Annotated in this window: 119 protein-coding genes and 3 tRNA genes (1 of these 122 cut by a window edge); 61 read left to right on the top strand and 61 right to left on the bottom strand. The window is 64.2% G+C overall.

The annotated features are described in order from the left end of the window. The 3 genes from ASC89_RS22930 to ASC89_RS22920 all read left to right on the top strand — a co-directional run. Positions 1-27 carry the 3' portion of a substrate-binding domain-containing protein gene (locus tag ASC89_RS22930; protein WP_056002289.1) on the top strand. 975 nt of this gene lie to the left of the window's left edge, so only the last 27 of its 1,002 coding nucleotides appear in the window; its start codon lies off the left edge, out of view; the stop codon is at positions 25-27. 66 nt (positions 28-93) lie between these two features. Then, positions 94-876 carry an ATP-binding cassette domain-containing protein gene (locus ASC89_RS22925; protein WP_082528523.1) on the top strand — a complete coding sequence of 261 codons (783 nt, stop codon included), beginning with the start codon at positions 94-96 and terminating at the stop codon, positions 874-876. After that, positions 873-1,928 carry an ABC transporter permease gene (locus tag ASC89_RS22920; RefSeq protein ID WP_056002286.1) on the top strand — a complete coding sequence of 352 codons (1,056 nt, stop codon included), beginning with the start codon at positions 873-875 and terminating at the stop codon, positions 1,926-1,928. The genes ASC89_RS22925 and ASC89_RS22920 overlap by 4 nt, the downstream gene beginning before the upstream one ends. A gap of 62 nt (positions 1,929-1,990) precedes the next feature. Here ASC89_RS22920 and ASC89_RS22915 read toward each other — a convergent pair whose 3' ends face one another. The 5 genes from ASC89_RS22915 to ASC89_RS22895 form a co-directional block, all read right to left on the bottom strand. Beyond that, positions 1,991-2,935 (bottom strand): nucleoside hydrolase, encoded by a 945-nt coding sequence (locus ASC89_RS22915; protein WP_056002284.1) that lies wholly within the window; start codon positions 2,933-2,935, stop codon positions 1,991-1,993. 116 nt (positions 2,936-3,051) lie between these two features. Further along, the gene (locus tag ASC89_RS22910; RefSeq protein ID WP_056002281.1) at positions 3,052-3,966 is read right to left on the bottom strand and encodes a LysR family transcriptional regulator; all 915 of its coding nucleotides are present in this window, start codon (positions 3,964-3,966) and stop codon (positions 3,052-3,054) included. Between the two features lie 89 nt (positions 3,967-4,055). After that, positions 4,056-5,144 (bottom strand): ABC transporter ATP-binding protein, encoded by a 1,089-nt coding sequence (locus ASC89_RS22905; RefSeq protein ID WP_056002278.1) that lies wholly within the window; start codon positions 5,142-5,144, stop codon positions 4,056-4,058. A 21-nt stretch (positions 5,145-5,165) separates the two neighbouring features. Continuing rightward, positions 5,166-5,810, bottom strand: coding sequence for a ThuA domain-containing protein (locus ASC89_RS22900; protein WP_055887254.1), 645 nt, complete (start codon positions 5,808-5,810; stop codon positions 5,166-5,168). Positions 5,811-5,827: 17 nt separating this feature from the next. Then, positions 5,828-7,036: an ROK family transcriptional regulator gene (locus tag ASC89_RS22895; RefSeq protein ID WP_056002275.1), complete on the bottom strand. Its 1,209-nt coding sequence runs from the start codon at positions 7,034-7,036 to the stop codon at positions 5,828-5,830. 296 nt (positions 7,037-7,332) lie between these two features. Between ASC89_RS22895 and ASC89_RS22890 the strand changes: the two genes are divergently transcribed. From ASC89_RS22890 to ASC89_RS22875, 4 genes are all read left to right on the top strand, one after another. Further along, positions 7,333-8,592: an extracellular solute-binding protein gene (locus tag ASC89_RS22890; protein ID WP_056002272.1), complete on the top strand. Its 1,260-nt coding sequence runs from the start codon at positions 7,333-7,335 to the stop codon at positions 8,590-8,592. Between the two features lie 70 nt (positions 8,593-8,662). Then, positions 8,663-9,595 (top strand): carbohydrate ABC transporter permease, encoded by a 933-nt coding sequence (locus ASC89_RS22885; protein ID WP_056002269.1) that lies wholly within the window; start codon positions 8,663-8,665, stop codon positions 9,593-9,595. After that, positions 9,595-10,437, top strand: a complete 843-nt coding sequence (locus ASC89_RS22880; protein ID WP_056002266.1) for a carbohydrate ABC transporter permease — start codon at positions 9,595-9,597, stop codon at positions 10,435-10,437. Before ASC89_RS22885 ends, ASC89_RS22880 begins: the two co-directional genes overlap by 1 nt. 132 nt (positions 10,438-10,569) lie before the next feature. Beyond that, positions 10,570-10,875 carry a GNAT family N-acetyltransferase gene (locus ASC89_RS22875; protein ID WP_056002263.1) on the top strand — a complete coding sequence of 102 codons (306 nt, stop codon included), beginning with the start codon at positions 10,570-10,572 and terminating at the stop codon, positions 10,873-10,875. Positions 10,876-10,989: 114 nt separating this feature from the next. Here ASC89_RS22875 and ASC89_RS22870 read toward each other — a convergent pair whose 3' ends face one another. Further along, on the bottom strand, positions 10,990-11,892 hold the full coding sequence (locus tag ASC89_RS22870) for a GntR family transcriptional regulator (protein WP_056003190.1): 903 nt from the start codon (positions 11,890-11,892) through the stop codon (positions 10,990-10,992). A 211-nt stretch (positions 11,893-12,103) separates the two neighbouring features. Here ASC89_RS22870 and ASC89_RS22865 point away from each other — a divergent pair, with 211 nt between their 5' ends. From ASC89_RS22865 to ASC89_RS22820, 10 genes are all read left to right on the top strand, one after another. After that, on the top strand, positions 12,104-13,039 hold the full coding sequence (locus ASC89_RS22865) for an ABC transporter permease (protein WP_056003187.1): 936 nt from the start codon (positions 12,104-12,106) through the stop codon (positions 13,037-13,039). Beyond that, positions 13,036-13,821, top strand: coding sequence for an ATP-binding cassette domain-containing protein (locus ASC89_RS22860; RefSeq protein WP_056002260.1), 786 nt, complete (start codon positions 13,036-13,038; stop codon positions 13,819-13,821). The genes ASC89_RS22865 and ASC89_RS22860 overlap by 4 nt, the downstream gene beginning before the upstream one ends. A 186-nt stretch (positions 13,822-14,007) precedes the next feature. Then, complete coding sequence (locus tag ASC89_RS22855) at positions 14,008-14,925, top strand: sugar ABC transporter substrate-binding protein (protein ID WP_055887230.1); 918 nt, start codon at positions 14,008-14,010, stop codon at positions 14,923-14,925. Positions 14,926-15,013: 88 nt separating this feature from the next. After that, positions 15,014-16,027, top strand: coding sequence for a zinc-binding alcohol dehydrogenase family protein (locus ASC89_RS22850; protein WP_056002257.1), 1,014 nt, complete (start codon positions 15,014-15,016; stop codon positions 16,025-16,027). Between the two features lie 225 nt (positions 16,028-16,252). Next, positions 16,253-17,548 carry an ABC transporter substrate-binding protein gene (locus ASC89_RS22845; RefSeq protein WP_056002254.1) on the top strand — a complete coding sequence of 432 codons (1,296 nt, stop codon included), beginning with the start codon at positions 16,253-16,255 and terminating at the stop codon, positions 17,546-17,548. A 1-nt stretch (position 17,549) separates the two neighbouring features. Then, on the top strand, positions 17,550-18,512 hold the full coding sequence (locus ASC89_RS22840; RefSeq protein WP_055887223.1) for a carbohydrate ABC transporter permease: 963 nt from the start codon (positions 17,550-17,552) through the stop codon (positions 18,510-18,512). Next, positions 18,509-19,330, top strand: a complete 822-nt coding sequence (locus ASC89_RS22835; protein WP_055887219.1) for a carbohydrate ABC transporter permease — start codon at positions 18,509-18,511, stop codon at positions 19,328-19,330. The genes ASC89_RS22840 and ASC89_RS22835 overlap by 4 nt, the downstream gene beginning before the upstream one ends. 2 nt (positions 19,331-19,332) lie before the next feature. Then, entirely contained in the window at positions 19,333-21,366 is a 2,034-nt protein-coding gene (locus ASC89_RS22830; protein WP_056002251.1) for a beta-galactosidase trimerization domain-containing protein, read from the top strand. After that, positions 21,363-22,421, top strand: coding sequence for a LacI family DNA-binding transcriptional regulator (locus tag ASC89_RS22825; RefSeq protein ID WP_056002248.1), 1,059 nt, complete (start codon positions 21,363-21,365; stop codon positions 22,419-22,421). The genes ASC89_RS22830 and ASC89_RS22825 overlap by 4 nt, the downstream gene beginning before the upstream one ends. Positions 22,422-22,453: 32 nt before the next feature. Beyond that, a complete protein-coding gene (locus tag ASC89_RS22820) occupies positions 22,454-24,781 on the top strand; it encodes a glycosyl hydrolase family 95 catalytic domain-containing protein (protein ID WP_056002245.1) in 2,328 nt (775 codons plus the stop codon). A 45-nt stretch (positions 24,782-24,826) separates the two neighbouring features. On the opposite strand, the gene ASC89_RS22815 is transcribed toward ASC89_RS22820, so the two are convergent. The 4 genes from ASC89_RS22815 to ASC89_RS22800 form a co-directional block, all read right to left on the bottom strand. Further along, positions 24,827-24,900, bottom strand: a tRNA-Phe gene (locus ASC89_RS22815). 40 nt (positions 24,901-24,940) lie between these two features. Beyond that, on the bottom strand, positions 24,941-25,867 hold the full coding sequence (locus ASC89_RS22810; protein WP_056002242.1) for a DUF2971 domain-containing protein: 927 nt from the start codon (positions 25,865-25,867) through the stop codon (positions 24,941-24,943). Further along, the gene (locus ASC89_RS22805) at positions 25,864-27,093 is read right to left on the bottom strand and encodes a site-specific integrase (protein ID WP_056002239.1); all 1,230 of its coding nucleotides are present in this window, start codon (positions 27,091-27,093) and stop codon (positions 25,864-25,866) included. Before ASC89_RS22805 ends, ASC89_RS22810 begins: the two co-directional genes overlap by 4 nt. Next, the gene (locus tag ASC89_RS22800) at positions 27,090-27,491 is read right to left on the bottom strand and encodes an Arc family DNA-binding protein (RefSeq protein WP_082533551.1); all 402 of its coding nucleotides are present in this window, start codon (positions 27,489-27,491) and stop codon (positions 27,090-27,092) included. The genes ASC89_RS22805 and ASC89_RS22800 overlap by 4 nt, the downstream gene beginning before the upstream one ends. Positions 27,492-27,616: 125 nt before the next feature. Between ASC89_RS22800 and ASC89_RS22795 the strand changes: the two genes are divergently transcribed. From ASC89_RS22795 to ASC89_RS22780, 4 genes are all read left to right on the top strand, one after another. Beyond that, positions 27,617-27,865: a DNA-binding protein gene (locus tag ASC89_RS22795; protein ID WP_320410484.1), complete on the top strand. Its 249-nt coding sequence runs from the start codon at positions 27,617-27,619 to the stop codon at positions 27,863-27,865. Between the two features lie 88 nt (positions 27,866-27,953). Beyond that, positions 27,954-28,307 carry a hypothetical protein gene (locus ASC89_RS28585; RefSeq protein ID WP_156384744.1) on the top strand — a complete coding sequence of 118 codons (354 nt, stop codon included), beginning with the start codon at positions 27,954-27,956 and terminating at the stop codon, positions 28,305-28,307. Further along, entirely contained in the window at positions 28,297-29,340 is a 1,044-nt protein-coding gene (locus ASC89_RS22785) for a hypothetical protein (RefSeq protein ID WP_056002224.1), read from the top strand. The genes ASC89_RS28585 and ASC89_RS22785 overlap by 11 nt, the downstream gene beginning before the upstream one ends. Continuing rightward, on the top strand, positions 29,340-29,648 hold the full coding sequence (locus ASC89_RS22780; RefSeq protein ID WP_056002221.1) for a hypothetical protein: 309 nt from the start codon (positions 29,340-29,342) through the stop codon (positions 29,646-29,648). Before ASC89_RS22785 ends, ASC89_RS22780 begins: the two co-directional genes overlap by 1 nt. A gap of 775 nt (positions 29,649-30,423) precedes the next feature. On the opposite strand, the gene qatD is transcribed toward ASC89_RS22780, so the two are convergent. From qatD to qatA, 4 genes are read right to left on the bottom strand one after another with little or no spacing between them, the layout of a single operon-like run. Then, positions 30,424-31,188 carry a Qat anti-phage system TatD family nuclease QatD gene (gene qatD / locus ASC89_RS22775; protein ID WP_056002218.1) on the bottom strand — a complete coding sequence of 255 codons (765 nt, stop codon included), beginning with the start codon at positions 31,186-31,188 and terminating at the stop codon, positions 30,424-30,426. Next, a complete protein-coding gene (qatC, locus tag ASC89_RS22770) occupies positions 31,185-32,546 on the bottom strand; it encodes a Qat anti-phage system QueC-like protein QatC (RefSeq protein WP_056002215.1) in 1,362 nt (453 codons plus the stop codon). Before qatC ends, qatD begins: the two co-directional genes overlap by 4 nt. Next, the gene (gene qatB, locus ASC89_RS22765; RefSeq protein ID WP_056002212.1) at positions 32,543-33,409 is read right to left on the bottom strand and encodes a Qat anti-phage system associated protein QatB; all 867 of its coding nucleotides are present in this window, start codon (positions 33,407-33,409) and stop codon (positions 32,543-32,545) included. Before qatB ends, qatC begins: the two co-directional genes overlap by 4 nt. Next, complete coding sequence (gene qatA / locus ASC89_RS22760) at positions 33,410-35,320, bottom strand: Qat anti-phage system ATPase QatA (protein WP_056002204.1); 1,911 nt, start codon at positions 35,318-35,320, stop codon at positions 33,410-33,412. It abuts the gene before it with no gap. Between the two features lie 171 nt (positions 35,321-35,491). Between qatA and ASC89_RS22755 the strand changes: the two genes are divergently transcribed. From ASC89_RS22755 to ASC89_RS22745, 3 genes are all read left to right on the top strand, one after another. Continuing rightward, complete coding sequence (locus tag ASC89_RS22755) at positions 35,492-35,731, top strand: hypothetical protein (protein ID WP_056002201.1); 240 nt, start codon at positions 35,492-35,494, stop codon at positions 35,729-35,731. 54 nt (positions 35,732-35,785) lie between these two features. Then, entirely contained in the window at positions 35,786-36,292 is a 507-nt protein-coding gene (locus ASC89_RS22750; RefSeq protein WP_056002198.1) for a gamma-glutamylcyclotransferase family protein, read from the top strand. 167 nt (positions 36,293-36,459) lie between these two features. Beyond that, the gene (locus ASC89_RS22745; protein WP_056002195.1) at positions 36,460-37,617 is read left to right on the top strand and encodes a hypothetical protein; all 1,158 of its coding nucleotides are present in this window, start codon (positions 36,460-36,462) and stop codon (positions 37,615-37,617) included. Positions 37,618-37,817: 200 nt separating this feature from the next. Here ASC89_RS22745 and ASC89_RS22740 read toward each other — a convergent pair whose 3' ends face one another. From ASC89_RS22740 to nirK, 3 genes are read right to left on the bottom strand one after another with little or no spacing between them, the layout of a single operon-like run. After that, positions 37,818-38,063: a BON domain-containing protein gene (locus tag ASC89_RS22740; protein WP_056002192.1), complete on the bottom strand. Its 246-nt coding sequence runs from the start codon at positions 38,061-38,063 to the stop codon at positions 37,818-37,820. 11 nt (positions 38,064-38,074) lie between these two features. Then, entirely contained in the window at positions 38,075-38,980 is a 906-nt protein-coding gene (locus ASC89_RS22735) for an SUMF1/EgtB/PvdO family nonheme iron enzyme (protein ID WP_082533550.1), read from the bottom strand. A 59-nt stretch (positions 38,981-39,039) separates the two neighbouring features. Then, positions 39,040-40,188, bottom strand: coding sequence for a copper-containing nitrite reductase (nirK, locus tag ASC89_RS22730; protein WP_056002186.1), 1,149 nt, complete (start codon positions 40,186-40,188; stop codon positions 39,040-39,042). A 220-nt stretch (positions 40,189-40,408) separates the two neighbouring features. Between nirK and ASC89_RS22725 the strand changes: the two genes are divergently transcribed. The 6 genes from ASC89_RS22725 to ASC89_RS22700 all read left to right on the top strand — a co-directional run bounded on the left by ASC89_RS22725 (position 40,409) and on the right by ASC89_RS22700 (position 44,160). Continuing rightward, positions 40,409-40,852, top strand: a complete 444-nt coding sequence (locus tag ASC89_RS22725) for a pseudoazurin (protein ID WP_056002183.1) — start codon at positions 40,409-40,411, stop codon at positions 40,850-40,852. A 58-nt stretch (positions 40,853-40,910) separates the two neighbouring features. Continuing rightward, positions 40,911-41,603, top strand: coding sequence for an NnrU family protein (locus tag ASC89_RS22720; RefSeq protein WP_056002180.1), 693 nt, complete (start codon positions 40,911-40,913; stop codon positions 41,601-41,603). 82 nt (positions 41,604-41,685) lie between these two features. Beyond that, complete coding sequence (locus ASC89_RS22715; protein ID WP_056002177.1) at positions 41,686-42,021, top strand: metal-sulfur cluster assembly factor; 336 nt, start codon at positions 41,686-41,688, stop codon at positions 42,019-42,021. Then, a complete protein-coding gene (locus ASC89_RS22710; protein ID WP_056002175.1) occupies positions 42,021-42,272 on the top strand; it encodes a DUF2249 domain-containing protein in 252 nt (83 codons plus the stop codon). Before ASC89_RS22715 ends, ASC89_RS22710 begins: the two co-directional genes overlap by 1 nt. A 208-nt stretch (positions 42,273-42,480) precedes the next feature. Next, positions 42,481-43,368 (top strand): hypothetical protein, encoded by an 888-nt coding sequence (locus ASC89_RS22705; RefSeq protein WP_200940476.1) that lies wholly within the window; start codon positions 42,481-42,483, stop codon positions 43,366-43,368. A gap of 90 nt (positions 43,369-43,458) precedes the next feature. Further along, a complete protein-coding gene (locus ASC89_RS22700; protein ID WP_056002173.1) occupies positions 43,459-44,160 on the top strand; it encodes a VIT family protein in 702 nt (233 codons plus the stop codon). Between the two features lie 16 nt (positions 44,161-44,176). Here the strand turns inward: ASC89_RS22700 and ASC89_RS22695 are convergent, their stop codons facing one another. From ASC89_RS22695 to ASC89_RS22685, 3 genes are read right to left on the bottom strand one after another with little or no spacing between them, the layout of a single operon-like run. Then, positions 44,177-45,109 (bottom strand): FAD:protein FMN transferase, encoded by a 933-nt coding sequence (locus ASC89_RS22695; RefSeq protein ID WP_056002170.1) that lies wholly within the window; start codon positions 45,107-45,109, stop codon positions 44,177-44,179. Next, positions 45,099-47,297, bottom strand: coding sequence for a PepSY domain-containing protein (locus tag ASC89_RS22690; protein ID WP_056002167.1), 2,199 nt, complete (start codon positions 47,295-47,297; stop codon positions 45,099-45,101). The genes ASC89_RS22695 and ASC89_RS22690 overlap by 11 nt, the downstream gene beginning before the upstream one ends. 9 nt (positions 47,298-47,306) lie before the next feature. After that, complete coding sequence (locus ASC89_RS22685; RefSeq protein ID WP_056002164.1) at positions 47,307-47,774, bottom strand: DUF2271 domain-containing protein; 468 nt, start codon at positions 47,772-47,774, stop codon at positions 47,307-47,309. Positions 47,775-47,909: 135 nt separating this feature from the next. Here ASC89_RS22685 and ASC89_RS22680 point away from each other — a divergent pair, with 135 nt between their 5' ends. Both ASC89_RS22680 and ASC89_RS22675 read left to right on the top strand, forming a co-directional pair. Beyond that, a complete protein-coding gene (locus tag ASC89_RS22680; protein ID WP_056002161.1) occupies positions 47,910-48,566 on the top strand; it encodes a response regulator transcription factor in 657 nt (218 codons plus the stop codon). Between the two features lie 50 nt (positions 48,567-48,616). After that, positions 48,617-49,957, top strand: coding sequence for a HAMP domain-containing sensor histidine kinase (locus ASC89_RS22675; protein WP_162247988.1), 1,341 nt, complete (start codon positions 48,617-48,619; stop codon positions 49,955-49,957). An 11-nt stretch (positions 49,958-49,968) separates the two neighbouring features. On the opposite strand, the gene ASC89_RS22670 is transcribed toward ASC89_RS22675, so the two are convergent. Together ASC89_RS22670 and ASC89_RS22665 are read right to left on the bottom strand one after the other, a co-directional pair. Next, positions 49,969-50,571 (bottom strand): UbiX family flavin prenyltransferase, encoded by a 603-nt coding sequence (locus ASC89_RS22670; RefSeq protein ID WP_056002156.1) that lies wholly within the window; start codon positions 50,569-50,571, stop codon positions 49,969-49,971. Next, positions 50,568-52,064: a UbiD family decarboxylase gene (locus ASC89_RS22665; RefSeq protein WP_056002153.1), complete on the bottom strand. Its 1,497-nt coding sequence runs from the start codon at positions 52,062-52,064 to the stop codon at positions 50,568-50,570. Before ASC89_RS22665 ends, ASC89_RS22670 begins: the two co-directional genes overlap by 4 nt. A 133-nt stretch (positions 52,065-52,197) precedes the next feature. Between ASC89_RS22665 and ASC89_RS22660 the strand changes: the two genes are divergently transcribed. The 7 genes from ASC89_RS22660 (at position 52,198) to ASC89_RS22630 (ending at position 57,906) form a co-directional block, all read left to right on the top strand. Further along, complete coding sequence (locus ASC89_RS22660; RefSeq protein ID WP_056002150.1) at positions 52,198-52,524, top strand: hypothetical protein; 327 nt, start codon at positions 52,198-52,200, stop codon at positions 52,522-52,524. Positions 52,525-52,601: 77 nt separating this feature from the next. Continuing rightward, positions 52,602-53,108: an SCP2 domain-containing protein gene (locus ASC89_RS22655; RefSeq protein ID WP_056002146.1), complete on the top strand. Its 507-nt coding sequence runs from the start codon at positions 52,602-52,604 to the stop codon at positions 53,106-53,108. Then, positions 53,099-54,079 carry a peptidase U32 family protein gene (locus ASC89_RS22650; protein ID WP_056002143.1) on the top strand — a complete coding sequence of 327 codons (981 nt, stop codon included), beginning with the start codon at positions 53,099-53,101 and terminating at the stop codon, positions 54,077-54,079. The genes ASC89_RS22655 and ASC89_RS22650 overlap by 10 nt, the downstream gene beginning before the upstream one ends. Next, positions 54,076-55,005, top strand: a complete 930-nt coding sequence (locus ASC89_RS22645; RefSeq protein ID WP_056003178.1) for a U32 family peptidase — start codon at positions 54,076-54,078, stop codon at positions 55,003-55,005. The genes ASC89_RS22650 and ASC89_RS22645 overlap by 4 nt, the downstream gene beginning before the upstream one ends. A gap of 65 nt (positions 55,006-55,070) precedes the next feature. Next, positions 55,071-55,592, top strand: a complete 522-nt coding sequence (locus ASC89_RS22640; protein WP_056003175.1) for a YcnI family protein — start codon at positions 55,071-55,073, stop codon at positions 55,590-55,592. Between the two features lie 40 nt (positions 55,593-55,632). After that, positions 55,633-57,165 carry a copper resistance protein CopC gene (locus tag ASC89_RS22635; RefSeq protein ID WP_162247987.1) on the top strand — a complete coding sequence of 511 codons (1,533 nt, stop codon included), beginning with the start codon at positions 55,633-55,635 and terminating at the stop codon, positions 57,163-57,165. Between the two features lie 24 nt (positions 57,166-57,189). Further along, positions 57,190-57,906: a Crp/Fnr family transcriptional regulator gene (locus ASC89_RS22630; protein WP_056002137.1), complete on the top strand. Its 717-nt coding sequence runs from the start codon at positions 57,190-57,192 to the stop codon at positions 57,904-57,906. On the opposite strand, the gene ASC89_RS22625 is transcribed toward ASC89_RS22630, so the two are convergent. Beyond that, positions 57,872-58,060 (bottom strand): hydrid cluster protein-associated redox disulfide domain protein, encoded by a 189-nt coding sequence (locus tag ASC89_RS22625; RefSeq protein WP_407065083.1) that lies wholly within the window; start codon positions 58,058-58,060, stop codon positions 57,872-57,874. The two genes, ASC89_RS22630 and ASC89_RS22625, sit on opposite strands and share 35 nt — an antisense overlap. Before the next feature lie 171 nt (positions 58,061-58,231). On the opposite strand from ASC89_RS22625, the gene ASC89_RS22620 reads away from it, so the two are divergent. The 3 genes from ASC89_RS22620 (at position 58,232) to ASC89_RS22610 (ending at position 60,525) form a co-directional block, all read left to right on the top strand. Beyond that, on the top strand, positions 58,232-59,452 hold the full coding sequence (locus ASC89_RS22620; protein WP_056002131.1) for an NnrS family protein: 1,221 nt from the start codon (positions 58,232-58,234) through the stop codon (positions 59,450-59,452). Between the two features lie 102 nt (positions 59,453-59,554). Next, complete coding sequence (locus ASC89_RS22615) at positions 59,555-60,001, top strand: pseudoazurin (protein WP_056002128.1); 447 nt, start codon at positions 59,555-59,557, stop codon at positions 59,999-60,001. 77 nt (positions 60,002-60,078) lie between these two features. Continuing rightward, positions 60,079-60,525 carry an Rrf2 family transcriptional regulator gene (locus ASC89_RS22610; RefSeq protein ID WP_056002125.1) on the top strand — a complete coding sequence of 149 codons (447 nt, stop codon included), beginning with the start codon at positions 60,079-60,081 and terminating at the stop codon, positions 60,523-60,525. A 47-nt stretch (positions 60,526-60,572) separates the two neighbouring features. Here ASC89_RS22610 and ASC89_RS22605 read toward each other — a convergent pair whose 3' ends face one another. The 6 genes from ASC89_RS22605 to hemN all read right to left on the bottom strand — a co-directional run bounded on the left by ASC89_RS22605 (position 60,573) and on the right by hemN (position 67,258). Beyond that, positions 60,573-62,228 (bottom strand): carboxylesterase/lipase family protein, encoded by a 1,656-nt coding sequence (locus ASC89_RS22605; RefSeq protein ID WP_200940475.1) that lies wholly within the window; start codon positions 62,226-62,228, stop codon positions 60,573-60,575. A gap of 71 nt (positions 62,229-62,299) precedes the next feature. After that, positions 62,300-63,199, bottom strand: coding sequence for a DUF6544 family protein (locus ASC89_RS22600; protein ID WP_156384743.1), 900 nt, complete (start codon positions 63,197-63,199; stop codon positions 62,300-62,302). A gap of 17 nt (positions 63,200-63,216) precedes the next feature. Further along, the gene (locus ASC89_RS22595) at positions 63,217-63,831 is read right to left on the bottom strand and encodes a LysE family translocator (RefSeq protein WP_056002119.1); all 615 of its coding nucleotides are present in this window, start codon (positions 63,829-63,831) and stop codon (positions 63,217-63,219) included. Positions 63,832-63,916: 85 nt separating this feature from the next. After that, positions 63,917-65,113 carry a hypothetical protein gene (locus ASC89_RS22590; RefSeq protein ID WP_244488528.1) on the bottom strand — a complete coding sequence of 399 codons (1,197 nt, stop codon included), beginning with the start codon at positions 65,111-65,113 and terminating at the stop codon, positions 63,917-63,919. A 45-nt stretch (positions 65,114-65,158) separates the two neighbouring features. After that, positions 65,159-65,806, bottom strand: coding sequence for a helix-turn-helix domain-containing protein (locus tag ASC89_RS22585; RefSeq protein WP_056002118.1), 648 nt, complete (start codon positions 65,804-65,806; stop codon positions 65,159-65,161). 102 nt (positions 65,807-65,908) lie between these two features. Beyond that, positions 65,909-67,258 carry an oxygen-independent coproporphyrinogen III oxidase gene (gene hemN, locus ASC89_RS22580; RefSeq protein WP_056002115.1) on the bottom strand — a complete coding sequence of 450 codons (1,350 nt, stop codon included), beginning with the start codon at positions 67,256-67,258 and terminating at the stop codon, positions 65,909-65,911. A 136-nt stretch (positions 67,259-67,394) separates the two neighbouring features. On the opposite strand from hemN, the gene ASC89_RS22575 reads away from it, so the two are divergent. Beyond that, the gene (locus ASC89_RS22575; RefSeq protein WP_407065081.1) at positions 67,395-68,078 is read left to right on the top strand and encodes a Crp/Fnr family transcriptional regulator; all 684 of its coding nucleotides are present in this window, start codon (positions 67,395-67,397) and stop codon (positions 68,076-68,078) included. Here the strand turns inward: ASC89_RS22575 and ccoS are convergent. The 8 genes from ccoS to ccoN all read right to left on the bottom strand — a co-directional run bounded on the left by ccoS (position 68,044) and on the right by ccoN (position 76,081). After that, positions 68,044-68,220 (bottom strand): cbb3-type cytochrome oxidase assembly protein CcoS, encoded by a 177-nt coding sequence (ccoS, locus tag ASC89_RS22570; protein WP_056002109.1) that lies wholly within the window; start codon positions 68,218-68,220, stop codon positions 68,044-68,046. The genes ASC89_RS22575 and ccoS overlap by 35 nt on opposite strands. Further along, positions 68,217-70,475 (bottom strand): cation-translocating P-type ATPase, encoded by a 2,259-nt coding sequence (locus ASC89_RS22565; RefSeq protein WP_056002106.1) that lies wholly within the window; start codon positions 70,473-70,475, stop codon positions 68,217-68,219. The genes ccoS and ASC89_RS22565 overlap by 4 nt, the downstream gene beginning before the upstream one ends. Positions 70,476-70,477: 2 nt before the next feature. Beyond that, positions 70,478-70,969, bottom strand: coding sequence for a FixH family protein (locus ASC89_RS22560; RefSeq protein WP_056002103.1), 492 nt, complete (start codon positions 70,967-70,969; stop codon positions 70,478-70,480). Continuing rightward, a complete protein-coding gene (gene ccoG / locus ASC89_RS22555) occupies positions 70,966-72,528 on the bottom strand; it encodes a cytochrome c oxidase accessory protein CcoG (RefSeq protein WP_056002100.1) in 1,563 nt (520 codons plus the stop codon). Before ccoG ends, ASC89_RS22560 begins: the two co-directional genes overlap by 4 nt. Positions 72,529-72,660: 132 nt before the next feature. Then, positions 72,661-73,527, bottom strand: a complete 867-nt coding sequence (gene ccoP / locus ASC89_RS22550) for a cytochrome-c oxidase, cbb3-type subunit III (protein ID WP_056002097.1) — start codon at positions 73,525-73,527, stop codon at positions 72,661-72,663. Next, on the bottom strand, positions 73,524-73,709 hold the full coding sequence (locus ASC89_RS22545; RefSeq protein ID WP_056002094.1) for a cbb3-type cytochrome c oxidase subunit 3: 186 nt from the start codon (positions 73,707-73,709) through the stop codon (positions 73,524-73,526). Before ASC89_RS22545 ends, ccoP begins: the two co-directional genes overlap by 4 nt. Positions 73,710-73,721: 12 nt before the next feature. Beyond that, the gene (gene ccoO / locus ASC89_RS22540; protein WP_056002091.1) at positions 73,722-74,453 is read right to left on the bottom strand and encodes a cytochrome-c oxidase, cbb3-type subunit II; all 732 of its coding nucleotides are present in this window, start codon (positions 74,451-74,453) and stop codon (positions 73,722-73,724) included. A gap of 11 nt (positions 74,454-74,464) precedes the next feature. Then, complete coding sequence (ccoN, locus tag ASC89_RS22535; protein WP_056002088.1) at positions 74,465-76,081, bottom strand: cytochrome-c oxidase, cbb3-type subunit I; 1,617 nt, start codon at positions 76,079-76,081, stop codon at positions 74,465-74,467. A 142-nt stretch (positions 76,082-76,223) separates the two neighbouring features. On the opposite strand from ccoN, the gene ASC89_RS22530 reads away from it, so the two are divergent. Beyond that, positions 76,224-76,661, top strand: coding sequence for a hemerythrin domain-containing protein (locus tag ASC89_RS22530; protein WP_056002087.1), 438 nt, complete (start codon positions 76,224-76,226; stop codon positions 76,659-76,661). A gap of 37 nt (positions 76,662-76,698) precedes the next feature. Here the strand turns inward: ASC89_RS22530 and ASC89_RS22525 are convergent, their stop codons facing one another. From ASC89_RS22525 to ASC89_RS22515, 3 genes are all read right to left on the bottom strand, one after another. Next, positions 76,699-77,043 (bottom strand): response regulator transcription factor, encoded by a 345-nt coding sequence (locus ASC89_RS22525; RefSeq protein WP_056002084.1) that lies wholly within the window; start codon positions 77,041-77,043, stop codon positions 76,699-76,701. A gap of 121 nt (positions 77,044-77,164) precedes the next feature. After that, positions 77,165-77,782, bottom strand: a complete 618-nt coding sequence (fixJ, locus tag ASC89_RS22520) for a response regulator FixJ (RefSeq protein ID WP_056002081.1) — start codon at positions 77,780-77,782, stop codon at positions 77,165-77,167. After that, positions 77,769-79,124, bottom strand: coding sequence for a PAS domain S-box protein (locus ASC89_RS22515; RefSeq protein ID WP_244488544.1), 1,356 nt, complete (start codon positions 79,122-79,124; stop codon positions 77,769-77,771). The genes fixJ and ASC89_RS22515 overlap by 14 nt, the downstream gene beginning before the upstream one ends. Positions 79,125-79,389: 265 nt before the next feature. On the opposite strand from ASC89_RS22515, the gene ASC89_RS22510 reads away from it, so the two are divergent. After that, positions 79,390-80,217 carry a universal stress protein gene (locus tag ASC89_RS22510; protein WP_056002078.1) on the top strand — a complete coding sequence of 276 codons (828 nt, stop codon included), beginning with the start codon at positions 79,390-79,392 and terminating at the stop codon, positions 80,215-80,217. Positions 80,218-80,367: 150 nt separating this feature from the next. Here the strand turns inward: ASC89_RS22510 and ASC89_RS22505 are convergent, their stop codons facing one another. Then, positions 80,368-80,700: a DUF4342 domain-containing protein gene (locus tag ASC89_RS22505; RefSeq protein ID WP_056002075.1), complete on the bottom strand. Its 333-nt coding sequence runs from the start codon at positions 80,698-80,700 to the stop codon at positions 80,368-80,370. Positions 80,701-80,828: 128 nt separating this feature from the next. Here ASC89_RS22505 and ASC89_RS28835 point away from each other — a divergent pair, with 128 nt between their 5' ends. The 5 genes from ASC89_RS28835 to ASC89_RS22485 all read left to right on the top strand — a co-directional run bounded on the left by ASC89_RS28835 (position 80,829) and on the right by ASC89_RS22485 (position 84,016). Then, positions 80,829-80,990, top strand: a complete 162-nt coding sequence (locus ASC89_RS28835) for a hypothetical protein (protein WP_200940474.1) — start codon at positions 80,829-80,831, stop codon at positions 80,988-80,990. 116 nt (positions 80,991-81,106) lie between these two features. After that, a complete protein-coding gene (locus tag ASC89_RS22500) occupies positions 81,107-81,685 on the top strand; it encodes a hypothetical protein (RefSeq protein WP_056002072.1) in 579 nt (192 codons plus the stop codon). An 18-nt stretch (positions 81,686-81,703) separates the two neighbouring features. Then, the gene (locus ASC89_RS22495; RefSeq protein ID WP_056002069.1) at positions 81,704-82,459 is read left to right on the top strand and encodes an SDR family NAD(P)-dependent oxidoreductase; all 756 of its coding nucleotides are present in this window, start codon (positions 81,704-81,706) and stop codon (positions 82,457-82,459) included. Between the two features lie 178 nt (positions 82,460-82,637). Further along, positions 82,638-83,165 (top strand): hypothetical protein, encoded by a 528-nt coding sequence (locus tag ASC89_RS22490; protein ID WP_156384742.1) that lies wholly within the window; start codon positions 82,638-82,640, stop codon positions 83,163-83,165. A gap of 17 nt (positions 83,166-83,182) precedes the next feature. Beyond that, on the top strand, positions 83,183-84,016 hold the full coding sequence (locus ASC89_RS22485) for a universal stress protein (protein WP_056002063.1): 834 nt from the start codon (positions 83,183-83,185) through the stop codon (positions 84,014-84,016). A gap of 64 nt (positions 84,017-84,080) precedes the next feature. On the opposite strand, the gene ASC89_RS22480 is transcribed toward ASC89_RS22485, so the two are convergent. The 4 genes from ASC89_RS22480 to ASC89_RS22465 form a co-directional block, all read right to left on the bottom strand. Beyond that, positions 84,081-84,278, bottom strand: coding sequence for a hypothetical protein (locus tag ASC89_RS22480; protein WP_056002060.1), 198 nt, complete (start codon positions 84,276-84,278; stop codon positions 84,081-84,083). Positions 84,279-84,318: 40 nt separating this feature from the next. Then, positions 84,319-84,960 (bottom strand): NAD(P)H-dependent oxidoreductase, encoded by a 642-nt coding sequence (locus ASC89_RS22475; protein ID WP_082533545.1) that lies wholly within the window; start codon positions 84,958-84,960, stop codon positions 84,319-84,321. Positions 84,961-85,023: 63 nt separating this feature from the next. Beyond that, entirely contained in the window at positions 85,024-85,224 is a 201-nt protein-coding gene (locus ASC89_RS29255; protein WP_156384741.1) for a pyocin activator PrtN family protein, read from the bottom strand. Between the two features lie 266 nt (positions 85,225-85,490). After that, positions 85,491-85,566 (bottom strand) — tRNA-Phe (locus tag ASC89_RS22465). A 113-nt stretch (positions 85,567-85,679) separates the two neighbouring features. Between ASC89_RS22465 and ASC89_RS28580 the strand changes: the two genes are divergently transcribed. After that, entirely contained in the window at positions 85,680-85,838 is a 159-nt protein-coding gene (locus ASC89_RS28580; protein ID WP_156384740.1) for a hypothetical protein, read from the top strand. Positions 85,839-85,878: 40 nt separating this feature from the next. Continuing rightward, the gene (locus tag ASC89_RS22460; protein ID WP_055887192.1) at positions 85,879-86,640 is read left to right on the top strand and encodes an SDR family NAD(P)-dependent oxidoreductase; all 762 of its coding nucleotides are present in this window, start codon (positions 85,879-85,881) and stop codon (positions 86,638-86,640) included. Positions 86,641-86,858: 218 nt separating this feature from the next. Here the strand turns inward: ASC89_RS22460 and yacG are convergent, their stop codons facing one another. The 9 genes from yacG to murA all read right to left on the bottom strand — a co-directional run bounded on the left by yacG (position 86,859) and on the right by murA (position 93,250). Further along, positions 86,859-87,074: a DNA gyrase inhibitor YacG gene (yacG, locus tag ASC89_RS22455; protein ID WP_056002054.1), complete on the bottom strand. Its 216-nt coding sequence runs from the start codon at positions 87,072-87,074 to the stop codon at positions 86,859-86,861. A gap of 24 nt (positions 87,075-87,098) precedes the next feature. Beyond that, entirely contained in the window at positions 87,099-87,737 is a 639-nt protein-coding gene (locus ASC89_RS22450) for a Maf-like protein (protein ID WP_055884460.1), read from the bottom strand. 8 nt (positions 87,738-87,745) lie between these two features. Next, on the bottom strand, positions 87,746-87,964 hold the full coding sequence (infA, locus tag ASC89_RS22445) for a translation initiation factor IF-1 (protein ID WP_035082742.1): 219 nt from the start codon (positions 87,962-87,964) through the stop codon (positions 87,746-87,748). A 49-nt stretch (positions 87,965-88,013) separates the two neighbouring features. Next, positions 88,014-88,232 (bottom strand): translation initiation factor IF-1, encoded by a 219-nt coding sequence (gene infA, locus ASC89_RS22440; RefSeq protein WP_055048078.1) that lies wholly within the window; start codon positions 88,230-88,232, stop codon positions 88,014-88,016. A gap of 312 nt (positions 88,233-88,544) precedes the next feature. Continuing rightward, positions 88,545-89,510 (bottom strand): UPF0262 family protein, encoded by a 966-nt coding sequence (locus ASC89_RS29185; RefSeq protein ID WP_162247986.1) that lies wholly within the window; start codon positions 89,508-89,510, stop codon positions 88,545-88,547. Then, a complete protein-coding gene (hisD, locus tag ASC89_RS22430) occupies positions 89,511-90,803 on the bottom strand; it encodes a histidinol dehydrogenase (RefSeq protein ID WP_055884462.1) in 1,293 nt (430 codons plus the stop codon). Next, entirely contained in the window at positions 90,803-91,231 is a 429-nt protein-coding gene (locus ASC89_RS22425; RefSeq protein WP_055884465.1) for a DUF2948 family protein, read from the bottom strand. Before ASC89_RS22425 ends, hisD begins: the two co-directional genes overlap by 1 nt. A gap of 407 nt (positions 91,232-91,638) precedes the next feature. Beyond that, entirely contained in the window at positions 91,639-91,953 is a 315-nt protein-coding gene (locus ASC89_RS22420) for a hypothetical protein (RefSeq protein WP_055884467.1), read from the bottom strand. Positions 91,954-91,963: 10 nt separating this feature from the next. Beyond that, the gene (gene murA, locus ASC89_RS22415) at positions 91,964-93,250 is read right to left on the bottom strand and encodes a UDP-N-acetylglucosamine 1-carboxyvinyltransferase (protein WP_056002051.1); all 1,287 of its coding nucleotides are present in this window, start codon (positions 93,248-93,250) and stop codon (positions 91,964-91,966) included. Positions 93,251-93,735: 485 nt separating this feature from the next. Between murA and ASC89_RS22405 the strand changes: the two genes are divergently transcribed. The 7 genes from ASC89_RS22405 to ASC89_RS22380 all read left to right on the top strand — a co-directional run bounded on the left by ASC89_RS22405 (position 93,736) and on the right by ASC89_RS22380 (position 100,619). After that, positions 93,736-93,810, top strand: a tRNA-Thr gene (locus ASC89_RS22405). Positions 93,811-94,020: 210 nt separating this feature from the next. Next, a complete protein-coding gene (locus ASC89_RS28830; protein ID WP_200940473.1) occupies positions 94,021-94,197 on the top strand; it encodes a hypothetical protein in 177 nt (58 codons plus the stop codon). Beyond that, on the top strand, positions 94,194-96,650 hold the full coding sequence (locus tag ASC89_RS22400; RefSeq protein ID WP_056002045.1) for an ATP-binding protein: 2,457 nt from the start codon (positions 94,194-94,196) through the stop codon (positions 96,648-96,650). The genes ASC89_RS28830 and ASC89_RS22400 overlap by 4 nt, the downstream gene beginning before the upstream one ends. A 136-nt stretch (positions 96,651-96,786) precedes the next feature. Next, positions 96,787-97,878: a DUF3800 domain-containing protein gene (locus tag ASC89_RS22395; RefSeq protein WP_056002042.1), complete on the top strand. Its 1,092-nt coding sequence runs from the start codon at positions 96,787-96,789 to the stop codon at positions 97,876-97,878. Between the two features lie 241 nt (positions 97,879-98,119). Continuing rightward, positions 98,120-98,917, top strand: a complete 798-nt coding sequence (locus tag ASC89_RS22390) for a phytanoyl-CoA dioxygenase family protein (RefSeq protein WP_056002039.1) — start codon at positions 98,120-98,122, stop codon at positions 98,915-98,917. 2 nt (positions 98,918-98,919) lie between these two features. Continuing rightward, positions 98,920-99,894, top strand: a complete 975-nt coding sequence (locus tag ASC89_RS22385; protein ID WP_056002035.1) for an aldo/keto reductase — start codon at positions 98,920-98,922, stop codon at positions 99,892-99,894. Continuing rightward, positions 99,891-100,619: a creatininase family protein gene (locus ASC89_RS22380; protein ID WP_200940472.1), complete on the top strand. Its 729-nt coding sequence runs from the start codon at positions 99,891-99,893 to the stop codon at positions 100,617-100,619. The genes ASC89_RS22385 and ASC89_RS22380 overlap by 4 nt, the downstream gene beginning before the upstream one ends. 207 nt (positions 100,620-100,826) lie before the next feature. Here the strand turns inward: ASC89_RS22380 and ASC89_RS22375 are convergent, their stop codons facing one another. Then, positions 100,827-101,726: an AraC family transcriptional regulator gene (locus ASC89_RS22375; RefSeq protein ID WP_056002032.1), complete on the bottom strand. Its 900-nt coding sequence runs from the start codon at positions 101,724-101,726 to the stop codon at positions 100,827-100,829. A gap of 170 nt (positions 101,727-101,896) precedes the next feature. Between ASC89_RS22375 and ASC89_RS22370 the strand changes: the two genes are divergently transcribed. Next, positions 101,897-103,186 carry an ABC transporter substrate-binding protein gene (locus ASC89_RS22370; protein ID WP_244488527.1) on the top strand — a complete coding sequence of 430 codons (1,290 nt, stop codon included), beginning with the start codon at positions 101,897-101,899 and terminating at the stop codon, positions 103,184-103,186. Positions 103,187-103,282: 96 nt separating this feature from the next. Here ASC89_RS22370 and ASC89_RS22365 read toward each other — a convergent pair whose 3' ends face one another. The 4 genes from ASC89_RS22365 to ASC89_RS22350 form a co-directional block, all read right to left on the bottom strand. Beyond that, positions 103,283-104,740: a hypothetical protein gene (locus ASC89_RS22365; RefSeq protein ID WP_056002029.1), complete on the bottom strand. Its 1,458-nt coding sequence runs from the start codon at positions 104,738-104,740 to the stop codon at positions 103,283-103,285. A 17-nt stretch (positions 104,741-104,757) separates the two neighbouring features. Next, complete coding sequence (locus ASC89_RS22360; protein ID WP_056002026.1) at positions 104,758-105,594, bottom strand: carbohydrate ABC transporter permease; 837 nt, start codon at positions 105,592-105,594, stop codon at positions 104,758-104,760. A gap of 3 nt (positions 105,595-105,597) precedes the next feature. Continuing rightward, positions 105,598-106,461, bottom strand: a complete 864-nt coding sequence (locus tag ASC89_RS22355; protein ID WP_056002023.1) for a carbohydrate ABC transporter permease — start codon at positions 106,459-106,461, stop codon at positions 105,598-105,600. Between the two features lie 76 nt (positions 106,462-106,537). Then, the gene (locus tag ASC89_RS22350) at positions 106,538-107,794 is read right to left on the bottom strand and encodes an extracellular solute-binding protein (protein WP_156384739.1); all 1,257 of its coding nucleotides are present in this window, start codon (positions 107,792-107,794) and stop codon (positions 106,538-106,540) included. Between the two features lie 279 nt (positions 107,795-108,073). On the opposite strand from ASC89_RS22350, the gene ASC89_RS22345 reads away from it, so the two are divergent. Then, positions 108,074-108,676, top strand: a complete 603-nt coding sequence (locus tag ASC89_RS22345; RefSeq protein ID WP_244488526.1) for a GntR family transcriptional regulator — start codon at positions 108,074-108,076, stop codon at positions 108,674-108,676. An 11-nt stretch (positions 108,677-108,687) separates the two neighbouring features. On the opposite strand, the gene ASC89_RS22340 is transcribed toward ASC89_RS22345, so the two are convergent. Both ASC89_RS22340 and ASC89_RS22335 read right to left on the bottom strand, forming a co-directional pair. After that, the gene (locus ASC89_RS22340) at positions 108,688-109,695 is read right to left on the bottom strand and encodes an Ldh family oxidoreductase (protein ID WP_200940471.1); all 1,008 of its coding nucleotides are present in this window, start codon (positions 109,693-109,695) and stop codon (positions 108,688-108,690) included. Then, positions 109,692-110,726 (bottom strand): trans-3-hydroxy-L-proline dehydratase, encoded by a 1,035-nt coding sequence (locus tag ASC89_RS22335; RefSeq protein WP_056002014.1) that lies wholly within the window; start codon positions 110,724-110,726, stop codon positions 109,692-109,694. The genes ASC89_RS22340 and ASC89_RS22335 overlap by 4 nt, the downstream gene beginning before the upstream one ends. Positions 110,727-110,875: the final 149 nt, after the last annotated feature.

Here is a 110,875-nt window from a genome sequence, read left to right as displayed (position 1 = left end):
GACTTGGCCAAGGAAGGTCTTCGCTAAGAGTTTCCGGCGGCAGGGGTCCGGCTCCAGCCGGGCCCCGGCCTATCCACTTGCAGCGAGGGCATCGTGCAAAATCGTATTATCGAGCTCAAGGACATCAAGAAGTCCTATGGGCAGGTTTACGCCCTTGGCGGCGTCGACCTTCATGTCGACCAGGGCGAGGTGGTTGGCCTCGTCGGCGACAATGGCGCCGGTAAGTCCACACTCATCAAGATTCTCGCCGGTGCGGTTCGGCCGACAACCGGCGAGATTCTGGTCCGCGGCGAGCCGGTTTCGAACTGGAACGCGGGACGCTCGCGCGAGGCGGGCATCGAGACGGTGTTCCAGGACCGAGCGCTGGCTGTGCAGCAGACCATTATCTGGAACATCTTCATGGGCCGCGAACTGGTGGGCCCGCTTGGCTTTCTGAAAGTCCGCAAGCAGCGCGAAGAGGCCGAACGGCTGATGCGCGAGATCGGCTTCACCTCCAAGGTCTTCGGCCCCAGTTCCATTGTTGGGCAGCTGTCCGGCGGCGAGCGCCAGGGCGTCGCCATCGCCCGGGCGATGTACAACCAAAGCGACCTGATCATCCTCGACGAGCCGACGACGGCGCTCTCACTCACCGAGACGGCCAAGGTTTTCCATTTCGTCCGGCAGGCGCGAGCGGCAGGACGCTCGATCCTGTTCATCGGCCACAACATCCACCACGTGTTCGATATCTCCGATCGCTTTGTCGTGCTCGATCGGGGGCGCGTGGCGCTGCAGGCCACCAAAGCTGAACTCGGCTCGGCGGAAGCCCTGGTCCGTTTCATGGAAGAACTCGCCCATCCCGGCGGCGCCGGCGTTCAGTCCACAGGAGGGACAGTATGACCGATACAGCCAATCGTGACGGTCAGTCGCCGGCCAAAGCCCTCGACGCGGATACCGTCCGCCGCGTTGCCGAAGGCAAGCACGCCGACCGCTCCAGACTTCGCCGCTTCCTTCGCGACCATCGCCCGGCCGTCGGTTCGTTCGTCGTGCTGGTGGTGATGCTGGCCTGCTTCTTCGTGGGCAACCCGGAAGTGTTCTCGCAGTGGAACATGTATCGCGCCGTGCTCATCGGCCTGCCGGTCGTGCTCTTCGTCGTGGTGCCGCTGGTCTACGTGGTGACCGTGGGCGAAATCGACCTCTCCTTTCCGGCGACCATCGGCATGGCCGGGTGGGTCTTCGCGCTGGTGGTGCAGGCGGGGTACGATCCGTTTCTCGGCATCATCGCAGCGGTGCTGACCGGCCTCGTCCTCGGGCTCTGCGTCGGCTGGCTCGTGGTCTATGCCAACCTCTCGTCGCTCATTGCCACACTGGGCATGAACTTCATGCTGCGCGGGCTGATCCAGATCAACACCGAGGGCAAGTCGATCGCCCTGGTGGGCCTGCCCAAGACCCTGACCTTCCAGATTTTCGGCGGCCAGTTCTTCGGCATTCCGGTGCAGGTGCTCTGGGCCATGTTGTTCGTGGCGATCTGCTCGTTCATCTACAACCGGCACCGCTTCGGCGTGCATGTGCACATGGTCGGCGACAATCCCGACGCGGCGCAGCAGATGGGCATCAACATCAAGCTGGTGCGGCTCAAGACCTTCGCCTTCGTCGGCCTTGGCGCAGCGCTCGCGGGTGTTGCCGCCGTGATGATCAACTACACCTGGTGGCCGACCTCCGGTGATGGCTATCTGCTTCCAGCGCTCGCCTCGGTATTCGTCGGCGGCACGGCGCCATGGGGCGGCATCGGCACGATCATCGGCAGCGCCATCGGCAGCTTCACGGTGTCCTTCATTCAGTCGGGCGTCGTGGGAGCGGGTCTCTCCGGCTTCTATGTGCAGTTCTTCTACGGGCTGATCATCATCCTGTCGCTGCTCGGGCACCGCTGGAACCAGGTCCGCTATCGGTAACCTCTCAAGCACCGCTCCTGTTGGAGCGGTGCTTTCACACCGGCAGACCGAAGCCTCTCCGCTCAGGCCAGCCCCTCGCGCAGCACGGCCATGAAACGCTCGCGGCCGGCCTTGCTGATGACCCGCACATTGGCCGGCCGGTCGGTCATGGCGCGGTCGTCGAGGATGGTCTGGCCGCGGGTCAATCCGTCCTCGGTCGAGACGAAGACCGCGGCGTCGAAGCTCTCGACTACCACCTGCTCATCGAGGGCCACCGCAACCGCGATGGGGTCGGGCAGGTCAAAGCCGGCAAGCCGCGAGACCTCCTGGCAGAACCGCCGCAGGGTAGCCTGGCAATCGACCGCGACAATGGCGGTGGGCGTGCCGATCTGCCGGAGGCTGGCCGCCTCCTGGTCGTCGATCACCGCATATTTGCGCGAGATGTCCCAGCCGATCATGGTGATCGGCATGCCCGAGGCGAACACCGCCTCGGCGGCTTCTGGGTCGGCCCAGATATTGTACTCCGAAACCGGGGTGATGTTGCCGTAATAGTCCGAGGCGCCGCCCATGATGAAGCAGCGGCTGATCCGGCCCGCCAGCCACGGCGCCTTGCCGAGCGCGATGGCGATGTTAATGAGTGGGCCAAGCGTGATCAGTTCGATCCCGTCTTCATGGCTTTCAGCCAGCGCGATCAGCGCGTCGCCGGCGTGGCCCGGGCTCGGCGCCCATGGCGCGTCGGCGAGCTGCGTCGGCACCAGTCCGACATCGCCCATGCCGTCCTCGCCGTGCACGAACTGCGCGGTCTCGAGCGGCCGCTGCAATGGCCGGTCGGCGCCCTGATGCACCGGCAGGTCCATGCCGCAGAGTTCGCGGATGAACAGCGCGTTGATGGTCGCCTGTTCCAGCGGGCAATTGCCCGCCACCACGCCCAGCGCTTTGACATCCGGACCGCGGAATCTGAATGCCAGCATCAGGGCCACGGCGTCGTCGGACGCGGTGTCGGTATCGATGAAAATCGGCCTGCCCATTTCTGCTCCGTTCCAGGTTGACGCATGGTCCCAGGCGGGACGCGCTTCGATCGGAGAGAGAAGGGGACGAACGGTGCCGCGACAAACGACTTTTCGTCTTCGTTACGGCGAAAAACTCAAGCGCATGCCGGCAAGCCCGCGGCGCCCGACTGACCCTGCCGGCGAAACCACTTCACCGCCGCCGCGGTCGCCGGATGCCGACGGTCCCGCGGCGGCAAGGCGAGATGGTAGCTGCCTTTGCGCAAGATGCGCCCGAACGGGGCAACCAGACGGCCGTCCGCCAGCGCCTCGCCGATGATCTCCAGCGGCGCAATGGTGCTGCCGACCCCGGCCTCGGCTGCCTGCAGGGTAAAGTACATCCGCTCGAACTCGTGCATCCCGGTGTAGGGCGCGTCCGTTCCACCCTCGCGCAGCCAGTCCTGCCAGATTGCCGGGCGGGTGCGCGATACGAGCCTGGGCAAGCCCGCCAATGCCGCGCGTGCATCCGGCTGCCGGGTCAGACGCTCGCCGGCGACGACCAGCGCAAAGCTCTCGGGCATGATGTCGACATAGCTGGCGTCGCTGCCCGCACTGTGCTCGCCGACCGACAGCCAGAGCGACACTGATGGGTCGGAGATATCGGGCGGGCGATCCCAGCTGACCAGCTTGATGCTGCCGCCGAGCGCCGCTTCGAGCCCAGCCTGGCGGGGGATGAGCCAGCGCAGCGTCGTGGTGGCGGGCGCCGCGATGACCAGCGGTCGTTCGACATGCTGCCGGCCGAGCCGCGCCGAAGCCTGGCGCAACCGCTCGAAAGCCGGACCGACATCATCGGCAAACGCCCGCCCGGCGTCGCTGAGGCCGATCCGGCGACCGGCGCGAATGAACAGTTCCACCTTGGCTCGCCGCTCGAGCTGGCGGATGAGCCGGCTGACGGCGCCCTCGGTGACCCCGAGTTCAGCTGCAGCCCGCTTGAAGCTTCCCAGCCTCGCCGCCGCATCGAAGGCCCTGATGGCGGTCAGTTGCCCCATGACGTCGAGAGAGGAGAGCGACATCGATACCTCGTTGCGGACCGCGCCCGATGCTGACGCAGCATGCGCAGTCTAGACCAGCCTGACACCGCCGTCAGGTCGGTCGCGAGGCGCTAGAGGCGCAGCCCGTTGGCGTCGAACGCCAGCGCGGCGTCGGGCTCGATGCCGACGCTGATCGGCGTGCCGGTGGCGATCCGGGCGTGACCCTTCTGCTGGATCGTCACCTTGGTCTCCCCGTCCCGCCCGACCGCGTAGACGTAGGAGACGCCGCCGAGCTGCTCCACCACCTGCGCCGTCGCGGTCAGCGCGCCGCCCTCCGGACGGGCCTCGGTAAAGTGCTCGGGCCGGATCCCGACGCTGACCGTCTGGCCGACGCTGACGCCTTTGCCACGGCACCGGACCTGCAGTTCCGGAGCGTCGAACGCGGTCAGGGAAACCGTCACGCCACGATCGTTGATGCCGGTTACCGTGCCCCCGAGAAAGTTCATTCGCGGTGAGCCGATGAAGCCGGCGACGAACAGGTTGTCGGGATCGTCATAGAGCTCGATCGGCGTGCCCTGCTGCTCGATCTTGCCGGCCCGCAGCACCACGATGCGGTCGGCCAGCGTCATCGCCTCGACCTGGTCGTGCGTCACGTAGACCATGGTGGCGCCGAGCTGCTGATGGAGCTTGGCGATCTCGATGCGCATCTGCACGCGCAATTCGGCGTCGAGGTTGGACAGCGGCTCGTCGAACAGGAAGGCCTTGGGTTGGCGCACGATGGCGCGGCCGATGGCAACGCGCTGGCGCTGGCCGCCCGACAGCTGACGCGGCTTGCGCTGCAGCAGCTCGGTCAGCTCCAGCGTACCGGCGGCACTGGCGACACGCTGGGCGACCTGGTCGGCGGGCATCCCGCCCATCCTGAGGCCAAAGCCGAGGTTCTGTTCCACCGTCATGTGCGGATAGAGCGCGTAGCTCTGGAACACCATGGCCACACCCCGCTCTGAGGGGTCGAAATCGGTGACGTCCTCGCCGCCGATCAGCACCTGGCCAGAGGTCGGTTCCTCGAGGCCGGAAATGGTCCGGAGCAGGGTGGATTTGCCGCATCCGGACGGTCCGACGAAGACGACGAACTCGCCATCCCCAATGTCGAGATCGACGTCGTGGATCACGGTCACCGCGCCGAAACTCTTGTTGATGCCTCTGAGCTGAAGTTCAGCCACGGTTCCCTCCCTGCTTGCCTGCTAACGCGCTGCCCAGAGGGCGCCGCGCTCGAAGATGGTGCGCATCTGCGGCACCTCGAATTCTCCCACCACATGGCCGAGCGACGAATAGAACACCCGGCCCTTGCCAAAGCGGCGCTTCCACACCACCGGCATCACCACTCCGTCGATCTCCTCGAACTGCTCACCCGAGAAGGTGGTGGTGGCAAGCACCTCCACGCTGGGGTCGAAGTGCATGTAGTACTGCTCCGACCGGTAGGGAAAATCGCCGATCCCGGCCATGATCGGGTCATCGCCGCGCGTGACGTTGATCGTGTAGTCGATGATGTTGCCGGGGTGGGCCACCCACTGGCCGCCGGTCATGAACTGATAGTCCGGCTCGTTGCGGAAGCTGTCGCACATCAGCCCGTGAAACCCGGCAAGGCCGGTGCCGCCGCGCACCGCGGCGAGGAGGTTCGTCAGTTCCTCGCGCTCGATCCGCGACATCGTGATGACCGGCACGATCAGGTCGAACTGGCTAAGGCCGTCATCGGCAAACGCCTCGGTGGTGTTCTCGAGGGTGACCGCGAAGCCATGGCTCTCGAGCATGCCGCCGACGAGGCGCGCGCTCTGCTCCGGCGTATGGCCATCCCAGCCTCCCCACACGATCAGGGCTGACTTGCTCATCGAAATGTTTCCTCCAGTTATGCTGCGTTCCACGGGGCGCTGTAGATGTCGCGCAGCATCAGTGCTGCGGCTCCCCGGGCCCAGAGCTGGTCATCCAGGGTGTGGAAGATCAGCTCGGTGGAATTGAAGTGAGTGAGAAAGCTGTTGGCCTGCGCCGTGGCGCGCACCATCGGCGCAATGGCTTCGCCATAGCGCTGCGACTCCACCGCGACGATGATCTTGGCCGGGTTGACCAAGTTGATGATGTGGGAGAGCCCGATGCCGAGCTTTTCGGCCTGCCGCTCGATGAGGCGCTGCCCCCTTGCATCGCCCGCCTGGGCAAGCCCTGCGAGGTGGTCGAGCAGGTCGTACGAGGCGGCGGCGTCCAGCGCCTCGCCCAGCTCCTGTCGCGCCAGCCGGCGCATGGCGACATCGCCCACATAGGCGTTGAGGCAATCACGCTGGCCGCATTCGCACGGCATCCCCTCATTGCCGACCTTGGTGTGGCCGAAGGCCGGTCCCAGCTTGCTGGAGCCGCGCTGCAGGTCGTCCTCGAGCCACAGCCCGAGGCTCGCCGTCTGGTCCAGCACCATGACGCCGAAGCTGCGGACGCTCTGGGCGTAGCCGAACCAGCTCTCGGCCAAGGCGAGGAGGTTTGCCGGCTTTTCGAGTTTCACCGGCAGGCCGGTGCGCTCGCCCAAGAGCGTCCCGATGGGGATTTCCCGCTCGCCGAACACCGAGCTGGCGTAGCTGCGGCCGGAGCGGGGGTCGACGATACCGGGGATGCCGATGCCGATGCCCTTGATACGGCTGCGATCCACCCCCGACTTGCCGATGCACTCCTCCATGGCGTCCTCGATCAGGTCGACGATCACCTCGGCGGGCTGGCGGGCCAGCCGCACCGGCAGTTGCACCGAGGCGACCGTCTCACCGCGGAAATCGATCAGGGTTGCGGTGGTCAGCGCCTGGGAAATACGCACGCCGATGACAAAGGCCGCGTCACGCACCAGCCCGAGCAGCACCCGTGGGCGGCCGCGTAGGGTCTCGTTGGTCGGCGTGGTGTGGATGGCCTCGATCAGCCCCTCCTCGATCAGCGCGCCGGTGATCGCCGATACCGTAGTGCCGCTGAGCAGGGTGCGTTCGGAGATCTCGACCCGCGAAATCTGGCCATGGCACCGGATCGTCTCCAGCACATGGTACTTGTTGATTTCCCGCATCAGCAGCGGATCAGCGATCTTTACGGCCACGAACTCGCCCCGGGCATCTGGTCAGTCAATTGCTTTGCAACCCGTACAAAAGGCGCTGAATGGCACGATCGTCGAAAACCCGGCACTCAGCGGCAGAGTACCGAAAAACAGGCGGTCCTCAAGCGTCTATCCGCAGATTGAGCTGTTTCTGCAGAGCTGAGGTACGTGCCTCTTGCTTCCTTTAATAAGGGATGCTTAGAAAGTAGCAAGTGGTGATTGCGGTAGGGACCGCGTCTGCCGCTGCGGCCGACTGCGCCAGAGAGCGCCCCCCGGCTGCCCAAAGGAGGAGGAAACCCATGAAGCGAATTGCGCTTGCCGCAATGCTCGGCCTGATGGCGCTCGCGCCGGTGCAGGCTCAAACAGTGGTGAAGTATCTGAACATCGCGTCCATCCCGGACGAGGTGAAGCTGATGACTGAGGCGGTGGCAGAGTACGAGGCCGCCAATCCGGGCGTGAAGATCGAGCTGCCGTTCCTCGAGAACGAGGCGTTCAAGGCCAAGCTGACCACGCTGCTGCAGTCTGCCGATGCGCCCGATGTGTTCCACTCATGGGGCGGTGGGGTGTTCTACGAGCAGGCCAAGGCCGGCGTGCTGCGGCCGATCGAGGGCGTCCTGTCTCAGGAGGCCAAGGATGCCCAGGGTACGGCAGGCGTTGCGGCCTTCACCGCGCCTGACGGCCATATCTACGGTATCGCCCGCGACGTGGCCGAAGTGGTGCTGTGGTACAACAAGGCACTGTTCACCCAGGCCGGCGTCGACCCCGAGAGCCTCAAGACCTGGGACGGGTTCCTCGCTGCCGTGCAGAAGTTCAAGGATGCCGGCATCACCCCGCTGGCGATGGGTGGCAAGGACAAGTGGCCGGCTCACTTCTGGTGGAGCAAGCTGGTGGTGCGCCTGGCGGGGCAGGACGGCTTCAACGCCGCGGCGCGCGGCGAGGGCGACGGCTTTGCCGGCGAGGACTTCGTCAAGGCCGGTCAGTTCTTCCTGCAGCTGGCTCAACTCGATCCGTGGCAGGAGGGCTTCCAGGCCGCCACCTATGGCGATGCCTCGGGCTATTTCGGCGACGGCAAGGCTGCGATGCACCTGATGGGCGACTGGGACTACGGCGCCATGAAGGACAACTCGGCGACTAAGCAGGGTATCCCGGATGACCAGCTCGGCATCCTGCCGTTCCCGACCATTGATGGGGGCAAGGGCGACCCGACCGATACGCTGGGCGGCCTGTCTGGCTACCTGTTCTCCAAGAACGCCTCCGACGACGCGGTCAAGTTCATCGAGTGGTACAACGCCAAGCCGGTGCAGTCCCGCTTCGCCAATGCCGGCTACTACATCCCGATCGTCAGCGGGGCGGCCGACGGCATGACCAACCCGTTCAAGGTGCTGGTAGCGCAGGATATCAACAAGGCCCACTGGCATGCGCTGTTCTTCGACCAGGCCCTCGGGCCGGCGGTCGGTGGCGTGGTGAACGATGTGTCGGCGGATCTCGCCGCCAACGCGATCAGCGCCGAGGACGCCGCCCAGCAGGTCAAGGAAGCCGTGGACGACGCGGCCAATTAAGGCGTTGGCCTTGAGGTCGGCGGGGCAACGATTGCCCCGCCGACCGCATCTGCCTCGAAGGGAAGCGAGTATGGCAAGCATTACGACCGGAGTCGCCGCGGGGACAGGTGTCGCCGTCCGCCGGCGCCGCTACATGGATCGCAAGAGCCTGGTTCCGCTGCTGATTTTCCTGCCACCATCGCTGATCCTGTTCACCGTGTTCGTCGTCTTGCCGATGGTCGATGCGGGAACCTTTTCGTTCTTTGAGTGGAACGGCTACGGGCCGATCACCAATTTCGTCGGCTTCGAAAACTATGCCGACGTGATCAACCATCGCAATTTCGGCACCGCGGTGCGCAACAGCCTGATCGTGGTGGCCGTCTCGCTGCTGATCCAGCTGCCGCTCGCCATGTGGTGCGCCATTGCCCTGTCCGAGCGCTCGGTCAGCATCAACATTTTGCGGACGATCTTCTTTTTGCCCTTCATGCTGGCCGAGGTGGCAGCGGGGCTGATCTGGAAGTTCGTCTATGACGGCAATTACGGGCTCTTGCCGATCCTCGGCGACGCGCTCGGCACCAAGATGCCGTTCGTCCTGGCCGACAAGTTCTGGGTGATCCCGGCCATCATGCTGGTCATCACCTGGAAGTACTTCGGCTTTCACATGATGATCTTCATCGCCGGCTTGCAGTCGATCCCCAACGAGGTGGTCGAGGCGGCGCGGCTCGATGGCGTCAAGAAGTGGCAGATCGTGCGCCACATCAAGATCCCGATGATCCGCTCGGCCATCGTGGTGTCGGTGTTCTTCGCCATCACCGGCGCGCTGCAGTTGTTCGACATCATCATCCCGCTCACCAATGGCGGCCCCTCGCATTCGAGCCACACCATCGTGACCTTCCTCTACCAGTTCGGCATCCTGCGCATGAAACTGGGCTTTGGCGGCGCGGTGAGCGTGCTGCTGTTCATCGCCTGCGTAATCGTGGCGCTCGCCTATCGGCGTATTCTCTTCAGGGTGGAGCAGAACTGATGGCCACGGCATCGAGGAAACGTCGTCCGGCCATTTCGGCCTTTCAGTGGATCACGCTGCTGGTGGTCGCCGCCTTCGTGATCGTGCCGTTCTACACCACCGCCCTCGGCGGCTTCAAAGAGATCGGCGAGCTGCGCGTCAATCCGTTCGGGTTGCCGCAGAGCTGGGATCCGGCGCGCTTCGCCGAGATCATTGGCGGGCCGCGCTATGTGCCCTCGTTGCTCAACTCGCTGCTCGTCGCGCTGGGCTCGGTGGTGCTGTCGACCCTGCTCGCTTCGATGACCGCCTTCGCCTTCGCCCATATCAAGTTCTTCGGCAGCCGGTTCCTGATGAGCTACCTGATGCTGGGGCTGCTGTTTCCGTCGGCTACCGCTATCCTGCCGCTGTTCATCAAGATGCGTGACCTGGGGCTGCTCGACAGCCACGTGGGCATCATCATCGCGCAGGTGGCGTTCTCCATCTCGTTCTCGGTGCTGCTGTTCTATAACTTCTTCAAGGAACTGCCCAAGGAGCTGATCGACGCGGCGCGCATGGACAACTGCGGCTATATCCGCATCTACTGGTATGTGACGCTACCGCTCTGCCTGCCGATCATCGCTACGGTCGGGGTGTTCAATTTTGTCGGCAGTTGGAACAGCTTCCTGTTGCCGCTGATCGTGCTCAACTCCGACGCCAACTATACTTGGCCGCTGGGGATCATGCAGTTCCAAGGCCAATATGGTTCGGACTGGCCGCGCATCCTGGCGTTCCTCACCCTCTCGATCCTCCCCGCCATCGCCTTCTTCCTGTTGGCGCAACGCTACGTGATCTCGGGGCTGACCGGCGGCGCCGTCAAAGGCTGAAGGGTTGTCCCCAGGGCGTGGCAGGTGAACGCGGCGAGTTCACCGTCGTGTTGCGCCTTGCCGGCTGCCGAGTAGCTTAAATCACGGGAGAGTCTGGCAGCGGGCCGGGGTGCCCGTGAGACCGGAGACCAGATGACGCGGGTCAGGCCAATCACCGAAGCGGACATTCCAGGCTTTCACGCGACGCTTGACGCCGTGGCGCGGGAAAGCAGCTTTCTGAGGGGCAGCCAGGCGCCACCACTGGACGATGTCGCGAGCTTCGTTCGCGGCAATATCCAGACCCGAAACCCGCAATTCGTCGCGCTCAGCGACCAGGGGAGCATTGTGGGTTGGTGCGACATCGTCCGCGGACGCGGCGAGCACGAGAGTCACCTGGGCGAACTGGGTATGGGAGTCATGGCGCAGTGGCGCGGCGCCGGCCTTGGCAGGCAGTTCTGAAAGCGCGCCTGAAGTCTGCCGTGCCTGTTGATGTGGTGCTGATGGCCCGTCTCAGGCCAGTGGAGGATTGGCCTTCGCGCTAGCCGGCGGGGGCGGCCACAGGGGTTCCCGGTGCTACGCCACGCTTCCGGTATCCGAAGTCGAGCGGATCAGCGTTTGCCTGGCCGATGCCAGGTGCCTGCGGCAGGCGGTGGCGACCGCGCTCCGCGATCGGCTCAGCAGCGCATCGATGTAGGCAAGGTGCTCGCGGATCGCCACCTCGTTGCGCTCCCGCTCGTCCTTCTTGTTCCACTGGTAGTGGTAGTGGAAAATCAGCGTGATGATGTCGAAGAAGCCGTCGATGAAGCGGTTCGGCACCGCCGTGTTCACTAGCCGGTGAAAGCGGCTGTCGAGGTCGGAAAAGTCCTGGAAGCGGGTCTCGATCTCGCTCAGCAGTTCGATATGCTCCTGCCGCAACCGGCGCAGTTCGTGCCACAGCGGCGAGGTCCCCGGCAGGCTGCTGAACTCCCGGGCTGACCGCAGTTCGAACATCTCGCGGATCTCGAACAGCTCCAGTGCGAAGCTATGGGTGAAGCCCTGCAACACCCAGCCACCGCTCGGCCGCCGCTCAATCAGCCCGAAGCGCTGGAAGCTGTTCAGAAACTCGCGGATCACCGTGGTCGCAACCTTGAACTGACGCGCCAGGTCGAGCTCGTTGATCAGGGCCCCGGCTTTGGCATCGCCGCGCAGCATCCATTCCATGAACTGTTTCTCGACTTGCACCGAGGTCGGAACCGTCTCGGCTTCAGGGAAGGGCTGCACCTCGCCGGCTGAGGCACGCGCAAAGCGCGACCGTCCTGCACCGGCCACCACGCCCTGCTCGGTGAGCGTCTGGAGGATCTTGCGCACCGTGGTGCGGCTGACGCCCAGCTCGGCCGCCAGGGTGGTCTCAGACGGTATCGGATCACCGTCGCGCAGCCGCGAGGTCAACAGCAGGGCGTCGTTGAAGGCCCGTTTGAACAGCGTATCCGTCTTCACATCGCCCTCCATCAATCTGTTCTGTAACTGATAAAAAACAATTTGACGAGGCTCGCAAATAGAAGTTTTTTGTACATAAGAAACACGAGGGGAGGGGCGTGTGCTGGTGAAACAAAGACCAGATGCGGAGCCAGCTGAGGTACGTACCCGGCCGCTCGCCGACGGCGCGGCGCTTGGCGTCGCGTTGAAGCTGCTCGGCATCGGTCCGCTGCTGATCCTCATCCTGCTCGTGGTCGGCATCAGTCTTGCGACGCCCAACTTCCTCAAGCCGGTCAATCTCGGCAACATCCTGGCGCAGACCGCGGTGATCGCCATTGTGGCGATCGGCCAGCACCTGGTGATCCTGACCCGCGGCATCGATCTTTCGGTCGGCGCCAACCTGGCGCTGGCGACGGTGATCGGTGGACTGGTCTACCGCCTCGCCGATTCCGGCCCGCTGGTGATGGCCGCGATGCTTGTTGCCGGCGGCTTGGTGGGCGCGGTCAACGGCATTGTCTATGTCTTCGGCCGGCTGCCACACCCCTTCATCATCACGCTCGCAACGCTCAGTATCGCCCGCGGCCTGGCGCTGGAGCTCGCCGTCGGGCACACCACGATGCGCGGCATGCCGATCGAGATCGCGTTCTTCGGCGGCGGTTCGACATTGGGCATTCCCAACTCGTTCTTCGTGGTGTTCGGCGTCGCGGCGCTGGTCCTGCTGATGGCCCGCGCCATGGTGTGGGGGCGTTGGATCTATGCCGTCGGCGGCAAGCCCGAGGCAGCGGTGCAGATGGGCATCCCGGTCAAGTGGGTGCTGGTCTCGGTCTACGTCATCTCGGGCCTCTGTGCCGGCGTCGGCGCCATCGTCCTGGCCGGGCGCACCGAAGCCGCCTCACCGCTTTACGGGAACCTGCTCGAGCTCGACACCATCGCGGCGGTGATCATCGGTGGCGCCAGTTTCCTCGGCGGGCGCGGCCATATCGGGCATGCCCTGGTCGGCGCGGTGATGATTGGGGTCATCCGCAACGCCCTCAACCTGCTCAATGTCGATGTGTTCTTTCAGATGATTGCCATCGGGGCGATCATCGTACTGGCCGTCGAGGCGGACGTGTTGCGCAACCATCTGGAAGCGCGGGTGCGCGTCATGCAGTCGGGGAGGGCGTCATGACCGCCGCCGCGTCCGCCTCGACGGTCCTTTCCGCCTCGCCGGTTCTGGCCGTCAACAATGCCGAAAAGCGCTTCGGCGCCGTGCACGCCTTAAAGGGGGTGAGCCTCGAGGCGTATCGCGGCGAGGTGCTGGCGTTGCTTGGCGATAATGGCGCCGGCAAATCGACGCTGGTCAAATGCATCAGCGGCGTCCACGGCCTGGATGGCGGCGAAATCCTGCTCGATGGCCAGCGGACCGCCATCCACAACCCGGCGGCCGCCCGCGGCGCTGGCATCGAGACGGTCTACCAGGACCTGGCGCTGTTCGACAACCTGACCCCGGCGCAGAACTTTTACTGCGGGCGAGAGCTGTCTTTCCCCTCCTGGCTGCCACGCGGCATGCGGCTGCTGAGGCGCCGGGCGATGGACCGGGAGGCGGCGGCGGTGATTGACCGGCTGAAGGTCCGGTTGCCCCGCTTCGACGCACCGGTGGCGCTGATGTCGGGTGGGCAGCGCCAGGCGATCGCGGTGGCGCGGGCAACCGTGTTCGCCCGCAAGGTGGTGATGCTGGACGAGCCGACCGCGGCGCTCGGGCTGCGCGAGGCGCGCAAGGTCCTCGACCTCATCGCGCAGCTGCGCGACGAGGGCAACGCGGTGATCCTCATCACCCACAACATGGAACATGTCGTCGAACTGGCCGACCGCGCCGTGGTGCTGCGGCAGGGGCGCAAGGTCGGCGAGCTCAGGCCAAGCAAGGCAAATCAACACGAACTGGTCTCGCTCATCGTCGGGGCAGAGACTTAGATCCTTTCACCGTTCAAGTGAAACGGTGAAAGGATCTAAGTCATTGATTGTGGCGCGCTTTCGAACCGGAAAAGTCTGCAACTTTTCCTGAAAGCGCTCCAGGGCGCCGGTGCAGGCGCTCGGGGGATCGATTCCGAGGGGGATCGAGGAGAGCGACCGCCAACGCGGTCGGAATGGGAGGAAACTATGAAGCTCAAACGACTGCTGGGAGGGCTGGCGCTCGCTGCGGCGATTGCCGGGCCTGCCATGGCGCAGGACAACGTGAAGCTCGGGTTCATCACCAAGTTCCCGGTGCCGTTCTTCGCCACCATGGAAGATGCGGCCAAGGCCTACGCCGCGGCCAATCCGGGTGTCGAGATCATCTACGGTCAAGGCACCTCGGCCACCGATATCGAGGGCCAGATCGCCCAGATCGAGTCGATGGTCACCCAGGGTGTGCAGGGGATTGCCCTGACCCCGGTCGATCCGACCGTGGCGCCGGCGCTCGACAAGGCGATTTCCCAGGGCGTGAAGATCGTCCTGATGGACAACAACATCCCCGACTGGAAGGGGCGAACCTCGCTCGCCACCACCGACAACTATGCCGCCGGCGTGATCGCCGGCCAGTACCTCAAGTCGGTGCTCAAGGCCGGCGATACGCTCGGCATTCTCGAAGGCGTCCCTGGCGTTCCGGCGCTCGATGATCGCGTCAATGGCATGCTCGAGGGCCTCAAGGGAGTAGAGGTCAAGGTGGTCGGGCGTGCCGGCACCAACTGCACCGAGGAACTCGGGATCAACGTCGCCCAGGATCTGCTCACCGCCAATCCTGATCTGAAGGCGATCTATGCTGCTTGCGGCCCTCCAGCCGCAGGAGCCGCGCAGGCCATCAAGAACGCCGGCATCGCAAGCGACGCGATCGTCCTGGTGGGCTTCGATTTCTGCTGCGGCGAAGCGGAAGCCCTGACCGCGGGCATCGAAGACGCGACCGTCGCGCAATTCCCGGCGAAGATGGCCGAGCTCGGCGTCGATGCTTTGGTCAAGGCCATCCGCGGCGATGAGGTCCCACTCCTCATCGACTCGGGCGCCGCACTGGTGACCAAGGACACCATGTCCCAGTTCCAGTGACGCGCCGCGAGAGCCGGGCCCTCGGTCTCCCCGGGACCCGGCTCTCGCATCTTTTCTTCCACCACCTTCAGTCGAAAGCAGTTTGAATATGCATGCGCTTGTCTGCCGCCAGCCCGGAATGCTCGAGCTCGAGACCCGGCCGACCCCACACCGCGGCGAAGGCGAGGCGCTGGTGCGCCCGCTCCGGGTGGGGATCTGCGGCACCGACTACCACATCTACGAGGGCAAGCACCCTTTCCTCGAATACCCGCGCGTCATGGGCCATGAGCTCGCGGTTGAGGTGCTGGAAGCGCCGGCCGGATCGGGTTTCGCTTCTGGTGAGATCTGCGTGGTCAACCCCTACATTTCCTGCGGCAGCTGCATCGCCTGCCGCGCCGGCAAACCGAATTGCTGCGTGCGGATCGCCGTGCTCGGCGTGCATCGCGACGGCGGCATGGCCTCATTGCTCAGCCTGCCCGCGTCGAACCTGGTCAAGGCGGCAGGGCTGAGCGTCGATGCCTGCGCAACAGTCGAGTTCCTCGCCATTGGGGCGCATGCGGTCCGCCGTTCGAACCCGCGGGCAGGACAGCGTGCGCTGGTGATCGGCGCGGGCCCCATCGGTCTTGGCGTGGGGCTTTTCTCCAGCCTCTCAGGCGCCGAGGTCACCATGATGGACCTCGATCCGGAGCGACTCGCGGCCGCCGAGGCGATCGTCGGGGCTCAAACGATCGCGGCGGGCGACGGGGCCAGGGAGGCCGCCGCCGCACAGACCGGGGGAGACGGTTTCGACATCGTGTTCGATGCGACCGGCAACGCCCGCTCGATGCAGAACGGCTTCGATTTCGTCGCGCATGGCGGAACCTATGTCCTGGTGAGCGTGGTGAAGAGCCCGATCAGCTTCGAGGACCCCGATTTTCATCGCAAGGAGATGTCGCTGCTGGGTAGTCGCAACGCCACGTCGGAAGATTTTCAGCGGGTGATCGCCGCGATCGCGTCCGGTCGCGTCCCCATCGATAAGCTCATCACGCATCGCACGACGCTGACTGATGCGGCGCGCGACATTGCGCTCTGGGCCACGCAGAAGCGTGGACTTATCAAGGCGGTGATCGAGATCGCCGCCTAGCCGCCGGTCGCTGTGCGACTGCGGTCTGCAGAACCTCGCGGGTCATGGGACCCGCGGGGCGATACCCGTTTGGTGCTGCCAACCGGGGTCGCGGCACTGACATGTTAGAAGGATTTTTCAGCTGTGGGCGTCCTCACCGGCTTGTGACATGCAACTTAGATGATAACGTTTCAACTTACTTGATGGAGGAACGGCCCAAGGCCGGCAATCAAGGAGGAGGAACCAATGACCATGCATAAACTCACGTCCAAAATCCGCCGTCGCGCCGTACTGGCCGGGGCAAGCCTCGCCATCGTCTTGGCGGCAATGCCGGTGCTGGCGCAGGAACTGAGCGGCGAGCTCGTCATCCTGCAGTGGCAGGGCGGCACCGACGCCGAGATGTGGCAGAAGCTCGAAGCCGATTTCACCGCCAAGAACCCCGGCGTCGCCGTCCGCGAACTGGTGGTGACGGGGCAGGGCGACATGCGCGGTCCCATGCGCACGGCTCTGCTCGGCGGCGAAAAGGTCGATATCATCATCAACACCTGGCCGGCCTTCCGCGCCGAGCTGGTCGATGCCGGCATCCTGCGTCCGATCGACGATCTCTGGGCCTCGGCCGGACTCGACGCCGTGCTCGACCAATCCTGGAAGGATCTCGGCTCTACTGCTGGCGTCACCTATGGGGTGAACTACACCTACGGCGATCGCTCGGCCATCTGGTACAAGAAGGCCCACCTCGAAAAGGCCGGCGTCGAGCCTCCCAAGACCTGGGAAGAGTTCCTCGCTTCGATCGACAAGCTCAAGGCTGCCGGCTTTGCCGCGCCGATCGCCATGCCCGCCAAATACTGGGCGCATGGCGAGTGGTTCGAAACGCTGCTGCTGCGCACCGGTGGCGTCGAGGCGGCTTCGAAACTTGCCGCCCACGAGATCGGCTGGACCGACGATATCGTCAAGACGACGCTCAAGAAGTATGCCGAGCTGCTCAAGGCTGGCTGCTGCGGCACGCCGGAGCAGATGTTCGCCGGTGACTGGGACTACTCGGCCGACCAGATCTTTACTGCCGATGCCTCCAACTACCTGATGATCGGCATGTGGATGAACGCCCGGGCCCGCAACGACTACAAGCTCAACGAAGGCGTCGACTACTCGATCTTCCAGTTCCCCTCGCTCGGCCTCGGCCATGACGACACCTCGAGCGTCGATGCCAAGGAAGTGGCGGTCACCGCCAATGGCGCCAATCCGGCGGCGGCCGACGCCTTCGCCGTCTATATGGTCAGCAAGGACGCTGCCGATATCCTCGCCTCCTACGGCTATGCCTCGCCCAGCAAGAACGCCTACCCGTCCCTGCTCGGTCCGGTGCAGCAGATCGCGACCGCAGCCGTCGCGCAGTCCAAGGTGCAATTCGTGCTCGGCGACCTGCTCCCCGGCGACCTCGTCGACGAGTATCGCGTGCAGCTGCAGAAGTTCCTGCAGGATCCGTCCGATGCGACGATCGACGCGGTGACCGCGGCGATCGAGGCCAAAGCGATGGAACTCTATTGATATGCAGGACTCCGTAGCCCCCCAGACGGCGGGCTCGCGTCCCGGCGTTCCCTCCCGGCTTCGCGGCGAGCAGAGCAATCTGCTTGCCGCGAAGCGGAGGGTCAGGGACTGGCCGGCAGCCTGGCTGCTGATCACCCCGGTGCTGATCCTGTTCGGGATCGCGGTAGTGTTCCCGCTGATCGATACGATCCGGCTCAGCTTCTTCGACATCAAGGGCCTCGCCAAACCGAAATTCATCGGTGTGGGCAACTACGTGAAGCTGTTCACCGATCCGGCGTTCCGCAACACGCTCTTGACCACCCTGACCTTCACCATCTCGACCACCATCATCTCGGTGGGGCTGGGCTGGATGCTGGCCATGGTGAGCGCCTTCGCGCCGCGCCAGACGCTGCCCTTCCGGGTGATGATTTTTGCCGCGTTCGGAATTTCCGAGGCGGTGGCCGGCTACATGTGGATCGGCATCCTGCGCCCCGACGCCGGTGGTCTGCTCAATGCGGTGATCGGCTTGTTCCAACCCGGCTTCGCGCAGCCCTGGCTGGGCGACCCGCGCACCGCGCTCTGGGTGCTGATCATCGCCGCATCCTGGGGCGGCGTCGGCCTGCCGCTGATGCTCTGCTTCGCCTCGGTGCAGTCGATCCCCAAGACCCTGTTCGAGGCGGCCTATATCGATGGCGCCAACCACTGGCAGGTGATGCGCAACATCATGATGCCGCTGTCGCTGCCTGGCGTACGGGTCGCCGTGTTCATCAACCTGCTCGGCGCGCTCCGGGCCTTCGACATCATCTACATCCTCACCGGCGGTGGTCCGGTGCGCAGCACCGAAACGGTGGGCTATTTCATGTACCGGGAGTCGATGACCCAGTTCAAACTCGGCTACGGCGCCGCGGCGACCGTGGTGCTGCTGGTCGCCGTGCTCGTCGTTTCCATTCCCGCCATCATCCAGCGAACGGCAGGTGCAAGATGATCGGACGCGCCCCCCGCTGGCCCACCATCGTGCTTGGTGTCTTCGGCTTCATCTGGATCATCCCGATCATCGGCATCGTGATGACCTCGATCCGTCCCCTGGCCGAGACGTCGCGCGGCTGGTGGCGTATCGACAGCTTCACCCTTACGCTCAGCGCCTGGCAGCGGGTGTGGGAGGCCTATCCGCTCGCTCCGGCCTTCGTCACCACGGCCATCCTCGCGGTGCTCGCCACCGTCGGGACCATGCTGCTGACGCCCGCCGCCGCTTACGCGTTCCACTTTCTCAAGTTCCCGTTCCGCCGCCTGCTGCTGATCATCATCATCAACGCCTTCGTCCTGCCCCAGCAGGTGGTGATCATCCCGCTGTTCCAGCTGTGGCGCGAACTGGGGCTGATCGACAATTTCCTCGCCGTGCTCATCCCTTACATCGGGCTGAGCTTTGCCTGGTCGATCTTCCTCGTGAAGAACTTCCTCGAGGATTTCCCGACCGAGGTGGTCGAGGCTTCGCGCATCGATGGCGCCGGGCCGCTGCAGACCTTCTGGTACATCGTCCTGCCCAACAGCCTGAGCTCGGTGTTCGCCACCGGCATCCTGCAATTCCTGTGGACCTGGAACGCCCTGCTGCTGCCCTTGCTCTATCTCAGGACCAACGTGCCGCTGCCGGTGATCCTCGCCCGCGTCAACGGCACCTATGAACTCAACTGGGACCTGCAATCGGTGGCGGCCATCGTCACCACCGTGGTTCCGTTGGTTGTCTTCCTCATCTTCCAACGTCAATTCGCCGCCGGGGCTGAAACCCGCACCGGCGCCAAGGATTAGTCATGCCCGCCAACAAGCCGTCGACCAACAAGCCGCTCCGCTACCGCCAGATCCACCTCGATTTCCACACCTCCGAGCACATTCCGGGGATCGGCTCGGCCTTCGACCCCGAGGATTTCGTGGCGACGCTCAAGGCGGCGCATGTCAACTCGATCACCATCTTCGCCAAGTGCCACCATGGCTGGTCGTACTACCCCACCAAGGTCGGCGCGCCGCACCCCAACCTCATGCGGCCCGACCTGATGGGCGACATGGTGAAGGCGCTGACCGCCGCCGATATCGAAGCGCCGATCTATATCTCGGTGCAGTGGGATGAGCGCAACGCCCGCATCCACCCCGAATGGCGGGTGCGCAGCGCCACTCCCAACCGCTTCGACCCCGACCAACTGACCGCCGGCTGGCACACGCTCTGCCTCAACCACCCGGCCTATCGCGCCGAGCTGCTCGAGCAGGCGCGCGAAGTGGCCCGCAACTACGAAACGCCGGGCCTCTTCTTCGACATCGTGCTCACCCCCGATTGCGTCTGTGCCGAGTGCCTCGCCAGCATGGTCGAGCAGGGGCTCGATCCCGAGAACCCGGCGGACCGATTGAAGAACGATGAGGCCGTCAACGAGCGGTTTCGCGCCGAGACCAGCGCGGCGCTCAACGCCGAATTCCCCGGGCTGCGCGTCTTCTACAATTGCGGCCACATCCACAAGCAGGGCCCGCAGCGCTTTTCCACCTACACCCATCTCGAGCTCGAAAGCCTGCCCACCGGCGGCTGGGGCTACGACCACTTCCCCTCGAGCGCCCGTTATGCGGCAACGCTCGGCCTCGACATGGTGGCCCATACCGGCAAGTTCCACACCTCGTGGGGCGAGTTCGGCGGCTTCAAGCACCCCGATGCGCTGGAATTTGAGGCGGCGCAGATGGTGGCGCTCGGGGTCAAGTGCCTCGTCGGCGATCAGTTGCACCCGGATGGCTCGATCAACCCGGACACTTACGCCTCGATCGGCCCGGCCTATGCGCGGATCGAAAAGCTCGAGCCCTATCTCGAGGGCGCCCGGCAGGTCTCGGACGTGGCGATCCTCACCGCCGAGTATTTCCACCCGGTCGGGGCGCGCAACAACCTGAGCGACGACGGCGCGGCGCAGATGCTGCAGGAGTTGAAGCTCCCCTTCGACGTGATCGACCCGGCAACGCCGTTCGAGAACTACAAGCTGATCATCCTGCCCGACGAGATCCCGGTTGATGCCGGGCTCGCGGCCGCGCTCAAGGGCTATACCGACAATGGCGGCAAGCTGATCCTGTCCGGCAGGTCGGCGATCAACCCCGATGGCAGTTTTGCCGTCGACGCCGGCATCCGCAGCGCCGGTCAGGTGGCATTCGAGCCGTCCTATGTCCGCGCCGCACCCGGCCTCGATGCCGGCCTCACTGCCTCGCCCTTCGTCATGTACGGGGTCGGGGAGGCGATCACCGCTGAGGGCGCCGAGGTGCTGGCCGAGATTGGCCCCTCCTACTTCAACCGCAGCTACAAGCATTTCAGCTCGCACCAGCACGCCCCGGATAATCCGGCGGCGGCTGCGCTGGGGGCGGCGGTGACCGTGAAGGACGGCATCGGCTACATCGCCTACCCGATCTTTCAGATGTACCACGCCATGGGTCAGCCGCTTTACAAGTACCTGGTGCGCGGGCTGATCGACCGGCTGCTGCCCAGCCGCGCCATCGTCACCGACCTGCCGTCGTCCGGCCGGGCGACGCTGACGCAGCAGGCGGCGCAGCAGCGCCATGTCCTCCACCTGCTCTATGGCGCGCCGCAGATCCGCGGCAAGGCGGTGCCGGCCGGCGAAGGCCATACCCGCGTCATGGAAATGATCGAGGATATTCCGACGCTTGGGCCGGTGACGGCCTCGGTGCGCTTGCCGCGTACGCCAGCCCGCGTCTATGACGCTCTGACGGGGGAAGACGTGCCGTTCACCAATGGTGGCGATCGCGTGGAAGTGCGGCTCCCGAGCCTTCGCATCCACGCCGCGCTGGTCTTTGAGGGAACGGTTTGAGCGACACCGACGACACCGAGAGCGGCCGGCGGCGCCACGCCACCATCGTCGAGGTCGCCGACCGCGCCGGCGTCGCTATCGGTACCGTGTCACGCTACCTCAACGGCCACCCGGTGCGCCGCGGCAACCGCGAGCAGATCGAACAGGCGATTGGCGAACTCGGCTATCGCCGCAACGCCATTGCCGCCGCCATGAAGGCCGACCTCACCAACACGGTCGGCTTCATGGTGCCCTCGCTGTCGGAGTTCCACGCGCCGGTGCTCGAGCATCTGAGCCGGGCGATGCGCAGGGTAGGCCGGGCACTGCTCACCTATTGCCATGATGCCAACCCGGCATCGATTGGCGATGCGCTCGATTTCTTCGTCACCCATCGGGTCGATTGCCTGATCATGGATGGCCGCAACGACGTCGATGAGCGCATCCTCGAGCTCATCGGCAACGGCACGCCGGTGATCTTTTACGACAATGGCTGGCCGGGCCTGCCCGTGGATCGGGTGCTGGTCGAAAACCGCGCCGCGAGTTTTCGCGCTGTCACCCACCTGCTCGATATCGGTCACACCCGCATTGCTGTGCTGACCGGCAATATCGGCGACTGGACCGGCGGTGAACGTTTCGAGGGCTATCGCCAGGCGCTGCTTGGCCGCGGCATCGAGATCAACCCCGACTATGTGCTCGACTCGCATTGGTACGAGACCGAAGCCTATTCCGGCATGCTGCGCCTGCTCTCGCTCCCCGAACCGCCCACCGCACTCTATTGCTGCAACTACAACATGGCGGTCGGCGCGCTGCGACTGCTTCGGGAGCACGGCTTGCGGGTTCCCGACGACATCTCGCTGGTCAGCTTCGACGACGTGCCGCTGTTCCAGCTGCATGAAACCGGCATTACCGCGGTGGCCCAGCCGGTGGCCAAGATTGCCGAGACCATCACCTCCATCATGGCCTCGCGCCTGTCGGATCGCGGCCTCAGCCACGCGCCGCACACCATCACGCTCAACTGCGACATTATCCTGCGCGGCTCGACCCGCCGCCTGCCAGACGCCCAGCGCCCCCGCTGATCCAGCCCCTTCGCGCTTCCGAGGACCCGACCATGCCCCGCTATTGCCTTGACCTCGATACCCCCGCGGCCGGGTTCATCGACAGCTTCCTCATCGGCAATGGCTGGCTCGGGGCGACGCTCGGCGGCGGCGTCGGCACCGAACGGTTCGCCCTCAACCTCGATACGGTCTGGTCCGGCGGGCCGCTGCAGCCTGCAGCCGACGAGGGCCCAGCTCACCTGATACCCGAACTGCGCGAGGCGATCCGCCGCCGCGACTATCTTCGGGCCGACGAGTTGGGGCGGGCGCTGCAGGGCAAGACCTGGACCCAATCCTACCAGCCGCTCGGCGCCATCGAACTTACCTATGCCGATGCCGATGCCGAGCCCGGCGGCTACACCCGCCGCCTCGATCTGGCCGAGGCCACGGCCCACACCAGCTATGGCGCGGTCCGGCTCCAGAGCTTCGTCTCCAATCCCGATGCTGTGCTGGTGGCGACTGCCACGGGGCAGGGAGTGCTGACGCTCGACAGGGTGGGCATGGCGTTCGTTTCGCCACACCCCGACACGCACATCTCGCTGTCCGAGGAGCATGGCATCAGGTGGCTGGTGGCCACCGCAAGGGTGGCTGCGCATGTCGCTCCCAACTACGTGCTGAGTGAGGAGCCGATCCGTTACGACGCGGCTGCGCCTGCGGCCGATGACACCGTCGCCACTGGCATGGGCTATGCCGTCGTCGCCGCAGTTGAGCGCGACAGCGACACCGGCGGCTTGCGCCTCATCGCCTCGGCCGCCTCGGGCTATCGCGGCCACGATCAGCGCCCCAGCACGGATTTCACCGCTCTTGTGTTGGAGGCCCGGGCGCGTGTCGCGGCGGCCCTCGAGATCGGTACAAACGAGCTCCGGCAGCGCCACCGCGACGATTATCGGCGCTTCTTCGATCGCGTCGACCTCGACCTCAGCGCCTCTGGTCCCGTGGCGGAACGGGCCGAGCTGCTGTTCCATTTCGGCCGCTACCTGATGATCTCGAGCTCGCGCCCCGGCACCGAAGCGAGCAACCTGCAGGGCATCTGGAACGTCGATGTGCGCCCCGCCTGGTCGAGCAACTACACCATCAACATCAACACCCAGATGAACTACTGGCCGGCCGAGGCGACGGGGCTCGCTGACCTCCACACCCCGATGTTCAAGCTCACTCGCGAGCTTGCCGAAGCCGGCGCCGTCACCGCGCGCCGCTACTACGGCGCGGCCGGGGCGACGGCTCATCACAATGCCGATCTCTGGCGCTTCACCGCGCCGGTGCCCGGCATCCCGCAATGGTCGAACTGGCCGGCCGGCCTCTACTGGATGGCGGCGCACCTGCAGCACCATATCGACCACGGCGGTGCGGCCGAGGGATTTGCGGCGGAGACGGCGCTGCCGGTGTTCCGCGCCGCGACCGAGTTCGCCCTCGACATGCTGGTCGACGACGGCGCCGATGGTCTCGTGGCCAGCCCCTCGACCTCGCCCGAGCACAGCTTCGTCGTCGGCGACGCCAAGGTCGCCATTACCGCGGGCACGGCGATGGATCAGGAACTGATCCGCGAGACGCTCGAGAATTTCGTCGGGCTCGCCGACCCCACCGATCCACTTGCAGTGCGGGCGCACGCGGCGCTCGGCCGCCTGCGCCTGCCGGTGATAGGCGCGGCCGGCAACCTGCTCGAGTGGGACGACGACAAGACCCCACACGAGTTGGGGCATCGCCATCTCTCCCACCTCTACGGCCTCTATCCCGGCATCCGCATCACCGAGACCGGCACACCGGAGGCCTTCGAGGCGGTGCGCCGCGCCTTGGCGCTCCGCCTCGACAACGGCACCGGCTATACCGGCTGGAGCCAGGCCTGGGTGCTCTGCCTCGCCGCACGGCTGCGCGACCGGGCGCTGGCCGAACGCTCGATCGGCGGGCTGCTCGATCATCTGACCTCACGCGCTCTGCTCGTCCTCCACCCGCATGACGGCTGGCCGGAGGGCAACGTGTTCCAGATCGACGGCAATTTCGGTGCCGTGGCCGGGCTCACCGAACTGGTGGTGCAAAGCCACGAAGGCGCCATCAGCCTGATGAAGACGCTGCCGCCAAGCTGGACGGGTGGCGCCATCACCAACATCCGCTGTCGCGGCGGGCACCAGGCGAGCGTTTCGTGGCAGGACGGCAGGCTGACGTCGGCAGCCATGCTGGCCGGGCGTGATGGCGAGATCGTCGTCGACCTGCCCGATGGCGAGGTTGCCGTAACCGATCCGTCGGGACCTGTGGCCGTACGACTCGTTACTGGCGCCGCAGCGGGCAGGCGCCGCCTCGCCTGGAGCGGCAAAACGGCAACGCGCTACGCCATCTCTCCACGCTGAGCCGTGGGCTCGGCGTGATACGTCGATGTTGTCTTTGGAGGAAAGTGGTGCCCGGGACCGGAATCGAACCAGTGACACGCGGATTTTCAATCCGCCCGAGATGGCCGGATTTGCGGGGCTTGTGACCGTCATGTTGCGTTGGTGTCGCGTCGCCGAGTCCTAGACTTCGCGATAGGGCACGCCGCTTAGGTGGATCGGCGGCTCACCGTAGTCATACTTTTTGAGAAGGTCACCGGCGCTCAGGCGGCTTGATGCTTGGTTGCCGCTCGGCCCTACCATTATCGACCGGATGGGCAACCGCTCGCCGAGCCGAACTGGTATGTGCCGGGACAGCAAAGTTCGCTTCCCGGTGAACTCCATACGCTCGTGCTCGTCTGGAAGGAGGCGAGTAAAAATCCGGTACTCTTGCTCAGCACGGAAGCTTGGGTGTTTCACTTTCGCATGCACGATCATAGCTAGATCGGAGTAGCCTTGCCCGAGGACCGTGGTCCAAAGCGGCTCATATTCGGGGCGTTGGGGACCTTGCTTGAAGAGGTCCGCCACGTTGTCGAGCAACACGCGAGCGAGCGCCTTCTGCTCCTCTTCCTCGTACTCCACCCGGAGTAAAGGGCTGGGGCCGCCGCGGGCTTCCAACGCGGTCAGGACGTCTTCGGTTACCAACTCTATTGCGAAGCCGCATTCGCCAGCCCCATAGCCTCGCCATTGGCCCAGATCGTCGCGAGCGTTGCTCAGGCAGGCAACGAACACGTTCGCCGCTGCGACGTCCGTGGCGGTTGTGAGGTTGGATGCTAGGTGCCCGTAAAGTTGCCTCAGGCCCGCGTCAGCAGTCCCACGTAGCCGCTCCGCTAGCTCGGCCGCCACGATGCTCGCCAGGTGCACATATTCCCTACTGTCGTTGAGGCAGCTTATTTGGGTCGCGTAGAGCATCCCGCTACGCACGATGTTCACGAGGCCAGCCCCGGAAGTGTAGTGCCAAAGCGTCTCCGGCGTTGGCTGCCTTCTCGCGGTCAACGATCCAAAGAACAGCTTGAACCGCTCAACGTCCTTGGGAACAAGCTTCGAGAGGTCAACCTCGGGCGTGGTCATGCAAGCAACGCCGCCTCGGCAGCTGCCAACTCCTGTCCGTCATCACCTCGAGGGAAAAGGTGCCCGTACACATCCATTGTCATCGCGATTGTCGAATGCCCGAGGCGCTCTTGCACGACCTTGGCCGGGAGCTCAAGCCCCCCGTCTGCCCGCCGGTTGATGCACCACGAGGCATAGAAGTGCCGGAGCGAATGCATCCCCGTGTACTTGGCGACGAGAACGGGTTGACCATCCTCGTCGACCTTCCCGATATCGTGCGCGATGCCCGCCGCGAGTTGCGTGGGGATCAGCCCTCGATTGATGATGTTGGCGAGGCTCTCAACTTTGCCGATGGTATTGGGAAACGCCAGGCGCAGCTCCTTGATCGGCTGGCCGTCCGCGTCTTTCTTGCCGGTGTCGGCGCGGGGACACGCGAGGCGCCATTCCTTGAGCGCGTTGGCGACGATCGGAGGCATAGGCACCTCGCGATCGCCGGCGGCCGATTTCGGGCGACCGATCGCGTTATACCTGTCCGCTCTCTGGTGAACCTTGAGTACCTTCCCCTCAAGGTCGAGTGCGGACCATGTGAGGCCTCGAAGCTCAGACGCGCGCAGCCCGGTGAAGATCGCGGTTAGCAGCAATGGGCGCCAGCGGCCCGCCAGATGCGCCACCAGGGCCTTGATCTCCGAGGGCAGGGGGAAGTCGATCCCGGCACGCAAGCGGCCCTTGGCGCGTTGCTCCTGCCGCGCATCTGCCTTGCGCCGCCTCCCTCGCTCTCTCACGACGTTGCGGGCGACGAGGCCGCGTTCCTGGGCGTCCGCGAGCAGTGAACCCAAGCTGACGAGAACCTTGCGGACCATGGCTGCAGAGCGGCCGTCGTCCCGCAACCCGTCCTCGAAGGCGCGAACGGCTGGCAGGGTGAGGGCGTTCAACTTGGTGTCGCCGATGAACGGGACAATGTGCAATTCGAGGTGCTGCCGATACTGGTCTAGCGTCGATTGCTCTCGCCCGGCCTTGCCCACCGTCGACAACCAGAGTCGTCCCGCTTCCTTGACGGCGACGCTCGCGCTGTCGGCTACGTGCACGCCGTCGCGTATCTCGACCTTGGACGCGGCGCTAAAGGCGTCCGCCTCCTTCTTCTTCGAGAAGGTTTTCAGTCGTCTGGCGCCTGCGCCGTCGACATAGTCGACGACCCAAGCTTCATGCTCGACGCCTTTGGACGTCCATTTGCGCTTGCGGACGCTCACGGCCGCCCGCCCTTCGAGGCGGCCGCGGCACCCGCCTTTGTTGATTTCCTTGATCGCTGCGGTGTCTTGCTATTGGCCTCTGCCAGTCCCGCGCGCATTTCGGCTCGCTGCTCGTTGGTGACGCTCGGGTCCAGCGCGACCTCCAGAGCTTTGTTCAGCGAGGATATGTAGGGCTCGAACCTCTGGCGTAGTTGCTCGTCCACCGCCTGGAGCAAAGGTGCCAACAGCACCGCCTGTTCCCCAGGTTTTTCGTGCAGATCGTCAATCTCAACCGATTGTTCCAGTCGAGCGATGATCTCCGCGGTCATGCTGCGCCTGCTCGCTAGCGCCGCAGCCTCGATGCGATTTTTGAGTGCCTCGGGGATGCGAAGCCGGAAATGCAAATCTTCTCGTGACATGCCACACCAATGACACACAAAGTGGTTGACGTATATGCCGCACCAATGACACACAGTGCCGATGACACACGGTGTGTCCTATACGCGAGGTGAGGATGAATTTCCAGAGAAACAACGAGCGGCCGATGGCATCGCTGCTGCCCGAAACGATCGATCAGGTCGGGGAGCATTCAGAGGATGGCGCTACGTTGGCTGTCAACGACATCCTCGACCTTGCCTGGGGCGCGCGCGAAATCGCACGCCTCATCGGCAAGACCCCCCGGGCGACTTTCCACATGCTAGAAGGGGGTCAGATCCCCGCCCGCAAGATCGGCGGCCAGTGGGTCGTCAGCCGCCGGAAGTTGCAGGACCACTTCGAGCAGGACGCAAAGTGATGGCAAGGTCGAAGGTTTTCTGGGCCGATCTCGCCGCCCGTCTCAAGGGGCGCGCCAGCACCTCCCTGTCGGCATAAGGGGGGTCGCCATGTTGAAGGTATCGACACGGATCGAGGCGCTTGTCCGCCTTGATCCGGAGCAACTGGCGCCCGACCATCGCGGCCCCAATCATCCCGCCGAACGGTATCGTCGCGAGCCTTGGGTCACGTCAAACGTCGTGCCCTTCCCAGCTGCGACAAATATGCGGGCGGTGGCCCAGGTCGCTCTGGAAATCGCCACCGGTCGGCGCCCCGGTGGTGCCGAGAGCGCGGTGATGCGCAGGGCTCGTGATCTCCACCTTTCGCAGGTACCAAGGGACGCTGCTCGGTTGGAAATCGCCGAGTATGCCGACACCCTCGCTCGTTTGATCGAGATCGCAAAGGAGCGGCAACATGCCGGGTAAGCTGTCGACCCTTCGGCAGCGTAGGCGCGAGGTCGAGCTCGAACAGAACGCCCACCTGGATGAGGCCGAGGCCGCTCTGGATGGAGCCGCCCGAGAGGCCAGCCGGAAACAAGAAGAGGCCGCCCTTGCTCTCTCCACGGCCCGACGTGCTGAGGCAAACGCTGCGATGGCTGATCAGCGCCTTGCATCCGCGCTCGGCGCCCTGGACTACGCTCATGGCGTACAAGGCCGCGCCGAGCCCGCCATCGCCACTCAGTTCGCGGCGGCGGTGTATGCCCCCTTGCTCTGGGCGGCAGATTGCCACGAGGAACTTCGCGGCGAAGATGAGCGGCGGACCTTCGCTGCCGAGGAGACGGCACGGTACCTGCCGGGGGTACCCGCAGCCGTTGTTGACGAGCTGCGGCGTCGCCCGCGGTCGAAACTGCCACGCACCAACTACGAACATGGGAAGAGCTGCGGGCTGACCCTTGGTCACTGGGACGCCTATCGCCAGGCTCCCGCGCGCATTCTGGACGGCAAGAAGCAGCCCGTTCAACTGGCACCCGCCTTCAACGATGACGGGACCCCGCTCACCGAGACAGAATTCAGGGACATCCTCAAGGCCCGAAAGGCGGCCGCGGCAATGGCACGCCGTCGAGTAGGGGGAGCGCTCCCCCTAGATGAACATCGGGCGGTGCAGGACCACAACCGGGCTGTGTGGGCGAAATATGCGAAGCGGCTGGGCGTGAAAGTCGATACCGCGCAGCGTCAGGTGAGGTCCGGCAAAGTACCGGCCCCCGACGGTCTCGTGGGGGCCATCCGAACTCGCGTACCGAGTAAGAAAGAAGAACATAATAGCGGGAACGCATGTTCGGATGAGGACGGGGGCCTCATGGCCCCGCCCCGCCATACCCCCCGTGCTAAGCCGAAGCGGACCGCGGCCTCCGGTCCTGTGGGAACCGTGGCCGCACGCGTCCGGCATTTCGGGACGGTGCTCGCCGATGTGAAGAACATCATCGAGGAACTTCAGCCCCGAACGAGGCGGAGGGGCTGATGTACGACACCGAACTCACCGGCCTGCTGCGCTGGGCTGAACGCGTCGCCGATGAGACCGCTAGGGCTGCTGGCAAGACTGCCGGGGCCGCTGACGAGGCAGCCGAGGTCGCGGCGTTTCTGCGCCGCGCCCTGGGTATGGTGGCTCCGGCCGACGCCCCCAACGGGTGGCCCGGCCGACGCCCGGAGGGGGACGAATGGCTGGCGGTCGAAGTCTGGCCGCCCCACCCTGCCACCTACGACCTCAAAGATGACTGGCTCTGGATCGGCCGGCCCCCAAGAGGCGATGAATCTCTGGCATGTGTGTGAGACCACCGCCCGCGAGCGCTGCAAGACGCGCAACGTTGCGGTCAAGCCGTCTGGCGTCTGGCGCGTGAACCGCATCCGCGCCATGGCGCCGAAGGAACGCTGCCGGGCGAGAAACGCGGAAACTGATCGTTTCCGATAGTTCCCACGCCCGACCCCGCGCGGTGATGGTGGGTCCAAACAAGGACCCGCCATCATGTACGACATCGCCAATTTCGCCCCGCTCCTCACCCATGCTCTCTTTACCGAAAAGCCCTTGCTCGCCGAGCGAGTCATCGCTGATGCCGTCGCGCGCAAGCAGTCGGCGGACGAGGCGTGCAACAATCGCTTGCGCGGGACCGGTCGGATCGCAGTGTCGCCATCAACCGCCTGTTGGAGCGGCGCTCGGGGAAAGCTCGCGCCGACGATCATCAGGAGCTTGAGGAGGAACTCGCGCGGAGGGGCGAACGCGACCGGGACTTCAGCCACGAACTCTGTGCCGAAATTACGCGGTCCAGTCGGCGGTCGATGGCGTGCTCCAAGAACTTGCGAGGCTTTGGCAGGCGGAGACACGTCCGTGGCATTGCAGGGGTCTGCAACCGGGATCGCGGAACTCAGAGGACGCTCGACGGACGCAAGAGCAAGCGACCTACTGGATGGTCCATATGTCGACGACCCCCGGTCCGCCAAGTCTCAAGGAATCGAAAGATTGAAGGTCCGAGGGCTCAGGCACCGCGGCCTGTTTCCATCGGACTCCCGTCGCCATTCTCGGAGCCCGCCTTTGCAACTACCGCGGCCCCTACCTTGCGAAACCAAAGACGCGTTGCGCATTTTCCCTCACCGCGTCAGCCACTCTCGCAGCGCCGGTACCCCTGATTTCTGCGATGGCGGCAACGAGCCCCATGACGTCTTCGGCCCGAGCTGGTCGATCTTCCCATATTCCGAATGGCGAGTCCGTCTCGGTGAGCAGCCGGTCGATTGGGATCGCGCCGACCAGCTCTCGGCCGCTCTTGCTCCTCACCATACCCGGGTTGATCGAGAACATGCAGCCTGTCGCGATACCCGCGATCAGTTCGCCCTTGCTACCCGAAAACCAGTGCAGGATGTTCAGGACTCTGTCGGGCGTGGTGCGGGCCTTAATGAGGTCGATTACTTCCGTTGCCGCACGCCGGCTGTGGGTCGTGATGACCTTGCCGCCAAGTGTCTGGGCTTCGTCGAGAATCGCTCCGTACACCCGGCGCTGCACCTCGAACGAGGCCATATGCTCAGGGCTTCCATCGAGGCCCACTTCCCCGACGAAGGACGTCTCCTTCATGCAGAGTTTGACCAGATCGAGCTCGCGATATCGATCGCCGGCAAGTTCGGGGTGAAGGCCGATCGCCGGGCGCACATACCGGCTCCCGTTCATCAGCTTCTTGTTCTGCGGCCAAGCCTTCGGCGTCGTGGTTACGGCCAGCGTAAAGACGCGCCGCGTTTCGCACTCGGCGATATACGCGGGGGCATTCTTTTGCAGGTCGACGTGGCAATGGAAGTCGTACCCGGCGATGGTGTCGCTAGTTTTCATCCGGGCCTAACTACAACGCCGACCAGGAGCCGTCCAACCTCCTTGATACCGTCGCGGAACACTGTCGCATAGTCCGCCTGCTCGGCACTAGAATAGTCGGTCAGAGGTCCCGGCTTGTGGACGAGCAGCTTCTCGATGTCGCCTTCGGTATGGAGGCGTGCACCCATCAGCTGAAAGGACCGGATGTGCTCGTTCTGGCGTGCCCGCGCGTTCAGTGGTTGCGCGCGCAAGTCCGCGAGCGTGTAGGTCGTCTGGTCGCCGCCGAAGGCTTCGAGCATCGCGGCCCGACGGATCAGGCACGGGGTGCAGTGACCGCAATGACCTGGTGCCCTGCCTCGCCACCTCGCTTTGGCGATCGATGAACAGGAGATGGTCTCGTAGGCGAAATCCCTCACCAGCTTCTGGTTCGCGCATTCCTTGAGCATCTGGCCTTTGGTCTTGAAACGGTACGGATTAGCTACCGTCGCCTTGATCCCCAACTCGCCGAGGAGCTCCTGCCACCGCGCGAGATAGAACGGATGCGTCGTTCGCGTGCTCCACGCCCCGAGCCGCAAAGGATCAAGCGGTACGTTGAGCGCGATGAGGCCGTTCTCGGGGACAATGAGCCCGACATCATCGAGCCCGCTCGCCGCCAGTGCCGCAAGGGCGATGAACAGGAACGAGCGAGCGCGCGTCGTGGTCTCCTGATCGACCCCATCGACGATCCCGTTGGCGAAGCCGAGACGCGCACGCACATGGCGCGGCCCTAGGTCGCCATAGACCGCTCCGATGCGTGTCGCGCAGATGTTCTGCGAGCTGGTGCTGATGTCCCAGTAGTGGCTTATGAAGAGTGGCTTCTTGCCCGAAGCCAGCAGGTCGATCGCGCCGACGAAGCTGTCCATGCCCCCGGAAAATAGGGACACGCAATCGAAGTCGGGCTTCATCAGTTCGGGGGGCGTCTTGGCGAGGATCTTAGCGACGGCAGGCCGGTCGCGAAAATAGACGCGCCACCGATCGCCGCTCAAGAAACGCAGCATCCGCTCGACATGCAGCTTCTGCTTCGACCACAAACCCGGATCGGAGACAGGCACGTAAAGATCGACCTCCCGCGTCCAACTGTCCTGCGCCTCCGACGACCGAGAAATCCGGGTGTCGGCAGCTGTCACGCCGGCTGCAAGCAACAACAGATCGACGCCAATCTCGCTTGGCACCACATGCCGGTCACCGAGCTCATGGAGTATCATTCCGAGACCACCATCCAGGCGGCCCTTGCTGTCGAGCAGTTGCAGTTCGGTGAGCTGAGATGACTGGTCGTGAAGTTCGTTCTTGTTGAGGCGACCCGAGGCGCCGAGCGCGACGACGATGCTATGGTGCCTCATGCGCTATCTCCCCAGGTGATGAATACCTCCCACGCGTCGCGATAGGTCTGCTCGACAACCGCGCGGATGCGGTCATCAGACATCGTGCCAACCTCACTCAAGTTGCCGCTGAACGCATCTCGCACCCGCCCGTCGATGTAGCTACGGAACTGGTTCTCGAACGCGCGGATCTCATCCAAATCGGCCACACGAAAACCGTTGACGCCGATTTCCTGGAATAACTTCGATTGAATCGAGTGCGAGATGAAGGCTAGGAACACTTCGCTCAGCTGATCTGGCGTCATGCTATCGAGATCGACAATGCCCGCAGCCTCCACCGACGCCACCGCCTCGAGCCAGGCGTCTCGCGCAATGGCTTCGTCGATAGTGCCGCCGTCCTCGCACAATATGTCGGTAAGGGCGGTGAGGATCTCGGTCGCCGGCCTGCCGGCAAATCCCGATAGATTGAACCGGGCAAGCGTCTGTGCGACGCCGTCCCGCGTGAAGCTCCGCAACACATCAAGGACACCTGCGGCCGTCGCCCGTGAGCTTCCCATTGCACGGGTCGCGTTCCCGCTGGTGCCATACCCTGAGCGCACGTAGTCCCTGACGGCACGACGCAGAGCTCCGGTGTCGCTGCCGCCACTGCTGGCAAACACCGAGAAATTGCGCCGCGCGCTTGAAAATCGGTTGTCTTCGGCCTGCGCGGGAATGTCTGGGCGTGGCGCTTCCGGGTTTTCGCCGTCGCCGCCACTACTGCCATCGCCGTCGCTGCCCGGCGCGGCCACTTCCGACGGCAGCGGTTTGCTCGACGGCTCGTCAAGGAACGTCGGAATCAGTGAGCCGCCGTTACCCGTGCCGCGTGAAGACCCCGACGTCCCCATCTAGCTCGCCTTTCCCGTAGCGATCGCTTGTCCGGCGGTTCGCTTGAGGAGCGCGTTCGCATCCTGCCCCGCCCAACTTCTGACGACCTCGGTCAACTGCTTTTGCGCCGCGTTCTCGGTGATGAACTCGCTCCAGCCGGACACCGCCCACATGCCCAATTTCTTGGCGTCCAGGGTTGCAAGCAGGGCTACGAGTTCGGATTGAAGGTGCCCGTGATGTTTGGCGACCACGCGCAGGCCGTGTATCGCCTCCGGAATGGACGACAGGTTCGGCTCCTGCACCACGCGCTCGCGCAGCGCTCCAAAAATGACGTTGGCGTCGCTTTGGGCTAGCAGCCTGACCCTCGGCTCCAGGCCACGGACGACCATCTGACCGCCATTCGACAAGAGACCGATCAGTTGCTCCGTATCGTTCGACGACTGCCCGATACCAGTGAGCCTGCGCTCGCGCGCCACGAACACGTAGGGCCGCAGGTCCTCTCCCCCGAGAGCGGGCTCGATCTGCAGCCACAGTCGTATTTGGTCCCGCTCCAACCACTTGGAGTCCTCAGCGTCGTCCTTGGCCCCCTTGACCTTGCGCCCCTTGGTTTCTAGCCTCGGAGCGGCCGCCGCCTCGAGCTCGGCGAGTTCCCCCACCTTCCCATCGCCACTCGCCATCGCGCTGCGCGCGATGTGCTCGTAGAAGTCGGGCTGGAAGCGCTCCATCAGCATGAGCCGACCGAGCGCCGCCTGGTTGATTTGGGTCTCCAGCCCCCTCGCTTCGGCAATCGCCCTTCGGATCAGAAGTGCATTGAGAAAACGCTTGATCTGCCGCGGGTTGCCATAGGCGCCTTCAGCCAGGATGGGCCCAAGCTGGGTCGCCAGCATGAAGGCCTCGTCGAGCTCCTTCTGCTTGCTACCGTCGACCGCCCGCACGTCGGCCTGAGTGAGTGATTGCGCGAGCCACGGTGAGTTCAGCGCTGCGCGCGCCTTGGCTAGCAGCTTCTGAAAACCAGGATCGGCTTCGTCCTTCACGATAGAGCCGACCAGCAGGAGCATGACGTAGGTGCGCGTCTCCTGTACGCCGAGCGAAGGGATGCGGAACGGCACCTGGATGAGTTTTTCAAGATAGTTTCGCGCATAGGGCACGGCAGTCGGCGCGGCCGGCAGATCGGGGAAATGACGACGCACGGCGTACTCGATCATCCCCTCGTCCGCCCCGATGACGAACGCCGCCCCTGGCACGAACAAGAACAGCCGGATCGCCTCGAGGGTCTCGATCGCGGTTTCCGGCAGACAGCGGTCGAGATCGTCGATCAGGACGATCAACTGCTCGACTTTGGCGACTTTCAGAAGGTCCTCGAAGCGGGCTCGAAAGTCGTCGACGGCGTCAGGCATCGTCATGCCCTTCGCATCTCTCAGATAGCTCGACGCCTCGGTGAGCTGAGCCTCTATGTCCTCGGCCGAGGCCTTGCCGAGGTTGCCGATGACATCCTTGATGCCTCCTATCGCGGCTCCGATCTGGTCGGGCGACGGCAAGCCCGTTGCTAGATTTATGGCAAGCCCCACACCGCGCTTCGCGAGCTTCAGGAAGTCGACCCGCTGCAGAAGCTCTTTGCCGAGATCTTGGACCTTGGCCATTGTTCGACGCTGGCGCATCAATTCGGTGATGATCGCCTCGATCAGCACCGTCTTGGCGTCATCAAAACCTTGGAAGGTCCAGCCGTTAAACCAGATGCACGCGACGGCACCATCGGGCTTGACGTCGCGTTCGATCATCTTGAGCACGCTCGACTTGCCGGCACCCCAGTCCCCGTGAATGCCCACGGTGATTGCCTGCTTGCGATTGTCGGCTAGCACCGAAACGACGGTTTTCGAGATCGCCTCGCAGTTGAGATAGTCAACCGCCGTCTCGTTATCAGCAATGATCATGACGTTCCCCCGAAATTAATACATCGCAGCCGCGAAGACCCTGCAAGTCATAATTCACTGCAGCAGTGCGATGTCGGTCTTTGCTTGGACGCTGGGTGCCTGACTTGGACGTGCTAAGATATCGATCGTTCAGTGAAATGCGATTCGAGTACGACGATGAGTAGTGGATCGATGGAAGACCTTCGGCAGTTAGCGGTTCGCAAGCTCGCGGAAATCGAGGCGGCCGACACACTCGAAAACGAGCGCCGACTGACCGAGATGCTGGCGGGTCGCGGCATGCAGATGAGTCGCGGGCGGCGCAAGGGGGCGGCCCGCTATACTGTCAAGCTCGCCGATGGCAGCCAGATCGTTGGCGTGACGCTCGCGGAAGTCGAGGTGCTGCTCTCTCGCAAAGGGAAGACCGCCCCGTAAGTCTAGCTCAGGCCGTGTGCTTGAATACTACGGCGCGGTCGGTACAATTTGGTGATGATCAACTATTTCGCATACGGCTCCAATCTCTGTACGCCACGTCTGCGCGCGCGCGTGCCGGGTTGCCGCGTCCTTTCCGCCGCCACGCTGACGGGGTATGCCCTCCGCTTTCACAAGATCAGCAAGGACGGTTCTGCCAAGTGCAACGCTCTCGCGACCGGTGATCACCATGACGTCGTCTATGGTGTGGTCTTCGAGATCCCGGAACCTGAGAAGCCTGCCCTCGATGCCGCTGAAGGTTTGAACGGAGGATACGAACAGCACACCGTCGCGGTACGCCTCGCGAATGGTCGAACCCTAGAGGTAGTGACCTACATCGCGGCCAGTACCGCCGTCGGCCCCGACGTCGCACCCTACACCTGGTATAAGGACTTCGTTCTGGCTGGGGCTGGGGAGCATGCCCTACCCACCGAATACATTGCGCGGTATATGGCTGCCGTGCCGGCGTGGCTTGATCCCGACCAAGGTCGCGAGATCAACGAGCGCCGAAAGATCAAGCTCTAGACGACGGGCGTGCCGAGCTCTCAGGGAGCCCCTCCCCCCGTCTTAGGGACCGTATTCCGGCCCTCCCTTCTGCGGGTCCTGGACCCCCCGATATCGCTGCGTTTTTCAGCGCTTGATTTTCGCGTTTTGGTTGGAAAGTCTCCCCGTCTATTCCGGAGTAACCGAGCATGACAGAGGGGGTGACAGGACCGGCGTGGGCGGCCGCGATGCGCGCGGGTCGAGAGCACCTTCGGACACTCAAGCGCAAAGCTGAGGACGCTAAGCTTGCCGCATTCGGCTTCGGCCGATTAGGGGGAAGCTCCCACCAGGAGGAGGTTGAAGAACTCTGCGCTGAGCACTTCCGCGCTGCCGCGAAAGCGACAGCGACGACCTATTACGGCCTCAAGGGTCGAGCTGCGGCGGGTAGGGCCGATCTACTGAGGCAGGCCCTTACCCCGTTCGTGATCGAGACGCTCCGGATTTTCGATGACAACGACGGCTCGGGTAGCTTGTTTCCTAAGCCCACGGATCGTCGCGCGGGCCTAGGTCTAGATCTGCAGCGGATCATCGACGACACCTGCTCCGACCTCGCAGCGGGGGTTTTCGGCATAAACGGTGCCGCAAACGGTCAGGCGATCGAAGCGCCCCCGCCCCGACTGACCGATCACGGCACGAAGCTGGCAATCCTCGAAATCTATGCGCGAACCAAAAGTGCTCATCGGTTAAACGTCCTCGGACGGTCGTACCAACCCGGGCCTTTAGAAACACAACTGGGACTTCAGTTCACCGACATAGAGCGAGCGGAGGCTGCGCGCTCCATGGATCAACTCCTGAACGACAGCCTGTTGAGGCCAACCTACACCGACGTAACAGATCCGGAGAACTGGCTTGCTATTACTGAGGCGGGTCGCGCCGCTCTTGCCGCGGGCGCGACGGATGACCTAGAGGCCGTTCTTTCTCCTCTTGGTCAGCAACTAGTCGACATGCGAAACGGCGCCCGCGCGGCCTTCTTGAGCGCTAGACCCGACAATCAGCGGCAGGCAGCATTCTCGGCGCGAGAACTGCTTGTCCAAGTATTGCATGCACTGGCCCCTGACGAAGCAGTGCGCTCTCAACCGGGATTTGGTGAGCCGAGGATCACCCGGAAGGCGAGGGTTCGGTACGCTCTTAGGAACAAGGCGGGCGGCTATTCCGACAGTACGGCGGAAATGGTGGAGAGCCTTGCTGGTTTTGTCGAGGCGCTGCACGACAAGCTAAGCGCCGAAGCGCATGGCCGCGAGACTGCTCGGCAGGCGAAACACCTCATTCAGTCGGTCGACATGATCCTAGAGACCCTTCTGCTCTAGATCGAACGCCAAAGGAGGTTGGACCCCGAACGATGACGATCGAGAAGGCCGAGGCCCGTTGCCGGCGAGGAGGCGGCCAAATGAGGCCCGGAGGCACTGATAATCCAGCAGGCGAAAGTCGACTTCGTCTGGTGAACACACGGTGCTCAGTCGGCCGGAACTGCCTCGCTTAGGCCTTGGTCCGCATCGGAACGGGTACGCTAGGCAGCGAAACGGTTCACGACGTCAGTGACCGTGACGGCATTGGTCAGTCGTTCGACGCAAATGAGGTCCGCGACGAGCCGGCCGATGGCGATCCGTTGCCCCTCAGAGCCAACCTCTCCGGTAAGCATGACTGTGCTATCGAAGACGTGCACGCAGATGTCGCCGGCCGGTACGAATGGGTCGCTCCAGAGGGCTTCAGTCACCCGGCAGGCAATGTTGTCGTCGACGCGAAGGTTACGCATGGGTAGCTCTTTCAGTTGCTAGTTGCTTTGGTCAGCAGCCCGACTGCGTAGTCGAGTGGAGCACGCCACCACTCGCGCTCCCGCACCAGCCGGAAGCCAAGGTTGTCGGGAGGAGCGCCAATGGTGCAGCCACCGCCCTGCGCATCGCGGACGAAGGCGTTCATCGGGGTGCGGTGCCTGCCTTCCAGGAGGCGCACGCCGCACGAGTCGAGATATGTGAGCGTTTCGTCGGCTTGACCCAATGTCGTGCGGCTTCCGCAGGTCGCCGTCCACTCCCACACAGTTTCCGCCAGGTCGACAACGCCATACTCATTCTCGCCGAAGGTCCCGATAGGGCTGGGCGTGGCGAGAGCATTCGCGCCGAGCTTGGCTTCCCGCTCGTAGAAGGCGAGCCAACGTTCGGCCGGGTCCTTGGTTTCGATATCGAGTGCGTGGTCGCGCGCCTTGCTGCCGGCGGCGAATGCCCATTCGCCGATCGTCGGCAGGCGCCAGGTCTGACCGGTCTTTTCGCTGAGCCACTTGGCGTATTCATTGGCGTCATTGAAGCTCACGCCTGTCACCGGAACATCGATCAGGCCTCGGCGGCGCGGTTCCGCCTTCTTGCAGGCACCGTAGGCAACGCACCGGTCATAGTCCGACGCGCTGACTTGATACTTCATGATCTCGATTGGTGCAGGATTGTCGACGGTGACAAGGGGACCGTCGACTGTAGCGGTGCCGCGCACGAACTCCCCGGGAGCCCGGTAGCTGTAGGCGCGGGGTGCAATTGTCACGGTAACCGGAGCCAAGCTCGAGGTCGTGACGACTGGAGGCCGGATGGCCCCGGTCTGCATAGCGATCGTCGCCAGAAGTCCAGCAAGCAGGACGATAGGCACCAGCAATGCTGTCTTGTCTTGGTGCGCGACTGTGTGCGTCATGATTGCACCTTTGAGAATGCGGTGGCCCGTGCATGTCGAGCCACCGCCGTTTCGGACGCTTAGCCGTCGATCGGTGTGGGCGCCTGAACCTGGGTCATCAGGTCGTCGTTCCACTCGCCACCAACCTTGAAGTGGGCGGTGGCGCCGAGTTCGACGGCCTCGATGAGGTTGTGGTTAACGTAAGCGTAGACGCCCGGCTGAAGGAATGTGTAGAGCGCAGCGCCAGCACAGCCCCCCGGGATGTGCCAGGTCTCGAGGTCGATCTGGGGTGGGTTGTTGAACTTGCCGGTAGCCCAGACGTGGTCGCCGTGTCCGCCGATCAGGTGCGGGCGAGTGTCACGATTGGCCTGCGAGTGAACGATGAGCACCGTCTCGCCGACGTTGGCGGTCATCGCGTTTTCACCGGTCAACGCACCCACGGCGCCGTTGAACACTTCGTGCGTCGGCGTCAGGGTCTTCATGACCTCGAGCATGTCGGCGTAGCCGTCGCCGGCCGACTCGTAGGTCTTGAAGTTGCCGTCGGCGTCCTTCGGAACGTAGAAGTCCTGCTCACCGACATAGTAGACGTAGTCGTACTTCAGCGGCTTGCCGGCGCCGTCCTTCAGCCCGTCACGCGGCAGCACCATGATGGCGCCGTTCATGCCCGACACGACGTGCCACGGGATCATCGGGCCGCCCGGCGCGCAGTGGTAGACGAAGACGCCGGGGCGCGTGGCCTTGAAGCGCAGCTTCACCTGTTCGCCCGGGTTGATCAGCGTGAGCCCGCCGCCCCCGAGCGCGCCAGTCGCCGCGTGGAAGTCGATGTTGTGCTGCATCGTGTTGGTGTCGGGATTGACCAGCGTCAGCTCGACATAGTCATCCTGATGCACCACCATCAGCGGACCGGGGACCGAGCCGTTGAAGGTCATGGCCGGCACGGTTGTGCCATACTCGTCGATGACGAGCTGCTTTTCCTCGATGACCAACTGGAACTCGACGACCTGGGGGCCGACGGTTGCGATCTGCTCGTGCGGATGCACGAACGGCGGTTTCAGCAACTCGACCCGTTTGCGCGGAAGTGCCGACAGGTCAGGAGCCGGACCGGTCGTCACTCCGGCTTCCTCGGCCTGGGCCGGCACCGAAGCAAGCACTGCACCGAATACGCCGGCAAACGCGGCGGCGCCGAGCAGCGTGCGGCGCGATACTTCTACTTTGTCCTGACCGTCCATTTGGGTCTCCACGGTTTACGGGCACCAGTGCGCCCGGTTCGACTGTGGAATATGCCCGCCGCTGACCCTCTTCTTTGATCCGCCTCAAATTACCGGTGCGACCTTTTGTACAGCGGCCGAAGTCATCTGTTTGATCTTCGTCAAAGAGAACTTGGCGGCAATGGAGGAAATGGCCGCGAAAGGACATGAAGACCGTGTCCTCGTTTTTTGGAGAACCACTATGCGTACCCTCAAGACCCTGGCCGCGGCCGCCGCGCTGCTGGTCCTCGCCGCCGCTCCGGCGATGGCCGCAAACTTCGAAGTCCACATGCTGAACAAGGGCGAGGCCGGTGCGATGGTCTTCGAGCCTGCCCTCACCAAGGTGGCGATAGGTGACACTGTCACCTTCATCCCCACTGACAAGGGGCACAACGCCGAAGCGATCAAGGACCTGCTGCCCGCCGGCGCCGAAACCTTCAAGGGCGCGATGGGCAAGGAGATCGTCGTCACCTTCACCACGCCCGGGGCGTACGGCGTCAAATGCGCACCGCATGTCGGCATGGGCATGGTGGCCCTGGTTGTCGTCGGTGACGACGCGGTGGATATCGAGGCCATCAAGGCAGCGAAGCTCCCTAAGAAGGCGCAGGAGCGCATGACGGCCATCGTCGACCAGCTCGCCCTCTAGGACGCGCTCACGAGGCGGACCTACGTGGTCCGCCTCCAATCGCCTGCGAGATCCTGCAATGCTGAGTGATCCGGCTGGCTGGGGCGAACTCGCCACGGCGATGACGGTCTTTCTCCTGACGCACGCGATACCGGCGCGTCCCGCGTTGCGTGGCCGCCTCGTTGCTCTTCTCGGGCGCCGGGTCTACCTGATCGCGTACAGCGCCGTTTCGATCCTGGTCCTCGTCTGGGTCATCGGCGCGGCGGCGAATGCGCCCTATCTCGAGGTGTGGCCACGGGCGGACTGGCAGAGTCTGGTGCCAGCGGTCGGCATGCTGCTCGCATCGATCTTGGCTGTCTTCGCGCTCACCATGCCCAATCCGCTCTCCCTGGGGCCGAAGCGGGACTTTGATCCGGATCGTCCTGGAGTGGCTGGCTTCGTCCGCCACCCGCTCCTCTGGGCCATGCTGATCTGGTCGATTTCGCACATGTTCCCGAATGGCGATCTGTCGCACGTCGTAATGTTCGGGCTTTTTGCGCTCCTGTCGGCGGGCGGCATGGTGATGTTCGATCGGCAGTACCGAAAGACGCTCGGTGACGCGGTTTGGCAGCAGCTTTCCAAGAAGACGTCCAACATCCCGCTAGCAAGCTTTGCGAAGGGGTGGCGCCCAAGATTGGCACCGACGGATGGGCTGCGGTTCGGCGCAGGCTTGCTGCTGTACGGCACCTTGGTCGTTAGCCACGGACTGATTACTGGCGTGCCGCTCCTGTAGGAGGAGCCGACTAGTTTGACGTGGCGCAAAGAACGTCGCTCGGAGGCTGGCTAAGCAGGTCAGGTCCATCTGGGTGACCACAATGAGCGCCATCGAAACCGGCTTGGATCCTGGGCTCTGCGACAGTTTGCGCGGCGTCATGGATCCTGAGATCGGCATCAATATTGTCGACCTGGGCTTGGTTATCGAGGCCCGCCGGTCCCCCGACGCGATCTGTGTGAAGCTCACGCTGACGAGCCGGGCATGCCCACTCGGAGAGCTGGTCATCGCAGAAGTGCGCGAGCGGATAGCTTCAACCTATCCCACGGTTGCCCAGGTGGACATCGACCTCGTCTGGGACCCGATCTGGACTCCCGACCTCATCACCGGCCGCGGCTTCGAGCTACTGGGCCGCCCCCGAACAAGGACTCTGACCTGATGTGCTCAGACTGCCAAACGACCGACACCGTTATCGACGTTCGCCAGATAGCGCCCCGCATGCGCCACCCGCTCATCTTCTCGACCTTCGAGAACCTGGGTGGCGGTGAGTGCTTCCGCATCGTGAACGACCACGACCCGAAGCCGCTCTTCTACCAGTTCAGCGCGGAATACCCAGGCATCTTCGAATGGACCTATGAGCAAAACGGCCCGGACGTCTGGCAGGTCCGCATCGATCGGCTCGTTGCCTAGGGGGCTCGCGAGCTGGTTCAGGGTCGCGCGGAGGGGTGGCTTCCGCGCGGCCCTGCTTGGCCTGGCTGCGGCGTCGATGGTGCTTGCACTATACGGTGGCTTGGCTCGATTGGGCGTCCCGCTGCCGCAGCTCGCTCGTCTCGAGAGCCTGCACGGACCGCTCATGGTCTGTGGGGTGTTCGGGACGCTCATTTCGCTGGAGCGCGCCGTGGCAATCGGCCTTGCGTGGCCCTACACGGCGCCGGCATGCTTCGGCCTTGGTGCGCTGCTGATGGTTTCGGGTTTGTCCGTGGGTGCGGCGGCCACGCTGACAGTCGTTGCAGCCGCTGTCTTCCTCGCGGCATCGATCTGGATCGTGTTCCGGCAGCCGGCGCTCTTTACAGCAGTGCTGCTGGTCGGAGCCGCGATGCTGTTCATCGGATGCTCGTTGTGGCTGTCGGGGGTGGAGGTGAGGGCGCTCGTCGCCTGGTGGCTAGGCTTCCTGGTGTGCACCATCGGGGCCGAGCGGCTGGAACTTAGCCGCATCATGCAGCCCGGCACCGCGTCCAAGTGGATATTCAGCGGGGTCGTGACGCTCATTTTGATCGGTGCCGCCCTGGGGCTCGACGACGAACTGGGCGGCAGAGTGCTGGGGGTCGGTTTTCTCGGCACAGCACTCTGGCTGGCTCGCCACGATGTGGCGACCAGGACGATCCGCATGAGTGGCCAATCCCGCTTCATGGCCGCCGCCATGCTTGCCGGCTACCTATGGGTTGCGGTGTCCGGCCTGGCGTTGCTCCTGATACCGGGAGCCGCATTTGCCTACGACCTGACACTTCATGCTCTCGTGATCGGCTTCGTACTGTCGATGGTTTTCGGCCACGCCTTGATCATCTTCCCGGCGGTTACTGGCGTGGCGGTGAGGTATCGGCCGGCTCTCTATTTGCCTCTGGCGTTGTTGCACGTTTCCGTGCTCGTTCGCGTCTTGGGCGATCTCTTTGAACTATGGGATGTCAGGCTGGCGAGTGGCTCCGTCACCGCTGTTGCGCTGGTCCTCTTCGCAGCGACCATGGCGACCGGGCGTAAGGCTCCTCCGCAGCGCACCGCATCCCGGTGACCACACAGAGTGGCCCGCAAGGATGGCGGCAGCAACAGCGCTCGACTACCATCGCAGGAGAGGCAGCTTGCCCCGCAGGAGCCGACGCCGGTGACCAGACTCAAGACGCATGCAGAGGAACACTACGTCGGCCGGGTCGGATGGCTGCGTGCCGCCGTGCTGGGCGCGAACGACGGTATCGTGTCGACGGCAAGCCTGGTGATAGGGGTGGCAGCGGCGTCGGCGGACCGGGGGGCGATCCTGGTGGCGGGCGTTGCCGGGCTCGTCGCCGGCGCCATGTCGATGGCGGCGGGCGAGTACGTGTCGGTCAGCTCGCAGTCGGATACGGAGGCAGCCAGCCTTGCCAAGGAGAAATCGGAGCTCGCCAACGAGCCCGAGTCCGAGCATGCCGAACTGACCGCCATCTACGTCGCGCGGGGGCTCGACGGAGCGCTCGCCAGTCAGGTTGCCACGCAGCTCATGGCCAAGGACGCCCTGGGGGCCCACGCCCGTGACGAACTGGGCCTGTCGGAAGTCTCCACCGCCCGCCCGGTGCAAGCGGCGCTTACCTCCGCCGTCACCTTCGCAGTTGGCGCGGCGCTGCCGTTGCTGGCGGTCCTGGTGTCGCCGAGCAACTGGATGATCTGGATCGTCGCGCTCGCGTCTCTGGTGTTCCTGGGCGCCCTGGGTGCGGTGGGAGCCAGCGCGGGCGGGGCTTCGCCGTGGAAACCGACCGTCCGCGTAGTGTTCTGGGGCGCGCTGGCGATGCTGATCACGGCCGCCATAGGCGCGTTGTTCGGCACGGTCGCCTAGCCTGGTGGTCCCGCCGTCAAGCGGTCGACGTCAGGGAGCGCGCATCGGCCTCGCGCTCTGCGAACAGCACGTCAAGACCCTGAGCCGAGGCGACTTCGCTACCGCGCTCGGGGCCCAGCACCATCAGGGCGGTTGCCCAAGCGTCGGCTTGCATCGCGGTTGCGGCCCGCACCGTTACCGAAGCGGGGCCGTGGCCGAGGCGGATGCGCCGACGCGGGTCCATGGTGTGACCGAAGCGGACTCCGTCGCGCTCGACGAAGTGACGGTAATCACCCGATGTGGCGAGCGCCACATCGGCAATTTCGATCACGCCGGCGGCTCTGCGGTGCCCAAACTCCGGGCTTTCGAGCGCCACCCGCCAGGCCGATCCGTCCGGTTTCCCTTGGCCGGCGCGGAGTTCGCCGTCGATCGAGACAAGGTAGCTCGTGACGCCGAACCGCTCGAGCACACGAGCCAGCTCGTCGACCCCGTAGCCCTTTGCGATGGCGGAGAGGTCCAGGGTGACTTGTGCATGCTTGCGCACCCGCTGGCCAGCTTCATCGAGCTCCAGGGCGAGGTGGGCGGGTAAACGCTGAGCGGCACCTGGCGCGGCAATAGCGCGGCGATCGGTCGTGCCTGCGGCGGCACCAAAGCCCCAGGCGGTAACCAGATCGCCGACGCCAATGTCGAAGGCACCGTCGGACAATCGGCCTATCTCCAGCGCCGCTGCCAGAACGGTGGCAACCTCGTACGGCAGGTCCACCCACCTTCCGACCGCCGCACGGTTGAGCCGCATCAAGTCCGATTCCGGCTTCCATGTGGACATCTGGCGGTCGACCGTGTCCACGACCGCTTCTAGGGCGGCGGGCAGCACGGAAAGATCGAGCGCTATGGGAGCGAAGAACACGGCCGAGTAGCGGGTTCCCATGGTCGGCCCGCTGATGACGCGGCGAACGAGATCAGTACGCATCTTCGAGGTAGCGTCCCTTGCGCTTGAGGGCATCGACGGAGAGCCCGAGGGGTTCGAGGCAGGTATCGATCGTCTCGCGCACCCCAGTCGCCATCTCGCGGCCGCCGCAAACCATGATCTGCGCCCCGCGTCTCACGAGCTCCTGAATGGCAGCGGCTTCGTTGAGCAGGCGGTCCTGCACATAGCCGCCGCCAAGGACACGCGAGAACGCCGTGGTGAGGGAGGAAAGGCGACCGTCAGCCAGGGCCTCCTGGAACTCGCGGTGGTAGAGGAAATCGGAAGCCGGATGGCGAGCGCCATAGAACAGGTGGACGGGACGGCGCCTGCTTGTGCGGACAAACCCGGCGAGCGGCGCGACGCCCGCGCCGGCGCCGATGAGGATCAGGGGCCGCCGCGTCCGGTCAGGACGAAAATCCGGATTGGGGCGGATGAAGGCCTCGACGGTGTCACCAGGTGCAATGGCGTGCAGGTATTCCGAGCACAAACCGCCTGCCTGCTTGCGCACGCAAATCTCGAGCACGCCATCGCGCGAGGAACTGGCAAGGGAGTAGTAGCGCGGCACGTCGTTGCCCGGCGCTAGGATGCCCACAAGGTCCCCGGCCTCGAAATGCGGCATCGCCCGCCCGCCGAGCCATTTCGGAAGGCCGGGGCGGAACTCGGGCATGGTGAAGCGCAGGAGCGCTACCGGAGCCTGGACTTCCACCCCATAGAGTGAACGCTCCTCAAGCACGAAGCTGTCAGTCCGTGGTCGCGACGGCACATGAGACAGTGGAAGCTCGATACCGAGCCGCTCGCCGAGGAGGCGACCCCAGGCCGCGAAATCGGCAGGCGACTGGCGGTCAACACCGTAGACCGGGAGGAGGGGCTTGAGCCCACGAGCCGTGAGTGCGGCTTCAACCTCGGATGCATGGGCGCAGAACCGAGGGAAGCTCCGATCGCCGAAGCCAAGAGCGGCGAAGGCAGGCCGCGAGGCCAGCGTCTTTACCCGAGCGAGGAACTGGCGTGCCGAGGCCGGCGCCGCACCATCGCCATAGGTGGCGGTGAGCACAAGCAGGCAGCTGGCCTTGGGATAGCTGCGGCGGAGGTCGTTCATGGCGGCGAGGTGCACGCGGTGGCCAGAGACGCTCAGCGCTTCGTGGAGGTTCGCCGCAAAACCCCACGTGCTGCCCGATTCACTGCCGACGAGGATGACGGTGTCGGCTTCGCGCGCAGATGCGTTGCCCGTAAGGCGGGGCGTGCTACGCCGACGCAGCCACCAGATGGTCGAGCCGGTGATGGCTAGCGCGGGGGCCGCCAGAGCGCCTAGGCCAAGGAGTACGGCCAGCATCCAAGCGCCTTGCCCGGTGTGAAGCGTGTAGACGAGTTCGTAGACCTGCTGCCAGACGCTGTTGGGCGTGAACAAGAGCATCGCGCCCGTTGCCTGATCGACGTAGCCCAGTCCCGCGCCAGTGGTGACGGCAAAGACGTCGCTCGGATCGTCCGCGGCGGGGAAGACCAGTTCGCGCAGATCGCTCAAGGGAACGCTCGCCAACTCCGGCAGCGTGGCAATTGGGGCTGGAGTCGTGCCGGCACCGGTGGGCGCGAAGGTGAACGCCGAGTCCGCGCTTGGCACAAGTTCGAAATAGACCGCTGACATGTAGATGCCGGTCGTCGCAGTAAGGATCAGTGCCGTGACTGCGGCGCGGGCGAGGTTAGTATGCAACCGTTGCGAGCCACTGCCGCGTGCTGCCGCAAAGAGCTGGCGCCAGCCCCCCATCTTGCGCAGCAGCAATCCGATGCCACTCGCCGAAAGGATGAGAATGGCGAGCGAGGCCACGCCCGCCACGCCGTGGCCAGCCCAATCGAGGAACAGCGAGCGATGGAGCTCGGTGATGAAGATGAAGAATGGGGAAGGGGCATAGGCGCCGATGGCCTCGCCGCTATTCGGATCGACGATTTCAGCTTTGTGGGTCGCCCCGTCAAACGCATGGGCGACGAGCTGACCGGACGCCGAACGCACGAGCCGCTGGACGCCGGGAACCTGTTCGGCGACGCGCCCCGCCACGTCGGCAACGCTCAGCGTGCCACCCGCAGGAGCAGCCGTTGCCGCATCGAGCAGCGGCTGGATTGACAGCGCACAGCCGGTAACAGCCATGAAGACGACGAGAGCGAGACCGGCCAGGCCTGCCCATGCGTGAAAGCGGCGCATAGGACTGACCTACATGCTGACCGAGAGCTTGCTGACATAGCCGCTGCCGTCGATCGTCGCCGGTGTCGATGTCACCTGGATCATGGCGTCGTCGGCGTATTCGCCGCCGTTTTCGACTGCCGTATCGACATGAATCTGATAGCCGGCATCGATGAGCGCGTCGGCAAGATCGGCATGGACGGTCAGGGTTTCGCCACCGCCGACGCTGGCTCCGGTGATCCCGTCGAGATTGATAGATCCAGCCTGGGACACGCCTTGGACCCAGCCACGCAACGTGCCGTAGTACTTGGTCTTGTGGCCGGAAACCCAGAGCGTCGAATGATACGTGCCGGCCGGATCGGTGAGGTAGACGGCAAGATAGGCGGCGTGGCCCGAATAGCGGACCATCTGGGCCTCGATCGTCACGTCTTTGGCGAGTGCCCAACCGGGCGCCACTAGGGCCGTGGCCAACATCAGCATCGCAGCAAGTTTCTTCATCTGCCAATCTCCATTCAGTCGATGCCAGAGGTTCCACCACACCAAGCTGACGTCAGCCTGAAGCGAGGCCGGATTCTTCGTCAGGCTGGCGTAAGGTTCAGGGCCTATGGGCTAGCTAAAGGAGCTCGGAGCGACGTGAGAGTGCTGTTGGTGGAGGACGACGACGTGCTGGGTGCGGCGATCCGCGACCATGTGCGGTCGGCCGGCCACGCGGTCGACTGGGTGCAGCGGATCGATGACTCGCGGCTGGCACTGGCCGGCGTCCCATACGAACTGGTGCTGCTCGACCTCGGCCTCCCGGATGGCCGCGGGCTCGACCTGTTGCGCGAGCTGAGGGCAGCCGGAAGTGCGGTGCCGGTGATCATCACGACAGCCCAGGACCAAGTGGCAGTGCGCGTCGAGGGGCTCAATGCGGGTGCAGACGACTACCTGGTGAAACCCTTCGACCTGGCAGAGATGAGCGCCCGAATCGCCGCGGTGGCCCGCCGCTATGGAGGCAATCCGAGCCCCAAGGTCATCTCGGCCGGCGTTACGGTCGACCTCGCTCATCGCACCGCCAGCACCAATGGGCACGCCGTAAGCCTCACAGCCCGCGAATGGGCAGTGGTCGAACGGCTGTTGTCGCGGCAGGGCGCAATCGTGACAAGGGCGGAGATCGAGAATTCGCTGTACGCATTCGGCGCCGAGATCGAAAGCAACGCCGTGGAGGTCTATGTCAGCCGGCTACGGAAGAAGCTCGGGCGTGAGTTCGTCCAGACAGTCCGTGGCCTCGGCTACCAGGTTCTCAAATGAGGCGTCGCCCCTCGATCGCCGTCCGGCTCGCGCTTGGGCTAAGCGCCGGCATGGCCCTGCTGTGGGTCGGGGCTGCCGCGATCTCCGTCGCCGTGATGCAGCACGAGCTGAACGAGGCCTACGACGACAGTCTGCGACAGAGTGCGCTGCGCCTGCTACCTCTCGCCGTGCATGACCTGAGGGAGCGCGACCACGGGCTAAAACGTCTGGTCGTTGGCGCTGAGGGAGAAGACGGCGACGGGGACGAGGACGATTACGCCCCCGATGGCGTTCCTCATGATGCGAGCTTCACCTACTACATCCGTGACCAGGCTGGCCAACTTGTTCTGCGTGATGAGCACGCGCCCGAGACTATTGACGTCGATGCGTCGCAGGAGGGCTTTGGAGAGCTCAATGGGCAGCGGACTTTCGCACTTGATGATCCTCGCTCTGGCTATTCAATCGTCATCATCGAGTTGAGCGATCGCCGTCTAACTGCCCTCAAAGACAGCGTGGTGGCACTCGGCCTTCCTCTGCTCGCTCTGATCCCGCTGATCGCGGGCGGGGTGTGGTTCTCCATGCGGCTTGCCCTTCGGCCGCTGGAGGCACTGCGCCGCGACATCGCGCAGCGCGACAGCCGCAATCTCGCGCCACTACGCTCGGACGGCCACCCGGCAGAGCTGGCCCCCATTGCTGATGCCGTGGCCGCTTTGCTGGAGCGGCTAAAATCCGCGCTGGATACCGAACGCGCCTTCGCGGCCCGCAGTGCCCACGAGCTGCGGACCCCTATCGCCGGTGCGCTGGCTCAGACCCAACAGCTCGCCGACGAGCTCGCCGGCCGGCCTGGCGCCGAGCGTGTCCAGAAAATCGAGGGTGCTCTGAAGCGCCTGTCGCAGCTTTCGGAGAAGCTGCTCCAGCTCGCCCGCATCGAAGCGGGTTTTGCCAGAACCAACGACGAAACCGACCAACTGCCGGTGCTGAGGATGCTCGTCCGGGATATCAACGTCACCACGGCCTGGCGCGACCGAGTGGAACTTGAGGGGGGCGAAGTCTCGCGCCTGCCGGCAGCCATTGATGCCGATGCCCTGGCAATCGTCGTCAGGAACCTCGTTGAGAACGGCCTGAAACACGGTGATGCAACTGCGCCGGTCCGCATCGTGGTCACCGCCGACGGCACCCTGCGCATCCAGAACGAGGCCTCTGCCCTGGCGCGTGACGACCTCAGTCGGCTCGGCCAGCCGTTCGTTCGCGGCGACACGCTCGCCGAGGGCAGCGGCCTCGGCCTGTCTATCGCACGCGGCATCCTCGAACAGGCGGGTGGTCGGCTGACCCTCATCTCGCCGATCGCTGGCCGGGACAGTGGCTTCGAGGCCATGGTGGAGCTGCCGCGACGGGATAAGTCCGCACCCTGAGGACGCAGTAGCTAGGACGATTCCAGCCCGGTTCGTTCGGTGTCCAGGCCTGCCCAGCGACCGGAATCGACATCTAGACCGATGCCCAGGAGATCGATCGCGCGGGCCGCCGTTGCTTCTACGATGTCATCCACGGATTGGGGCCGGCGGTAGAATGCCGGGACCGGCGGTGCGATGATGGCGCCCATTTCCGTCGCCGCAAGCATCGCGCGAAGGTGTCCGAGGTGCAGCGGGGTCTCGCGCGTCAGGAGGACGAGCCGGCGCCTCTCCTTGAGGTGTACGTCGGCCGTCCGCACCAGCAGATTATCGGATAGGCTGGACACTATGGCGCCCAGGGTGCGCATCGAGCACGGGGCCACGATCATTCCGCTGGTGCGAAACGATCCGCTCGCAATCGTCGCTCCGATGGCGTCGATCGGGTGAACCACGTCCGCGAGTTCGCGGAGCGAGTGGATCGCCTCGGGGCCGACCTCGTGCTCCAGGGTTAGCTCGGCGGACCTGGAGACGACCAGGTGGGTCTCCACGCCCTCGGCCGCAGCAAGGAGCTGCAGAACGCGAACGCCAAGTGCTGCACCCGAGGCGCCAGAAATGGCGACTACGACGCGGTGTGTCATCTGGATTCCTTTTGAGGCTCAAGGCCGAGTTCGCTCCAGAAGCTGTCAACCCGCCGCATGACGTCGTCCCTCATGGCGAGCGGCTTTCCCCATTCGCGGCTGGTTTCCGGCCCCAGTTTGTTGGTTGCGTCGAGGCCCAGCTTGCCTCCCAGCCCTGGTTGGGGCGAGGCAAAGTCGAGGTAGTCGATGGGAGTGTTGTCGACCACCATCGTGTCGCGCGATGCATCGAACCGGGTCGACAGGGCCCAGATGACATCGTGCCAGTTCCGCACATCGATGTCGGGATCCACGACGATGATCAGTTTTGTGTAGGTGAACTGGGGCAGGGCCGACCACAGCCCCATCATCACGCGTCTCGCCTGACCGGGGTAGCGTTTGTCGATGGAGACGACCATCGCTCGATAAGAACAGGCCTCCGGCGGTAGATGCAGGTCCCGGATTTCGGGGAACTGCCGTCGGACGATCGGGAGGAAGAGCTCCGTCATGGTTTCCCCGAGGACTGACGGCTCGTCCGGCGGGCGGCCGGTGAAGGTCGAAAGATAAATGGGGGAGGTGCGGCTCGTGATCGCCGAGACCCGCATCACCGGGAAGCGCTCGACCGAGTTGTAGTAGCCGGTGTGATCCCCGTAGGGGCCCTCCTCGGCGACACCGTCAGGCGAGATGTGTCCCTCGATGACGATCTCAGCGCTCGCGGGGATGGGAAGGTCCACGGTCAGTCCGGTGCCAACCCTCAGCCGTTCTCCGCGCAAGACGCCCGAAAACGAGAGCTCGCTCATACCGTCGGGAAGGGGCATGACGGCGGAGAGTATGGTTGCCGGATCCGCGCCGATGACGACCGCGATCGGCATGTCGAGCCCTTTCCTCTTCCACAGCGCGTGGTGGCGGGCGCCGCCACGGTGTGCGAGCCATCGGACGATCAATCGGTCCCGATCCAGAACCTGCATGCGGTAAATGCCGACATTCACATCGGCAGGATCGTCGGGGGAACGGGTGATCACGAGCGGCCAGGTGATTAGTGGTGCGGGCTCCCCGGGCCAGCACCACTGGATCGGCAGGCTCGGCAGATCCACCTCGTCGCCAAGCTGCCGCCGTTCCTGACAGCGGAGGCGGATCACCTTCTTCGTTCCCATCGCGAGGCCAGCCTTCAGCGCCGGTAGCTTCTCCAGTGCGGAACTCAAGCCGCGTGGCGGCTCCGGGTTGCGCAGGAAAGCCAGCGTCTCCGCCAGCTCGCCTATCCCTTCGGTGCCGACGCCAAGCCCAAGGGCTATGCGCTCCCGCGTCCCAAACAGATTGACCAAGACAGGAATGCTGCTGATTTGCCCGGCAGCAGAAACGGGCCGCTCGAAGAGGAGGGCCGGTCCACCTGCGGCAAGGACACGGCGATGGATCTCGGTGATCTCGTGGACCACCGAAGTGGGGCGACTGATACGCGTCAGCAGACCGAGCGACTCGAGACGCGAAACGAAGCTGGCCAAATCTCGGTCGGTTTTCATGGAGTTGACCCTGAAGCACCGTCCCGAGCTAGCGCGACATCATCCGCTCGTCTTTGCGCTACCTCAAAATTCCCGGCGCAAGTTGCGATACGCCGGAAGAACGAGAGCAGGAGTCGAGATGAGCAGTCTTCCTATGAGCGTCACTTCCTGGGGTGGGATCAAGGTGGTCGAAACCAGGCGTCCCAGCTGCCCAACGGCATCCGAGCTACAGGATTGGGTCAGCCTCCCGGGGCTGGTGGACGATGTCGCGTCGCCGGAACCCGAGCAAGTCCTTGCCAGCGCGATGCGTCTCGAGGCTATCTCCCGTCGGCACCCGAAATGGCTCGATGCCTACCAAGCCACCCTGGTGTGCGTGGCTCGCCTCGCGCAGGGCAAGACGCGGCAACTGCTGCTCGCAACCGTCCTGCGGCTCGACCTGTCCCCGCGGCGACGGCGTGAGCTCGAGGTGTTGGTCAGCTGAAAGAGTGCGTCTTTGCGCTGGCGCAAAATCCTCTCCCTCGCTGGCGGGTAACGTGCAGCACCAGTTCGAGTGCCGAAATGACCTTGCCGCCTGTCGTTCCCAAGATGCTCAAGCCGATACCTGTTCCAGTAGCGGAGCTAGCGGGCCAGCTGGCCTTTGCTCGGGTCATCGATCGCCATCCGGCACTCCTCGATCGACTGGGAGATTTCGGCGGCAAGACCTACTGCTTCGCGCCTATTGATCTGCCCTTCGAGTTTGCCGTCACGCCTCGCTTGGCCAGGGTCAGAGCCGCGCATCGGGGTGGCATCCTTCGATACGACGCGAAAATCTCCGGTCCGGTGGTGCTCTTGCTCGCCCTGGCAGAGGGCCGTCTCGACGGAGACGCTGAGTTCTTCGGCCGGCAGATCTCAATCGATGGAGACATGGAAGCCGTGCTGGCGCTGCGGAACGCCGTTGAGAACGACGCGGTGGACTTCGTTCGCGACTTCGCGCCCGCACGTGGTCCACTGCAGGGGCCCGTGCAGACGGTGCTGGACCGCCTGCGGACGCACCTGCTTGCTCGGGAGGAGCGACGGTGGAACTGATCTGTCCGGCGGGAACACCCGCAGCCTTTCGCGACGCTATCGAGGCTGGCGCCGACGCGATCTATTGCGGCTTTCGCAATGAAACCAACGCGAGAAATTTCCCCGGCCTGAACTTTTCGCCAAACGAACTCGCCGAGGCAATCGGGCTTGCCAATATCCGAGGGGTGAAGACCCTTGTGGCGATTAACACCTTCATGCGGGCTGGCGCTGAGGAGATCTGGATCAAGGCCGTCGATGATGCGGTGCGGGCAGGGGCGCACGCCATCATTCTGGCCGACCTCGGACTGTTGGCGTACGCCGCCGAAAAGCACCCAGCCCAGCGGTTGCACCTTTCGGTTCAGGCCGCGGCCTGCAACGCGGAGTACATTGACTTCCTGGTCGCAGCGTTCGGGATCAAGCGGGCGGTACTTCCGCGGGTGCTGACTATCGCCGAGGTAGCGGCCATCACACGCAAGGTCCGATGCGAAACCGAAGTGTTCGTCTTTGGCGGGCTGTGCGTAATGGAGGAGGGGCGTTGTTCACTCTCTTCGTACGCAACCAGCAAATCGCCCAACATGCACGGCGTATGTTCCCCTGCCAGCCACGTGCGATATCGCGAGGCCGGCGGCGACATGGTGTCGGAGCTTGGAGCCTTCACCATCAACCGGTTCCCGGAGGGCGAACCGGCCGGCTATCCGACCCTGTGCAAAGGTCGGTTCGTCGTTGATGGGGCGGACGGCTATATCTTCGAGGACCCCGTGAGCCTCGACATCCTGTCTCACATCGATGAGCTGCGGGACGCGGGCGTCGCAGCCCTGAAAATCGAGGGCCGGCAACGCGGCCGCGCCTATGTCTCCCAGGTCGTTTCGGAAATCCGAAAGGCGATGGAGCAAACTGGCCGGGTTGAACCCGAAGCCGGCAGCCAGCGTCTGCGCCGATTGAGCGAGGGCCAGCGCACCACCACGGGGTCGTACGACAAGCGATGGAGATGACTGCTTTGGGGCGGGCCGCGCCTACTCTCACGCTCGGACCCGTGCTGTTTCTGTGGGAGCCGGCCACGTGGCGAGACTTCTACTACCGCATCGCCGATGAGGCCGACGTGGATACGGTGGTCGTCGGCGAGGTCGTCTGTTCGAAGCGCTCCCACTTCCACGATGCGCTCACTGGTAAAGTGGTGGATCGCCTCGCCGCGAGCGGGAAGCAGGTCAGGTTGGCCTCGCTGGCTCTGGTGACGCTCGAACGGGAACTCCAGGTGTCGCACCGTCTTGCCCGGCAGAGCCTCGAAGTCGAGGTATCGGAACTCAGTGCTCACGCCGCAATGGCGGGCAAACCGCACGCCGTAAGTCCGCTGGTCAACGTGTACAACGCAGCGACAGCCAGGGTGCTGGCTACAAGAGGGGCGACCTCCATTTGTCTGCCTCCTGAACTGCCGGCCAGCTCGATCAGGGCCATCGTCGAGGGGGCACCCGACATCCGCTTCGAGGTCTTCTCGTTCGGCCGAGTGCCGCTGGCGATCTCGGCGAGATGTGCCCATGCAAGGGTCAAAGGCAACACCAAGGACAACTGCAAGTTCATCTGTGGCGAAGATCCCGATGGCCTCGCCGTCGATACGCTCGATGGCCAGCATTTCCTGGCGCTGAACGGCGTGCAAACCATGTCCAGCACCGTCCAGTGTCTCATAACGGATGTGCCCGAGCTGATGTCCGCTGGCGTTTCAAGCCTGCGCCTCTCTCCGCAAGTCTGCGACATGGCCAGGGTTGCCGAGACGTTCCGCGAGGTCGTCGGGGGCCGGATGGACCCCAACGAGAGCCTTTTGCGGTTGCGCGACATTCACCCCGGCGCCGAGTTCTCGAACGGATTCCTCCACGGCTTGCCGGGACACCTGCTGAAGATGCCCGAGCTTCCGCTCGGCGCTTGATCCTCGTCAAATCGCCTCTGTGCGTGATGTGCAATCTGCAGCTGCCGATCAAACAGGAGCTGTCGATGAAGCGCACCCCGATCACCATTGCCTTGGCCTTCCTCAGTCTGGCCAGCATCGGCCCGGCCGCTGCGCATGTCTCGCTGGAAGTGCCGAGTGCCGCTGTGGGATCGACCTACAAGGCAGTGCTTCGCATCCCTCACGGCTGCGAGGGCAAGGCGACCACAGCCATCAAGGTTCGCATCCCCGAGGGCTTCATCAATGTGAAGCCGATGCCAAAGGCCGGCTGGGATCTGCAGACCGCAGTGTCGCCCTACCAGGGGACTTACGAGCTCCACGGCAACCCGCTGACCGAAGGCGTCACAGAAGTGGTCTGGTCCGGCGGCGAATTGCCCGATGCGTACTACGACGAGTTCGTGTTCCGGGGCACGGTGGCATCGACGGTCCCCGAGGGCACGACATTGTACTTCCCGACCGTGCAGCTTTGCGACGGCGCAGAGGAAGCGTGGATCGATGTAACAGGGGCCGAGGATGCCGAGATGCCGGCGCCCAGCCTTGAGCTTGGCCCGGCCGAGGCCACCCACTGAAGGCTGACGATCGATGCGTGGGTGCTTTCGAGCCATCCTGTTGTTCTGGCTGATGCTTGCGGTCTCGCCGGCATTCGCCCACGCGTCGCTGCTTTCCAGCGTCCCACCGGCGGACGCTCAGCTTTCCGCGATCCCCACGAGCGTCAGCCTCACCTTCAACGAGCCGATTTCGCCGGTGGCTTTGTCACTGGTGAGACCCGACGGCGCCGTGGAAAATCTCGAAGGGACAGCCAACGGCGGGCGTCTCCTCGTTCGCATGCCGGCCGCCGCGGGGCAGGGCAGTTATCTGCTCTGCTGGCGTGTTGTATCGGCGGACGGCCATCCGGTCGCCGGCACCATGCCCCTGACCATCGGAGTTCCCGGTGGACTGCGAGCGGCGGCCGCCGAACCGAACGATGGGGTTCGGCCGGCGATCTGGATCGTCACGACGTTGATGTACGCGGGGCTGTTCTTTGGAGTTGGCGGAACCGTGTTCATCGCGCTTGTCGCGCGAAACCGGCACATCGGCCGCGTTGCCTGGAGCCCCCTTGGGCTCGGCGCAGTGATGATCGCTATCTCCGTGCCTCTGCATGGCCTAGATCTGACGGGGCGGTCCATGGAGGCCGTGCTCGATCCAGCAGTGTCGGCGGCGGCGATCCAGACGTCCTACGGCGCCCTGGCTGGCCTGGCCCTTCTGGCCGTTTGCCTCGCCGGTCTCGCAGCGGCGTTCCGCGGAAAGTGGCGCCTCGTGGTCGCGCTGCTTTCGCTTGCGACGATGGCCGCGGCGATGACTGCGTCGGGGCACGTCGCTACGGCCGATCCCTCCGCCGTCGCCCGAGTGGCGCTTGCAGTTCATATCGTGGGTTTCGCCGTGTGGATCGGCGCACTTCCATGGCTGGCCTTCGAACTGGTCCTTTGCCCCGCCAATGCATCCCGCGGCCTGGCGGTGTTTTCCCGGATGATCCCGGTGCCCGCTGGCGCCGTACTTGTCTCGGGAGCCGTGCTCGCAGTTATCCAGCTGGGATGGCCGGGCATGGCGTGGATCGGGCCCTACGGGGCCATCCTTGCGGCGAAGCTGGTCCTTGTTGCAATCCTGTTCGCAGTAGCGGCGTGGAACCGCTGGAGGCTTACATCGCCAGCTCTCGCTGGTGAGATGCGGGCTCAGACCGCCCTGCGGCGGCTCGTACTCGTCGAGGTTGTCATCGTGCTTGCCGTGCTCGGCCTCGCCGCCGGCTGGCGCTTCACGCCGCCGCCGAGAGCGGTGCTGATCGCGCAACCGATCGAGCTGACCGCGCATCTGCACGGGAGCGGCTTGATGGCAGAACTCTCGATAAGCGACCCGCGGAACGGTGGTCTGGCCACTGTCCAGCTCACCCCGATGGAGGCGCAGATCGAGGAGCCGCGGTCGGTGACACTATCGCTTGCGGTGCCGGACCTCGCTCCCATCAAGCTCGAGGCGATCGAGCAGGGCCAAGGGAAATGGACCGCGGAAGTGCCGCCGCTACCAATCACGGGCAAGTGGAAGGTGAAGGTGGAGGTCAGGGTAAGCGACTTCGACCTCGTGAGCCTGCCCGGAACGATTGTCGTGAAATGACCGCTCGATTTGAGGAAAGCTGACATGCAAACGCAAACGCAGATCAACCGCGCTGCGGTCCAGGGCCTGGCGCTGTTTGAGCAACTTGAGCCCGGCCAGGTCGACGACGTGCTGAGATCGGCGAGCAGTCGTCGCTATGCTCCCGGGGACGTGGTGTTCGAGCAGGGCCAGACAGCGGCCCAGTTCTTCGTGCTGCTGCACGGTCGCCTGCGGGTGACGCAGGTCACCAGCGAGGGCCAGCAGGTGGTGGTCCGAATGGTCAATCCCGGCGACTTGTTTGGCATCGCCAAGGCGCTGCGCAGGCTGGACTATCCGGGGACAGCTACCGCCGTTTCGGAGAGCGTCGTGCTCTCGTGGCCCATGAGCCTCTGGAACGACTTTCTGGAGCAATACCCGTCGCTGGCCGTCAATGCCATGCAGACCATGGGCAGCCGCCTGCTCGAAGCCCAGCAGCGCCTGCGGGAACTGTCGACCGAGGAGGTCGAGCGTCGCGTCGCCCACGCGGTTCTCCGCCTCGTGAGCCAGTCGGGAAAGAAGGAGGAAAAGGGGGTCCGCATCGACTTCCCCATTTCCAAGCAGGACATCGCCGAGATGACCGGCACTACGCTGCACACCGTCTCCCGCATCCTCACCGCGTGGGAGGCGGCCGGGCTGGTGGTGGGAGGTCGACAGAAGCTGCTGGTACGGGACCCCCACCAGCTCGTCCTCATCGGTGACGGGCTGAAACCTGGCTATCTCTGAGCCTGGCCCGTTCGATGTCGGCAGCCAATCCGGCCAGCAGCAGGGCGTGTTCCTCCGCCGCGTCGACCAAGGTGTGGAACGGCGCTATCGGACATCCCACACAGTGCATGCGGCGGTCGAGGAACACCCTGATGGTCGACGGCCACTTTGACATGATCTCTGCGAGACTCAGGTCGTCAATGTCGGTTCTAGGCATCGCGGCGTCTCCGGCTTCTCCTGTCACCAAACGTTACGCAGGCGCCGAGCGACTTCCTTGCGCGATAGCAAAGACCGGGGCGGTTTGGACTGGCATTCATCGCTGCGCCACCAAAGGAGCGGCAGGACCATGAACTTCGGCTTGGGCAATGTAGTCAGCAAGGCTCGCAAACCAGTGCCACGAGGCATCGCCAGAAGCGGGCCGCCGGTTCTGTCCTACGGGTTCCGCCCGTTTTTCCTGCTGGCGGGGATCTTTGCCATCGCCGCGATGCTTGGCTGGATTGGAGCCTTGACCGCCGGCTGGGAGATCGGCGGCGACTACGGCATGCTCAACTGGCACGCTCACGAGATGCTGTTCGGCTACACCAGCGCCGCGCTGGCGGGCTACATGTTGACCGCCATTCCCAATTGGACCGGCCGCCTGCCGGTGTCAGGGTTGCCTTTGCTCGGGTTGGTTGCTGTGTGGCTTGTGGGCCGGCTGGTCATGGCCGTTCCGGGCGTCATTGGCCTGCCGCTGTCGATGCTGGCCGAGGCCTGCTTCCTGCCGCTGATGGCTGTGATAGCTGCGACAGAGATCATCGCGGGAGAGAACTGGAAGAACCTCAAGATACTGGCCGGCCTGAGCGCCCTTTCGCTGGTCAACATCGCGTTCCATGTGTCGGTGGCGTTCAACGGCGTGGCGCTTGAGGCGTCCCGGGCTGGTGTTGCCATCTACGTGATGCTGATTGCCGTCGTCGGCGGCCGCATCGTTCCGAGCTTCACGAGGAACTGGCTCGCAAAGGCAGGCTCACCCCGACTGCCGGCCCCGTTCGGCCGCTTCGATATCGCTGCGACGGCGTGGCTGCTGGTGACCTTGGTGCTGTGGGTGGTCTTTCCCGAGACCATCGTCACTGCCTGCGCAGCGGTGGGTGCTGCGATTCTCCATGCTGTCCGGCTGGCCCGATGGCACGGCCAGCGCACGGTTGACGAGCCGCTGTTGCTGGCCCTTCACGTTGGCTACGCATTCATCCCCCTTGGGATGCTGTCGGTTGCTCTCGCCTCCGTCGGCTGGATCGCCAATGCCTCCGCGCTTCACGTCCTGACTGTGGGAGCCATCGCAGGGATGACATTTGCCGTGATGACCCGCGCGAGCCTCGGGCATACCGGGCGAGCGCTCACCGCGTCCCCGCGCACTTCGGTTGCCTACCTGGCGCTGACGCTTTCAGCGGTGCTGCGGCCATTTGCCGAGCTCATTCCATCGCAATACCACCTCCTGCTCTCCCTGAGCGGCGCGTGCTGGCTCATTGCATTCGGGTTGTTCGTCCTCGAATTCGGGCCGATGCTCGTTTCACCAAGGCTGAAAGCCGGATGAGGCAGTAGGCCGCATGCCGGGCCCCACGGCCTTGCGACGCATTGCCAGGCCAGACGGATCGCTCTAAAGATGTATTGTGAAGGCATCTTTTAGGAGGATTCCATGAAGTCACGTTTACTCTTAGTCGCGGCGGCCCTGTTGGCGATCAGCGGGTCGGCCCAGGCGGCGAATTTCGACGTTCTGATGCTCAACAAGGGTACCGACGGCAAGACCATGGGCTTTTCGCCCTCGTTCCTGCAGATCGAGCCGGGTGACACGGTGACGTTCATTCCGGCGGACAAGGGTCACAATGCAGAGACCATCCTCGGCATGATCCCAACCGACGCCGAAACCTGGAAGGGGAACCTCAACGAGGAGTTCACCGTGACCTTCACGGTTCCCGGCCTCTACGGGTTCAAATGCCAGCCGCATTTCGGCATGGGAATGGTCGGCCTGATCGAGGTGGGCGGCGACAAATCCAACTTGACCGGGCTGATGGACGTCCGCCTGCCGGCCAAGGCGCAGGCGCGGATGATGGAGCTGTTTGCCAAGACTTCGCCGCGGCAATAGCCTGATCCTGGACTCGAGGTGATCTTGCGGCGCCTCGCCTCCAACCGACCTGTGGCCCGAGGAAAAGGACGGTGCCAATGCGCCTGACGGTCTACAGTGACTATTCTCTCCGACTGCTGATGTTTCTCGCCGTTCGGCCCGAACGGCTCTCGACCATCACGGAAGTAGCCGAAGCCTACGGCATGTCCGTCAATCACCTGATGAAGGTCACCCACCAACTGGGCCAGGCCGGCTACGTCGAAACCGTGCGCGGGCGTGGCGGCGGCATGCGGCTGGGAAGGCCGGCCGATGAGATCGTCATTGGCGCCGTGCTGCGACATACCGAGCCGGACATGGACATCGTGCCGTGCTTTCAGCCGGACAATGAGGATTGCCCCCTGCGCCGCGCCTGTTCCCTCAAGATCGCGCTGCAGCGTGCGCAACAGGCCTTCCTGGCGGTGCTGGATGAGTATTCCATCGGCGATCTGGTTGCCGTTCCAGGACCGCTACGCTCGCTCCTCGGCCTGGCCCCAGCTTCGGCCTAGTTCGCGCTCCCATTGAAGACATCGGTGACCCTGGAGGTTGTGCGGTTCTAGCGCACGCCCTCCCAGAGGCGTCGCTCCGCGGCCATTGGATCCTCGACGACGGTAGACGGCACATCGAAGTGCATTGTGGCCCGTCGCGCCGTGTCGAATTCAGGCCAGCCGGCATCCCCGGTGGTGGCAAAACGCGTCCATGCCTTATGCATCTCATCCGCAAGCTGTTGCGGCGGCCTAGCACCGAGAAGCTGCTCGGTTTGGGCGCCGAGCATATCGAACACGAACGGGATCTCGACGGCATGACCGGCACCCAGGCGCCCGTCGAACTGAGGCGAGCGCCATGCAAACTCGTACATGAAGGTGCTTCCCTTGCCCTGGGCCGAGTGCGCCTCGGCAAGTCTCAGCGCGGGAACCCGCCAATACCAGTCCGTCATCACCGCCGCGAACAGGTCGCCCGCACTCGCGCCGGGATACCGGTCCCTGTATGCGGCAAGAGTGGCTGCCACCGGCAACCCCGTTGCCATGATTGTCCCCGCAAGGGCCTCTTCACCGATCGCGTCGATTACGCCGCCGGGTACCAGAAACAGTCGCCACTCCTCGGTGTTCGATCCTGAGAGTATGTCGACATCCGCACCGATGCCGGCCGAGATCGCGTCGATCGGCCGGACCGGGATCAGGTCACCATCGATGACTGGTTCCCACGGCAGCCCATCGAGCATGATCTCCCCCCAGAACGCCGGGTCTGGATTTGAGAGAAGCTCGCCCCGCAGGGCTTCCTGCGCCTTCAGCATCTGCTCGATTGGAACGGCGGCGATGGCCTCGCGCCTTGCGTCGGTCCCAAGTAGCTCAGCCAGCCGTCGACCAATGCGTTCGGCGGTCCTCGGCGTGCTCACATGATGGCCGCCTCCGCTTTCTATGATCGCTCGCCGGAAGAGTCCCTTGGCACGCGGCATCGAAAGGAGAGTTCCAACGCTCAGCCCGCCGGCGGACTCGCCGAATATCGTGACGTTGCCTGGATCGCCACCGAACACGGCGATGTTCTGCTGAACCCACTCGAGAGCCGCAATCTGGTCGAGCAGACCCAGGTTGGAGATCCCGTCGTTCAGGAAGAGGAAGCCCTCCGCACCGACGCGGTGGTTGATGGAAACGAAGACAACGCCGTCGCGGGCGAAGCTGGTTCCGTCGTACCAGGGAGAGGCGCCTGTGGCATGGTACTCGTACATGCCGCCGGGTATCCAGAGCATGACAGGCAGGCCTACCTCGCCCAGCGCCGGCGACCAGATGTTCAGCGTCAGGCAGTTGTCGCCCGGACCCGGCACCTCCGGCGGCAACAAGGCCGCGACCATGGGCGGGTAGGGCGGTTGCGGTGGCTTTGGGCCGAACGCGGTGGCGTCTCGAATACCATCCCAAGTTTCGGAGGTTCGGGGAGGTCGCAGGCGGTTTTGCCCGATCGGGGGCGCCGCAAAGGGGACGCCCTTGAAGTTATGGATGCCATCCACAGTCGCGCCGCGGAGCTGCCCGCTCGAAGTTGCGACGGTAGGGAAGCCATCGTCCGAAATCGCTGGAGCCGGCCACAGTCCCGCTGCCAGTCCCGAACCGGCAGAACCAATCAGAAAACGACGTCGCCTCATAGCGGCCTCCATCTGGCGCCCCACAAGATGGTTGGGATCGTAGCCGGTCGGCTCCCCTGGCAGATTGATCAGGATCAAAATCTGCAGACGTCTTGTGCGAAGGTGGCCTGCAGAGGCTCATTCCTAGATCCTGGGATGTTCCCTGGACCTCAGAAGTTGACGTCGCTGCTCGGCTCGTACGCAACGATCTCGCCTTTCCAGTAGGTGAAAGGTCCCTCAGACAGCACCCAGCTGACTTCGCCGTAGCTCGGGATGCGATAGCGTCCGAACTGCTTGTATTTGCTGAAATGTCCTTTCCACAACGTGGGCACGGTGGTGCTGCCCACCGTCATAGGGCGGTCCGCTGCATCCAGACTGACTATGTCGCCCGACGCATCGAAGAAGAGCCGAACGCTTGCCGGCCCCGTTCGGGACGTGCCGCTCACCTCGACCACGCCACCCTCGATCTGCCGCCATCTCAATTGCATATTGTTGAGGATCGCATCTGGATGAACCGGCAGCTCGGACAGATAGCGCTGTAGCTCCCCCTTGTCGAAATCGGCGCCAAGGCCCTTCGCCACAGGCAGGACGCCTGCCAAGCGCGCTTCCAGCAGCCCCGTGCCGCCAACGAAGCTGTCGATGACAGAGACGGGTAACCCAAACATGGAGCCGCGACCGACCCAGGCGAGGTCCGTTCGACGCGTTGCCAGCCATTGGTCCGCGCCGATATCCATGGGTGGTCGACGCTGGTCCGTGACCAGCGTGGCGCGATGGCGGAGGTGAACGAATGCGGGCCCGCCGATGCTGCCTCCCGCCCGCATCGCATAGGCGCGCACGATGTCGGGAAGTTCTATCGCAGCCGCGGCCGGCTCGCCGGCCGCGATAACCCGCTCGCGCAAGCCGGCAATCAGGGTCTCGAAGTTCCGGCTCTCGAACCAGACGTAAGCTGCCACGCCGGCCAGGCCCACAATCACCAAAAGCAGCATCGCGCGACCCCATTTCATTTTTTGGGCTTCCAGGCACGTATCTATCGATAACACCGGACCTGCTGCCGCATTGATCGAAGTCAAGAATGGCTCGCGGCGCATCAAAATGGGGCGCGGGTCGCGTAGGCAACCCATGCAGCGACGGCCACCAGTGCAAGCGCGAACAGCTTGCCTACGGCGGCAATCAGGCCTCGGTTCGCAAACAACGGACGGAGGGCGCCGGCAAGGCTCACGATGCCGCCGTGGACCACCGTTGCGACGGCGACGTACAGCGCCGCGAGCACGGCGGTCGAGCGCCAGCCGGTATCCCCGGCGGGCAAAAAGCCCGGCATGACCGCCACATAGAATAGGGCGGCCTTGGGATTCAGCAGGTTCGTAATCAGGCCCCGGGTGAAATAGCGTCCGTCATCCGCGGTGGTGTCCCCGGAGAGGTCCTCATTCCAGGCCTCCCAGGCGAGATAGAGGAGATAGGCGACCCCACCCCAGCGGAGGACACCGTAGATCGGAGGCGACGACTGCAGGAGCGTCGCCAGCCCGAGGGATGCAAGCAACCCCAGGACGCCGAGGCCCACGGCCACCCCAACGACCGCGGCGTATCCCGGCCGCCTCCCATGTCGTGCTGCCAGCAGGGCGAGATATGTCATGTTCGGCCCGGGCGTGAGCTCGATGACCAGACTCGCGAGGACAAACGCAGCGAGCGTCTCGAATGTTAGCATTGCGAAGTCGCCCAGTGGTGGAACGAAGCGGCGACCGCCAATGGTCGCCGCCGTCGTTCATTGATACAGGCCCGCGATGGCCTTGCTAGTGAGTGGAAGCCGATACCAGCTCGGCGTGATCATGCGGCGCGGCGTCGGCGTGTGCTGCCTCGTCGGCATGAGGGTGGTCCGGATCGGGGCTGTGCGTCGTCATTTGTTCAGTAGCCGCCCGGCCCTCGGGACCGTAGATCGCCGTGTGGAGGCCCCAGTAGCTGCCGGCGATGACCACCAGGGCAGCTGCCAGTCCGACCGGCACGCTCCTCAGGCCCTTCTTGAGGGCCGGCAGGAAGTGCATCTCACGCGTCGGATCGATGGCGATGATGACGATGATTGCCATGATCAAGGCGTGGCCGACGAGGTCCATTCTGCCGAAAGGATACACCGCGGCGTTGAAGATCACGAACAGGCTGATCGCCGACAGCCGACGAACCAATGGGGTCCAGAGCAGGCCAAAGCCCATGGTGAACTCCGCGACGCCAGCCATCGGTATGAACACGTCGCGCGACATCCCGAAGGTCAGGAAGGGCTTCTCGTCGACGAGCGGATAGAACCATTCGGGATAGGCGAACTTCTCGAGGCTCGACCACATCAACGCGATGGCCACACCCCAGCGCAGCAGTTCGAACCTGTGCTTCCGCCACTCCGGATTGTTCGAGCTTTCAAGAACGAGATAGCCCGCAATGGCAACGCCCAGCGCCAGATAGTCGAGCAAGTGGAAGATGTCGTAGTCGCGCAGTGCCAGGACCCAGAGGAGGATGATGCCCGCAGCCGAAAAGGGCTGGGTCTTCCGCGAGAAGATGCCAAACGCAATCAGCAGTTGCAGCCACGACACCCACTCGGCCGGCGTCTTGAGATCAGGCGTGAGGTAGACGCCACCGACTGCGAAGATCGCCACGAAGAAGGCGCCGATCACCACACGGACGAAATCGTCCGACCGGTTCCAGAGCGGTCCCGAGACCTTGTCCATGCCGGCGAGCGTCGCCTCGCCGAGCCGGGTGCGCTCGACGATGCGCGTTCCGATGAAGAATACCAGCACCAGCCCGATGGCGAGCCAGAACCAGGTGTTCGTCAGCGTTGACATGATCGGCTGCGGCGCTGCGCCGACAATGTAGGGCGCAAACCACTTGACGTGGGCCTCGGCGGGCGTTGCCGCCAGAGGCAGGATTATGGCGGCCGCTCCGGCCGCAGTGAGCAGCGGCCGGAAGCGAGCCAGCTGGTACTTTGCCGCAAGCAAGATACTCATTTGTCTCTCGAATGGTTGGAGGTCGTTTGAACGCTGCGACTTTTGTCAGTCACACATGTCCTGCAAGGCAGTGAGATCGAGTATCTCGATTTCGCTGATGGAGCGGAGCCGGATCACGCCCTGGTCTTTCAGGACGCGGAGAATACGGGACACCGTCTCGAAGGTGATGCCGAGATAGTCGGCGATGTCGTAGCGCTGCATCGGCAGGTGCACGAGTTTCTCGTCGCCCTGACGTTCAGCCAGATCGAGGATGAGGGCTGCCATGCGCTCGTTCGCAGTCCTGCGTCCGAGCACCATCAGGTGGCTCTGTGTGCGAGCGAGGCTCTTGAGCGCCAGCAGCAGCATACTGCCGGTGGGCTGCTCGCTACAGCTGGTGCGGAGCACGCGAACGCCGGCGCCATCCACGCTCTCGGCATAGGATTCGTGCTCGGGGCCCGCCTCGAAGCCGAAAACCTCACCAGCCGCGTGGAAGGCGCTGATCAACCGCCGGCCATCGGCCGTCAACCGGCAGATGCGAACAGTGCCAAACTCAACCAGGTAGAGGGGGCCGGCTGCCTCGCCCTGCGCATAGATAACGGCATCGGCCCGATAGAAGGTGATCGCCGCGGGCTGCATCGCAGTCAACAGGGCGGAGACCCCGGCGCCCGCAGCATTGGTCGGCTGGTTGACGCGGAAAGTCGGCTGGATGTGCATTTTTGCTACCCTTGATTGCGATGATCCGAAGGTAGCCGTTCCCCCGATTTACGAAATTCCGGTCCGAGTCTTAGGGGGTTTACTTAGGGCAGATGCAGAGGGCTAGACGGCCACAGAATGCCGGCCGACTCCAGACGCGAGGTAGGTATCAAAGGTCGCCGCGACCGACCGGACAAAGGGCCGGCCGAGTTCGGTGATGGAGAACGTGTGACCATCGAACCAGACGACGCCGTCCTCGTCGCCTTGCGCCGCGTAGATCATCTCGGTGACGATCGGCGCGGCCATGTGCTTGAACCGGTTCCGGAGTTCATCGACGGAAACGGCGAAGTCGCACATCAGCCGCTCGATGACCCAGCCACGCATCCGGTCCTCATCGCTTAGCGGCAGTCCCTTTGCGATAGCGAGCCCTCGCTCGCGTATGGTGCGGGTGTACTCGCCTGTGGCGGTGATGTTCTGGACATACCCCTGGGGCAGGTTGCCGATTGAAGACGCTCCAAGCCCGATGAGGGCGGGCGCTTTGTCGGTCGTATAGCCCTGGAAGTTCCGGTGGAGCTTTCCTGATTTGCACGCGACGGCCAAACCGTCCAAGGGTTTGGCAAAGTGATCGATGCCGATGGCAACATAGCCGGCGGCGCAGATGCGCTCGGCCGCCGCGGTGGACTGGCGCAACCGCTCGGCCGGGTCGGGTAGCGCAGTCTCGTCGATCATGCGCTGGTGGGTCTTCATCCACGGGACATGCGCATAGCCGAACAAGGCCAGGCGGTCGGGGTTCATCGACAGGGCCTGATCGACCGTTGCCACGACGCTCGCAACGGTCTGGTGCGGCAAGCCGTAGAGGACGTCGAGGTTCACCGACGTCACGCCGCGCTGTCGCATCCCATCCACAACGGCCTTGGTCTGCTCGTAGGTCTGGATGCGGTTGATGGCGCGCTGCACCGTCGGGTTGAAGTCCTGGACACCCACGCTGATGCGCGTCACGCCCGCTTGCGCGAACGCGTCGTAGCGGTCGTCGGTCATGTCGTTGGGGTCGATCTCGATGCTGAATTCGAGCTCGCGGCTGACGTCGAAACCCTGTCGAACGCGAGATGCCAGCTCGATCAGGTCCCTGGGCTGCAACATCGAAGGCGAGCCGCCGCCCAGGTGCAGAGCGACAGCTTGCCCGCGGCCATTCAGCAGGCTGGCAACCGTTTCCATCTCCTTGAAGACCGAAGGGAGGTACGCGGCGATCGGGTCGTAGCGGAGCACCTGCTTGGTATGGCAACCACAAAACCAGCACAGCCGGTCGCAGAATGGAATGTGCACGTAGAGCGAAAGTGCTGTCGCCGGCGCCAGTGACTTGAGCCAGCCGGCATAGGTGAGGTCGTCGACCCCCTTATGAAAATGGGGCGCGGTAGGGTAGCTTGTGTAGCGGGGGACCGGTTTCGCGTACCGGGCTAGCATCGTGTCGGACATTGGCACCTCTCGCCCCATAGGTCGCAGAACCCCGCCACAAGTTCCTTGATCCTGATCAAATGGTCGTCGGCGCCGCGTGCGATGACGGGTCATGCGACGACCAAAGCCAGTTTCTGTGGGAGTGAGTTCGGAGCCGGTGCCGTCGGTCTGCCAGGACTGCCGGGTTCGGCATGAGGGTATCTGCGCCGTCCTCAGCCCGTCTGAGCTTCGGCACCTCGCTCGCAACGCCCGACACACGCACCACGATGCGGGCGAGGGACTCGCCCTCGAAAGCGGCGAGATCAACGGCTACGCCAATGTCACCAACGGTGCAGTCAAGCTCTCCCGGGTGCTGCGAGATGGCAGGCAGCAACTGGTTGGACTGCAGTTCGCTCCCGATTTGATGGGGCGCTTGTTCCGAGCCGAGAGCCCCCTGAGCGCGGAGGCCGCGTCAGATGTCGAGCTCTGCCGCTTTCCGAGGGGCGTGCTCGAGGCACTAGTTGCCTCGAGCTCGAACCTGAAGCAGCGCCTGCTCGATCAATCGCTTCACGACCTCGACGAAGCGCGGGAGTGGATGGTGACCCTGGGCCGCAAGAGCGCCGCCGAGAAGGTTGCCAGCTTGCTGCTGCTGGTCGCCAAACGGAGCGGAGGCGGCAGTGATGACAGCATTACTTTCGACATGCCTATTGGACGAGCCGATATGGCGGACTTCCTGGGCCTGACCATCGAGACCGTATCGCGCCAGGTCAGCAAGCTGCGGCATAGCGGCGTGATTGCGATCTCGGGCCACCGCCATGTCAAAGTGCTCAGCCTTCGCGCTTTGAAGGACCGTGCCGGCTAGCGCGTTCGTCGTCCTCGAATATCCGTTCGCTCGCCCCATCCAGGTCTTCGTACTGTCCCGACCGCAAGGCCCAGAAGAATGCTGTGAGCGCGAGCAGCCCCATGGCGACGGCAATCGGGATAAGAACCGCCAATCCACTCATGCGGCCTTCTCCTCCAGCTCAGCTAGGTTAGTACCGGTCGTCTTCTCGTGGCTTGACGGGTTGGCGTCAAAACGCAGCCGAAGGGCGTTTGCCACGACGATCAGCGACGACGAGGACATCGCAACAGCGGCGATCAGCGGTGTCACCTGACCTGCGATCGCCAGCGGTACCGCGATGGCGTTGTACCCGATGGCAAGCACCAGATTCTGGGCAACAAGGCGTGCAGCACGACGGGCAGTGCGCACGGCAAACGGTACGGCGTCGAGATCATTGCTCGTGAACACGAAGTCCGCCGCGCTCCGCCCGATATCGGCCGCCGAGGTCGGCGCCATCGAGACGTAGGCCGCCCGGAGCGCCGGTGCATCATTGATCCCGTCGCCCACCATCAGAGTACGGCCCGCCGAGACGGCAGCTACCTTCTGCTCCGGACGCCGCGAACCCAATGCCTTCTCGATCCCGACTGCCGCGGCAACCGCGTCGACAGGTCCCTGGCGGTCACCGGACAACAGCCGGGACGGCAGCCCCATGCCGGCAAGGGTCTTGATCGCATCGGCGGCTCCGGGGCGCACGATGTCGTTGAAGCGATACCAGGCCCGGGCCTTGCCGTTGGCGGTAAGCCAGACTTCCGTGAACGGCGTGCCCGCCTCCGATGGCATCCCACACCAGTCCCCGCTACCCAAGCGCCACGTGACGCCGTCGGCTACACCTTCGACGCCCCGACCTGGCTCCTCCCGGACCTGGCTGGCGAATGCCGTCCCCGCACCGAGATACGCCGCCAGGGCCTTCGACAATGGATGGTTGCTGCTTCCAGCCAGCGCCGCTGCCATGTCGTTCGCTTGCTCGTCCTCGGCCTTGCTGTTGATGAGTTGCGGCTGTCCGATGGTGAGCGTGCCTGTCTTGTCGAAGGCGACCGAGTCGACTTCGGCTACCCGTTCGAGCGCCGCCCCGTCCTTCATCAGGATTCCCCGTTCGAACATCTTCCCGGCCGCGACGACATGGACAATGGGCACGGCCAGGGCGAGGGCACATGGGCAGGTAATGATGAGGACGGCCACGGCGTTGAGCAGGGCCGCGTGCCAATCGCCGCTGAGCAGGCCCCAGCCGAGGAAAGTGGTGATGGCGATGGTGTGAACCACCGGCGCATAAACTGCGGCCGCCCTGTCGGCGATGCGCCGTGGCCTGGTCTTGGCGCCTTCGGCGGCTTCCATCATGGCCGCCATGCGGGCGAGGAAGGACTCGGTGGACGCGCGTGCGGCCCGCAGTCGGACCGGACCGCCAAGATTGCTTGCGCCCGCAACCACCTCGCCATCGATCTCGACGACATGTGGCGCCGTCTCGCCCGTGATGATGGAGTAGTCGAACACCGCCCCTTCGGTGGCAACGACGCTGTCGACCGGTACGCGGTCCCCCCCTCGGACCTCGAGGGTCATGCCGGGGGCGATTTCATCCAGTCTGACGTACTCGCGCCGGCCATCTTCGTGCACCTGTGTCGCGCCACGCGGCTGCAGCCGCGCAAGATTGGTGATGGCGCTGCGAGCCCGCTCGCGCATCAGGTGGTCGAGCGTGCGCCCGGCGAGGAGGAAGAAGAGCAACGTTGCCGAGGCATCGAAATAGGCGTGTTCGCCGGAGTTCAGCGTTTCGAACAGACTCAGCGCCGTGGCAAGGATGACGCCGATGGAGATCGGCACGTCCATGTTGGTCTTGCCGACACGCAGGGCCCGCCAGGCCGACCGGAAGAAGATCCGGCCGGAGTAGGCGATTGCCGGCAGGGCGATGATCGCCGAAATCCAATGGAAGAGGTCGCGGGTTGCGTCGTTGGCACCCGACCAGATCGAGACCGAAAACAGCATGATGTTGCCGGCGGCAAAGCCTGCGACGCCCAGAGCCTTCACCAGTTCGCGGAGCACGGGATCGCCGTCGCTCTCCTGACTGGGGTCGAGCACATACGTGTGGTAGCCGCTCTGGTTGATGGCGGGCGCCAGTTGGGCCACATCGCCCTGCGCCGGATCGAAGACGATACGGACGCGACGGCGGGTGAGGTTGACCCGGGCAGAGTGCACCATGGGGAGCGCCGCCAGTCCTGTTTCGATCGACCTGATGCAGGCGGCGCAATGAGCGTCGGGCACGGCGAACTCGAGCTGGCGGGTCCCGTCACCGAGCCGGCGGCTTAATGCCAGCAGCGCCTCGCTGTCGGCCTCGATGCTGCTGGTCTGTGCATCGAGGATGGCGTGCTCGCCGGGGACGCAGCAGGTCATGATCAATCTCCCTCGACGCTGAAGCGTTCATGGAGTTCGAATGAACCCTTGGCCGTCTCATCTGCCTGTACCAGCGCGTCCCAGACGCCGGCGGCCAACTGCAGCGACGCGGCATAGCCGCCGTCCGGTGCACGTTGGAACATGACTGCCTGATCGTCATGCCCGCCCACCGGACGATTGACCTTGAGGGTGACGGAACCCAGCTCGATTGGGTTGCCGCCGCCATCGATGACGACCAGCCTGGCGACACCGGGCGAGTAGGTGAACGTTGCCTGCCAGCCGGCCGCTCTCTGGGCTTGATGGGCGAGGCGCTTCTCCTCGAACTCCTGGCTCGCGACATAGGAGTTGGTGACCACCAGGCCCGTCCAACTGGTCGAGGCGACAATCGCCATCCCGACATTGACGGCGATGATGACCCCGAAGAAACCAATGACGAGGAGCCACATGTGGCGGCCGGTGAAGGCACGCGGATCGGCAGGTCGGGTCGTGGTCACTTCGCGTTCTCCGGGACTTCGAAGGTGGTTTCGGTGTTCGAGCGGGCATGGCCGTCGGGCGTCTCGACCACTATGTGGAACTTCGCTTGCGAAGCTGGCCGGACGTCGGGCGGTATGCGGACATAGAGCCGGAGCGGCAGTACCTTGTCCGGCTCGAGTTCGAGGTTGAGCACCTGGGCGGTATCCTCGCCGCCATCAACAAGCGAGAGTTCGGCGCCGGGCAGGCCCTCGAGGCGGAGCTCGACCGTTCGCAGGGCCGGCGTCATGTTGAGTATCTTGACGTCGTAGCCGTTGCGGATGGCGCCGTCCCGCAGCTCGACATAGAGCGGATTACGGTCGTGCAACACGTTGAGCGACAGCGGCGAGCGCAGTGCCAGCGCGGTGAGCATGGCGAGCCCGATGGCCGACCAGCCGATGAGGTAGACGATGGTTCGCGGCCTGATGACCGAACGCCAGTCGGTGCGCTTGATGGCGTCGTTCAGCTTGCCGGTAATCTGGTCTCGGATTCGGGTCGGCTGGATCACCTTGCCGCTGCCGGTGGCCAGGGCCATGTTCTGATTGTAGTCGCTGAGGGTCGCATAGGAGATGAGACCGGGCTCCTTGCCGAGCCTCGTCATCACGTCATCACACGCATCGATACAGAGCGCACAGGTGATGCACTCGAGCTGCTGGCCGTCCCGGATGTCGATGCCCATGGGGCAGACAACGACGCACGCGTTGCAGTCCACACAGTCGCCGACCGGCTTGCCTTCGGCGATGGCACGCTTGGCGTGGCGGGTTCGCGGCTCGCCGCGCCAATCGTTGTAGGTGACGGTCAGCGAGTTCTCGTCGAGCATCGCGCCCTGGATGCGCGGCCAGGGGCACATGTACGTGCAGACCTGCTCCCGCATCAGTCCGCCAAAGGTGTAGGTCGTGGCGGTAAGCAGCCCGATCGTCGCGTAGGCGACCAGCGGCGCCTGGAGCGTGGCGATGTCTCCGAGCAAAGTGGGGGCGTCGGCGAAGTAGAATACCCAGGCGCCGCCTGTCAGCACGCCGATCACCAGCCAGGTGACGTGCTTGATCGTCCGCTTCGTGAGTTTCGAAGCGCTCCACGGCGCGGCGTCGAGCTTGATGCGTGCGTTGCGATCGCCCTCGATGAAGCGTTCGACGGCCAGAAACAAATCGACCCAGACCGTCTGCGGGCAGGCATAGCCACACCAGGCGCGGCCGACCGTCGAGGTGATGAGGAACAGGCCGATCCCGGCCATCACCAGCATGCCGGCGACGTAGTAGAACTCTTGCGGCCAGATCTCGATGAAGAAGAAGTAGAAGCGCTTGTTGGCGAGGTCGACGAGGACGGCCTGGTCGGGCGCGAACGGCCCGCGGTCCCAGCGCAGCCACGGGGTGACGTAGTAGATGGTGAGCGTCACCAGCATCACTAGCCACTTGAACTTCCGGAAGTATCCGCTGGCCCGCTTGGGGAAGATCTTCTTGCGCGGAGCGTAGAGGGGCTGCCGCCGGCTGGCGGCGTTTACCGCCTCGACGTCGTAGGAGTTGGTATCGGGTGGGTCCGCAAGCATTCCAGTATCCCAAGTGGTCGCAACCGTTTCTCACACGGACGTCCGGCGAGCGGCTTGATCTGGGTCAATTTCCGCGGACGAGGAGGAGGGCGCTTGCGGTCGACCTCCTCCTGCCGGCGGCGATGGCTTTGCCTACTGGCCACCACCGAGTCCGTGGACGTAGACAGCCAGTTGCTTGACTGCAGATTCCCCTAGCCTTGGTTGCCAGGCGGGCATGACGCCATGGCGGGGCCGCTCGATCTGAGCCTTGATCGCCGCAAGCGTCCCCTCATAGAGCCAGATCTGATCGTTCAGCGACGGGCCGCCGGCATCGGGCATCCCCTCGCCACCACCGCCGTGGCAGGCCGCGCAGTTATCGGCGAACAGCTGATTGCCCTCGGGACTAGCCGCACCGCCCTCGATCCCGGACAGCGATGCGACCTGCTTTGCGAGGAGGTCGATCTGCTCGGGAGCGAGCATCCCATCCGTGCCGAAGTTCGGCATGACGTTGTAGTGCGTCTCCGGATCGGTCGGCGAACGTGCACCATGCGAGATCGTCGCGTAGATCTGCTCGATGCTGCCGCCCCAGACCCATTCGTCGTCATTGAGGTTCGGGTAGCCGACGCTGCCCGTCGCTCCGGTGCCGTGGCACTGCGAGCAGTAGACCTTGAACAGCGACTTCCCGCCGGCGCGGGCAAATCGGGCCAGGTCCTCGTTGGCGAGGATATCTGCCACCGGGGTCTCGGCGATCTTGGTAACCAGATCGCCCTGCGCCGCCTTGGCGGCGACCAGTTCGGCGTCGAGGTCGGCGCGGCTGGAGTAGCCAAGAACGCCGGTCGTGGCCGACGAGATCATCGGCCAGGCAGGGAAGGCGATGGTGTAGCCGATCGCGAAGACGATTGAGCCGTAGAAGGTCCACAACCACCAGCGCGGCAGCGGGTTGTTCAGCTCTTTGATGCCGTCCCACTCGTGACCGGTGGTTTCAACGCCGGTGACCTGGTCGATCTCCTTGTTGGTCATTTCTGTTCCTCCCGCACCATGGGCTGCTCGTCGTCGAGGGGGATGCGGGCGGCCGCCATGGCGTTTGCCTTGGCGCTCGGACGCACGAGGAAGAACACGACCACGAGGAAGATCGCCATCATGTAGAGGAGGCCCCAGCTGTCGGCGAAGTGCCGGAGCATGTCGTAGTGTGCGGTTGGCATGAGCTGGCTCGCTTAACGATAGTTGGCTTTGGCGTCGTAGGTAGTGAAGTCGACCAGCGTGCCGAGCATCTGGAGATAGGCGACGAGCGCATCCATCTCGGTGATCCGCTTGGGGTCGCCGTCGAAATCCTCGGCCCGCACGTTGGTGTAGCGGGCAAGGAGTCCCGAGGTGTCGGCATCCGGCGTTGCCTGTGCGATCAGGTCAGCTTGGGCGCTTTGGATAGCCTCCTCGCTGTACGGCACGCCGACTATGGCGTTGGCCTTGAGACTGCCCGCGATGTTGTTGGTCTCGAGGGTGGTTTCGGCCAGGAAGCCGTATTTCGGCATGATCGATTCCGGCACCAGCGATTGCGGGTTGGTGAGGTGCTCGACATGCCACTCGTCCGAGTAGCGGCCGCCAACGCGGGCAAGGTCGGGGCCGGTACGCTTGGAGCCCCACTGGAATGGGTGGTCGTACATCGACTCCGCCGCCAGCGAGTACTGACCGTAGCGCTCGACCTCGTCGCGGAACGGACGGATCATCTGGCTATGGCAGACATAGCAACCCTCGCGGACATAGATGTCGCGCCCGGCGAGCTCGAGCGGCGTGTAGGGGCGCATCCCCTCCACCTTCTCGATGGTGTTCTGCAGGTAGAACAGCGGCGCAACTTCGACGATGCCGCCGATGCACACCACGACCAGCGAGAGGGTGAGGAGCAGGGAGGCGTTGCGTTCGATGACGCCGTGTTTGCCAAGAATATCCATTTGGCGAGCTCCTATTCTGCCGGCTGCAATACGGTGGCGGTTGCGATCGGACGCTCGTCGCGGACTCGGCCACGGATGGTCATCCAGACGTTGAAGGCCATCACCAGGCCGCCGGCGAGGTAGAGCAGGCCGCCGAAGGCGCGGGCGATGTAGTAGGGGTGGAGTGCGGCCACGGTTTCGGCGAACGAGTAGACGAGGAAGCCCTGGTCATCGTACTCGCGCCACATCAGGCCCTGCATGACGCCCGACACCCACATGACGGCGGCGTAGACGACGATGCCGGTGGTCGCGAGCCAGAAGTGCCAGTTGACCATGCGCGGCGAGTAGAGCTGCGTGCGTCCCCACAGGCGCGGCACCATGAAGTAGACCGCGGCGAACGAGATCATGCCGACCCAGCCGAGCGCACCCGAGTGCACATGGCCGATGGTCCAGTCGGTATAGTGGCTGAGCCCGTTCACCGACTTGATCGACATGACCGGACCTTCGAAGGTCGACATACCGTAGAAGGCGACGGCGATCACCATCATGCGCATGATCGGGTCGGTGCGCATCTTGTCCCAGGCGCCGCGCAGGGTCATCAGGCCGTTGATCATGCCGCCCCAGCTCGGCATCCACAGCATCACCGAGAACACCATGCCGAGCGTCTGCGCCCAGTCGGGCAGGGCGGTGTAGTGGAGGTGATGCGGGCCGGCCCAGATGTAGAGGAAGATCAGGGCCCAGAAGTGGATGATCGACAGCCGATAGCTGTAGACCGGCCGCTCGGCCTGCTTGGGCATGAAGTAGTACATCATGCCGAGGAACCCGGCGGTGAGGAAGAAGCCCACCGCGTTGTGGCCGTACCACCACTGAGTCAGCGCGTCCTGCACGCCAGAGAACAACGAGTAGCTCTTTGAGCCAAGCAGGCTCACCGGCATGCTCAGGTTGTTGACGACGTGCAACAGCGCGATGGTGACGATGAAGGCGAGGTAGAACCAGTTGGCCACATAGATATGCGGCTCCTTGCGCTTGATGATCGTGCCAAGGAACAGGATCAGATAGGCGACCCAGACAATGGTCAGCCAGATGTCGGTGTACCATTCGGGTTCGGCATATTCGCGGCTCTCGGTGATGCCGAGCAGGTAGCCAGTCGCTGCCATCACGATGAACAGCTGGTAGCCCCAGAACACGAACCAGGCGAGGCTGTCGTTGATGAGACGGGCCCTGGAGGTGCGCTGCACCACGTAAAAGCTCGTCGTCATCAGGGCCGTGCCGCCGAAGGCGAAGACCACGGCCGACGTGTGCAGTGGCCGCATCCGGCCGAAGTTGAACCAGGGGCCGAAATTGAGTTCGGGCCATGCCAGCTGCAGCGCAATGACCACGCCGACGAGAAAGCCCACGCACCCCCAGAATACGGTGAGGATGGATCCGATCCGGATGGGCGCATCGAAATACCCGTTCGATTCCGCTCCGTCCGACGAGATTGCTGGTGCCGGCCCGCGTTGCCGAAGCAGGACCACCGCGCCCAGCCCGAGGACGGCAGCGATGATACCCATATGAGCGCTGAAGGCCGCGTCCTGTCCCAGTCCGGACAGTACGAGCGTAAAGAACGCCCCGCCCGCCAGCGTGATGATCCATGGCAGATTTTGCAACGTCGCCCCCGTGCGTTCAGTTCAGTCGTCGCAAACTAGGGGGCACCGAGGGCGGCAACTTTGATCCAGATCAAGACTACGCGGCTCGTCCTCGAAGAAGCTCGTCTTCTTGACGGGGTCTCGGGGGTGGAGTGTCTGGACGATGACTCGCGATCGACTCTCGGCAGAGCTCCGGGATGTGTTTGACCAGCAGATGAGCCTTTGCGACGCGCTGGAGCGCATCGCAGACTCGCTGCCGCATCGGCTTGACCGACCGCACTGCCAGCAGATCGCCAACCTGATCTGCCCACTGATCAGGCGGGCGCACGCCTCGGAAGAAGCATTGATGTTTCCCCACCTGGCTGCGTTGCATGGCGACGGCTGCCAGGTCGTGGAGCGTTTGCGGCTAGAGCACATCGAGGACGAGTGCTTCGCAGAGGAAGTGCAGTTCGAACTGCAGCAGATCGCGACCGGTCAACCAGTCTTGGCGCCAGAGGCGACTGGATACATGCTGCGCGGCTTTTTCGAAGGTCTGCGCCGCCACGTGCGGCACGAACTGGAACTCATGGCCGCCCTGCACGTGGGGAACACCTTGAACTAGTCCAGTCCACCCAGCCCGATGGGCGAGGTTCGCCGTTCTAGACGTGGACGCGGATAGCTTCGCGGACCGCGGCCGACATCGAGTTGCCGATCGCCGGCATCTCGACGATCTGGGAAACCCACTCGACCAGCCAGGGGAACGGGCGGGCCGCCAGCAAGACAACCGGATAGGCTTTCACGCAGAAGGCGATGCTCTCATAGTCAGGGCCGGAGAGGGCCTTCTGGTCGAGGACGGTGCAGTCGAAGCCTTGGGACGCCACCCATGAAAAGTCGGGGAGCGTCTCTTTCGCCGTGACCTGGTATCCCTCCGCCTCGAGCGCAAAGACCAGCGATGCCCGAAGGTCGCCGTTTGGTGCAACAACGAGAATGCGGCCGGAGGCCATGACGCGGCAGGTCCTTGTGAATGCGCCTCGATAGGGAGACGCCTCTCACTATGCCGCCGCGCGAACTGCCGCCTTGAGGTAAATCAAATAGCCAACGCCAGCTGTCTACCTTGGGGCAACCTCAGGCCTCGATCTCCACGTCCATGATCATCCGGACGAGCTCCGGAAGGCTCTTTGCCTGCATCTTGCCCATCAGCCCCGCGCGGTAGACCTCAACGGTCCGCGGGCTGATGCCCAGCTCGAAGGCAATGGTCTTGTTGGCTTGCCCGGCAACCACGCCCTTCAGCACCTGCCGTTCGCGGTCGCTCAATGACGCCACTCGTTGCTTGACGATCTCGAGGGCGGCCCCGCTCTGTACGCGCTCGGCGGCGCGGCTTGCTGCCCTCGAAATGGACTCGATGATCACATCGTCGCTGAACGGCTTCTCGATGAAGTCGATGGCACCACTCTTCATGGCCTCGACGGCCATCTGAACGTCGCCGTGACCGGTAATTACAATCGCCGGCAGCAGCGCATCGGCATCGCGCAAGCGCCGAAGCAGCTCGACGCCGTCCATGTCCGGCATCCGAAGGTCGGTAATCAGGCAACCGTTCGTGATCTGGGGGGCGATCGCTAGGAACGCCGTGGCGCTTTCGTGCACGCGCACTGCGAAGCCCGCCCCCGAAAGCAAGAAGGCCAGGGAGTTGCGTACGGCCTCTTCGTCATCGACGATGTGGACGACGGTGTCAGCTGTACTCACCGGAGGCCTCCGTGAACGTGGGGAGAGAAAAACTGAATGTGGCGCCGCCCGCCGCGTTCTTGGCCACCGTGAGTTCCCCGCCGTGAGATTCGATGATGCGACGGGAGATCGACAACCCTATACCCATGCCGTTGGCTTTGGTTGTGACGAACGGCTGGAACAGCTGAGGGGCGACCTCGTCGGCAATCCCCGGCCCGGTGTCTTCGACCTCGACCTGCAACCAATCCGGCGACACGTGGCGCGTGCGGACGATGAGTTGCTTTTCGGGGCTGTCGCGCATGGCCTCCATGGCGTTGCGCATCAGGTTGATCAGGACCTGCTGAATCTGCACCCGATCCGCCACCACGATGCTGCTGTCTGATCCGAAGTCGAACACAGACTTGATGCCACGCTCGCGGGACCCGACCAGGGCCAGCGCCCCCGCCTCTTCGACCAGATGGTTGATGTCCTCGGGCCCCTTGTCGGTCTCACCGCGGGTCACGAACTCGCGCAGGTGGCGAATGATGTCGCCAGCCCGCAGCGCCTGCTTGGCGGTCTCGTCGAGAGCTCCGCGCATGCGATTGGCATATTCCTCGTCGATCTTGTCCAGCATGCGCCGGCATCCCTGGACGTAGTTGGCGATCGCCGACAGGGGCTGGTTGAGTTCGTGCGCCAGCGTCGAGGCCATCTCGCCGAGTTCGTTCAGCCGGGCCAGCCGGGCCAGCTCGCTCCGGGCCTGATCGAGCATCGCTTGCGATTCTTCACGCTCGGTGAGGTCGCGGATGAAACCGGTGAAATAGACGCGGTCCCCCTGCCGCATCTCGCCGACGGCGAGCTTCATGGGAAACGTCGATCCGTCCTTGCGCCGCCCCACCACCACGCGATCGATGCCGATGATCCTCTTCTCCCCAGTCCCGAGATACCTCGCGAGGTAGGCGTCGTGCTGTTCTCGATAGGGAGCCGGCATCAGCATGCTGACGTTCTGGCCGATCGCCTCCTCTGGCGAATAGCCGAACTGCCGAACCGCGGAAGCGTTGAACGACAGCATGATGCCGTCCGGGTCGATGACCACCGTTGCATCCAGCACGGTATCCAGGATGGACTGGAGGTGGGCCTCCTTTTCGCGGAGGGTTTCCCCGGTGTGGTGCGATGTCCTGCGCAGTCCGAGGACCGAACGCAACAACCAATAGATGGCGCCCAAGCCCAAAGCGGCAAATACCACTGAGCCGACCGTGCGCAGACCTGGTGAGAGCGCCGGTTCCGGCGCAAGAGCCATGCCGGCAGCGAGGACAAGGCAAATAGCCGCGACGCCGGCGACGATGAGGTCCTGTCGATCGGTAGTACGGGAGGGCAGCCTGTCCATGAATCGTGTGTAGCCGCTGGCATCTAGGGATACAACAACCGGCCGCGTGAGCATCGCAGGGATCGTGCCCTCGCGTCCCGCAGGAAGCGCAGTGTCGCAAGTACAAGCGTGACGTGGCCGGCGATTTGATCCCTAGCCGCGATGTGGCGGAGCCGATGGCGGCGCCGGGAGTTCCTCGCTCAATTTGCGATAGATCAATATGGCCACCACCGGTCTGTGGAGGTGTTGCTACGCAGCGAAACGTTCGCGGCCCAGGAGCACCAGTATGATCAAGGATATCGTCGTACATCTCACCGGCTCGCCGGAGGACGCCGTCAGGCTGTCCTTCGCCCAGACAGTAGCGCAGTCGCTGGAGGCCCGCGTTACCGGCCTGCAGGTGCATGCGTTGCCCGACGTAATAGCGATCACCGACCCCTCTGGCTCGGCCTTCCTGCAAGCGCTTCTCGGTGAATCCTCCAAAGCGGCCGACAAGGTCACCGCCGCCCTTCGGCCCCAGATCGCCAAGCTTGGAGAATTCACTGAACTCCGTCGACTTGACGTGTTTCCCGGACAGGTCGGCGGGGCGCTCGCGGCTGAGGCCAGGACGTCCGACCTGTTCATCGGAACTCGACCGTACGGGGATCCGGCCCGCCAGCAGTACATTGAGGAAGCTGTCCTGTTCAGTTCGGGACGGGGGTGCATCTTCGTGCCTCCGAATGCCAAGCTCTCCGGGAAGATCGACGCGGTCTTCGTGGCGTGGAAGAACACGCGCGAGGCCGCCCGGGCCGTCGCCGAGGCGATACCCTTCCTGCAACGCGCGAAACTGGTCGTCATCGGCCTGGTGGAAGAGGGTGGCGCGAGCGAGCGGTTCGGCGACCAGCCCGGCGCCGACATCGGACGCTACCTGAGCCGGCACGGCGTCCTCGGTGAGGTCAGGATGGTGAATGGGTGGTCCGATGCCGGCTCCGCGATCCTGAACGAGGCCAAGGCCATTCAGGCCGACTTGATCGTCATGGGTGGCTACGGTCACTCGAGGTTGCGCGAATGGATGCTGGGCGGTGCCACGCGGAAGGTGCTCCTCAACTCTGAAGTGCCCGTGCTGATGGCGCATTGATGCCGGCTCATGGTCGGCCTTTGCCGCACTAGGGGCCGCCGCGGGGTGGCCCCTGACGGGTATTCTGCTGGAGCGCCTCACCATCGCAGGGTTCGACATCTGGCTCTTGGTCCAGACGCTGATGCTGGTGCGCTCGAACGGTAGGTGACGTCAGTCGTTCCCGTGCCCCGCGCCATCCGTCTCGGCCGGCTTTTCGGCGTCAGGGGCCTTTTCGCGCAGCACTTCGAGTTTCACCTTGGTCAGCAGCCCCGCAACGGCGGCGATCACTGCCAGCCATGGCGCGGTTAGGGCGACAACGCCTCCCGCGACGACACCTGCCGTCAGTGGCACTGTCAGATAGACGTCGCCAGCCTCCGACCGGATCTGTAGTTTCCGGATGTTGCCTTCGGCCAACAGCCGGTTGATCTCGTCGATGAGCTGGTGGCCGGTCACCTCGATCTCCTCGGTGAACGTTGCCCAGCCATTCTTACCTTCAGCGGACATGACTACTGCTCCTTTGCGTGGTTCGTCGGCAGGAGCATTTCACCAACTCTGCGGGGCCGTTTTGACGCAGATCAAGGTCCCGGGCTGATGATCAGGCAAGTGTATCGACATCTCCAAGGAGGATCGTCATGGAACGCATACACATTACACAGCACAGCTCTCTGGGCGCGGCGTGGTTTGCCGGCTGGCTCTTTACCATCGGATATCTGAAGCTGGATTTTCTGATGGGCCTGCTGGGATTGGTCATCTGGCCGTACTTCCTGGGGTCGCACTTTGTGCCCGCGGTCTGACCGGACTACGAGAAACCTCGGACCTCAGTCTCAGAGCATACCGGCCGGACTTTGACCTGCCTCAAAGAGCAGTACGGCCGGGCGTGCTTTCTTGTTGGGGGCAAGGAGAACGGGCAATGCGACCTGCGGTGGTCTACTATTCATATACCGGCAAGACCAAATCGGTGGCGATCGAGCTTGCTTCGCAACTCGGGGCAGACCTCATCGAGGCCAGCTGTCCTGCATACGATGGCCTGTTCGGCAAGTTGCGGCAGGCATGGGATGTCATTTCTCGCGGACACCCTCCTATCCGGCTGGAGCCGATGCTGGATGCACGTGATCTCATCGTGGTCGGTGCGCCGGTTTGGGGAGCCAAGGCCGCTCCGCCGGTACTCAGTATGCTTCTCCGCATCCGCGGAAAATCGGGACGCATCGCCCTGTTCGTCACTTGTGATGGAAGCGTGCCAACCTCTCCACCCGAGCCGGCTCTGGACGAGATGGAGCGGGCAACAGGTTGCCGGGTGCTGACCAAGCAAGTCTTCCGCAAGAAGGAACTGAAATCCGAGGATAGGGGAGAGCTCATCCTCGAGTTCGCAGATGATCTCAAGTTTCGCATGTCGGTGGTGACGCCGATCCGGCCGCAACCAGTCGCGGTTGGCCGGAGCTCAGTTGAGCGTGCCAACTTAGCAACGCCCCGGCCCTCTGGGACACAATAGGGAAGTGGGAGCATAGCCATGTCCATGGATTTCAACGGCAAGATTGGCCTCGTAACCGGTGCTGCCTCCGGGATTGGAGCTGCGGTCGCTCAAGCGCTCGCACGTCGTGGCGCCAAGGTGTTGGTAGCCGATATTGACGGTGCCGGAGCGGAGGTCGTTGCAGCTGCTATCGCCACCGACGGGGGCGTCGCTCGAGCTCATGTCGCAAATGTCGCCAACGCCGACGAGGTCCACACTATGGTCGAGGAGGCCGTACGGCTCTTCGGCGGTCTTCACCTGGCCGTCAACAATGCGGGCATCGGTGGCCCGGCCGCCCCGACCGGAGAGTACCCAATCGAGGGTTGGCACGAGGTCATCCGAACCAACCTGGACAGCGTGTTCTTCGGGCTGCGGTACGAACTGCCCGCGATCCTCGCATCTGGCGGCGGCGCCATTGTAAATATGGCTTCGATCCTCGGAACGGTGGGATTTGCCAACTCCCCAGCGTACGTCGCTGCAAAGCACGGAATTGTCGGTCTTACCAAGTCGGCGGCGATCGAGTATGCCCAGCGAGGTGTGCGCATCAACACGGTCGGTCCTGGTTTCATCGATACACCGCTTCTTTCAAGGAATCTCGATGAAGCGGCGCTGGGTTTCGTGCGGGGACTGCATCCGGTGGGGCGGCTTGGAACTGCCGATGAAGTCGCTGCTCTGACGGTCTTTCTGCTGTCGGACGCAGCCTCGTTCATAACAGGCAGCTACCATTTGGTGGACGGGGGCTACACCGCACGCTGATCGACCCGGAATTTGATGTGGGTCAAAGACCGGCGGGCGAGCCAGCGGTAATCCAAGTCATGGTGCAGGGAGATGCACAATGCCACTTGGATCTAGCGAGCTTCAGGCCGACAGCGTTCGAGTCCCCGTGAGTTTAGTCACCTCTCGCCGCAGCCATGTCACAGTCGCGCCGCGACCCATGATCTACGTCGTCCGGTACTGCGGGGAAGGAGACGCCTCAACGACCGCGGCCCTTCGCCAGGCAATCGAAGTGCTTGACCGGTACCTTGTATCTATCGACGAGCCCGTCGGCCGCGAGCTGATCGTGATTTACCGCAACCGATTGCCGGGGGCAGTGACGCTCGAGGTAGGCTATCCCGTGGATCAGTCGGTCGCGGAACAAGCGACCGGCGAGATCGCGGCGCGGCCCGCGCCGTCTGGGCCGATGGTTGCAACGACCACTGGGCTGGGGTTCGCATCGGTGCTCGCTGCAGAACGTCGCCTCACGGGGCCGCTGGTGAAGGCGAACCGCAACCGCACTTTCACTTGGCAGGGCTTCAAGGGGTCTGATTTTCGGCCGTGGCGTGGGCACCCCTCCTCGCCACTGTTTGCGCCTTTGCGAAGAGACACCGCGCTCGTGGCCAGCCAGAGCGCCAAACAGCCCTTGGAACCAGCGATGGTGGTGCTGACGTCCACCATCGAAGCACCATCCATTCAGACGCAATAGACAGCGCGGAGGCCCCAATGTCCTGCAGACTGCTACTGCCGCTCCTCAGCTACCCGGATCCCACCCCCAAATCGGGTCTGGCCTACGCCTTTGAACTGGTGTCGAAACTTCAAGGAGATGTCACCGCTCTGGTGCACGAGGTCGACATCGCTGAGATCCAGAACGTCCTCGCCGATGTGCTGATCGACGTAACTGGCATGGTGGCGGCCGCCGAGCGGAAGAGCCGCAGCAATGCACGGGAGCTCCTCGATGAGGCCAATCGCCTGGCCGCGAGTTTTGGCCTGCGCCTGGAGCTGCAGCCGGTACGGTCCAGGCCCGAGGCCGCTGCGGATGTGATTTCGGTGGCAAGTCGCACGTTCGACTATTCACTGCTCGTCGCCACGAGCCAGAGTGATGCGCAGCTTGGCATCTTTGAGGCCGTCCTGTTCGGATCCGGCGGCCCCTCCCTGGTTCTTCCAACGGCAGAGACGACGGCATCCTTCGATACGGCTGCTGTCGCGTGGGATGGCACACGAGCGGCTGCTAGGGCGCTGCGCGACGCAATTCCGGTGCTCAAGCTCTTCGTGCGAACCATCCTGCTAACGGTGGACGACGACAAGGCCATCGATCCGATATCTGTTGCCGGTGCCGAGTCCCTGCTACGCGGCCACGAAATCGACACGAGCCGGTCGACGGTGGCAGCGGGCGGCGTCTCGATCGGCGATGCGTTACAGCAGGCAGCGATCGATCGCGGCGCTGGCCTGCTTGTTATGGGAGCCTACGGTCACAATCGCTTCCGCGAATGGATTCTCGGCGGAGCTACGCGCACGGTTCTGCTGAACTGCCGTCTGCCGCTTCTGATGTCGCACTGACCGGACGCCGCGAAGGCGTGGGTTCGCTTGGGTGCATCGAGCGGAGGTCCGCTGCTTGGCGCGACTATTTCTGCAGCTTCCGGATCACGAGGAGACTAGGTATCGCGAGACCCCAGGCGACTACCGCCAGCGTCAGAAACACTGCGAATGACGGGCGGCCGAGCACAATCCACAGCACGCTCGACGCGACTAGCGCCACGGGCAGACCCCAGAGCGCGGCTTGGTTCAGCGGGCTGTTCCATTTCTCGCGAAACGACGGCATCAATATCCTCCAAACACCGACGACGTCCTCGCGCGGCCCGCTAGACCCATAGTTGAGCGTCAATGCCCCTGCAATCGCCGGTACTTAGGCTGTCCGGCGCATACGAGCGAACTCGTGCGGTGCCTCTCATGGCTTCATCCGACAGTTGCCGCGCCCGCTGCTCACTCGTCAGGTACTTTACCCGATCTACTCGGGTAACCCTGACCGGCGAAAAACCACAGAACTCAAGCGCGCCGCGCCGCACCGCGTTGACGTCGCTGTTCCGATACTGGAGCCACAACCACAGCGCCGGCGCATCACTTGTCGCCACTATGTGTGCCGATCGCCCCTTCAGGAGCTTGTCCCAGAAAGGGTCCTTCTCGTGATACTTGTAGGCGAAGTCCGCATAGAGAACCCGGTCGAAGAAGCCCTTGAGCAGGGCGGGCACCGAACCCCACCATACGGGGTAGAAGATGACCCAGCGCTCACACCAACGAATGTTCTCCTGCGCTGCGACGAGGTCGGGCTCAAGCGGTTGGATCTCCCGATAGCCTTTCCACAGGACGGGATCGAACTTGAGTTCTCCGATGTTCTGGCGACGGACCTCATGGCCAGCGGCGAGCGCCGCTCCGGCGTAGGCGTCAGCGAGTGCGCGGTTGAAGCTCGTGGCGTCAGGATGAGCAAGAAGCAGGTAGATTCGCATCGCATCGCACCAGTTTTGACACGAGCAGGTTGCCCAAACCGGTGACGCCAGTATTGATCGAGGTCAATTCGGGGGAACCCCGTACCCCCTTCGCGGCCTTCTGGCTCGCCTCGATTCGGATGAGGGGGAGGGCATATCGTCCGCCCCCGCCTTGCGGATGAGCTGCTCGACGTTGAGGTGGAGGAAGTAGTACCAGACGAGCTCGTCGACGGGGATGGTCGCCCGGCCGTCGTACCGGGCCATCAGTCGGAAAGCGGTGTTCAATTGGGGTTCGCGCTCGCTCGATGATGTGGCGCTCCCAAGGAAGCATGTCGATGGGTAGACCCCCTCCGCCTCCGGTCGGCCAATTGGAGCTAGTCCAACTTGCTCACGCGCGCTTCATGTCGCGGTTCATGTTGCGTGGACTTGCCGGGAGCAATTGGAAAACCCCGGAAATTCGCGGGTTCTGGTTGCAACATGTACGCGACATCGAGCTCGCGATTTTCCGAGCTCAGTTACGCTTAAGCATTTGATGTCTAAGGGGAAAGGAGTGGTGCCCGGGACCGGAATCGAACCAGTGACACGCGGATTTTCAATCCGCTGCTCTACCAACTGAGCTACCCGGGCAACCGTGGCGCCCGAGGGCGCTAAGTCGGGCGGTTTATAGGGGGCATTGTCGGGGTGCGCAAGCGGGTTTTGCCATCTTCCTCAATGTGGAAAACCCGCCCTGGAAACCGGGCATGGAAGCCCGGTCCCGGGTATCGTTTCTGCACCATTCCGGTGGCTTGCCGCCGGCCGCACGGCTAGAGCGCTTTCAGGAAAAGTTGCAGACTTTTCCGGTTCGAAAGCGCGACAAAACCAACGACCTGGAGCGTTTCGGCGTTTCACTGAAACGCTGAAGCGCTCTAGTCTGCCGCCGATTCAAAAAGAGGAGCCACCATGCTTGAGGATATCAGGGGCAAGCGCGCCCTCGTCACCGGGTCGTCCACCGGCATCGGGGCCGCAGTCGCCAAGGAACTGGCGCGTCTCGGCGCCGCCGTTGCCGTGCATGGCAACAAGAATGCCGAAGCCGCCGAAGCCGTCGCCGGCGAGATCCGCGCCGCGGGCGGCAAGGCGGTGGTGGTGCTCGGTGACGTGAGCAACTCGGCCTCGGCCGCCCGAATCGTCGCCGATGCGGTGGCCGGGCTCGGTGGGCTCGATATCCTGATCAACAATGCCGGCGCGATTCTCGACCGCGTCACCAACGCCGCCTTCGACGATGCGACCTACGACCGGGTCTACAACCTCAATGTCCGCTCGGTCTTGGCTGTCACCAAGGCCGCCTATGCGCACCTGAAGGCCGCCGGCGGCGGCTCGATCATCAATACCGGCTCGGTGGCCGGTCGCTTCGGCGGCTTTGGTGGCTCAGCCGTCTACGCCTCGGCCAAAGCCGCCGTGCACTCGATCACCCGCAACGCCGCCCGCGAGTTCGCCCCCGACCACATCCGCGTCAACGTCGTCGCCCCGGGCTTCATCATCACCCCGTTCCACGACAAGACCCCGCAATCGGTAATGGACAACGCCGCCGCACAGATCCCGATGCAGCGGCTGGGCACGGCCGAAGATTGCGTCGGCGCCTATGTGTTTTTGGCTTCGGACTCGATGTCCGGCTACATCACCGGCCAGATCATCGACGTGAACGGCGGGCAGCTGATGCCGTGAGGGGCGGGGCCCGGCTGGGCGTCAGTTTTTCATACCCCCACCGGCCGTCATCCCGGCGAACGCCGGGACCCACCGCTCGAACGGTTAGGTTAACGCGAACCCATCCGGTCTTTCACGGCAAGGTCGGGGACGGTTGATGGGAGGAGAGGTATGAGCACTGGATCCCTGCGTTCGCCGGGATGACGGCCGGTGAGGAGTTGCAGAGCAAACGATACGGACTACTCCTCGTCTTCCGCCTCATCGACCTTGGGAACCCCATCCTCCTCATCCACCTCCACCGGCTCGGCCGGGATCACATAGCTCCCGCTGAGCCAGCGATTGAGGTCGATGTCCTGGCAACGGCCCGAGCAGAACGGATGGTGTTGCTGGCTCGACGGCTTGCCGCAGATCGGGCAGGGCCGGGTTGGCTTCAGCTTGATGATTTCGGCGGTCATCTCTTGATGATCTCCTCGATCATCTCAGACTGCCGTGAGGTTCGACTGGTTCAACCAGTTGAAGTGCACCGGATAGCCTTCACCGGCCAGGAGGCCCACCGTTTCGTTGAGCGGCAGCCCGACCACGGCCGAGTAGGAGCCCTGCAGCTTCAGGACGAACGCCCCGGCAATGCCCTGGATGGCGTAGCCGCCGGCCTTGTCGCGCCATTCGGCGCTGGCGAGGTAGCTTTCGATCTCTCGCGCCGAGAGCCGCTTGAAGCGGATGCGGGTTTCGACCAGGCGTTTGCGCATCTGGCCGGACGGGGTCAGCATGGTGACGGCGGTGAACACCCGATGTGAGCGGCCCGAGAGGACCCTGAGGCACTCCGAGGCTTCTTCCATCGTCTCGGCCTTGGGCAGGATGCGGCGGCCCACGGCCACCACGGTATCTGCCGCCAGCACCAGCGCGTTGCCCGCGATGCCGGTGGTCTTGGCCTTGTGCTGCGCGGTGATCGCCTTCTGGTCGGCGAGGCGCTGCGCGAGCTTGCGTGGCAGCTCGCCCTTTTCCGGCGTCTCGTCGATATGCGCCGGCACCAGATGTTCCGGCTCGATGCCGATCTGGTTGAGCAGCGCGAGGCGCCGCGGCGAGGCGGACGCGAGGATAAGCTCGGGACGGCTGGCCATTGGGTGCCCTATTTGAAGCGGTAGGTGATCCGGCCCTTGGTCAGATCGTAAGGTGTCATTTCGCACAACACCTTGTCACCGGCCAACACACGGATGCGATTCTTGCGCATGCGGCCGGCAGTATGGGCGATGATCTCGTGCTCGTTTTCCAGTTTCACCCGAAACGTCGCGTTGGGCAGCAGTTCGGTGACCACTCCCGGAAATTCGAGCACTTCTTCCTTAGCCATACTGTCTCCATCAGCAGCGCGGCAGTGTCACCCGCCGCACTTCCGGATCTTACCTGAAGCGGTAGTTGATCCGGCCCTTGGTCAGGTCGTAGGGGGTCATTTCGACCAGCACCTTGTCGCCCGCCAGCACACGGATGCGGTTCTTGCGCAGCCGGCCCGCCGTATGGGCGATGATCTCGTGCTCATTCTCCAGCTTCACGCGAAAAGTCGCATTCGGCAGCAGTTCCGTGATCACGCCCGGAAATTCGAGCACTTCTTCCTTAGCCATTCTCTCTCCTGAGACGGCCCCGCGAAACACGTTACTGGCAATGTCGGGGGCTTGAATTGGGCGCCACCTATACTGGATGTCGCCCGGTTTGTGAACCACCCGCGGGTGGGGATGCTCTGTTGATATGGGGAATGAGGTACGATTTGAGAAGTGGGTGACGTTTGCCGGGCTGAAGCAGAAAGACGGGCCGTCTCTCTCAACGAGCCACCGGGTCATTCCCGCGAAAGCGGGAACCTCTGTTTTCTTGGCCTTCTGCACCATCGCAAACAGAGGTCCCCGCTTTCGCGGGGACGACATCGAGCATGGGGCCGCTCACCCCACCTTCGCCGGCGCTGCCACCAGCTTGTCGAGCCGCTCGCGCACTCGCTGCTGCAGCGTATCGCGCAGGGTGCGATAGGCGCTGAGCACCGCTTCGCGGTTGCCCTCGGTCTCGGTGGGGTCCGGCATCGGCCAGTGCTCGATCGCCCCCATCTCGAGGCCGCGCCGTTCGACTGCCTCGGGCGCGTCGGTCGAGAGCGTGATGACCAGGTCGAAATGGTTGGCCACCAGCTCGTCCATGGTGTGCGGGGTATGGACGCTCATATCGATGCCGATTTCTTCCATCACTTCGTGGACGAACCCATCGGCTTTGCCCGAGCGCACCCCGGCCGAGCGGACGATCAGCCGCCCGGGGAAGAACCGCCGCGCCAGCGCCGCGGCGATCGGCGAGCGCACCGAGTTCATCGAGCAGACGAACAGCACGGTCGGCAGGTTCGACTCGCGCTCGTCGATGCGGCTGGCGAAGGGCTGCACGGCGCAGATCAGCGTGAACAGCCGTCTTGCGGTGTTGAGGTCCATCTCCAGCTTGTTGTCGAGCCGGGTGCGCAGCAGCTCCGCCGCCTCGTTATGGAGGCCGCGCCGCGCCATGTCGACGGTTTCGATCTGGTAGGTCGAGCCGGTCTTGATCGCATCGTAATAGCTTTCGCGGATGCGGAAATAGTCGCGGATCAGCCGCCGGAACGGCGTCAGCGACAGGTAGTGCGCGGCGATCGGTTCATAGGTGTCCGGGTTGCGCACATCGAGCACGATGTAGTTCGAGATGATCGAGACGTGCAGCGCATAGGGCCCGGTCGCCTTCACCCGCGCCGGAGCGAAGACGTTCTGTTCGACCAGGTCGTAAATCGCGATGCGCCACTCATGCACCTCGTCGGGGTCGACTGAGGTGATGGTGTTGGGGTCCAGCGTCACGGCGACGATGCGATCGCTATTCGGATCGAACTGTCGCGGCGTCAGCGCCATCTAGCGATTGAGCCGTATGGCGATCGAGCGCTCATGCGCCCCGAGCCCCTCGGTTGTCGCCAGCGTCCGGGCTGATGGAGCCAGCTCCGCCAGCGAGGCCGGGTCGCACCCGAGTACCGAGGTCCGTTTCATGAAATCGAGCACCCCCAGGCCGGACGCATAGCGCGCCGAGCGGGCGGTCGGCAGCACATGGTTCGAACCACCCACATAATCGCCGATCGCCTCGGGCGTGTGATGCCCGAGAAAGATGGCACCAGCATTGCGGATTTTGGGGAGCAGCGCCTGCGGATCCTCGATCGCCAGCTCCACATGTTCGGACGCGATGCGGTTGGCGAGCTCCACCGCTTCCGCCATCGAGGCGACGGTGATGATGGCGCCGAACTCTTCCCAGCCGGCGCGGGTGATCTCGGCCCGCGGCAACAGCTCGATCTGCCGCCACACTTCGTCCTCGACCAGGTCGGCGAGCCTCGCATCAGTGGTGATGAGGATCGATTGCGCCCCGCCGCCATGCTCGGCCTGCGCCAGCAGGTCCGCGGCCACCCAGGCCGGGTTGGCAGAGGAGTCGGCGATGACCAGCACTTCCGACGGCCCGGCGATCATGTCGATGCCGACCGTGCCGAACACCTGGCGCTTGGCCGCCGCCACATAGGCATTGCCCGGCCCGACGATCTTACTGACCGGCGCGATGGTTGCCGTGCCATAGGCCAAGGCGCCGATCGCCTGCGCCCCGCCGATCCGGTAAATCTCGGTCACTCCGGCGATCTTGGCCGCGGCCAGCACCGCGTCGTTGGCCTCGCCGCCTGGCATCGGCACCACCATGGCGATGCGGCTGGCGCCGGCGACCTTGGCCGGCACGGCGTTCATCAGCACCGACGAAGGGTAGGCGGCCGTTCCGCCCGGCACGTAGATGCCCACCGCTTCCACCGGCGTCCAGATCGTCCCCAGCGTCACCCCGAGGTGATCCTGGTAGACATGGTCGAGCGGCTTCTGCTTTTCGTGGTGCGCGCGGATACGCTCATGCGCCACGGTCAGCGCCGACAGCACCTCAGCCGAGGTCCGGGCGCTGGCTTCGGCGATTTCTTCGTCGGTCACCCGCAGCGCCCACGCGGCCTGCGCCGGCTTGTCGAATTTTTCGGTGTACTCGATCACCGCCGCGTCGCCGCGCGCCTTCACGTCCGCGAGGATCGTGGCCACCGCATTGCCCACTTCCTCCGAAGCTTCGCGCTTCGAGTTCAGCAGCGTCTCGAAAGCTTCGGCAAAGCCGGCATCCCGGCTGTCCAGAATAACTGGCATTACGACGCGTGCTCGGGCTTGACCTTCGCCGCCCAGGCGGCGCCCAGATCCTGCAGCCGGGCTTCCAGCACTTCGACTTCCAGCCGCACCGTGCCGCCGCCGGCAAACGCCAGGTCGACCCAGCCGCTCGGCGCCGCGTTCTCGGTGAAGCGGATGGTCAAGAGTTCCAGCGCCCCCTCGAGCGAATTGGTGTCGATCCCCGCAACCTTCACCCCGGTCACCCGGTCGAAGTGCAAAGCCGCGCGCTTCCGCACCCCGGCCTTGGCGTTGCTGCCATCCTCCCAGGCATAGCGGTTCATCAGCATGGCGAAGCGCTGGTCGGCCTTGGCGTAACCCATATCGCCGACGCGCACGATGGCGTCCTGCGTGGTCGCCGAAATCACGTCGAGGTCTTCGCTATCAAGCGCCAGAAGCTTGAGATCGGTCATGTGTTGGGGGTCCGGAAACGGTGGAATTGACCAGCAAGTGGGGGCCCGACAGACGATCTACAAGCTAAGCGCCGGGGGGGCAATCGCTATGAGTCACCGGCGGTGCGGTGATCCTCCCCCGCGTGGCGGGGGAGGGGGACCAGCGTAGCTGGTGGAGGGGGCGGCCAGACTCTCAGTCGCTTCCTGCAGTGGCAGGGGCCTCGCACATAAAGGAGTGCGTGGTGCCTTCTCCCCTTAAGGTCGCGGGACGAGGGCGGAGCCCTCGCCCGGAGGTGCCCGAAGGGCGGAGAGGGGTATCGCATCGCAAAGCGACGCGCGCTCCGAGCGTAGCGGGGAGCGACCCAGTACGGGAGAGATACCCCTCTGACTCGAGCTATGGGGCAAGGCGGCAGCAGCGATCAGCGGCACTAAGAAAAGAACGTGCCATAGATCACATAGCCGATCACCATCCCCGCCAGGCAGACGAGAATGCGTACCCACCAGCGCTGGGACGGGAGAAAGGCAATCTGCCCGCCGCGTGCCAGCAGTGCGCCTCCGGCGACAAGGGCAGTAAGCCATGACAGTTGGTAGGCAAGGGAGCATTTATCCCCGTGGCCAAGCTCGCAACTTGGCCAGGTGAGCCAGACGTACAGCCCAAACGACGCAGTTATCGCGAGCCAGGTTCGGAGACCCGGTATCAACGCCGCAAGTAGCGGAAGCGCCATGGGCACGACGATGGTCACTCCCGACAGCTCACCCCGTAACCCGCTCAATCTCCGCGCCAACCGCGCTCAGCTTGTCCTCGAGCCGCTCGAAGCCGCGATCGAGGTGGTAGATCCGGTTGACCACCGTCTCGCCGCGCGCCGCGAGCCCGGCGATCACCAGCGACACCGAGGCGCGAAGGTCGGTCGCCATCACCTGCGCGCCTTTCAGCTGCGGCACGCCGGTCACGGTCGCCACCTGGCCATCGACCTTGATGTCGGCGCCGAAGCGGGCGAGCTCGGCCACATGCATGTAGCGGTTCTCAAAAATCGTCTCGCGGATCTGCGAGGTGCCGTTGGCCATGGTCATCAGCGCCATGAACTGCGCCTGCAGGTCCGTCGGGAACCCCGGGAACGGCTGCGTCTCGGCATGCACCGCCTGGATGCCGTTGCCGTTGCGTCGGACCCGAATGCCGTCCGCTTCCGAGCTGATCTCTACCCCTGCGAGCGCCAGCGTATCGAGCGCTGCCTGCAGGTGCTCGGCCCGCGCATGCTTCAGCAGCACGTCGCCCCCGGTCATGGCCGCCGCCATGGCATAAGTGCCGGTCTCGATCCGGTCCGCCACCACGGCATGGGTTGCCCCATGCAGCTCATCGACGCCCTCGATGGTGAGCGTGCGCGTGCCGATGCCGGTAATCTTCGCGCCCATTTTCACCAGGCACTCGGCGACATCGCTGATCTCGGGCTCCATCGCGGCGTTCTCGAGCACCGTTGTGCCCTTGGCCAACGTCGCCGCCATCAGCAGCACATGCGTTGCGCCCACTGTCACCTTGGGGAACACCACGCGCGCGCCGCGCAACCCGCCCTTGGGGGCGCGCGCCACCACATAGCCCTCGTCGATCTCGATCTCGGCGCCCAGTTCCTTCAGCCCCGCGAGGAACAGGTCCACTGGCCGCGTGCCGATGGCGCAGCCGCCCGGCAGCGACACCCGCGCCTCATGCGCCCGCGCCAGCAGCGGCCCGATCACCCAGAAGCTCGCCCGCATCGTCGAGACCAGCTCGTAGGGCGCTGTGGTATCGACGATCTCGGCGGCCTGCAGCGTCATCCGCTGGCCCTCGAGCGTCGGTGCCTTGCGGCCATGCACGGCGATATCGACGCCGTGATTCTCGAGGATTTTTTCGAGCTGGTTGACGTCCGCCAGCCGCGGCACGTTCTCCAGCACCAGCGGGTCTTTAGTCAGGAGCGAGGCGATCATCAGCGGCAGCGCCGCGTTCTTGGCGCCCGAGATGGGGATCTCGCCCCTGAGCTCATTGCCACCCACCAGACGAATGCGATCCATGTTGTCTTCCCGACTGCGGAGCGTTCTGCCCCTTGCTTGGAGCACCTCACCGTTTCCGTGAAACGGCGAAATGCTCCAAATCCCTATTTGTCGCGCTTTCGAACCGGAAAAGTCTGCAACTTTTCCTGAAAGCACTCTTAGCTATCCGAGTCACCAAGCGGCTTCAACGCGGCCCCATCGGCCGTGTCGTTCGCTTCCGTCTCGGGTGGAGATTTGCCGGTGCCCGCCGCCCGGGCCCGCGCCTGTTCCTTCCGCCGCTTCAGGTTCTCCCGAAGCTTTGCGGCCAATCTTTGCTCGCGCTTCGCCGCGTCGTCAGCCACGTCCAGCCTTGCCTTCACGTCACTCGATTTGTGCGCTCACCCTAGCAGCAAAGCCACGTTCGCTGCTGTAGCCCGTTTGCAAGCTTTTTGCGCTTGCACCAGCCAAAGCCCTGTGGCAGTAACCGCCCCACGCCGCCGGGGGCCTCGCCCCACGCCCATGCGTTCGCTGCAGTAGCTCAGTGGTAGAGCACTCCCTTGGTAAGGGAGAGGTCGAGAGTTCAATCCTCTCTTGCAGCACCACTTTTCCTCATGATGGGCGCTTAGGTGTCGGTTGTACCTTCACCTGCGAATTGTCGCTCGCGCTAACGCAAGGCTAGCTTGGCAGGCCATGACGCCGGGGGCTCTTCGTGTTCCGCCTCCTTCGAAGGAACGGCTTTCGCGCCAATCGGCTCTTGTTAAGTTTGCGATGTCTGCTTCGGCTACGGTACAAAGGCCGGCTTCTACGGAGCTATGGCCAACCTGCAGCAGAAGATCGCAGAGAAATTCCTTTCTACATTGGCTGAACAAGGGGATCTCGACGTCGAGAAGATTGCAGCACTCCGCCAACTCCTTGAGCGCGGCAAGAAACCGAAGGCCGAAGAGTTTGTGAGCGTTTTCAAGAGACCCGTCGGCGGCGAAGTCAAATGATTAAGGTTGAGGCGGCGCATATCGAGGAAGTGCGCGGCATCCATTCGCTCGACATCGACTTCGGCAGAGCGAGCTTCGTTGTGACCGGACCGAACGGATCGGGAAAGAGCGGCGTGATCGATGCCATCGAGTTTGCGCTTACCGGCCAGATTGGCCGTCTGATGGGTCGTGGCACCAAAGGACTCACGATTGGCGAGCATGGGCCTCACGTCGACAAGGTGAATTTCCCCGACGCAGCATTTGTGCGCCTCCGGGTCTTCATTCCATCGCTCAACAAGCCCGCGACGATCACGCGCAAGCTTTCGGCACCGAACAAGCCGACAATCGAGCCAACCGATCCAGACATCATCGCTGCGCTTGATGAGATCGCCGATCACCCGGAAATCACACTGGCGCGGCGTGATATCCTCCGCTTTGTCTTGGTCGAGCCAAGTAAACGGTCCGAAGAGATTCAGGCGATCCTAAAGCTTGAAGAGATAGGCCAAACCCGCGCAGCTCTAAGCACCGCACTAAACAAGCTGCAGCGAGAGCATGCTATCGCCGGGCAGGGCGTTTCATCAAATCGCGGGATACTTCAGCGTCACCTAAAAATAGAAACCAACGCTCTCGTAGATCTGCTGAAAGCCGTGAACGACAAGCGGGCGGTGCTTGGCCTCGCTGCGCTCGATGAGCTTCTGCCCGTAACGCGCCTCGATTTGGGCCTCACGGATGCTAACAAGCTGGCCGCTTTCAACAAGCCGTCGGCGCTCCGCGAATTAGACGCAGTAACCGAAGCGGTCGCGTCCCTCCCCGGTCTGGTTTCACATGACTGCGCTACGATTGTTAACGGTCTCGCGCGACTCGAGGACGACCCGAAGCTCTTTGCCGCACTTCAGAGCCGCGAACTGGTTGAGAAGGGGCTGGAGTTGGTCGATGGGCCATCATGTCCTCTTTGCGATCACCCTTGGCCGGACGAAAGTCACTTACTTGGGCACCTCCGAACCAAGCTGGAGAAGTCACAAGATGCTGGTGCGCTCCAACAGGCTCTGCTCAAGAGCGGGCTTACAGTCGCGGGCTACGTTGATAACGTTCTGGCGCTTTTGCGCCATGTGCACCGCCTCGCCAGAAGCGAAAGTGACAACGCATGCATGGATTCCATTGCGTCATGGGGACGGGAACTCGGCGAGTTCAAGGCCGAAATGGGTCGCTTCGATGGCCTTCTCGGCCTCAAACATCGGCTCGCCAGCGACTGGTATAGATTGCCAAGCGAACTCGCCAGTCGCATCGCCGCGCTTCGCGACGCAATCAACTCTAAGCCTGATCAGAGCGCAACTGTGGAGGCACAGACATTCCTGACCACGGCGCAACTGCGCTTGGAGGATTACCGCGCAGCGATGCGAGCAGAAGAGGCGGCGAGAACGGCAAGTGTCGCGGCCAAGATCGGCTATGACGCCTACGTGGCGGCGATGGAAGGTGAACTCAACACTCTCTATTCAGACATCCAGGCCGACTTCAGCACGTATTACCGACTGGTCAACGAAGGCGATGAGTCTGAGTTCACCGCCAAGCTCACGCCAACCGAAGGCAGCTTAGATCTTGCCGTCAACTTCTATGAACGTGGCATGTACCCGCCCGCAGCATTCCACAGCGAGGGTCACCAGGATGGCATGGGAGTATGTCTTTATCTTGCACTGATGAAGCGACTCTACGGCGCAGACTTCACAATCGCTCTGCTCGACGACGTGGTGATGTCGGTCGATGCCGACCACCGCCGGCAGTTCTGTAAGCTGCTCAAGACGCACTTTCCAAACACACAGTTCATCATCACCACACATGACCGACTGTGGGCGAGACAGATGAGCACCGCCGGGCTCGTTTCGGCCAAGACAACCCTCACCTTCTATAACTGGAGCGTCGATACCGGACCTTTGGTAGAATCCAATACTGACATCTGGCACGACATTGAGAGCGCGTTGGCGCACGGTAAGGTGGACGTGGCCGCGGCAGGTCTGCGCCGCCACATGGAGTATGCGTCGTGGCAGCTTGCGGACGAACTCGGCGCGCAAACTGTCTTTCACGCAGACGGCAAGTACGAACTGGGCGAACTGTTACCCGCCGTTCTCCGTCGCGGCAAAGAACTCTACGGTAAGGCGGTCGACGCCGCTCAGTCTTGGGGCAACGAAGATGCAAAGAGAATGGCGATGGACCGCAAGGCCTCGCTCTCAGCAGCTAGTGGAGCGAGCGGCGACGAGCAGTGGGCAGTGAATCAGGCGGTTCACCACAACGCTTGGGCCAACTTCGGCAGGAAGGATTTCGAACCGGTGGTCGACGCCTTCAGAACACTCCTCAAGTGCTTCCAATGCGTGGAGTGCAATTCGTGGTTCCATGTGACCGACTACGAGGGCAAAGTCGACGCGCTCCGCTGCACCTGCGGAGAGGTGCATTTCAACCTCAAACTCAAACCAAAGGGCTAGACGGTGAGCGTCAACACCTGATGAGTACCCAGGGGTTACTCGGCCAATTGGGCGAGCGACGAAACGCTAGAGACCAGGCGTGTGGATGGATCTGTCCACCTTGCTACAACGCCACACGATCAAGTAGGACAGCCGCATGCCGGCCGCTCCACAGACGCTGTACTTCGACGAGGCAGGCTTCACCGGCTACAACTTGCTCGACTCGGCCCAACCCGTGTTCGCCATCGCTAGCACGGATCTCGAGCCCGAAGCCGCGAGCGAGATCCTAGTCGACAGTTTTCCCAGCTACCGCGGCGCTGAGTACAAGCTTTCCAACGTCTGGCGCACCAATGCCCGGCAGGGCCTGCTGCGGTTCGCGGAACATGCCGCGAAGCTTAGCGATCGGACCCTCGTCTACATTATCCAGAAGCGGATGGCGGTGCTGACCAAAATGGCCGACTTCCTGATCGAGCCAATCATCACCCATGCCGGATACGACTTTTACGCCGACGGCTTTTGCTGGAAGTACAGCAACTACATGTATTTTGGTTTCACCCTGACCGAGCCACCAGAGTTGCTGGATCGCCTTCTCGCGATCTACATGGAGTTCAGCCGCGACCCGAACCAGCAATCCCTGCGGTTGTTGCAGGGCCGGTTGCGGCTAATGGCAAACAGCGCGGGTGAGAAAACGCGCCCATTCCTTGAGCAGATGGCTGCCGGTGCCGAGGCCTTCAATCACTTCAACGACATCGACAACTTTCGGTCCAGCAATGAGCTTCACACCGGCACTATGATCGCCATGGTCTCTCGTTGGCGGCAACGGAGCAGTCGCGACTTCGCAGTGGTTCACGATGCGTCTTCGGTGTTTCTGCGCAGCCGCCGCATGTGGGAGAACATCACCAATTCGGAGGTCGCCGAGACATCCCAAATCTTGGGCGACGGCACGGACGCGCCCTTTCCCCTGCGCGTCCTGTCGACATTGCCGGTGGATTCTCGGGACAATGCTTCGGTCCAGTTCTGCGACATTCTGGCCGGTCTGAGCGTGAAGATGCATGGGGTCACGCGAGACAACCCGGACTATGCCTTCTTCACCGAGCTACAGTTCGCAGGCCTTTCCGCCGTGATGATCGAGGGCATCACACCGTTGCTGGTATTTCCTGACCAGATACCTCCCCGCAAACTCGAAGGTCCTGATGTAGTGGATCAACTGGCGGCCATTATTCAGTCATCTGAGGATCGCCGCGGTTGATGCATCGCCAGAATTTGGCGACAGACCGCGCGCCGACTACTGGCCGCATCGAGGATAGTGGCACCTGATCGAGCATTCCGAACGTCTGCACTCTGTTTCAAGTATTCTCCGAGAGGTGCGAGAGTTCTACTATCCCGGCTTCATTCAACTCCCGCCTCCGATCGATCCAAGACACTACCCACCACCGGTGCGACTATCCCCTCAGACAACACGGCACAGAGCCGGACCCGAGGAGATCACCGTGCACGATACGCTCAGCGTTCCCGACTACCCGCTCATCCAGGAGCAGATCGATCAGTATCGCCGGGACGGGTTCATTCAACTGGACGACGTGATCACCGGCCCGGTGCTCGATGCGATGCGGGGGGCTGTGGTGAATGCCGTGGCGATAGAGACCAACGAGGCGCCTGACCGGCCGCGGAGCGGGGCGCAGGCGACCTATGAGAAGATCTTCAATCAAAAGGTGAATCTTTGGCAACGCCACCCCGATGTTGCCCGCTTCACACTGTCCGCCGCGCTCGGTCGTATCGCGATGCGCCTTGAGGGACGCCCTATGCGGCTCTGGCACGACCAGGCCCTGTTCAAGGAGCCGATGAAGGGCAACAACCGTACGCCCTGGCATCAGGATGCGGTGTACTGGCCGCATGTCGATCGCTGGCACCAGACAACGATCTGGATCGCGCTGAAGGATGCGACGACGCATAATGGCTGCATGGCCTTCGTCGAGGGCACCCATTCGCTGGGCCCGCAGCCGGCCGTCGATCTGAGTGATCCGCAGGACCTGTTCGACTATGCCCCGCACCTGAGGCCGGTGAAGCCGGTGCCGCGGCCGCTGAAGGCGGGGAGCGCCACCTTTCACAACGGGCTGACCTTCCACTATGCCGGCCCCAACAAATCCGACGGCACGCGCGAAGCCTTCGCCATCATCTATATGCCCGATGGCACGCGCTTTGATGGCAAGCCGCATATCGTCACCGACGAGCAGGGGTTTGCGGCCGGCGACCTGCTCGATAGCGAGCTGTTCCCGCGGGTCGGCTAGCGATGCGCTACCGGGCGTTCGGCGGCGCCGGCTGGCAGGTCAGCGAAATCGGCTTCGGCGCCTGGCAGATCGGCGGCGACTGGGGCGGGGCGAGTGACGCGGATTCGATCCGCACGCTGCACCACGCTTTCGAGCGCGGCATCAACTTCGTCGATACGGCCGAGATGTACGGCAAGGGCCGCTCCGAAACGGTGGTGGGGCAGGCGGTCCGGCAATGGCGGCAGGACCGGATCTATGTGGCGACCAAGGTGCAGCCGACCGTCTGGCCGAGCCCCGACGAGGAGCGCCCGCCGATGCGCGGTCGCTACCCCGCCTGGCATCTGCGTGCCGCGGTCGAAGTGTCCCTCAAACGTCTGCAGGTCGAGCGCCTCGACCTGCTGCAGCTTCATTGCTGGGTGGCGGATGGCGTCACCGAGCTCGATTGGCTGGAGACGCTCAATGCCCTCAGGCTCGAGGGCAAGCTCGACCAGATCGGGGTGTCGCTGCGCGATTACCGGCCCGATGACGGCATCGCGCTGGCGCGCCTCGGTCTCGTCAGCTCGCAGCAGGTGATCTTCAACCTGTTCGAGCAGCGGCCGAGGGATCGGTTATTTCCCGCTGCGCCGGATCATCCGCCGGCCTACATCGCCCGGGTGCCGCTCGATTCCGGCTCGCTGACCGGCACCTGGACCGCCGCGACCTATGCCGGCTGGCCTGCGGGGTCGGTGCCGCACCAGCTGTTCCGTGGTGACCGCTTCGCTGAAACGCTGGCGCGGGTCGAACGGCTGAAGCAGCTCTGCGCGCCGTATTTCCCGACCCTGGCCGAGGCCGCGATGCGCTTCAGCCTCAGCGCGCCGGAGGTCTCGACGGTCATCCCCGGGATGCACAGCCCGGCCGAAGTGGACATCAACATCGCCTATGCCGATGGCGCGCCGTTTCCCGACGAGTTGCTGGCGCAACTGGCCGCCCATAGTTGGCCGCGGAATTACTACCAATGAGCGCGGACCCGGCCTCCGTGCAGTTCGAGCTGCTGCTGCCGAGCGAAATCCGCGCGGCGCTGGCGCAGCGATCGCTCGTCTATCTGCCGCTCGGGACTTACGAGTGGCACGGCGAGCATCTGCCGGTCGGTCTCGACGGGCTCACCGCGCATGGGCTGTGCCTTGCGGCGGCGCAGCGCGGCGCCGGGCTGGTGCTGCCGCCGCTCTACTATGGCGCCGGCGGCGGGCATGGCGACTATCCGTGGACGATTATGGCCGGCGCCGATGAGATCCGGCCATTGCTGCAGCAGACGCTCCGGCGCCTCGCGGCATTCGAGGTTGGCGCCGTGGTGATCCTCAGCGGTCATTTTGCAGGCGAGCAGATCGAGCTGATCCGCGGGCTGGAGGCCGAATGGGCGGGCTCGGGCGGAGGCATGCGGGTTCGGGCGCTGGCGGTCAGCATGGCCACCGGCCTGGCCCTCGCGCCGGACCATGCCGCCCGCTTCGAAACCACACTGCTCAGTGCGCTGTGGCCCGATCGCGTGCGCCTCGACCTGCTGCCGGCACTGGCCGAAGCGCCCAGCATCGACCCCGGTGGCAACGAGATGGGGGCGCAGCGGCATGACCCCGCGCACCCGCTGTTCGGGATCTTCGGTCCCGATCCGCGGCGGTTCGATCCTGCCGAGGCGCTGCCGCTGCGGGACGCTATGGTCGATTGGCTGCTGGGGGAGGCGGGTGCGCTCTAGAGCGGTACGCCTCACTCGCGGAGGGCGCCTCTGGTGCCCGCTTATGGGTGGGCTAGACTACAGTATCGCCTCCCCACCGGCTGTCATCCCAGCGAAAGCTGGGACCCAACTCTCCCCTGGTGCGGGCTGTGAAATGGGTCCCAGCTTTCGCTGGGATGACACCGAGTTTGCGGAGCGGCTTGTAGCCAACAACGTGAAGAACCCGGCTCACACATTGTAAATCGTCCGATACGCCGAGGGTGTCATGCCCTGGTAGCGCTTGAACAGCCGGCAGAAATGCGGGGCGTCGGAATAGCCGAGCTCGGCGGCGATCTCGGTGATGCTGGGGCGCGGGTTGAGCAGCAGCGTGCACGAGCGGTGGATGCGTCGCCGCTGGAAGAAATCCGTCGGCCCATAGCCGGTCGAGGCGCGGAACAGCGCCGAGAAGTGGTCGACCGAAAGCCCCGCCGCCTTGGCGCTGCGGGCCACCGAGTAGGGGGTGCCGGCGCCGGCAGCCCGATCGATGGCCTCCATCGCCGTCCACACCTCGGGCCGGAACGTGAGGGTGGCCGAGGTCGGGTCGTGCCGCATCCAGGCTCTCGCCATGGTCGCCACCGCCTTCTGCAGCGCACAGCGCAGGAACAGCGGCGATGGTGCAGCACGGTTGCCCTCAGCCTCGATCTGCGAGAGTTCCGCGGCAATGAGCTCGAAATCGGCGGCATCGAGCCGCATCTGCACGGTGTCGACGATCTGCGCTCGCATCAGCGTGGTCGAGAGAAACAGCGGCACCGCGCCGGGCTCGGTCCATAGCAGGCCGAGATCGCCCATCAGCCATTCGCTGAGGTAATAGGCGTTGATCACCTCGATCCGCTCGACCCGCTCGAAGGCGTGCACTTCGCCGGGTGGCACGACGACGACATCGCCCCGAGCCAACGGGGCGCGACCGTTTTTGGTCCGGTGTGTGGCGCCGCCCGAGGTGACGATGCAGATCTCGTGGTAGGCGTGGTCGTGCGGCGGCACATCCTCGATCACCTCCAGCCGCTGCGCCCTGACGGGCCGGCCGGCGGAGAGCTGTACGGTCGATTGCTCGATAGTGTAGTGCGCCGCAAACGGCGATCCGGGATTCATTCAACGAACCTAGCCGCACCTGCCGCAGCGCAACAAGCCCCTTCGTTGGACGCAAATCGCGGGTTCGTTCAAGCTTTGCGGCTGAATGCTGCAAGACGCGTGGCGAGGCGCCGTGGTCCTTTAGCCGACTGCCCAGCGGGAGACGGGTGGAAACTGAGGGAGGAACGAAAGTGAACAAACGCACGGCAATTCATCTGCGCGCCGCTGTCCTGGCGACGGCGCTGACTGGGCTCGTAACGGGGTGGGCCTCGGCCCAGACGGTGAACCTGACCTTGAGCCATTTCAACAACCCGAACGAAGTGGCCACGGCCAACAAGCTCATCGAGGTGTTCGAGGCGGCAAACCCCGACATCAATATCGATGTGGAGCTGATCCCCACCGGCGGCGATGGCGACAACCTGGTCAAGACCCGCCTGTCGACCGGCGATATGACGGATCTGCTCTGGTACAATGCCGGCTCGCTGTTTCATGCGCTCAACCCAAAAGAGCGTTTCGTCGACCTGACCGACGAGCCGTACCAGGCCGCGATCCTCGATTCATTCAAGTCGGTGGTCACGGAGGGAGGCCGGGTCTACGGCGTACCGATCGGCACCGCCTTCGGCGGCGGCGTGCTCTACAACCGCAAGGTGTTCGAGAAGCTGGGGCTCGCGGTGCCCAAGACCTGGGCCGAGTTCATGGCCAATAACGAAAAGCTCAAGGCAGCCGGCATCCCCGCGGTCATCCAGACCTTCGGCACGCCGTGGACGGCGCAGCTCTTCATGCTCGGCGATTACTACAACCTGCAGGCGGCCGAGCCGGATTTTGCCGAGCGCTACACCGCCAACCAGGCGAAGTACGCCACTGCTCCCGCCCTCAAGGGCTTCGAGCGCCAGGAGGAGGTGTTCAAAGCCGGCTATCTCAACGAGGATTTCGCCTCGGCCATCTTCGAGGATGGGCTGCGCATGGTCGCCGAAGGCGAGGGCGCGCAATATCCGATGCTCTCGATCACCGTCGGCACCATCGCCACGACCTATCCGGACCTCGTCAACGATGTCGGCTTCTTCGCCTTGCCGGGCGATGACGCGACCAAGAACGGGCTCACCACCTGGATGCCCAACGGGCTCTACATCACCTCGACCACCCCGCATCTGGCGGAGGCCAAGCGCTTCGTCGCGTTCGTCGCCAGCGTTGCCGGGTGCGATGCCCAGACCGCGGCGATCGGCGCGACCGGACCGTACCTCGTCAAGGGCTGCAGCATCCCGGCCGACGTGCCGCCGGTGGTCAGCGACCTCTTGCCCTATTTCGAGACCGATGGGGCAACGGCGCCGGCGCTGGAGTTCCTCTCGCCGGTCAAGGGCCCGAACCTGCCGCAGATCACCGTGGAAGTCGGCTCCGGCATCCGCTCGGCCGCTGACGGCGCCGCGCTCTACGATGAGGATGTGAAGAAACAGGCGCAGCAGCTGGCTCTGCCGGGCTGGTAAGCTCCGCCTGGAGCGACCCGCGTCGGGTCCTCGACGCGGGTCGCCGTTCCCTGTCGAGCTGCCGCTTTACCAGCGGCGGCTCGACAACGACGACGGCTAGAGTTCGATCTCGTACGCCGTCACCGAGGCCTTGGGCACGTGCAGTTTCCCAGCCGCCGGCTCGGTGGTGGTGGTCACCGCGAACACCTCTAGTGCGGTGCTGTCGATCGCCGTGTCGAGTTCGGGGTTGATGCGGTGGGCGCGGACCGCCTTCGGTGTCACCCCGCCGAGGTCGAGGTTCACGTCGGCCGCATGGTCGAGGCTGGTGTTGACGACGTGCACGTAGAGCGTGTTGCCCGAGCGGCTGGCCGACACTTCGATTGCCTTGTCGTCCGAAGCGATCGCCACCCCGTGCGTGCCCGAGGTGCGGCGGAACAGCCGCATGATGTGGCCGACCGGCAGCAGGTAGGGTTGCTCGCGCGGCGAGCCCAGCAGCACGGCGTTCACCGTCCAGCTGGTGCCGGCGAAATCGGCCAGGGTCGAGATATCGATGATATCGGAATGCCGCTCGAACAGCGCCATGCAGCGCGCGTGGTAGAGCCCCGAGATCCATTCGCGCAGCATCTCGGATTTGTTGTGCGGCTGGATCGAGAGGTGTCCTTCGGTGATCGCGAGCTTGGCGCTCGTGCCGAGGTCCTTGAGCGTTCCGCGGGCGCCCAGGAGCTTCTGCTCGACCTTTTTGTACATGCCGTCGAGCGCCTCCCAGGTGGCGCCGTAATCCTTGCGGTAGTCGCGGCCGTGCAGCACCGTCGGTTCGGTGCCGGGGTTCTGGTGCATCATGTGAATGGCGACCATGTCGACCAGGTCGCCGCCCTCCTGCACCAGTTCATTGGCCCACCACTTGCCGGTGTCGCGCTCCATGTCGCCCCAGCCGATCAACTGGATCGAGGGGTCGCGCGCCTTCATGGCTTTGGCAAACTCGACATAGTTGCGGGCGTTTTCGGCGCTGGTGAACCGTTCGCCGGCCTTGGGGTAGGAGGTCTCGTTGCCGATCTGCCACGTGTGGATCGCCCACGGCGCCTTGCGGCCATTGGCGATGCGCTCGGCATTATCGGGGTCGTTGCAGTAACTGACGAGATCGGCCGCCTCTGTGGCATCACCCGAGCGGTGTTCGCCCAGCTCGGTGTTGATGTATTCCGGGCGGCCGTCGGCGGCGAAGTTGATCGCCATGATCGGCTCCGCCGATACCGCCGCGCAGAACTCGAGGAATTCGTCGACGCCGACGACATTCTTTTCCCAGCCGCCCCACAGGTAGTTGACCATGTCCTGGCGTGAAGCGCGCGGGCCGACGCTTTCGCGCCATTTCCAGAAGCTGGTGAGGATACCGCCCCAGCGGATCGAGCTCGGGGCGAGATCGCGCACCACCTCGATGAAATCCGGGCGCCAGCGATCGGTCAGCGCATCCCAGCAGGCCTCGACCGAGGAGTCGGTGGTGCCGAGCGGCTCCATGAACTGCATGTAGAGGCGCGGTGAAATGGCGTGCAGCGGCCGTGGGTCGACCTTGATCGTCGGCATGAAGAACTCCTGAGACTTTATTTGATGCCCGAGGTTGGGCGCATTCCGCTGACGATCCAGCGCTGGCCCACGAGGAACAGCAGGATCATCGGCAAAGAGGTGACGAAGGCAGCGGCGAGGATCACCGTGTAGTTGAGCACGGCGCTGGTATCGGCGCTGAGATAGGCGATCACCACCGGCACCGGCATCGCCTCGGGGGTATTGGTGACGATCAGCGGCCAGAGGAAATTGTTCCAGCTGTAGAGCGCGGTGATCACCGTGACGGTGATGATCGAGGGCATGGCCAGCGGCACCATGATCTTCAGAAACACCTGAAAATCGGTGGCGCCGTCGATGCGCGCCGCCTCGTCCAGCTCACGCGGCACCTGCATGAAGAACTGGCGCAGGATGAAGATGCCGATGACCCGCGGCAGGCCGGGCAGGATCACCCCCCAGAGCGTGTTCACCAGCCCGATATTGGCCATCAGGTCGTAAAGCGAGATCACCTCGAGGATGCCCGGCATCATCATCGACAGCAGCACCAGGGCGAACAGCACGTTGCGGCCGATGAACTTGGTGCGGGCAAAGGCATAGGCGGCGGGCACGTCGAGCAGCAGGATGCCGACCACCTGCAGCACCATGATCACCGTGCTGTTCCATATGCCGGTCGGCACGCTCACCCCGCGCTGCGTTTCGGTGAGCACCTTGGTGTAGTTGTCGAGCGTCCACTGGGTGGGGATGAACACCCCCTTCAGCACTTCGCTGGCCGGCGCGAACGAGAACAGCACCAGCGAAACCAGCGGCAGGAACCACAGCGCCGCGAGCACGGCGAGGACGATCCAGCGGGTGGCCTGTGAGCCTTTGCGCTGCTGCATGGCTCAGACCTCCCGCCGGAAGAAGCGGAACTGGATAAAGCTCAGCGTCGCGATGATGATGGTGATGACGACGCCGATCGCCGCCGCGCGGCCCAGCGCAAAGCGCTCGAACCCCTCCTCGTAGAGCAGCATGGTGAGCACCGTGGTCGAGCCGAACGGCCCGCCCTGGGTCATGATCAGCACTTCGCCGAAGATCTGGAACGCCTGGACGATCGAGAGCACGACGACGATCAGGAGGATCGGCCGCAGCAGCGGCACGGTGATCAGCACCAGGTCCTGCAGGGCGGTGGAGCCATCGAGCCGCGCCGCCTCATAGAGCTCGTCGGGAATGTTCTCGAGCCCGGCGAGCAGGATGATCACCATGAACCCCACATTGATCCACAGCGTCACGAGGCTGATGACGAACAGCGACCAGCCGGGGATCTGCAGGAGGTTCTGGCCGGGCAGGCCGAAGAAATTCAGCACCTTGTCGATGGTGCCGATATTGGGCTCGAACAGCCAGTTGAAGGCGATGGCGGCAACCGCGACGTTGATCACGATGGGGAGGAAAAAGGCGGTGCGGAAGATGCCGATGCCGGGGAGCTTGCGGTGCAGCATCACGGCCAGCACCAGCGAGATCACCGTGATCATCGGCACATACATCGCGGCAAAACCGCTGGTGATCCAGAACGAACTCCAGAACCGGCTGTCGCCGACCAGCGAGGTGTAATTGTCGAGGCCGACAAAGGCGTTGGGGCCGAAAATGCCCCAGTCGAACAGGCTCATGTAAAGCGCCCGGCCGACCGGATAGGCGACGAACACCGCGAACAGGGCGATGTAGGGTCCCGCCAGCAGATATGGGAACAGGGTCGAGCGGAGGCGGGACATTACGGCCCTTCAAGTTGGTCGGGGGATTAGGGCGATCGGCATTGGCCGATCGCCCTGACGGGCAGGGAGGGGCCCGTTACTTCTTGGCCAGTTCCTGGCGGATGCCGTCGACCATCATGGTCACCGCCTGGTCGACATCGACCTGGCCGGCATAGAACGCCTCGGCCGCCGTCTGCACGACGCGGTCGACCTGCGGCTGCACCGAGAGCGCTGGCGGGAAGTGGACATAATCGAGCGAGGTGGCGATGAGGCTCTGCTCGGGCAACGCCTTGAATTCATCGCTGTTGAGCGTCGTCAGCTTGGCCGGCATCTTCCCGGTCTTGGCCCAGGCGAGGCTGTTGTCGCCGATCCATTTGACGAACACCAGCGCATCGGTGCGGGCTTCCGGCGGGGTACCGCGCGGGATCACGAAGTTATGCCCGAGCGCAAAGGTCGCTGGCTTGTCGCCGAAGGTCGGCAGCGGCGCGACGCCGAAGCTCAGCCCCTGGTCGGCCGCCGCCGTCTGGTAGACCGGCAAGTCGGTGATCTGGGTCAGCGATATACCGATCTTGTTCTGGGCGAACTGCGCGGCGCTGTCGGCGATGATCTCCTTGGGCGATACGCCGGCATCGATGAAGGCCTTCAGCGTCGACAGCGATTTCTTCGCCGTCTCGGCGAAGCCGTCGGCCACGTCGGTCATGTCGGCGTTGTAGAGATCGTCCTGGTACTGCCAGTAGAAGCTGTAGAAGTTGCGCACCGCGCCCGAGCCGTTGAGCTGAAAGAACAGCCCCTGCACGCCATTGCCCAGCGCCTGCAGCTTGGTCGCGGCATCGAGCAGTTCGGCGCCGGTCTTGGGCGGGTTGTTCGGGTCGAGCCCGGCCTCAGCGAACAAGGTCTTGTTGTAGTAGATGTGGCGCGGGAAGGCGTCGATCGGCACGCCATAGCGCTTGTCGGCGACGACCCCGGCGGTCCACAGCTGCGGGATGTAATCGGCCTCGGCGAGGCCCGCAGCGGCGATCTCCTCGGGGGTGTAGGCCTCGAGCGCGCCCTGCTTCACGAAGCCGGCGATCTGGTGCGAGTGCATCACCGCGAGGTCCGGCGCGGTGCGCGACGCCATCGAGACCGAGAGCTTGGTGTAGTAATCGTCCCACGGAATGATCAGCAGGTTGACGCTGACGCCCGCCGCAGCCCCCGCGCCGGCGTTGAACTCTTTCACCAGCGCGTCGATGGCGTTGCCGTCCGGCCCGGTGAACGGGCTCCAGAACTCGACCTCGCCGGCGAACGCCGCCAGCGGCATCAGCGATGCGGTAACCAGCGCCATGGCCGATACGGCCATTCGGTTCATAGCCTTCATGATCTTCTCCTCCTGATCGGGCTTCAGCCACAACCTTCTTGCATAGGCTACTGATATATTAGTATCTAAGTCAACGGCTCTCACATCTCGTATTCACGGGATGGCGCGTGCTAAGGTTCAGCTCGTGGCTTTCAAACGCCCGGAAATTAACGGTTCTGCTGTATGGATTTGCCCAAGGAATCGGGCCGGCAACGGCGGCGTGCCAGTCCCTCTCGCATCGCAGGCGGCGGCTCTGCCTCTGCTTGGCGACTAGTATATCAGAACCTTCGTGAGGACATTGTGTCGCTGCGGCTGAAGCCCGGCGACCCGATCAGCGAGAAGGAAGTGGCGGCCCGCTATGGGGTCAGCCGAACCCCGGTGCGGGAGGCCATTCAACGGCTCGCCGACGAGCGCCTGGTCGAGATTTTTCCCCAGTCGGGCACCTTCGTCGCCCGCATTCCGTACGACGACCTGCCCGAGGCCATGGTGATCCGCAAAGCGCTGGAAACAGCTTCGGTGCGGCTGGCGGCAGAGAAGGCGACGCGGAGCCAGCTGCTGGCGCTGGCCACCATTGTCGAGCAGCAGCGCGAAGCGGCGGAAGCCAACGACCGTAGCGGCTTTCACCGCGCCGACGAAGCCTTCCATGCCAAGATCGCCGAGATCAGCGGCTTTCCGGGCATCTGGCGCCAGGTGCTGCAGGTCAAGGTGCAGGTCGATCGCTACCGGCGGCTGACCCTGTCGCAGGAAGGGCGCATGGCGCAGGTGATTGCCGACCACGAGCGGATCCTCGCCGGCATCACCGCCGGCAAACCGCAGGACGCCGAGCTCGGCATGGCGCTGCACCTCGATGCCGTGCTCCCGGAGGCGGTGGAAGGCCAGCCGGCCGACGCCACGGCGGACTGAGAGACCCCTTCTCAGCCCGCTGCCAGCGCTCGGATTTCCTCCAGCGCCGCTTCGTCCACGGCGATGCCGTTGGCGAGGCTCTTGCGGCGGGTAGCGTAACGGCGGTCGCCCGGAAGGCGCGATTGGCCGGCGTCGTGGATTTCCGCGATCAGCACTTCGAGCCGGTCGGCAAAGCTGTTCACCGCGCCGCGCTGTGGGTCGATCAGGATGTAGGTCTGGCCGCCATGCGGCGTGGCAGCGCCCGGATGGGCGCTCCAGTCGATTTCGAACGAATAGTCGCCGCCGGCCAGCGCCGCGCCCATGATTTCCATCATCATGGCGATCGACGAGCCCTTGTGTCCGCCGAACGGCAGCAGCGCACCGCCATCGAGGATGGCGGCGGGGTCGGTGGTCGGGTTGCCGTGCCGGTCGACGCCGGTGCCGGGCGGCAGTTGCCGGCCTTCGCGCCGGGCGATCTGCACGTCGCCATTGGCCATGGCGCTCGAGGCCTGGTCGAACACCAGCGGATCGGTGCCCTCACGCGGTGCGGCAAAGCCGAACGGGTTGGTGCCGTAGACTTTGCGGTGGCCGCCATGCGGCACCACCGATGCCATCGAGTTGATCATGGCGAGGGCAAGAAATCCCTGACGCGCAAACGGCTCGATATCCGGCCACACGGCGCTGAAGTGGTGCGCCTTGCGCACGCTGAGCACGGCGATGCCGTTGGCCCGCGCCTTGGCCATCAGCGGTTCGCGCGCCAGCTCCAGCACCGGCAGCGAGAAGCCGTTGCGGCCATCGGCCCGCAACATGCCGGGCGCCACATCCTCGAGCACCGGCACCGCCTTGCCATCCACCCAGCCGGTATCGAGCGAAGCGAGATTACCCTTGATGCGGAAAATGCCGTGGCTATGCGCCCCGTCGCGCTCGGCGCCGGCCATGTTCTCGGCGAGGCTGGCCGCCACCGTCTCGGAGCAGCCGTGCCTCAGGAACACCTGACGCAGCAGGGCGACCAGCTCGTCATATGCGATCGTAGTGGTCACTTGCCGATCCGCGGCCAGGTGTCGGAGAGCCGGTAGCCGCCCTGCCAGGGGTCGGAGGGGTCGAGCATCTCGGTGCGGGTGCCGGTGATCCAGGCACGGCCGGAGATCGAGGGGATGATCGCCGGTCGGCCGCCGAGCGTGGTGTCGGCCTCGATGCGGCCGAGGAACTCCGAACCGATGATCGAGCGCGCCAGGTAGCGGTCCCCGACCTGCATCTCGCCTTTGGCGCGCAGCACTGCCATGCGGGCCGAGGCGCCGGTGCCGGTGGGCGAGCGGTCGATCTTGCCCGGCTGGATGGCCACGGCATTGGCAGCGGTCAGCATCCCGTCTCGCCGCTCGAGTGGCGCGGCGATCTGGCAGAACGAGAAATGCGTCCAGTCCGGGTTGGTCGGATGGGTGAAGCCGAGCTGCTCGTTGGCGGCGCGGGTAATGCGGATGCCGGTTTCGGCAAGCTCGCGCGCCTCATCCGGGGCGATGCGGAAGCCCAGCGCCTCGGCATCGACGATGACGAAGCTGTCGCCGCCATAGGCGGCATCGACGGTGAGCGTGCCGATGCCCTCGACCTCGAGCTTGGCCCCGAGCTTATCGGCAAAGCTCGGGACGTTCGTCACGGTGATCCGCTCGGCTTTGCCGTTCCGGCACTCGGCAACCACCTCGACGATGCCGCCCGGTGCTTCCAGCACCAGCCGGGTTTCCGGCTCGGTCATCGGGATGATGCCGGTATCGAGCAGCACGGTCGAAACGCAGATCGAGTTCGAGCCGGACATCGGCGGCGTGTCCTCCGGCTCCATGATGATGAAGCCCATCTGCGCCCGCGGATCCTTCGGTGGCACCAGCAGGTTGACGTGCCGGAACACCCCGCCGCGTGGCTCGTTCAACACCAGGTTGCGCAGCGTCTGGTCACGCGCGATGAAGCGCGACTGCTCCCACAATGTCTCGCCCGGCGGCGGCGCGACGCCGCCGACGATCACATCGCCGACCTCGCCCTCGGCATGGCAGCCGACGATTTCAATGGCGCGGGTAGTTCTCATTTGGTCATCCAGAGTGGGGTGTCGACAGGAGGCACCGGCGGTGCCGTAATCCTCCCCCGCGTGGCGGGGGAGGGGGACCAGCGAAGCTGGTGGAGGGGGGAGCCAAACCAACCGTCGACTCTTGCTACCCCCTCCACCGCCTTCGGCGG

Origin of the sequence: Devosia sp. Root413D1, from assembly GCF_001425235.1 — a bacterium.
Classification (GTDB): domain Bacteria; phylum Pseudomonadota; class Alphaproteobacteria; order Rhizobiales; family Devosiaceae; genus Devosia_A.
Note: the sequence above shows the minus strand (reverse complement) of the source record. Positions and strands in the feature narration are given on the sequence as shown.

Bases quoted from the DNA above. Each gene is read 5' to 3' on its own strand.
- ASC89_RS22460 (WP_055887192.1), top strand. From the start codon at position 85,879: ATGCTTGAGGATATCAGGGGCAAGCGCGCCCTCGTCACCGGGTCGTCC.
- ASC89_RS22655 (WP_056002146.1), top strand. From the start codon at position 52,602: ATGACCTTGCCGCCTGTCGTTCCCAAGATGCTCAAGCCGATACCTGTT.
- ASC89_RS22565 (WP_056002106.1), bottom strand. From the start codon at position 70,475: ATGACCTGCTGCGTCCCCGGCGAGCACGCCATCCTCGATGCACAGACC.
- ASC89_RS22755 (WP_056002201.1), top strand. From the start codon at position 35,492: ATGGAAGACCTTCGGCAGTTAGCGGTTCGCAAGCTCGCGGAAATCGAG.
- ASC89_RS22350 (WP_156384739.1), bottom strand. From the start codon at position 107,794: ATGAAGGCTATGAACCGAATGGCCGTATCGGCCATGGCGCTGGTTACC.
- ASC89_RS22845 (WP_056002254.1), top strand. From the start codon at position 16,253: ATGACCATGCATAAACTCACGTCCAAAATCCGCCGTCGCGCCGTACTG.
- infA (WP_035082742.1), bottom strand. From the start codon at position 87,964: ATGGCTAAGGAAGAAGTGCTCGAATTTCCGGGAGTGGTCACCGAACTG.
- qatC (WP_056002215.1), bottom strand. From the start codon at position 32,546: ATGAGGCACCATAGCATCGTCGTCGCGCTCGGCGCCTCGGGTCGCCTC.
- ASC89_RS22485 (WP_056002063.1), top strand. From the start codon at position 83,183: ATGTCCTGCAGACTGCTACTGCCGCTCCTCAGCTACCCGGATCCCACC.
- ASC89_RS22530 (WP_056002087.1), top strand. From the start codon at position 76,224: ATGACTCGCGATCGACTCTCGGCAGAGCTCCGGGATGTGTTTGACCAG.
- ASC89_RS22490 (WP_156384742.1), top strand. From the start codon at position 82,638: ATGATCTACGTCGTCCGGTACTGCGGGGAAGGAGACGCCTCAACGACC.
- ASC89_RS22335 (WP_056002014.1), bottom strand. From the start codon at position 110,726: ATGAGAACTACCCGCGCCATTGAAATCGTCGGCTGCCATGCCGAGGGC.
- ASC89_RS22660 (WP_056002150.1), top strand. From the start codon at position 52,198: ATGAGCGTCACTTCCTGGGGTGGGATCAAGGTGGTCGAAACCAGGCGT.
- ASC89_RS22400 (WP_056002045.1), top strand. From the start codon at position 94,194: ATGATTAAGGTTGAGGCGGCGCATATCGAGGAAGTGCGCGGCATCCAT.
- ASC89_RS22715 (WP_056002177.1), top strand. From the start codon at position 41,686: ATGAGCGCCATCGAAACCGGCTTGGATCCTGGGCTCTGCGACAGTTTG.
- ASC89_RS28585 (WP_156384744.1), top strand. From the start codon at position 27,954: ATGTTGAAGGTATCGACACGGATCGAGGCGCTTGTCCGCCTTGATCCG.
- ASC89_RS22590 (WP_244488528.1), bottom strand. From the start codon at position 65,113: ATGAGTATCTTGCTTGCGGCAAAGTACCAGCTGGCTCGCTTCCGGCCG.
- ASC89_RS22665 (WP_056002153.1), bottom strand. From the start codon at position 52,064: ATGAAAACCGACCGAGATTTGGCCAGCTTCGTTTCGCGTCTCGAGTCG.
- qatD (WP_056002218.1), bottom strand. From the start codon at position 31,188: ATGAAAACTAGCGACACCATCGCCGGGTACGACTTCCATTGCCACGTC.
- ASC89_RS22480 (WP_056002060.1), bottom strand. From the start codon at position 84,278: ATGCCGTCGTTTCGCGAGAAATGGAACAGCCCGCTGAACCAAGCCGCG.
- ASC89_RS22610 (WP_056002125.1), top strand. From the start codon at position 60,079: ATGCGCCTGACGGTCTACAGTGACTATTCTCTCCGACTGCTGATGTTT.
- ASC89_RS22450 (WP_055884460.1), bottom strand. From the start codon at position 87,737: ATGGCCAGCCGTCCCGAGCTTATCCTCGCGTCCGCCTCGCCGCGGCGC.
- ASC89_RS22855 (WP_055887230.1), top strand. From the start codon at position 14,008: ATGAAGCTCAAACGACTGCTGGGAGGGCTGGCGCTCGCTGCGGCGATT.
- ccoP (WP_056002097.1), bottom strand. From the start codon at position 73,527: ATGACCAACAAGGAGATCGACCAGGTCACCGGCGTTGAAACCACCGGT.
- ASC89_RS22795 (WP_320410484.1), top strand. From the start codon at position 27,617: ATGGCATCGCTGCTGCCCGAAACGATCGATCAGGTCGGGGAGCATTCA.
- ASC89_RS22720 (WP_056002180.1), top strand. From the start codon at position 40,911: ATGCTGAGTGATCCGGCTGGCTGGGGCGAACTCGCCACGGCGATGACG.
- ASC89_RS22545 (WP_056002094.1), bottom strand. From the start codon at position 73,709: ATGCCAACCGCACACTACGACATGCTCCGGCACTTCGCCGACAGCTGG.
- ASC89_RS22885 (WP_056002269.1), top strand. From the start codon at position 8,663: ATGGCAAGCATTACGACCGGAGTCGCCGCGGGGACAGGTGTCGCCGTC.
- ASC89_RS22830 (WP_056002251.1), top strand. From the start codon at position 19,333: ATGCCCGCCAACAAGCCGTCGACCAACAAGCCGCTCCGCTACCGCCAG.
- ASC89_RS22675 (WP_162247988.1), top strand. From the start codon at position 48,617: ATGGCCCTGCTGTGGGTCGGGGCTGCCGCGATCTCCGTCGCCGTGATG.
- ASC89_RS22615 (WP_056002128.1), top strand. From the start codon at position 59,555: ATGAAGTCACGTTTACTCTTAGTCGCGGCGGCCCTGTTGGCGATCAGC.
- ASC89_RS22620 (WP_056002131.1), top strand. From the start codon at position 58,232: ATGAACTTCGGCTTGGGCAATGTAGTCAGCAAGGCTCGCAAACCAGTG.
- ASC89_RS22355 (WP_056002023.1), bottom strand. From the start codon at position 106,461: ATGTCCCGCCTCCGCTCGACCCTGTTCCCATATCTGCTGGCGGGACCC.
- yacG (WP_056002054.1), bottom strand. From the start codon at position 87,074: ATGACCGCCGAAATCATCAAGCTGAAGCCAACCCGGCCCTGCCCGATC.
- ASC89_RS22515 (WP_244488544.1), bottom strand. From the start codon at position 79,124: ATGGACAGGCTGCCCTCCCGTACTACCGATCGACAGGACCTCATCGTC.
- ccoG (WP_056002100.1), bottom strand. From the start codon at position 72,528: ATGCTTGCGGACCCACCCGATACCAACTCCTACGACGTCGAGGCGGTA.
- ASC89_RS22800 (WP_082533551.1), bottom strand. From the start codon at position 27,491: ATGTCACGAGAAGATTTGCATTTCCGGCTTCGCATCCCCGAGGCACTC.
- ASC89_RS22695 (WP_056002170.1), bottom strand. From the start codon at position 45,109: ATGCGTACTGATCTCGTTCGCCGCGTCATCAGCGGGCCGACCATGGGA.
- ccoO (WP_056002091.1), bottom strand. From the start codon at position 74,453: ATGGATATTCTTGGCAAACACGGCGTCATCGAACGCAACGCCTCCCTG.
- ASC89_RS22710 (WP_056002175.1), top strand. From the start codon at position 42,021: ATGTGCTCAGACTGCCAAACGACCGACACCGTTATCGACGTTCGCCAG.
- ASC89_RS22625 (WP_407065083.1), bottom strand. From the start codon at position 58,060: ATGTCAAAGTGGCCGTCGACCATCAGGGTGTTCCTCGACCGCCGCATG.
- ASC89_RS22890 (WP_056002272.1), top strand. From the start codon at position 7,333: ATGAAGCGAATTGCGCTTGCCGCAATGCTCGGCCTGATGGCGCTCGCG.
- ASC89_RS22505 (WP_056002075.1), bottom strand. From the start codon at position 80,700: ATGTCCGCTGAAGGTAAGAATGGCTGGGCAACGTTCACCGAGGAGATC.
- infA (WP_055048078.1), bottom strand. From the start codon at position 88,232: ATGGCTAAGGAAGAAGTGCTCGAATTTCCGGGCGTGATCACGGAACTG.
- ASC89_RS22745 (WP_056002195.1), top strand. From the start codon at position 36,460: ATGACAGAGGGGGTGACAGGACCGGCGTGGGCGGCCGCGATGCGCGCG.
- nirK (WP_056002186.1), bottom strand. From the start codon at position 40,188: ATGGACGGTCAGGACAAAGTAGAAGTATCGCGCCGCACGCTGCTCGGC.
- ASC89_RS22495 (WP_056002069.1), top strand. From the start codon at position 81,704: ATGTCCATGGATTTCAACGGCAAGATTGGCCTCGTAACCGGTGCTGCC.
- ASC89_RS22645 (WP_056003178.1), top strand. From the start codon at position 54,076: ATGACTGCTTTGGGGCGGGCCGCGCCTACTCTCACGCTCGGACCCGTG.
- ccoS (WP_056002109.1), bottom strand. From the start codon at position 68,220: ATGAGTGGATTGGCGGTTCTTATCCCGATTGCCGTCGCCATGGGGCTG.
- ASC89_RS22900 (WP_055887254.1), bottom strand. From the start codon at position 5,810: ATGAGCAAGTCAGCCCTGATCGTGTGGGGAGGCTGGGATGGCCATACG.
- ASC89_RS22510 (WP_056002078.1), top strand. From the start codon at position 79,390: ATGATCAAGGATATCGTCGTACATCTCACCGGCTCGCCGGAGGACGCC.
- ASC89_RS22810 (WP_056002242.1), bottom strand. From the start codon at position 25,867: ATGACCACGCCCGAGGTTGACCTCTCGAAGCTTGTTCCCAAGGACGTT.
- ASC89_RS22585 (WP_056002118.1), bottom strand. From the start codon at position 65,806: ATGCACATCCAGCCGACTTTCCGCGTCAACCAGCCGACCAATGCTGCG.
- ASC89_RS22385 (WP_056002035.1), top strand. From the start codon at position 98,920: ATGCGCTACCGGGCGTTCGGCGGCGCCGGCTGGCAGGTCAGCGAAATC.
- ASC89_RS22425 (WP_055884465.1), bottom strand. From the start codon at position 91,231: ATGACCGATCTCAAGCTTCTGGCGCTTGATAGCGAAGACCTCGACGTG.
- ASC89_RS22880 (WP_056002266.1), top strand. From the start codon at position 9,595: ATGGCCACGGCATCGAGGAAACGTCGTCCGGCCATTTCGGCCTTTCAG.
- ASC89_RS28580 (WP_156384740.1), top strand. From the start codon at position 85,680: ATGGAAGCCCGGTCCCGGGTATCGTTTCTGCACCATTCCGGTGGCTTG.
- ASC89_RS22725 (WP_056002183.1), top strand. From the start codon at position 40,409: ATGCGTACCCTCAAGACCCTGGCCGCGGCCGCCGCGCTGCTGGTCCTC.
- ASC89_RS22640 (WP_056003175.1), top strand. From the start codon at position 55,071: ATGAAGCGCACCCCGATCACCATTGCCTTGGCCTTCCTCAGTCTGGCC.
- ASC89_RS22685 (WP_056002164.1), bottom strand. From the start codon at position 47,774: ATGAAGAAACTTGCTGCGATGCTGATGTTGGCCACGGCCCTAGTGGCG.
- ASC89_RS22920 (WP_056002286.1), top strand. From the start codon at position 873: ATGACCGATACAGCCAATCGTGACGGTCAGTCGCCGGCCAAAGCCCTC.
- ASC89_RS29185 (WP_162247986.1), bottom strand. From the start codon at position 89,510: ATGGCGCTGACGCCGCGACAGTTCGATCCGAATAGCGATCGCATCGTC.
- ASC89_RS22915 (WP_056002284.1), bottom strand. From the start codon at position 2,935: ATGGGCAGGCCGATTTTCATCGATACCGACACCGCGTCCGACGACGCC.
- ASC89_RS22670 (WP_056002156.1), bottom strand. From the start codon at position 50,571: ATGACACACCGCGTCGTAGTCGCCATTTCTGGCGCCTCGGGTGCAGCA.
- ASC89_RS22525 (WP_056002084.1), bottom strand. From the start codon at position 77,043: ATGGCCTCCGGCCGCATTCTCGTTGTTGCACCAAACGGCGACCTTCGG.
- ASC89_RS22365 (WP_056002029.1), bottom strand. From the start codon at position 104,740: ATGCCGACGATCAAGGTCGACCCACGGCCGCTGCACGCCATTTCACCG.
- ASC89_RS22820 (WP_056002245.1), top strand. From the start codon at position 22,454: ATGCCCCGCTATTGCCTTGACCTCGATACCCCCGCGGCCGGGTTCATC.
- ASC89_RS28835 (WP_200940474.1), top strand. From the start codon at position 80,829: ATGGAACGCATACACATTACACAGCACAGCTCTCTGGGCGCGGCGTGG.
- murA (WP_056002051.1), bottom strand. From the start codon at position 93,250: ATGGATCGCATTCGTCTGGTGGGTGGCAATGAGCTCAGGGGCGAGATC.
- ASC89_RS28830 (WP_200940473.1), top strand. From the start codon at position 94,021: ATGGCCAACCTGCAGCAGAAGATCGCAGAGAAATTCCTTTCTACATTG.
- ASC89_RS22380 (WP_200940472.1), top strand. From the start codon at position 99,891: ATGAGCGCGGACCCGGCCTCCGTGCAGTTCGAGCTGCTGCTGCCGAGC.
- ASC89_RS22840 (WP_055887223.1), top strand. From the start codon at position 17,550: ATGCAGGACTCCGTAGCCCCCCAGACGGCGGGCTCGCGTCCCGGCGTT.
- hisD (WP_055884462.1), bottom strand. From the start codon at position 90,803: ATGCCAGTTATTCTGGACAGCCGGGATGCCGGCTTTGCCGAAGCTTTC.
- ASC89_RS22910 (WP_056002281.1), bottom strand. From the start codon at position 3,966: ATGTCGCTCTCCTCTCTCGACGTCATGGGGCAACTGACCGCCATCAGG.
- ASC89_RS22850 (WP_056002257.1), top strand. From the start codon at position 15,014: ATGCATGCGCTTGTCTGCCGCCAGCCCGGAATGCTCGAGCTCGAGACC.
- ASC89_RS22780 (WP_056002221.1), top strand. From the start codon at position 29,340: ATGTACGACACCGAACTCACCGGCCTGCTGCGCTGGGCTGAACGCGTC.
- ASC89_RS22395 (WP_056002042.1), top strand. From the start codon at position 96,787: ATGCCGGCCGCTCCACAGACGCTGTACTTCGACGAGGCAGGCTTCACC.
- ASC89_RS22375 (WP_056002032.1), bottom strand. From the start codon at position 101,726: ATGAATCCCGGATCGCCGTTTGCGGCGCACTACACTATCGAGCAATCG.
- ASC89_RS22785 (WP_056002224.1), top strand. From the start codon at position 28,297: ATGCCGGGTAAGCTGTCGACCCTTCGGCAGCGTAGGCGCGAGGTCGAG.
- hemN (WP_056002115.1), bottom strand. From the start codon at position 67,258: ATGTCCGACACGATGCTAGCCCGGTACGCGAAACCGGTCCCCCGCTAC.
- ASC89_RS22475 (WP_082533545.1), bottom strand. From the start codon at position 84,960: ATGCGAATCTACCTGCTTCTTGCTCATCCTGACGCCACGAGCTTCAAC.
- qatA (WP_056002204.1), bottom strand. From the start codon at position 35,320: ATGATCATTGCTGATAACGAGACGGCGGTTGACTATCTCAACTGCGAG.
- qatB (WP_056002212.1), bottom strand. From the start codon at position 33,409: ATGGGGACGTCGGGGTCTTCACGCGGCACGGGTAACGGCGGCTCACTG.
- ASC89_RS22595 (WP_056002119.1), bottom strand. From the start codon at position 63,831: ATGCTAACATTCGAGACGCTCGCTGCGTTTGTCCTCGCGAGTCTGGTC.
- ASC89_RS22630 (WP_056002137.1), top strand. From the start codon at position 57,190: ATGCAAACGCAAACGCAGATCAACCGCGCTGCGGTCCAGGGCCTGGCG.
- ASC89_RS22735 (WP_082533550.1), bottom strand. From the start codon at position 38,980: ATGACGCACACAGTCGCGCACCAAGACAAGACAGCATTGCTGGTGCCT.
- ASC89_RS22690 (WP_056002167.1), bottom strand. From the start codon at position 47,297: ATGCGCCGCTTTCACGCATGGGCAGGCCTGGCCGGTCTCGCTCTCGTC.
- ASC89_RS22750 (WP_056002198.1), top strand. From the start codon at position 35,786: ATGATCAACTATTTCGCATACGGCTCCAATCTCTGTACGCCACGTCTG.
- ASC89_RS22860 (WP_056002260.1), top strand. From the start codon at position 13,036: ATGACCGCCGCCGCGTCCGCCTCGACGGTCCTTTCCGCCTCGCCGGTT.
- ASC89_RS22740 (WP_056002192.1), bottom strand. From the start codon at position 38,063: ATGCGTAACCTTCGCGTCGACGACAACATTGCCTGCCGGGTGACTGAA.
- ASC89_RS22500 (WP_056002072.1), top strand. From the start codon at position 81,107: ATGCGACCTGCGGTGGTCTACTATTCATATACCGGCAAGACCAAATCG.
- ASC89_RS22360 (WP_056002026.1), bottom strand. From the start codon at position 105,594: ATGCAGCAGCGCAAAGGCTCACAGGCCACCCGCTGGATCGTCCTCGCC.
- ASC89_RS22835 (WP_055887219.1), top strand. From the start codon at position 18,509: ATGATCGGACGCGCCCCCCGCTGGCCCACCATCGTGCTTGGTGTCTTC.
- ASC89_RS22875 (WP_056002263.1), top strand. From the start codon at position 10,570: ATGACGCGGGTCAGGCCAATCACCGAAGCGGACATTCCAGGCTTTCAC.